Origin of the sequence: Rhizobium sp. Root274 (assembly GCF_001429245.1) — a bacterium.
In the GTDB taxonomy this organism is placed as follows: Bacteria; Pseudomonadota; Alphaproteobacteria; order Rhizobiales; family Rhizobiaceae; genus Allorhizobium.
In genome coordinates this window covers 838,982-952,501 of record NZ_LMJE01000007.1, presented here as the reverse complement: position 1 = coordinate 952,501, position 113,520 = coordinate 838,982, and the positions used below count along the sequence as shown (strand labels likewise).

Annotated in this window: 102 protein-coding genes, 1 tRNA gene and 1 pseudogene (1 of these 104 running past the window's edge); 41 read left to right on the top strand and 63 right to left on the bottom strand. The window is 61.6% G+C overall.

Translation table 11 applies throughout. The features are described 5' to 3' along the window. Positions 1–317, bottom strand: the 5' portion of a protein-coding gene (locus ASE36_RS13535) for a CYTH domain-containing protein (protein ID WP_062280266.1). The gene continues 172 nt to the left of window position 1, outside the view; only the first 317 of its 489 coding nucleotides appear in the window; its start codon is at positions 315–317; the stop codon falls past the left edge of the window. 152 nt (positions 318–469) lie between these two features. Here ASE36_RS13535 and ASE36_RS13530 point away from each other — a divergent pair, with 152 nt between their 5' ends. The 4 genes from ASE36_RS13530 to ASE36_RS23050 all read left to right on the top strand — a co-directional run bounded on the left by ASE36_RS13530 (position 470) and on the right by ASE36_RS23050 (position 3,125). Next, positions 470–1,108, top strand: coding sequence for a 2-dehydro-3-deoxy-phosphogluconate aldolase (locus tag ASE36_RS13530; protein ID WP_062280263.1), 639 nt, complete (start codon positions 470–472; stop codon positions 1,106–1,108). A gap of 102 nt (positions 1,109–1,210) precedes the next feature. Beyond that, a complete protein-coding gene (locus tag ASE36_RS13525) occupies positions 1,211–1,909 on the top strand; it encodes a tellurite resistance TerB family protein (protein ID WP_062280260.1) in 699 nt (232 codons plus the stop codon). A 99-nt stretch (positions 1,910–2,008) separates the two neighbouring features. Next, a complete protein-coding gene (locus tag ASE36_RS13520; RefSeq protein WP_062280257.1) occupies positions 2,009–2,698 on the top strand; it encodes a GNAT family N-acetyltransferase in 690 nt (229 codons plus the stop codon). A 19-nt stretch (positions 2,699–2,717) separates the two neighbouring features. Then, complete coding sequence (locus ASE36_RS23050) at positions 2,718–3,125, top strand: hypothetical protein (protein WP_244474743.1); 408 nt, start codon at positions 2,718–2,720, stop codon at positions 3,123–3,125. A gap of 7 nt (positions 3,126–3,132) precedes the next feature. Here the strand turns inward: ASE36_RS23050 and ASE36_RS13510 are convergent, their stop codons facing one another. The 3 genes from ASE36_RS13510 to ASE36_RS13500 form a co-directional block, all read right to left on the bottom strand. Beyond that, positions 3,133–4,266, bottom strand: a complete 1,134-nt coding sequence (locus tag ASE36_RS13510) for a nickel/cobalt transporter (RefSeq protein ID WP_062280255.1) — start codon at positions 4,264–4,266, stop codon at positions 3,133–3,135. Further along, positions 4,260–4,904 carry a DUF1007 family protein gene (locus tag ASE36_RS13505; RefSeq protein WP_062280252.1) on the bottom strand — a complete coding sequence of 215 codons (645 nt, stop codon included), beginning with the start codon at positions 4,902–4,904 and terminating at the stop codon, positions 4,260–4,262. Before ASE36_RS13505 ends, ASE36_RS13510 begins: the two co-directional genes overlap by 7 nt. Positions 4,905–4,991: 87 nt before the next feature. Next, positions 4,992–5,885 carry a LysR family transcriptional regulator gene (locus ASE36_RS13500; RefSeq protein ID WP_062280249.1) on the bottom strand — a complete coding sequence of 298 codons (894 nt, stop codon included), beginning with the start codon at positions 5,883–5,885 and terminating at the stop codon, positions 4,992–4,994. Positions 5,886–6,457: 572 nt separating this feature from the next. On the opposite strand from ASE36_RS13500, the gene odc2 reads away from it, so the two are divergent. The 5 genes from odc2 to ASE36_RS13475 all read left to right on the top strand — a co-directional run bounded on the left by odc2 (position 6,458) and on the right by ASE36_RS13475 (position 10,935). Further along, positions 6,458–7,591, top strand: a complete 1,134-nt coding sequence (gene odc2, locus ASE36_RS13495) for an ornithine/lysine decarboxylase (protein ID WP_062280246.1) — start codon at positions 6,458–6,460, stop codon at positions 7,589–7,591. Positions 7,592–7,660: 69 nt separating this feature from the next. Beyond that, positions 7,661–8,257 (top strand): GNAT family N-acetyltransferase, encoded by a 597-nt coding sequence (locus ASE36_RS13490; protein ID WP_062280244.1) that lies wholly within the window; start codon positions 7,661–7,663, stop codon positions 8,255–8,257. A 127-nt stretch (positions 8,258–8,384) separates the two neighbouring features. Further along, on the top strand, positions 8,385–9,041 hold the full coding sequence (locus ASE36_RS13485; protein WP_062280241.1) for an outer membrane protein: 657 nt from the start codon (positions 8,385–8,387) through the stop codon (positions 9,039–9,041). 267 nt (positions 9,042–9,308) lie between these two features. Next, on the top strand, positions 9,309–10,007 hold the full coding sequence (locus ASE36_RS13480) for an OmpW/AlkL family protein (RefSeq protein WP_062280238.1): 699 nt from the start codon (positions 9,309–9,311) through the stop codon (positions 10,005–10,007). A gap of 298 nt (positions 10,008–10,305) precedes the next feature. After that, positions 10,306–10,935 carry an outer membrane protein gene (locus ASE36_RS13475; RefSeq protein WP_062280236.1) on the top strand — a complete coding sequence of 210 codons (630 nt, stop codon included), beginning with the start codon at positions 10,306–10,308 and terminating at the stop codon, positions 10,933–10,935. A 71-nt stretch (positions 10,936–11,006) separates the two neighbouring features. Here the strand turns inward: ASE36_RS13475 and ASE36_RS13470 are convergent, their stop codons facing one another. From ASE36_RS13470 to ASE36_RS13445, 6 genes are all read right to left on the bottom strand, one after another. Continuing rightward, positions 11,007–12,854, bottom strand: a complete 1,848-nt coding sequence (locus ASE36_RS13470; RefSeq protein ID WP_062280233.1) for a methyl-accepting chemotaxis protein — start codon at positions 12,852–12,854, stop codon at positions 11,007–11,009. Between the two features lie 311 nt (positions 12,855–13,165). After that, positions 13,166–14,152 carry a WD40 repeat domain-containing protein gene (locus ASE36_RS13465; RefSeq protein ID WP_062280229.1) on the bottom strand — a complete coding sequence of 329 codons (987 nt, stop codon included), beginning with the start codon at positions 14,150–14,152 and terminating at the stop codon, positions 13,166–13,168. Between the two features lie 57 nt (positions 14,153–14,209). Beyond that, the gene (locus ASE36_RS13460) at positions 14,210–15,334 is read right to left on the bottom strand and encodes a CobW family GTP-binding protein (protein WP_062280226.1); all 1,125 of its coding nucleotides are present in this window, start codon (positions 15,332–15,334) and stop codon (positions 14,210–14,212) included. Positions 15,335–15,414: 80 nt separating this feature from the next. Continuing rightward, on the bottom strand, positions 15,415–15,828 hold the full coding sequence (locus ASE36_RS13455; RefSeq protein WP_062280223.1) for a type II toxin-antitoxin system VapC family toxin: 414 nt from the start codon (positions 15,826–15,828) through the stop codon (positions 15,415–15,417). After that, entirely contained in the window at positions 15,825–16,103 is a 279-nt protein-coding gene (locus ASE36_RS13450; RefSeq protein ID WP_062280220.1) for a type II toxin-antitoxin system Phd/YefM family antitoxin, read from the bottom strand. Before ASE36_RS13450 ends, ASE36_RS13455 begins: the two co-directional genes overlap by 4 nt. A gap of 58 nt (positions 16,104–16,161) precedes the next feature. After that, positions 16,162–16,953 (bottom strand): creatininase family protein, encoded by a 792-nt coding sequence (locus ASE36_RS13445; protein ID WP_062280217.1) that lies wholly within the window; start codon positions 16,951–16,953, stop codon positions 16,162–16,164. Positions 16,954–17,056: 103 nt separating this feature from the next. Here ASE36_RS13445 and ASE36_RS13440 point away from each other — a divergent pair, with 103 nt between their 5' ends. The 5 genes from ASE36_RS13440 to ASE36_RS13420 all read left to right on the top strand — a co-directional run bounded on the left by ASE36_RS13440 (position 17,057) and on the right by ASE36_RS13420 (position 21,619). Continuing rightward, positions 17,057–17,614 (top strand): MarR family winged helix-turn-helix transcriptional regulator, encoded by a 558-nt coding sequence (locus tag ASE36_RS13440; protein ID WP_062280215.1) that lies wholly within the window; start codon positions 17,057–17,059, stop codon positions 17,612–17,614. Between the two features lie 77 nt (positions 17,615–17,691). Further along, a complete protein-coding gene (locus ASE36_RS13435) occupies positions 17,692–18,708 on the top strand; it encodes a LacI family DNA-binding transcriptional regulator (RefSeq protein ID WP_062280212.1) in 1,017 nt (338 codons plus the stop codon). A 19-nt stretch (positions 18,709–18,727) separates the two neighbouring features. Then, positions 18,728–19,693, top strand: a complete 966-nt coding sequence (locus tag ASE36_RS13430; protein ID WP_062280210.1) for a 2-hydroxyacid dehydrogenase — start codon at positions 18,728–18,730, stop codon at positions 19,691–19,693. 87 nt (positions 19,694–19,780) lie between these two features. Continuing rightward, a complete protein-coding gene (locus tag ASE36_RS13425) occupies positions 19,781–20,248 on the top strand; it encodes a hypothetical protein (RefSeq protein WP_062280208.1) in 468 nt (155 codons plus the stop codon). Positions 20,249–20,512: 264 nt separating this feature from the next. After that, positions 20,513–21,619 carry a TRAP transporter substrate-binding protein gene (locus ASE36_RS13420; protein WP_062280205.1) on the top strand — a complete coding sequence of 369 codons (1,107 nt, stop codon included), beginning with the start codon at positions 20,513–20,515 and terminating at the stop codon, positions 21,617–21,619. A gap of 110 nt (positions 21,620–21,729) precedes the next feature. Here the strand turns inward: ASE36_RS13420 and ASE36_RS13415 are convergent, their stop codons facing one another. Together ASE36_RS13415 and ASE36_RS13410 are read right to left on the bottom strand one after the other, a co-directional pair. Further along, entirely contained in the window at positions 21,730–23,616 is a 1,887-nt protein-coding gene (locus ASE36_RS13415; protein ID WP_062280202.1) for a TRAP transporter large permease, read from the bottom strand. A 1-nt stretch (position 23,617) separates the two neighbouring features. Beyond that, positions 23,618–24,169 carry a TRAP transporter small permease subunit gene (locus ASE36_RS13410; RefSeq protein WP_082511064.1) on the bottom strand — a complete coding sequence of 184 codons (552 nt, stop codon included), beginning with the start codon at positions 24,167–24,169 and terminating at the stop codon, positions 23,618–23,620. Positions 24,170–24,534: 365 nt separating this feature from the next. On the opposite strand from ASE36_RS13410, the gene ASE36_RS13405 reads away from it, so the two are divergent. The 3 genes from ASE36_RS13405 (at position 24,535) to ASE36_RS13395 (ending at position 28,112) form a co-directional block, all read left to right on the top strand. Next, the gene (locus ASE36_RS13405; RefSeq protein ID WP_062280199.1) at positions 24,535–26,844 is read left to right on the top strand and encodes a putative bifunctional diguanylate cyclase/phosphodiesterase; all 2,310 of its coding nucleotides are present in this window, start codon (positions 24,535–24,537) and stop codon (positions 26,842–26,844) included. Positions 26,845–27,007: 163 nt separating this feature from the next. After that, complete coding sequence (locus tag ASE36_RS13400; protein ID WP_062280195.1) at positions 27,008–27,757, top strand: N-acyl amino acid synthase FeeM domain-containing protein; 750 nt, start codon at positions 27,008–27,010, stop codon at positions 27,755–27,757. Positions 27,758–27,887: 130 nt separating this feature from the next. Next, entirely contained in the window at positions 27,888–28,112 is a 225-nt protein-coding gene (locus ASE36_RS13395) for an aa3-type cytochrome c oxidase subunit IV (protein ID WP_062280190.1), read from the top strand. Between the two features lie 160 nt (positions 28,113–28,272). On the opposite strand, the gene ASE36_RS13390 is transcribed toward ASE36_RS13395, so the two are convergent. Together ASE36_RS13390 and rpsU are read right to left on the bottom strand one after the other, a co-directional pair. Further along, positions 28,273–29,121, bottom strand: a complete 849-nt coding sequence (locus ASE36_RS13390; RefSeq protein WP_413813662.1) for a tetratricopeptide repeat protein — start codon at positions 29,119–29,121, stop codon at positions 28,273–28,275. A gap of 153 nt (positions 29,122–29,274) precedes the next feature. Next, positions 29,275–29,499 (bottom strand): 30S ribosomal protein S21, encoded by a 225-nt coding sequence (gene rpsU / locus ASE36_RS13385; protein ID WP_062280187.1) that lies wholly within the window; start codon positions 29,497–29,499, stop codon positions 29,275–29,277. 304 nt (positions 29,500–29,803) lie between these two features. Between rpsU and ASE36_RS13380 the strand changes: the two genes are divergently transcribed. The 6 genes and pseudogenes from ASE36_RS13380 to ASE36_RS13355 all read left to right on the top strand — a co-directional run. Continuing rightward, a complete protein-coding gene (locus ASE36_RS13380) occupies positions 29,804–31,057 on the top strand; it encodes a sarcosine oxidase subunit beta family protein (RefSeq protein WP_062280185.1) in 1,254 nt (417 codons plus the stop codon). Between the two features lie 18 nt (positions 31,058–31,075). Further along, positions 31,076–31,396, top strand: a complete 321-nt coding sequence (locus tag ASE36_RS13375) for a sarcosine oxidase subunit delta (RefSeq protein WP_062280182.1) — start codon at positions 31,076–31,078, stop codon at positions 31,394–31,396. Beyond that, positions 31,393–34,386: a sarcosine oxidase subunit alpha gene (locus ASE36_RS13370; RefSeq protein ID WP_062280179.1), complete on the top strand. Its 2,994-nt coding sequence runs from the start codon at positions 31,393–31,395 to the stop codon at positions 34,384–34,386. Before ASE36_RS13375 ends, ASE36_RS13370 begins: the two co-directional genes overlap by 4 nt. Then, positions 34,379–34,933, top strand: a complete 555-nt coding sequence (locus tag ASE36_RS13365) for a sarcosine oxidase subunit gamma (protein WP_062280176.1) — start codon at positions 34,379–34,381, stop codon at positions 34,931–34,933. Before ASE36_RS13370 ends, ASE36_RS13365 begins: the two co-directional genes overlap by 8 nt. A gap of 134 nt (positions 34,934–35,067) precedes the next feature. Continuing rightward, positions 35,068–35,337 (top strand): type II toxin-antitoxin system ParD family antitoxin, encoded by a 270-nt coding sequence (locus ASE36_RS13360; protein ID WP_062280172.1) that lies wholly within the window; start codon positions 35,068–35,070, stop codon positions 35,335–35,337. A 13-nt stretch (positions 35,338–35,350) separates the two neighbouring features. After that, positions 35,351–35,638 (top strand): annotated as a pseudogene (locus ASE36_RS13355) (type II toxin-antitoxin system RelE/ParE family toxin); the annotation flags it as partial. Here the strand turns inward: ASE36_RS13355 and ASE36_RS13350 are convergent. From ASE36_RS13350 to ASE36_RS13270, 17 genes are all read right to left on the bottom strand, one after another. Then, positions 35,627–36,694, bottom strand: a complete 1,068-nt coding sequence (locus tag ASE36_RS13350; RefSeq protein ID WP_062280166.1) for a DUF2332 domain-containing protein — start codon at positions 36,692–36,694, stop codon at positions 35,627–35,629. The pseudogene ASE36_RS13355 and the gene ASE36_RS13350 overlap by 12 nt on opposite strands. Positions 36,695–36,714: 20 nt before the next feature. Then, positions 36,715–37,203 carry a MaoC family dehydratase gene (locus ASE36_RS13345; protein WP_062280163.1) on the bottom strand — a complete coding sequence of 163 codons (489 nt, stop codon included), beginning with the start codon at positions 37,201–37,203 and terminating at the stop codon, positions 36,715–36,717. 89 nt (positions 37,204–37,292) lie between these two features. Continuing rightward, complete coding sequence (gene glgX / locus ASE36_RS13340; RefSeq protein ID WP_062280160.1) at positions 37,293–39,251, bottom strand: glycogen debranching protein GlgX; 1,959 nt, start codon at positions 39,249–39,251, stop codon at positions 37,293–37,295. An 80-nt stretch (positions 39,252–39,331) separates the two neighbouring features. Next, positions 39,332–40,060: an arsenical resistance protein ArsH gene (gene arsH / locus ASE36_RS13335; protein WP_062280157.1), complete on the bottom strand. Its 729-nt coding sequence runs from the start codon at positions 40,058–40,060 to the stop codon at positions 39,332–39,334. Next, entirely contained in the window at positions 40,035–40,460 is a 426-nt protein-coding gene (gene arsC, locus ASE36_RS13330) for an arsenate reductase (glutaredoxin) (protein WP_062280154.1), read from the bottom strand. The genes arsH and arsC overlap by 26 nt, the downstream gene beginning before the upstream one ends. After that, positions 40,457–41,158 (bottom strand): aquaporin, encoded by a 702-nt coding sequence (locus ASE36_RS13325; protein ID WP_062280152.1) that lies wholly within the window; start codon positions 41,156–41,158, stop codon positions 40,457–40,459. The genes arsC and ASE36_RS13325 overlap by 4 nt, the downstream gene beginning before the upstream one ends. Beyond that, positions 41,155–41,514: an ArsR/SmtB family transcription factor gene (locus tag ASE36_RS13320; RefSeq protein WP_062280149.1), complete on the bottom strand. Its 360-nt coding sequence runs from the start codon at positions 41,512–41,514 to the stop codon at positions 41,155–41,157. Before ASE36_RS13320 ends, ASE36_RS13325 begins: the two co-directional genes overlap by 4 nt. A gap of 113 nt (positions 41,515–41,627) precedes the next feature. Continuing rightward, positions 41,628–43,256 carry an alpha-D-glucose phosphate-specific phosphoglucomutase gene (locus ASE36_RS13315; RefSeq protein WP_062280146.1) on the bottom strand — a complete coding sequence of 543 codons (1,629 nt, stop codon included), beginning with the start codon at positions 43,254–43,256 and terminating at the stop codon, positions 41,628–41,630. Between the two features lie 3 nt (positions 43,257–43,259). Next, entirely contained in the window at positions 43,260–44,699 is a 1,440-nt protein-coding gene (glgA, locus tag ASE36_RS13310) for a glycogen synthase GlgA (RefSeq protein ID WP_062280141.1), read from the bottom strand. 8 nt (positions 44,700–44,707) lie between these two features. Continuing rightward, positions 44,708–45,967 carry a glucose-1-phosphate adenylyltransferase gene (glgC, locus tag ASE36_RS13305; protein ID WP_062280137.1) on the bottom strand — a complete coding sequence of 420 codons (1,260 nt, stop codon included), beginning with the start codon at positions 45,965–45,967 and terminating at the stop codon, positions 44,708–44,710. A gap of 13 nt (positions 45,968–45,980) precedes the next feature. Next, positions 45,981–48,194 carry a 1,4-alpha-glucan branching protein GlgB gene (glgB, locus tag ASE36_RS13300; protein ID WP_062280133.1) on the bottom strand — a complete coding sequence of 738 codons (2,214 nt, stop codon included), beginning with the start codon at positions 48,192–48,194 and terminating at the stop codon, positions 45,981–45,983. Further along, positions 48,194–50,656, bottom strand: coding sequence for a glycogen/starch/alpha-glucan phosphorylase (locus ASE36_RS13295; RefSeq protein ID WP_062280130.1), 2,463 nt, complete (start codon positions 50,654–50,656; stop codon positions 48,194–48,196). Before ASE36_RS13295 ends, glgB begins: the two co-directional genes overlap by 1 nt. 265 nt (positions 50,657–50,921) lie before the next feature. After that, on the bottom strand, positions 50,922–52,145 hold the full coding sequence (locus ASE36_RS13290) for a VWA domain-containing protein (protein WP_162244217.1): 1,224 nt from the start codon (positions 52,143–52,145) through the stop codon (positions 50,922–50,924). 93 nt (positions 52,146–52,238) lie between these two features. Then, positions 52,239–53,120, bottom strand: coding sequence for a transglutaminase family protein (locus ASE36_RS13285; RefSeq protein ID WP_062280124.1), 882 nt, complete (start codon positions 53,118–53,120; stop codon positions 52,239–52,241). Positions 53,121–53,124: 4 nt separating this feature from the next. After that, a complete protein-coding gene (locus ASE36_RS13280) occupies positions 53,125–55,539 on the bottom strand; it encodes a circularly permuted type 2 ATP-grasp protein (protein ID WP_062280121.1) in 2,415 nt (804 codons plus the stop codon). Positions 55,540–55,543: 4 nt separating this feature from the next. Beyond that, positions 55,544–58,888 (bottom strand): DUF2126 domain-containing protein, encoded by a 3,345-nt coding sequence (locus tag ASE36_RS13275; RefSeq protein ID WP_062280118.1) that lies wholly within the window; start codon positions 58,886–58,888, stop codon positions 55,544–55,546. A gap of 133 nt (positions 58,889–59,021) precedes the next feature. Continuing rightward, positions 59,022–60,449 carry a mannose-1-phosphate guanylyltransferase/mannose-6-phosphate isomerase gene (locus tag ASE36_RS13270; RefSeq protein ID WP_062280115.1) on the bottom strand — a complete coding sequence of 476 codons (1,428 nt, stop codon included), beginning with the start codon at positions 60,447–60,449 and terminating at the stop codon, positions 59,022–59,024. Between the two features lie 297 nt (positions 60,450–60,746). Between ASE36_RS13270 and ASE36_RS13265 the strand changes: the two genes are divergently transcribed. Together ASE36_RS13265 and ASE36_RS13260 are read left to right on the top strand one after the other, a co-directional pair. Further along, positions 60,747–61,448: a fumarylacetoacetate hydrolase family protein gene (locus tag ASE36_RS13265; RefSeq protein WP_244474741.1), complete on the top strand. Its 702-nt coding sequence runs from the start codon at positions 60,747–60,749 to the stop codon at positions 61,446–61,448. Position 61,449: 1 nt separating this feature from the next. Beyond that, positions 61,450–61,875: a hypothetical protein gene (locus tag ASE36_RS13260; RefSeq protein WP_062280109.1), complete on the top strand. Its 426-nt coding sequence runs from the start codon at positions 61,450–61,452 to the stop codon at positions 61,873–61,875. Here ASE36_RS13260 and ASE36_RS13255 read toward each other — a convergent pair. From ASE36_RS13255 to cpdR1, 4 genes are all read right to left on the bottom strand, one after another. Further along, complete coding sequence (locus ASE36_RS13255; protein ID WP_062280106.1) at positions 61,872–62,123, bottom strand: BrnA antitoxin family protein; 252 nt, start codon at positions 62,121–62,123, stop codon at positions 61,872–61,874. The genes ASE36_RS13260 and ASE36_RS13255 overlap by 4 nt on opposite strands. Further along, positions 62,104–62,370, bottom strand: coding sequence for a BrnT family toxin (locus ASE36_RS13250; protein ID WP_062280103.1), 267 nt, complete (start codon positions 62,368–62,370; stop codon positions 62,104–62,106). The genes ASE36_RS13255 and ASE36_RS13250 overlap by 20 nt, the downstream gene beginning before the upstream one ends. Positions 62,371–62,566: 196 nt before the next feature. Beyond that, a tRNA-Val gene (locus ASE36_RS13245) sits at positions 62,567–62,641 on the bottom strand. A 95-nt stretch (positions 62,642–62,736) separates the two neighbouring features. Next, on the bottom strand, positions 62,737–63,099 hold the full coding sequence (cpdR1, locus tag ASE36_RS13240; RefSeq protein ID WP_006726917.1) for a response regulator CpdR1: 363 nt from the start codon (positions 63,097–63,099) through the stop codon (positions 62,737–62,739). 197 nt (positions 63,100–63,296) lie between these two features. Between cpdR1 and ASE36_RS13235 the strand changes: the two genes are divergently transcribed. Next, positions 63,297–64,172 carry an N-formylglutamate amidohydrolase gene (locus ASE36_RS13235; RefSeq protein WP_062280100.1) on the top strand — a complete coding sequence of 292 codons (876 nt, stop codon included), beginning with the start codon at positions 63,297–63,299 and terminating at the stop codon, positions 64,170–64,172. A gap of 361 nt (positions 64,173–64,533) precedes the next feature. Continuing rightward, a complete protein-coding gene (gene hisN / locus ASE36_RS13230; protein ID WP_062280097.1) occupies positions 64,534–65,310 on the top strand; it encodes a histidinol-phosphatase in 777 nt (258 codons plus the stop codon). Between the two features lie 10 nt (positions 65,311–65,320). Here hisN and ASE36_RS13225 read toward each other — a convergent pair whose 3' ends face one another. Continuing rightward, positions 65,321–66,310, bottom strand: coding sequence for an alpha/beta fold hydrolase (locus ASE36_RS13225; protein WP_062280094.1), 990 nt, complete (start codon positions 66,308–66,310; stop codon positions 65,321–65,323). 392 nt (positions 66,311–66,702) lie between these two features. Between ASE36_RS13225 and ASE36_RS13220 the strand changes: the two genes are divergently transcribed. Beyond that, positions 66,703–67,173: an Hsp20 family protein gene (locus ASE36_RS13220; protein ID WP_062280091.1), complete on the top strand. Its 471-nt coding sequence runs from the start codon at positions 66,703–66,705 to the stop codon at positions 67,171–67,173. A gap of 62 nt (positions 67,174–67,235) precedes the next feature. On the opposite strand, the gene ASE36_RS13215 is transcribed toward ASE36_RS13220, so the two are convergent. The 5 genes from ASE36_RS13215 to ASE36_RS13195 form a co-directional block, all read right to left on the bottom strand. After that, on the bottom strand, positions 67,236–67,802 hold the full coding sequence (locus ASE36_RS13215) for a DoxX family protein (protein WP_200945171.1): 567 nt from the start codon (positions 67,800–67,802) through the stop codon (positions 67,236–67,238). Then, a complete protein-coding gene (locus ASE36_RS13210; protein WP_062280087.1) occupies positions 67,799–68,590 on the bottom strand; it encodes a DUF2063 domain-containing protein in 792 nt (263 codons plus the stop codon). Before ASE36_RS13210 ends, ASE36_RS13215 begins: the two co-directional genes overlap by 4 nt. Continuing rightward, positions 68,580–69,473, bottom strand: coding sequence for a DUF692 domain-containing protein (locus ASE36_RS13205; protein WP_062280084.1), 894 nt, complete (start codon positions 69,471–69,473; stop codon positions 68,580–68,582). The genes ASE36_RS13210 and ASE36_RS13205 overlap by 11 nt, the downstream gene beginning before the upstream one ends. Before the next feature lie 81 nt (positions 69,474–69,554). Next, positions 69,555–69,857 carry a DUF2282 domain-containing protein gene (locus tag ASE36_RS13200; protein ID WP_062280081.1) on the bottom strand — a complete coding sequence of 101 codons (303 nt, stop codon included), beginning with the start codon at positions 69,855–69,857 and terminating at the stop codon, positions 69,555–69,557. 145 nt (positions 69,858–70,002) lie between these two features. Beyond that, positions 70,003–71,049: a threonine aldolase family protein gene (locus ASE36_RS13195; protein WP_062280078.1), complete on the bottom strand. Its 1,047-nt coding sequence runs from the start codon at positions 71,047–71,049 to the stop codon at positions 70,003–70,005. 441 nt (positions 71,050–71,490) lie between these two features. Between ASE36_RS13195 and gltB the strand changes: the two genes are divergently transcribed. Together gltB and ASE36_RS13185 are read left to right on the top strand one after the other, a co-directional pair. Next, positions 71,491–76,179 (top strand): glutamate synthase large subunit, encoded by a 4,689-nt coding sequence (gltB, locus tag ASE36_RS13190; protein WP_062281362.1) that lies wholly within the window; start codon positions 71,491–71,493, stop codon positions 76,177–76,179. A gap of 87 nt (positions 76,180–76,266) precedes the next feature. Next, the gene (locus ASE36_RS13185; RefSeq protein ID WP_062280075.1) at positions 76,267–77,721 is read left to right on the top strand and encodes a glutamate synthase subunit beta; all 1,455 of its coding nucleotides are present in this window, start codon (positions 76,267–76,269) and stop codon (positions 77,719–77,721) included. 62 nt (positions 77,722–77,783) lie between these two features. On the opposite strand, the gene ASE36_RS13180 is transcribed toward ASE36_RS13185, so the two are convergent. After that, complete coding sequence (locus ASE36_RS13180) at positions 77,784–78,995, bottom strand: DUF459 domain-containing protein (RefSeq protein ID WP_062280072.1); 1,212 nt, start codon at positions 78,993–78,995, stop codon at positions 77,784–77,786. 116 nt (positions 78,996–79,111) lie between these two features. Next, a complete protein-coding gene (locus ASE36_RS13175; RefSeq protein WP_413813661.1) occupies positions 79,112–80,266 on the bottom strand; it encodes a lytic murein transglycosylase in 1,155 nt (384 codons plus the stop codon). Between the two features lie 283 nt (positions 80,267–80,549). Between ASE36_RS13175 and galU the strand changes: the two genes are divergently transcribed. After that, positions 80,550–81,437, top strand: a complete 888-nt coding sequence (gene galU / locus ASE36_RS13170; protein WP_062280066.1) for a UTP--glucose-1-phosphate uridylyltransferase GalU — start codon at positions 80,550–80,552, stop codon at positions 81,435–81,437. A gap of 25 nt (positions 81,438–81,462) precedes the next feature. On the opposite strand, the gene ASE36_RS13165 is transcribed toward galU, so the two are convergent. Next, positions 81,463–82,989, bottom strand: a complete 1,527-nt coding sequence (locus tag ASE36_RS13165; RefSeq protein ID WP_244474739.1) for an outer membrane beta-barrel protein — start codon at positions 82,987–82,989, stop codon at positions 81,463–81,465. 130 nt (positions 82,990–83,119) lie between these two features. Here ASE36_RS13165 and ASE36_RS13160 point away from each other — a divergent pair, with 130 nt between their 5' ends. Then, on the top strand, positions 83,120–84,115 hold the full coding sequence (locus ASE36_RS13160; RefSeq protein ID WP_062280061.1) for a KpsF/GutQ family sugar-phosphate isomerase: 996 nt from the start codon (positions 83,120–83,122) through the stop codon (positions 84,113–84,115). Between the two features lie 23 nt (positions 84,116–84,138). Here the strand turns inward: ASE36_RS13160 and ASE36_RS13155 are convergent, their stop codons facing one another. From ASE36_RS13155 to ASE36_RS13115, 9 genes are all read right to left on the bottom strand, one after another. Beyond that, the gene (locus ASE36_RS13155; protein ID WP_062280058.1) at positions 84,139–84,597 is read right to left on the bottom strand and encodes an NfeD family protein; all 459 of its coding nucleotides are present in this window, start codon (positions 84,595–84,597) and stop codon (positions 84,139–84,141) included. A 2-nt stretch (positions 84,598–84,599) separates the two neighbouring features. After that, entirely contained in the window at positions 84,600–85,634 is a 1,035-nt protein-coding gene (locus tag ASE36_RS13150; protein WP_413813655.1) for an SPFH domain-containing protein, read from the bottom strand. 199 nt (positions 85,635–85,833) lie between these two features. After that, a complete protein-coding gene (locus ASE36_RS13145) occupies positions 85,834–87,807 on the bottom strand; it encodes a methyl-accepting chemotaxis protein (RefSeq protein ID WP_062280053.1) in 1,974 nt (657 codons plus the stop codon). An 80-nt stretch (positions 87,808–87,887) separates the two neighbouring features. Further along, positions 87,888–88,496, bottom strand: a complete 609-nt coding sequence (locus ASE36_RS13140; RefSeq protein ID WP_062280050.1) for a hypothetical protein — start codon at positions 88,494–88,496, stop codon at positions 87,888–87,890. 397 nt (positions 88,497–88,893) lie between these two features. Further along, positions 88,894–89,928, bottom strand: a complete 1,035-nt coding sequence (gene hemH, locus ASE36_RS13135) for a ferrochelatase (RefSeq protein ID WP_062280047.1) — start codon at positions 89,926–89,928, stop codon at positions 88,894–88,896. A gap of 126 nt (positions 89,929–90,054) precedes the next feature. Beyond that, the gene (locus tag ASE36_RS13130) at positions 90,055–91,986 is read right to left on the bottom strand and encodes a 5'-nucleotidase C-terminal domain-containing protein (RefSeq protein WP_062280045.1); all 1,932 of its coding nucleotides are present in this window, start codon (positions 91,984–91,986) and stop codon (positions 90,055–90,057) included. Positions 91,987–92,184: 198 nt separating this feature from the next. Beyond that, positions 92,185–92,553 carry a hypothetical protein gene (locus ASE36_RS13125; protein ID WP_062280042.1) on the bottom strand — a complete coding sequence of 123 codons (369 nt, stop codon included), beginning with the start codon at positions 92,551–92,553 and terminating at the stop codon, positions 92,185–92,187. Positions 92,554–92,738: 185 nt separating this feature from the next. Next, positions 92,739–94,181 (bottom strand): homospermidine synthase, encoded by a 1,443-nt coding sequence (locus ASE36_RS13120; RefSeq protein ID WP_062280039.1) that lies wholly within the window; start codon positions 94,179–94,181, stop codon positions 92,739–92,741. 136 nt (positions 94,182–94,317) lie between these two features. Further along, complete coding sequence (locus ASE36_RS13115; protein ID WP_062280036.1) at positions 94,318–95,211, bottom strand: heme-dependent oxidative N-demethylase family protein; 894 nt, start codon at positions 95,209–95,211, stop codon at positions 94,318–94,320. 99 nt (positions 95,212–95,310) lie between these two features. Here ASE36_RS13115 and ASE36_RS13110 point away from each other — a divergent pair, with 99 nt between their 5' ends. After that, positions 95,311–95,586, top strand: coding sequence for a CopG family ribbon-helix-helix protein (locus tag ASE36_RS13110; protein WP_062280033.1), 276 nt, complete (start codon positions 95,311–95,313; stop codon positions 95,584–95,586). Positions 95,587–95,591: 5 nt separating this feature from the next. Beyond that, entirely contained in the window at positions 95,592–95,888 is a 297-nt protein-coding gene (locus ASE36_RS23295) for a type II toxin-antitoxin system RelE/ParE family toxin (protein WP_082511058.1), read from the top strand. 11 nt (positions 95,889–95,899) lie between these two features. Here ASE36_RS23295 and ASE36_RS13105 read toward each other — a convergent pair whose 3' ends face one another. The 5 genes from ASE36_RS13105 to ASE36_RS13085 all read right to left on the bottom strand — a co-directional run bounded on the left by ASE36_RS13105 (position 95,900) and on the right by ASE36_RS13085 (position 101,271). Next, complete coding sequence (locus tag ASE36_RS13105) at positions 95,900–96,184, bottom strand: YciI family protein (RefSeq protein WP_062280030.1); 285 nt, start codon at positions 96,182–96,184, stop codon at positions 95,900–95,902. Between the two features lie 4 nt (positions 96,185–96,188). Beyond that, positions 96,189–97,490, bottom strand: a complete 1,302-nt coding sequence (locus tag ASE36_RS13100; protein WP_062280027.1) for a hypothetical protein — start codon at positions 97,488–97,490, stop codon at positions 96,189–96,191. A gap of 3 nt (positions 97,491–97,493) precedes the next feature. Beyond that, entirely contained in the window at positions 97,494–98,114 is a 621-nt protein-coding gene (locus tag ASE36_RS13095) for an aminotransferase class IV family protein (RefSeq protein WP_062280024.1), read from the bottom strand. After that, positions 98,099–99,286 (bottom strand): aminodeoxychorismate synthase component I, encoded by a 1,188-nt coding sequence (locus ASE36_RS13090; protein ID WP_062281357.1) that lies wholly within the window; start codon positions 99,284–99,286, stop codon positions 98,099–98,101. Before ASE36_RS13090 ends, ASE36_RS13095 begins: the two co-directional genes overlap by 16 nt. 110 nt (positions 99,287–99,396) lie before the next feature. Further along, positions 99,397–101,271, bottom strand: a complete 1,875-nt coding sequence (locus ASE36_RS13085; RefSeq protein ID WP_062280021.1) for a methyl-accepting chemotaxis protein — start codon at positions 101,269–101,271, stop codon at positions 99,397–99,399. Positions 101,272–101,521: 250 nt separating this feature from the next. Between ASE36_RS13085 and ASE36_RS13080 the strand changes: the two genes are divergently transcribed. Beyond that, positions 101,522–102,265: a helix-turn-helix transcriptional regulator gene (locus tag ASE36_RS13080; RefSeq protein WP_082511056.1), complete on the top strand. Its 744-nt coding sequence runs from the start codon at positions 101,522–101,524 to the stop codon at positions 102,263–102,265. A gap of 19 nt (positions 102,266–102,284) precedes the next feature. Here the strand turns inward: ASE36_RS13080 and ASE36_RS13075 are convergent, their stop codons facing one another. Then, positions 102,285–104,135 carry a M3 family oligoendopeptidase gene (locus tag ASE36_RS13075; RefSeq protein WP_062280016.1) on the bottom strand — a complete coding sequence of 617 codons (1,851 nt, stop codon included), beginning with the start codon at positions 104,133–104,135 and terminating at the stop codon, positions 102,285–102,287. A 301-nt stretch (positions 104,136–104,436) separates the two neighbouring features. On the opposite strand from ASE36_RS13075, the gene ASE36_RS13070 reads away from it, so the two are divergent. Beyond that, a complete protein-coding gene (locus tag ASE36_RS13070) occupies positions 104,437–105,981 on the top strand; it encodes a sigma-54-dependent transcriptional regulator (RefSeq protein ID WP_062280014.1) in 1,545 nt (514 codons plus the stop codon). Positions 105,982–106,261: 280 nt separating this feature from the next. After that, a complete protein-coding gene (locus tag ASE36_RS13065) occupies positions 106,262–108,016 on the top strand; it encodes a DUF882 domain-containing protein (RefSeq protein WP_244474738.1) in 1,755 nt (584 codons plus the stop codon). A gap of 78 nt (positions 108,017–108,094) precedes the next feature. Here the strand turns inward: ASE36_RS13065 and ASE36_RS13060 are convergent, their stop codons facing one another. The 3 genes from ASE36_RS13060 to ASE36_RS13050 all read right to left on the bottom strand — a co-directional run bounded on the left by ASE36_RS13060 (position 108,095) and on the right by ASE36_RS13050 (position 109,596). Next, on the bottom strand, positions 108,095–108,364 hold the full coding sequence (locus ASE36_RS13060) for a DUF2312 domain-containing protein (protein ID WP_062280008.1): 270 nt from the start codon (positions 108,362–108,364) through the stop codon (positions 108,095–108,097). Positions 108,365–108,468: 104 nt separating this feature from the next. Further along, positions 108,469–108,774 (bottom strand): DUF1244 domain-containing protein, encoded by a 306-nt coding sequence (locus tag ASE36_RS13055; protein WP_062280005.1) that lies wholly within the window; start codon positions 108,772–108,774, stop codon positions 108,469–108,471. Positions 108,775–108,786: 12 nt separating this feature from the next. After that, positions 108,787–109,596 (bottom strand): N-formylglutamate amidohydrolase, encoded by an 810-nt coding sequence (locus ASE36_RS13050; RefSeq protein WP_062281354.1) that lies wholly within the window; start codon positions 109,594–109,596, stop codon positions 108,787–108,789. A 276-nt stretch (positions 109,597–109,872) separates the two neighbouring features. Here ASE36_RS13050 and ASE36_RS13045 point away from each other — a divergent pair, with 276 nt between their 5' ends. Together ASE36_RS13045 and pyk are read left to right on the top strand one after the other, a co-directional pair. Continuing rightward, positions 109,873–110,289, top strand: a complete 417-nt coding sequence (locus tag ASE36_RS13045; RefSeq protein WP_244474737.1) for a DUF1036 domain-containing protein — start codon at positions 109,873–109,875, stop codon at positions 110,287–110,289. Next, positions 110,289–111,728, top strand: a complete 1,440-nt coding sequence (gene pyk / locus ASE36_RS13040) for a pyruvate kinase (protein WP_062280000.1) — start codon at positions 110,289–110,291, stop codon at positions 111,726–111,728. The genes ASE36_RS13045 and pyk overlap by 1 nt, the downstream gene beginning before the upstream one ends. A 64-nt stretch (positions 111,729–111,792) precedes the next feature. On the opposite strand, the gene ASE36_RS13035 is transcribed toward pyk, so the two are convergent. Continuing rightward, the gene (locus ASE36_RS13035; RefSeq protein ID WP_062281350.1) at positions 111,793–112,833 is read right to left on the bottom strand and encodes an alpha/beta fold hydrolase; all 1,041 of its coding nucleotides are present in this window, start codon (positions 112,831–112,833) and stop codon (positions 111,793–111,795) included. Between the two features lie 82 nt (positions 112,834–112,915). On the opposite strand from ASE36_RS13035, the gene ASE36_RS13030 reads away from it, so the two are divergent. Both ASE36_RS13030 and ASE36_RS13025 read left to right on the top strand, forming a co-directional pair. Further along, positions 112,916–113,221, top strand: a complete 306-nt coding sequence (locus ASE36_RS13030) for a BrnT family toxin (RefSeq protein ID WP_244474735.1) — start codon at positions 112,916–112,918, stop codon at positions 113,219–113,221. 15 nt (positions 113,222–113,236) lie between these two features. Further along, positions 113,237–113,473 carry a helix-turn-helix domain-containing protein gene (locus ASE36_RS13025; RefSeq protein WP_244474734.1) on the top strand — a complete coding sequence of 79 codons (237 nt, stop codon included), beginning with the start codon at positions 113,237–113,239 and terminating at the stop codon, positions 113,471–113,473. Positions 113,474–113,520 lie beyond the last annotated feature (47 nt).

Below are 113,520 nucleotides of genomic sequence, written 5' to 3'. Positions count from 1 at the left end.
TCGAAGACATCGATTTCCCAGGTGAAGCCCTCGAAATCTACCGTATGGCGTGTCTTCTCGATGACGTTGCCGGTGGCAAATTCAATCATTTCAAGAGCATCATCATGGGGAATGTCGTATTCGAATTCGTCTCGTGTGAGCACGCCATTGCCGAATTTCATCGTCAGCTGTGCCGTCTCGTCGTTGCGGGTGCGGATGCGCACCGAGCGATCGGCCTCTGCGGTGATATAGGCTTGCCTGATCCGTGTCCGGGAGGTGACGCCCTCTTTCCAGCCGTCGTTGCGGACGAGAAACTTGCGTTCGATTTCCTTCGCCATACACACTCGCTCCGAAAAATTACGCAGTGCAACCATAGACCACGAGGTGCTGTTAGGAAACTGGAAAGATTCCGTGCTAGGGGTCGCTCGACAAGGACTGTCACGCGCGCTAGTAAAACGCCGATCTAATCGTTTTAAAAGAGGCTTCTGCCATGGGCGAAAAAACCGACAAGCTGCTCTCCACCCTGAAGCTCCAGCCGGTCGTTCCGGTGCTGATCATCGAGGATGCCAAGTCGGCCGTGCCGCTGGCGCGGGCCTTGGTGGCAGGTGGTCTGAAGGCAATCGAGATCACGCTGCGCACGGCTGCAGCTCTTGAAGCGGTCCGTCTCGTTGCCGAAGAAGTCGAAGGCGCCGTTGTCGGCGCTGGCACGATCCTCAATGCGAGCCATTATGCCGCAGCCGTCGATGCCGGATCGCAGTTCATCGTCAGCCCGGGCACGACCCAGGAACTGCTCGATGTGGCGCGTCAGTCGGACATTCCGCTGCTGCCCGGTGCGGCCACGGCTTCCGAGGTCATGGCGCTGCGCGAAGAGGGCTATGAGGTGCTGAAGTTCTTCCCCGCCGAACAGGCTGGTGGTGCCGCCTATCTCAAGGCGCTCTCCTCGCCGCTCGCAGGCACGCTGTTTTGCCCGACCGGCGGCATCTCCCTGAAGAACGCGATGGATTATCTTTCGCTGCCGAACGTCGTCTGCGTCGGTGGCTCCTGGGTTGCGCCGAAGGAACTGGTGACCGCCGGCGACTGGGCCGGCATTACCAAGCTTGCGAGCGAAGCGGCCGCCCTCAAGGGTTGACGTTCTGTTGAACGGACGCGTCGGGCGGAACCGGCGGTCTCCAATTGCATTCAGCGTCTCCATCCCTATCTAGGGAACGAGACGCTGAACAAGGAGACCATAATGTTCGACGCCAAGAAACTGCTGGACCAATTCCTCGGATCGCAGATGCCCGGAACCACTGGCTCGATCGGCCAAAAGGGAACCGATCTGATGGGCATGGCCAAGGCCAATCCTTGGAAGGCGGGCGCACTTGCGACCGTCCTCCTCGGCACGAAGACCGGCCGATCGATCGGTGGCAGTGCGCTGAAACTGGGTGGTCTCGCCGTGATTGCGGGCCTCGGTTATCAGGCCTACAAGAATTATCAGTCCGGGCAGGCACCGGAGCCGAAACAGGCGCTGCCGGAACTCCTGCCGCCGCCCTCCGATTCGCCTTTCAGCACCGAGACTGCCGGCATCAGCCATGACTTCGCGATTGGCCTGCTGCGCGCCATGATCGCTGCCGCCAAGGCGGATGGTCATATCGATGCGCAGGAGCGCGGGCGCATCATGGAGAAGATTCAGCTGTCGGGACTGGGGTCCGAAGCCGAAGCTTTCATCGAAGGTGAACTCGCGAAGCCGACGGACATGGATGCGCTCGTCGCTTCCGCCGTGACGGAAGAGCAGAAGGTTGAGCTCTATACCGCCTCGCGGCTGGCGATCGAGCCGGACACGCGCACGGAGCGCGGCTATCTCGACATGCTGGCCGGTCGCCTCGGCCTGGCCGATGCGCTTGTCGATCATATCGAAGCCACGGTGTCGTCGGCCAAGGTCAGCCTCTGAGACCTGCGGCATCGGGGCAGGCGCAGTGCTTGCCCCGGCGGTTGCCTTTGGCGAGCCGGTAGCCTAAGCCTCAGGCGACGAGTTCAGCCGGAGGCCGCCATGCGCGATCTGTCCACTTTTAAGGGATGTGCCGCTCCCCAGCCTGTCAGGCTGGAAGGGCGTTTCGTTGTGATCGAACCTTACAACCGCGCGACGCATCTGGAGGCGCTGTGGGAGGGGCTCGGTGGCATCGAGATCAACCCGCTGCTCAAATATTTCACCCAGCCCGATTTCAATGACATCGCGGATTTTGACGTCTGGCTGACCGCTGTGCAAAAGGGCGGATGGGTCACGGAAGTGTTTCGCGACAAGGCGACGGGCAAAGTGGTCGGCATGGCCAATTATATGCGACCGGATCCGGCCAATGGCGTGGTGGAGATCGGCGGCGTGGCGCATGGGCCGGACATGAGCCGGACACCGCTTGCGACCGAAGCGCATTACCTTCTGGCACAGCACGTGTTCGAAGACCTCGGCTATCGTCGCTACGAATGGAAGTGCCACAACGAAAATGCGCCGAGCAAGGCCTCGGCACTGCGTTACGGTTTCCAGTTCGAAGGTGTGTTTCGCCAGCACATGCTGTCCAAGGGCAAGAATCGCGACACGGCCTGGTTTTCGATGATCGACGGCGAATGGCCATTGCTGGCTGCTGCTTTCGAGGCCTGGCTTTCGCCGGATAATTTCGACGGCGAGGGCAAGCAGAAGCAGAAGCTGGAAGACCTGCGGGCCAGCCTCGCCGCCAAACGGGCTTAAGACAGGGAAAGACGGTTTCGTGGAAAAGAACATCTTCAGCATTATCCTGAATGTCGGCACGGTGCTGGTCGTTGCGGCGCTTGCCTATGGCAGCTATCTCAACACGACCATTGCCTATTCTGTCGGGATCTGTGTGCTGATCGGGATTGCGGTTTATGCCTTCCGTTTCCTGCCGGCGCCGAAGCGCAGGCCGCGCGCCGAAGGCGCTGTAGCGTCCAGCCAAACCAAATCGCCGGCCTCCTCGGCTGCCATCGTGGTGGCTGTTGTCGTCGGGCTTCTTCTGCTGCTGCCGACCATCGTGCTGTGGCTCGGGTCCTATTCGCCGGAGCTTGGAGCCTTTGTCGGAGCCATCGGGCTGATGGCGATGTTCCTGATCCTTTGGCTCCGCTCGCGTTATCAGCGCAGCCATGAAGGTGATCAGTCCTGACTGGCGCTCACGCCTGAAGGCTTGCCACCAGGAGCAGGGCGCCGAGCAGGATGACCAGCACGGCGGCGCCGATTTCGATGCCGCTTGCCACCATGCCGGCACGGCGCGAACCGGGTCCCGAGAGCCTGAGCGCCAACCCTTTTGCGCCAACGGCGAGGCTTGCCAGGGCCGAAACCGTGATGGCCGTTCCAAGCGCCATGGCGAGGACCGAAAGCACGCCGCCCAGCACCAGGCCATTCAAGAGCGCAAAGGTCATCACCAGAAGCGCGCCTGAGCACGGGCGCAAGCCCACCGCAATGACGGCAGACCACGCATCACGCAGGCCGAAGGCGTTCATGCGCAGCATGGCAGGGTCCGGCACGTGGGTGATGCCGCATTCGTGGCAGACCGATCCCGGTGCCAGCGCATCATGGCCGTGGTCGATTGCATCGGCGCGAAAGCGCGAGGTCTGGGCGGGGCGAAGCGTGGGCGTGCCGGCCTGTTCTTCCGTGGCGGCAAAGAGTGACGCCGTGATGCCGGGCTGGCCTGCCGCGGCCGCGGCTCCATCAAACAGCGGAGACGCGGTTTGTGGACCCCGCAGGGAAGACGCGAAAGACACCTTGAGCTTGCGGACGAGAAGCCAGACCCCGAAGACGACGATCATCGCATAGCTTGCCGTCTCTAAGGCCTGGGTCGCGACCGTCATGGTGATTGCCGTGCCGCGCAGCACGAAATAGGCGGCGCCGACGACCGCAATCGCGACCAGAGCTTGGAGGAGCGCGGAGACGAAGGCGACGAGTATGCCGCGTTTCAATTCGATCTCGTTGGCCAGCATGTAGGAGGAGATGACCGCCTTGCCGTGGCCGGGGCCGGCGGCATGAAAGACCCCGTAAGCAAAGGAGAGGCCGATCAGGGTTGCAAGCGCAGAAGGATCTTCCCGCATCGCCTTCAGCGCCGTCGTGAGCGACCGGTAGAAAGCTTGTTGATGGGTGTTGATCCAGACGAGGAGATGGGCAAATGGCCCGCTCATCGGCTGGTACGACGGCTCGGCTGCACCGACACCGAGCGGCGAGGCGGCATGGGCGAGGCTTGAGGCGAGCAGGAGGGCGCCGAGCGCCAGGAGCAGCGGCAGGGCCTTGGTCGTCCGAATGCCGCTCAGCATGTCAGCTCCAGCCGGGTGGCGAAGAGTTTGCCCATGTCCGTGCCTGCGGGGTCGTTGAAGAAGGCTTCCGTCAGGTTTGACTGGTTCTGCGCGATGACCTGATCGGGATCCGGTCGGACGACCGTGTGTTTGCAGCCGGCAAAACCCTTGCCTTCCACGACGATGTCGCTGTCCTTGGCAAAGTCGATCGCCGTGTAGAGCGTCGGGTCGTAGACGCCGAAGTTCATCCGGCCGCCGATCTTCAGCGGGGTCTTCGGCTTGGCAATGAAGAAGACGAGGAGCTGGTTGTCCTTGTAGTCGACATTGAAGACATCAGGTTTCGCCACTTCGGACGAGGCGCCGTCCTTGGAGATGAAGGTGAAATAGCTGTAGTCGCCGAGCGATTCCCGGATCGTGTGGGCGATCTCCTGGAGTTCCTTGTGATCAAGCTTCAGGTCACTGTTCTTGTCGAAGTCCATGAGGACGCTCGAGGAGAAGACGTCGTCGAAGCGCCAGACATTGCGCAGTTCCTTGACCGTGCCGTCATCGGCCGCGACGATCTCAAGCCGCGCTTCGGCGAAAATATGGGGATGCGAGAGTGCAGGCGTGGCGAGCAACAGACCAAGCCCTGCCGCTGCATATCCAAGGCATCCGCGCATGTAATCCGACCTTCCCGCATCCGGTTTCGGGAGCATTCCGTGCCTTACGATTGGGACGAAAATGGGACCCGCTGTTCCACCCGGTCGTCAGGAATAGCGCTTGAACCATGCGTGGAGATAGTCGACGAAAGCGCGCACCTTGGCGGGGAGATAGCGCCGGTGCGGATAGACGGCATAGATGCCGCGATCCTTGGCAATATATTCGTCGAACAGCGAGACAAGTTCGCCGGACGCCAGATAAGGGCGGGCGATGAAATCGGGGATCATCGCGACGCCGAGGCCGGCGCGGGCAGCGCGAAGCGTCGCCTGCGGGCTGTTCACCTCGATCGGACCGGATACGCTGACGGAGATCGGGCTGCCGTCGGTGTCGATGAAGCGAAGGCTGTTGTGCGAGCGGGAATTGGTGTCGATGAGGAAGGGGACCCTCGACAATTCGCTCGGATGGGTGAGGGGGCCGCGGGCCTCAATGAAAGCGGGTGTGGCACAGGCATAGACGCGGAAATCGGAAAGCTTGCGGGCGATCATGCCGGAATCATCGAGCTTGGTGATTCGGATGCCGAGGTCGAATCCTTCCTCGATCAGGTCGACGAAACGGTCTTCGGCGACGATTTCGAGTGCGAGCTCCGGATTTTCACTGGCAAAATCGATCAGCGACTGGCCGATCTCTGCATCGATGAAGGTGCGCGGGAGGGTGACCTTCAGCTTGCCCTTAAGGTCGGCATTGTTCTCGCGCACGAGGTCGGCGAGGTTGTCGATCTCCTTCAGGATGTCGGCTGCGGTCCGGTAATAGGTGTGGCCGGCCTCGGTCATGGAGAACTGGCGCGTGGTGCGGTTGAGCAGCAGGGCGCCCAATTCGTCTTCCAATTCACGGACATACTTGGAAAGCAGCGCTTTCGAGCGGCCGGTCTTGCGGGCGGCGGCAGAGAAGCCCTCGGCTTCCACCACATCGATGAAGGCGCGGATACGGGTCAGCGTGTCCATGGGGTCGTCGATCTCCTCTTTCGCCGGATTGTGAACACTCGGGCGAGTTCGTTCAATAGATAACCCAAAACGCGGGAAAAAACTTCGGCGACGCTCGAAAAAACCGCTTGATTATGACGCTCGCATTTCTTATCTCCTGCTCAGCCCAAAGTCGCACGTGCCCGTGTGTGTCCGCCGACCCTCGAACTGGGATTTATCCCTAAGGTGAGGTCATCGGTAAGGTACCTGGAACTAACCCCTCCAGTCGCTATTCCGGCCAACCGGAAAATGCGAGGACATACGAAGCAACGACGGTGCGGGCCTTTCTAGTCTCTTCCGGCTTTCCATCAGCTGGAGTTACTTCAGAGGCACACCATCATTGCCGGAAGTGCGGTAGGGTCTCCCTCCAATCCATGGCAGACAAAGCGGATTTATGCGCTCGTTACAGAGTGCGTTTATCCATCGTTTCGCGCGTCGAGCGTTCGTACGGTACCGGTGTCTCCACCGACTGGTTTCGAGCGATGTCTCGCCGTCCTTTGTCCATCCGCAAGCTTGGCAGCTTCGGATATTCTTGGAATATGGAAGGTAGACCGATGACCACGGCTCGCATCCTCGACTTCATCAACACCCGACGTCCCGAAGGTCCCTGCCTCGTGGTCGATCTCGACGTCGTTCGTGACAATTTTGGTGCCTTCCGTCATGCCCTGCCGGACAGCGCCATCTACTACGCCGTCAAGGCGAACCCGGCACCGGAAATCCTCCAGCTTCTGGCCTCGCTCGGTTCGAACTTCGACTGCGCATCCGTCGCCGAAATCCAGATGGCGCTCGATGCCGGTGCAGATGCTTCGCGCATCTCGTTCGGCAACACGATCAAGAAGGAGCGCGACATTGCGCGTGCCTTCGCACTCGGTGTGAACCTCTATGCCGTCGACAGCCATGAGGAAGTCGAGAAGATCGCCCGTGCCGCTCCCGGTGCCCGCGTATTCTGCCGCGTGCTGACCGATGGCGAAGGCGCCGAATGGCCGCTTTCCCGCAAGTTCGGCTGCGTGCCGCAGATGGCCGTCGACGTTCTCGTCTACGCACACCAGCTCGGCCTCGAATCCTTCGGCGTCTCGTTCCATGTCGGTTCGCAGATGACCAAGGTCGACGCCTGGGACGGCGCTCTCGCCGATGCCAAGCGTGTGTTCAACTCGCTGGCCAAGCAGGGCATCGTCCTGAAGATGGTCAACATGGGTGGTGGTTTCCCGACCAAGTATCTGCGCGATATCCCGTCCGCTGAAGCTTACGGTCTGGCGATCAAGGAGTCGCTGAAGAAGCATTTCGGCAACAACATCCCGCAGACCATCATCGAGCCGGGCCGCGGCATGGTCGGCAATGCCGGCGTGATCAAGGCGGAAGTCGTGCTGATCTCAAAGAAGTCTGACAATGACGAGCACCGCTGGGTGTTTCTCGACATCGGCAAGTTCGGCGGTCTGGCCGAAACCATGGACGAAGCGATCCGTTACCCGATCCGCACCGCCCGTGACGCCGATGCGATGGAGCCCTGCGTACTCGCCGGCCCGACCTGCGATTCGGCGGACGTGCTCTACGAGAAGAACATGTATCCGCTGCCGATCTCGCTTTCGATCGGCGACGAGGTTCTGATCGAGGGCACCGGTGCCTACACCACCACCTATTCGGCGGTGGCGTTCAACGGCTTCGACCCGCTGAAGTCCTACGTCATCTGACGTCTCCCGCGCCGGAAAACCGGCGCGGACCTTCACAATCATCGTCATCGCTTGGGATGGGAGGCCGACATGGCCGCTGTTCTGACCAGCATGCGCGCGCTCTTTGCGCCGGCGCCTGCCTTCGTCATCGATACCGAAACGCCTGCCGACGTTGTCGCGCGTGAGGCACTGCTCGACCGCGCCATGGGCGCAGATCGCCGGAAGAAGTCGTCCGAGAAGATCCGCCGCGACCGGATCCCGGCCGAGGGGCTGGCGCTCGTCGCCCGCGATCCCTCGGGTCACGTCATCGGCACCGTGCGGCTGTGGAACATCGAGGCTGGCGTCAGCCGCGAGGGCTTGGTGATTGATGCTCTGCTGCTCGGGCCGCTTGCCGTCGATGCCGCCCATGAGGGCAAGGGTGTCGGCGCTGCGCTGATGCGGGCAGCTCTTATGGAGGCGAAGAAGCGTGGCCACGGCGCCGTGCTGCTCGTCGGTGATGCACCCTATTACGAGCGCTTCGGCTTCTTTGCCGAAAAGACGCAACATCTGGTGATGCCGGGACCGTTTGCCCGGGACCGCTTCCTGGCACTGGAACTGGTGCCCGGCTGGCTCGAAGGGGCTGCCGGCATGGTTGTCGCGTCCGGTCGCAAGCTGTCGCGGCCGAGCATGCTGCCCCGGGCGGCCTGATCCTGCGCTTGATCTGAGACCAGAGAGCGGCCGCCTGCCAGTTAGGTGCGTCTCCAAAATAACTGCAGAGATTGGACTTTCGCCCCTCGGGGCCGTTTTCTAACATCGTCATCACCGCCCAATGGCTATGACGATCAAGGGGAACGTGGTGTGGAAAGTCTTTTCGAATGGAGCCGCCCTGGCTCTCTTTCTGTCTTGCGCAGCGCAGGCGGCCGACGCTGTCGAAGCCTTGCCGGCCGCGCCGCCGGAGGCCGTCGCGACCTCGTCATTTTCCTGGGCTGGCGGTTACGCGGGATTGCATGCCGGCTACGGTTGGGGAGAGGGCGATGCGGCGGCCGGCGGCGCTACGGGCACCATCGACTTCGATGGCGGCCGGTTCGGCGCCTTTGCTGGTTATAACTTCGACCTCGGCTCTTCCTGGATCGTCGGCATTGAGGGTGACCTTGGTTATGACTGGAACGAGCGCGAGGACGGGACCGAGACATTCGGCACCAATATCCAGGGCGGTGTTCGTGGCCGTGTCGGCTATGCGGTCGACCGGGCCCTTGTCTATGCCGCCGGCGGCTGGGCGGCTGCACAGTTCAGTTACGACGATACGGGGGTCTCGATCGACGAGACGATGAACGGCTGGACCGTGGGTGCGGGTGTGGATTACGCGATCAACGATCGCGTGTTTGCGCGGGCGGAATATCGCTACAATGATTACGGCAGTGCCGACATCGGTGCCGTCAATATCGATTTCACCCAGCACGTCGTTCAGGCCGGCCTTGGCCTCAAGTTCTGACCGATCCACCGCCTGAGTCGAGCCCGGTTTCTGTCGCGCGTGGAGCCGGGCTCATCTATTTCGTCATGCCTCTTAGCAAACTGAGGCCGCCATCTGTCGTCAGTTTTGCAATCGTCAAAGCTGGCTGTGGCCTGTCTGCAACAGCTTGCCCTTTGCGACCATTTCTCTCTGCAGACTTGCTAACCTATTGATCTGGCTCAACCCGACCAGTGGGGTTCGGACGTTACCTGCGGGTGGCTTTGCCGAACTGTACAAGGAGAGAGAGACATGATCGCCGCCCCCACACTGCGCCTTCGCGCGCTTGCTACCACCTGCCTCGCACTGCTCGCCGCGCCGATGGCGATGGCTGCGGATCTCGCGCCCGCGCAGGAGCCGGTACCGCAGGCGACGCAGGATGCCATCGCGGCGCTGAGCCCATGGCAGGTGCGCGTTCGTGGCCTCGGCGTCATCACTCATGATTCGGGTTCCGTCGACCAGATCAGTGGTTCGGGCCTGTCCTACAGCGACAGCGTTATCCCCGAGCTCGATATCTCCTACTATCTGACCGATAATATCGCTGCCGAACTGATCCTCGGTACGACCTATGCCAATATCTATGGTGAGGGTTCGATTGCTGGCCTTGGCAAGATCGGCAAGACCTGGGTGCTGCCGCCTACGCTGACGCTTCAGTATCACTTCACCGATTTCGGTGCCTTCAAGCCCTATATCGGCGCCGGTGTGAACTATACGATGTTCTACAATCAGTCCGGTGACGCGGCGAGTGATGTTAACGTGAAAGACAGTTTCGGCGCGGCTCTGCAGGTGGGTGCCGACTACATGATCAATGATCACTGGGGCGTCAACTTCGACGTCAAGAAGCTCTTCCTGCGTCCCGACTACGAGGCCACCATCGGCGGCACGACCTATACCGGCAAGGCAAAACTGGACCCCTGGCTGATCGGCGCAGGTGTGACCTACCGGTTCTGATCCAACAGATATCAAGGGATTAAGCGGGAGGACGATCGCGGCTGCGATCGCCCTCTTTTGCATGCCGATTTCGTGGCATTTCAGCCACGGCTCACGGGCTTGTGTCCGGCGTCAACTTTTTTTCGCCGCGTTCGGGAACCATCTGATGGTTGGGGACTTGTGGGGCAGGGTCCGGCGATTTGATCGCTCGGGCGGGAACTCAGGCACCAGACGGGTTTAACATGTTGTGTTGTATAATTATTACACAATATACTCCTGGATGGTGATATAAGCGATCTCGTAAACAGGAGTGACTCATATGTTCAAAACCATCCTTCTTGGATCTGCCGCAGCTATGGCAATCTCGACCTCGGCTTTCGCAGCGGACGCCATTTACGAAGCGCCGGCTGAACCGCCGATGGCCGTAGAATCCGCTCCGCAGTTTTCTTGGGCTGGCGGTTATGCCGGTATTCTCACCGGCTACGGTTGGGGTGACGGTTCTGTCGATGGCTTCGGCTCGGAATCCTTCGACGGCGCCCGTCTTGGTGGCTTCGTCGGCTATAACTGGGACATGGGCAACCAGCTCGTTGTCGGTCTCGAAGGCGACCTGAACTACGATTGGAACGAAGAATCGATTGGTGGCGCTGACGTCGACACCGGCCTCAACTGGTCGGCGCGCGCCCGCGTTGGTTACGCCATGGACCGCGCGCTGCTGTTCGCGGCTGGTGGCTACACGGGCACCAACGTTTCGGCTGACAGCCCCCTCGGTGATGACGATGACACGCTGCATGGCTGGACCATCGGCGGTGGCGTTGACTACGCCGTTACCGACCGCATGTTCACCCGCATCGAATATCGTTACAACGATTTCGGCAGCGGCAGCCTCGGCGGTGCGGACGTCGACTTCGACCAGCACGTCGTGAACGTCGGCCTCGCCGTCAAGTTCTGATCGGTTGATCTGACGAAAGCCCGGCTCTCCTTGCGGAAAGCCGGGCTTTTTTGTTTTCAGCGCGTCGTAACTTAGGCGGCCGAGGCGGGGCGCTCGGTAATTGGCGTCGCGGTGCTTTCACCCCGGATCGCGCTACGCCTGTTGAGCTGGAAGCGGTTGACCAGCGAGGTCAGCTGGACCGCGCCATCTGCGAGCGTATGGCTGATCGCGGTCGTTTCCTCGACCATCGCCGCGTTCTGCTGGGTCATCTGATCAATGCTGTTGATGGCCGCGCTGATCTCCTGCAAGCCGACGGCCTGCTCTCTGGCGGCCGTGGCGATGGCGTCGACATTGGTGTCGATGCGGCTGACATAGTCGCCGATCTGGGTCAGGGCCGTGCCGGTTTCGCCAACGAGCTGCACGCCTGAGGACACTTCCACGCTCGATTTCTGGATCAATCCCTTGATGTCGCGTGCGGCGTTGGCAGACCGCTGGGCGAGCTCCCGGACTTCCTGGGCGACAACTGCGAAGCCCTTGCCGGCATCGCCGGCGCGCGCGGCTTCGACGCCCGCATTGAGCGCCAGAAGATTGGTCTGGAAGGCGATTTCATCGATCACGCCGATGATCTGCCCGATCTCCGACGACGCTGTTTCGATCCGTTGCATGGCAGAGACGGCCGAGCGCACCACGCCGCCTGAGGATTCCGCACAGTGCTTGGCTTCGCGAACCAGTTCGCGGGTGTCGTGCGTGCGTTCCGCCGATGAGCGGACAGTGGCGGTCACCTGCTCAAGCGCTGCTGAGGTCTGTTCCAGGGCTGCGGCCTGCTGTTCGGTACGGGTCGCAAGGTTGCCGGAAGCCTCACGCATTTCCTGGCTGTTCTCCAGCAGGCGGCGGGTTTCTTCCAGAACCTTTTCCAGCGTGGCCTGAAATGTCGCGATCGAATGGTTGAAATCCTGGCGCAGCGGCTCGAAGCGGGCGTCGAAGGCTTCGTCCAGCGTGATGCGAATATTGCATTCGGCGAGACGATGCAGACCGGCACCGAGGGCTTCGATGACGAAGCGCAGGGCTTCCGCCTCGATCATCCGGTCCTGATCTCTTGCAGCGCGTTGGCGGTCAACCTCGCTGCGGGCGGCCTCCGTTTCGGCCTGCAGGCGCTGGTTTTCCAGGCCCGACTGACGAAACACCTCGACGGCGGTCGCGATATGCCCGATCTCGTCCTTGCGCGTTGCATGGGGCACGACCGACTGCAGATCGCCGCCCGCCATGCGGGTCATGTAGTCGGTAATTTCGCCGAGCGGCTTCAGCGCGCGGCGGTGGATGAAGAAGACGGTGCCGAGTGCCATGCTGATCAGCAGGAGACCCAGGACGAAACTCAGCTGTTCGCGGCTGGCGGACTCGTCGGCCGCAAACTTTTCCCTGTTGACCAGATATTCGGTTGCCATGGCCACGAGTTCGTTTACGGCCACTTCGTGGTCGTGGAACTCGGTCTTCAGTTTGACGAGGACGGGACTGATAGCGCTGGCATCACCGGCCTGCAAAGCGGGCAGATAGTCGTTGCGCAGCGTTTTCCAGTAGACGTCGCCCTTGGTCAGCACCTTGTTGTACAGCTGGTTGCGCAAGTTTTCCGGCAAGGTCGAATTCTTCCAGTACTCGCGCCGTTCTTCATAGGCTTGCTGCAGAACGTCGAAACGCGGCACGTTGGTCGCAGCCGTATCGGGATGCACGACCGTTTCGTTCGCCAGAGCGTAGGATTCGATGAGATAGAGCGGCGGCGGCAGAATGTCGGCGATTAGATCCTTGCCGTCGACGATCTCTATGTAGATCGGTCCGTTGACCTTGAGGGTCTGCAAGGTCTGGGTGCCGATGCCGGCGACGGCGACGATGCCTGCCGCGAGGGCGAGGCCGGTTGCCGTCACGACGATTTTGAGGTTCAGGTTCATGGGGCGGGTCCATTGGCGCGATAGACCAAGCCGGAGCAGTTCGCACGCGTCTGCGCCCCGCTGGCAGGTCTTGCCATCGTTGAATCGGATATTGTTCGCAACATTTTAAAGGAGTGATTCCCAGTCCAGGCGAGACACGGCGTTCTGTCTCTTGCTCGCCCACCCCAAATTAGGGATGGAATTACTACCGCATGGTTAAGGTAAGTATTCAGTGAACCGAAATATGCGATTTTTCGCCTTTCTTAACTTGAGAGGCGAGAAATGTATGCTCTACACGCAATTGAGAGGTGGCTCGGCTGCCTTCGGCGCAATCAACCGGCGATGTCGATCACGCCGCAATCGCCCGATTCCGAGCCGAAGGCCAAAAGCTTGCCACTGGAACTCCAGGCCATCGAGGTGATCGCGCCCTTGCCCGGGCGACGCAGGAGCGCCTCTTTTCCGTCGGCGATGCGAACCGCCAGGATCATGCCGTCGATGAAGCCGATTGCCAGAACCTCTTCCGCCGGATGGAAGGAGACGTTGGTGACCATGATGTTGGCGCGGGTTCCAAGCTCGAGTGGCGCCTTGCCCATGGGGCCATCCTTGCCGGCAAATGGCCAGACGATGGCGGCGGGTGCGCCGGAAGAGGCGAGCCATTTGCCCTTGGGTGACCAGGAGAGCGACTTCACCTTCGCCGGATACCCGGTCATGCGCATATGGCGCGTGTCAGATCCCTTGCCGTCGAGCTTCCAGCCGTGGAGGGCGCTTTCCTGCAGCATCGTGACGACGAAGCGGCCGTCGGGCGAGAAGGTGACACCGGTATGGGCGCCCTTCCATTCGAGATCAACCGGGGCACCTGCCGTGCCAACCCAGTGCAGAGTGACGCCATTATATCGGGCAACCGCAATGCGCAGGCCCTTCGGCGCGAAGTCGACTGCCTCGACAGTGCGCTCCTCGGTAAATTCCTTCGTCGTGCCATCGGCGAGGCGGACGAAGGTCGATTTGCCATGGGCATAAGCGACAGCGCCCTGGGGGCCTGGTGCCACGACAGAGATCCATTTGCGCGGTACATGGGCGAGTTCGGTGACCGTGCCGTCATGGGCAATGCGCAGAACGCGGCCGTCTTCGCCGCCGGTGAGCAGGGTCTGGCTCGCCGGGTCCTTGATGCAGGTCAGGAGGCCTGCATTGGCCTCCGTCACCTTCTCGCCACCGTCCAGACGGTGGATCGCGCCCGTCGCGGCAGCAAAGACCGGGATGTCTCCGAGAAAATGGGTCGAGACAACGTGACCTTCGATATCGAGCGGGGCGACTGTAGGCATACGAACAGGCTTTCTTTCAGGCAAAGTTCTGGCGGAGAAGGGCGCGTTGCGCCCCGCTCAGGTGATTGAGGCTGTGGCTTCGCAGGCCTTGAAGCTTGCTTCCAGCTTCTCGCGGTCCAACTCGCGGCCGATGAAGACGAGGCGGCTTTCGCGCTTCTCGCCATCCTTCCACGGACGCTGGTGATCGCCTTCGACGATCATGTGCACGCCCTGAACGACATAACGCTCCTCATCGCCCTTGAAGGCAATGATGCCCTTGAGGCGCAGGATATTCGGTCCTTGAGTCTGAGTGACCTTCTGGATCCACGGGAAGAAACGATCCGGGTTCATCTCGCCGCCACGCAGCGAAACCGAGGTGACGGTGACATCATGGATCGCCGAGGGGGCGTGGTCATGATGGTGATGGCCGTGATCGTGATGATGGTGATCATGCCCGTGATCATGGTCATGATGATCGTGATGTTCATGGCCGTGGTGGTGATGGTCGTGATCGCAATCCGGGCCGCAGACATGATCCGGATCGTCATGATCGAGGAAATGCGGATCGTTTTCGAGGGCCCGCTCCAGATTGAAGGCGCCCTGGTCGAGGACCTTCGACAGATCGACGCCGGAGCGAGTGGTCGAATAGATCCGGGCGGACGGGTTGATGGCGCGGACGATGTGCTCGATCTGGTGCAATTCGTCGTGACTGACGAGGTCGGCCTTGTTGATGACGACGACATCGGCGAAGGCAATCTGGTCCTCGGCCTCGCGGCTGTCCTTGAGGCGCAGCGGCAGATGCTTGGCATCGACCAGAGCGACGACGGCATCGAGCTCTGTCTTGGTGCGGACATCGTCGTCCATGAAGAAGGTCTGGGCGACCGGGACAGGATCGGCAAGGCCGGTCGTTTCGACGATGATGCCGTCGAAGCGGCCTGGTCGACGCATCAGGCCTTCCACCACGCGGATCAGGTCGCCGCGCACGGTGCAGCAGACGCAGCCATTGTTCATTTCGTAGATTTCTTCGTCCGACTCGACGATCAGGTCGTTGTCGATGCCGATCTCGCCGAACTCGTTGACGATGACGGCGTATTTCTTGCCGTGGTTCTCCGACAGGATACGGTTGAGGAGCGTCGTCTTGCCGGCGCCGAGATAGCCGGTGAGCACTGTGACGGGTGTTGGTTTTACGGATGCTTCGGTCATGAAAGCCTCAGATGTCAGGGGGTGCCGGGCGATGCGGCTGTAATTGTATTACCCCCATATAGGCGTTCCGCTTCGCCAGTTCAAAGGCTTTCGTTCGGCGATGTGGTGGTCAATGCCGAGCGGATATCGGTCCGCGCAAAGTCGTCCCCGACATAGAGGAGAGGGCAGCCAAATTCCTCCGCTGTGGCATAGGAGAAGCAGTCGCCGAAGTTGAGGGCAGCGGAGTGGAAGCCTTTGCCGAAGCGTTGGTATGCTATGGCGGCGCGTTCTGCGCGTGTTGATGTCAGAGGGATTATTTCGGCCTCCGATGCTGCAATGAGCATCTTCATTTCAACAAGCCGCTGATTGCGGGAAGCGACGATATAGGCTTCCGTCACGGTGGCAGCAGAGATCAGCAGGCGCTGTGATCCGTCAGACAGAATGTCATTGCACTCGGCTGCGGCTGTCTCTGTCTTGAGGACCGCCATCAGTGCCGAGGTGTCGACCACGATCACTTGGGTAGGCCGTTCTCGTCATACAGGAAGTCTTGGCTTCTCGCCGCTCTTTCCTCCGGATAAGGGTCTGGAATCAGTGCGGCGCTTTCCATTATCTCCTTCAGGATTTGCCGCCGTTCCTCTCGCGTGAGAGCGGGTCGTCTCTCGGCCGGCTCTACCGGTCGCAGTATGGCCGCATCCTGCCCGTTTCGGGTGATAATAACTGGCTCTCCGCGTTCGGCTCGCTCCACGAGTTCCTCGACCCGGTCGCCTGCTTGCTCCATGGAAACACGCATGCTTCTTCCTCGCGATCTCTCCTGATCAATATGCGCCTTGCACCGCAGGTTCGCAAGCTCACGTCAGTGTTGCAGCGTCAAACCCATGCACGTCTTCCAGTAGCTCCAAGATCCCGTCGATGGCGTGGGCGACCAGCCGTTCGCCCCGCTCGGCTGTCGCTGCTGCGGCGTTTCCGGCGACGCCGTCTGGGTTAAGGTCCGACATCTTCCAGCCGAAGGCGTGGGGGCCGTAGGCGCGCAGGTATTTATGGCGCGCCGCAAGCTCTGATTGGCGGGACGGAAAATTGCGGGCCTTCGTCATGTCGACGCGGCCGGGTGCAAGTGCCAGCATCACCGAGGTCTCGATGTCGCCGCCATGCATGTCGATCGCTTTCTCTTGCGGGTTCATCCAGCCTTCCGGTTGGCCGAAGCGCGTCCAACTGGTGGCGACGACGAGCATGTTGAAGCGGACGCGGGCTTCGGTTGCGACGATGGTGAGCAGCGGGGAATTGCCGCCATGGGCATTGAGCAGGACGAGCTTGCGGACCCCGGCATGGTGCAGATCTTCGGCGATCCTCAGCCAGCGGCGGATGGCGTCGTCGAAAGTGAGCGTACGGGTGCCGTCGACGTCCATATGCTCGATGGAATAGCCCACCGGCTCGATCGGCAGAATGGTGACCGGCAGCGTATCGGGGAGGGCGGAGACAAGTCGTTCCGACAGCCCTTGAGCGATCAATGTGTCGGTTTCAAAGGGCAGGTGTGGGCCATGCTGCTCATGCGCGCCGAGCGGCAGGATAGCAATCCACCCGGCGCGGTCCGCCGGTGCGAGTGATGGATCATTGTCCTTGTACCAAGGCATCGGTTTCGCCATCTGGCATCGCCTCCTGATCTTCGTTAAGACTCCCAGCCAGTTCGACGGCCTGTCCGGGTGGTAGGCCGACCATGCCTGATATGCGCGAGGCCCGGGGAGAGTAATGGCGAAAAAGGATAAAGCCGACAAGGAGCGGGCCGACAAGGACAAGTCTGAAAAGGCTGAGCGGAAGAAGGCTGGCAAGAAGAAAGAGCCTGCCGCTCCGGGCACACTTGCCAATGCCGTGACCCAGGTGGCGCGCGGCATGCGGACCCGGTTGTCGCATGGTCTGGCTGCAAGCGGTCTCTATCCCGGTCAGGACGGCGTGGTCCAGCTGCTGTCGCTCGAGGACGGTCTGACCCCCGGTGCTCTTGCCCAGCGTCTCGGCGTCAAGGCACCCACCATGACCCGCACCATCGGTCGCATGGAAGCGCAAGGGTTCGTCTTTCGCCGGGCGGATGATCGCGATGCACGCCTGACCAAGGTCTATCTGACGGAAGAGGGGCGCAGCACCGTCGAGCGCATTGCCGGCGCGACGACAGAGTGCGAGCAGGAAGCGGTCCGGGGCCTGTCCAACAAGGAGTTGCGGACTTTGGTCAAGCTGCTGGCCATCGTTGACGGCAATCTGTCGGGGAAAACCTCGCTATCGCGTTCCGCCACCGACCTTGATGAAGACGATTGAAAAGGCTCTTTTAATTGTTTAATTAAAACGTTTAAGGGCGCCAGGGCGGCCACCGATTTTGCTGCGAGGGAGGAAACGTGGCGCAAAAGGTAAAGCTTTCGACCATTGCGGAGTCTCTTGGTCTTTCCACTGCCACCATCTCGCTTGCGCTGCGTGACAGCCCCCTGGTGGCGGTTGACACGCGAGAAAAGATCAAGGAGCAGGCCCGGCATCTCGGCTATATCTACAACCGGCGTGCTGCCAGCCTGCGCACCTCCCGCTCAGGGATCATCGGCGTCGTCGTGCACGACATCATGAACCCGTTCTACGGGGAAATCCTGAAAGCCATTGAAACCGAGCTGGACCGCAGCCGGCATACCTTCATCCTGTCCAATCATTACGACAGCGTCGACAAGCAGCGGATGTTCGTGGAGACACTGCTGCAGCTCGGGGGTGACGGTGTGATCATGTCGCCCGCCATCGGCACGCCGCCGGAAGATGTGGCGCTGGCGGAAAACAACGGCATGCCGGCGATCTTCGTGGCGCGGTCGATGGAAGGTGTCGACGTGCCGATCTATCGCGGCGATGACGCCTATGGCATTTCGCTCGCGACCAACCATCTGATCGGTCTTGGCCACCGCTCGATCGCGATGATCGGCGGCACGGATCAGACGTCGACGGGCCGTGACCGTTACCAGGGCTATGTGAATGCGTTGCGCAAGGCAGGTATCGAGGTCGATTCCGGTCTTCGCATTCCGGGACCCCGCACGAAGCAGGGCGGGTTCGAGGCCGCCGTCAACTTCCTGTCGCTGCCACAGAAGCCGACGGCTGCCGTCTGCTGGAACGATCTGGTGGCGATCGGATTGATGAACGGGATCGCCCGTGCCGGTCTGATCCCCGGCCAGGATATCTCCGTCACCGGTTACGACGACCTTGAAGAGGCCTCGATCGCGACACCCTCACTCACCACGGTGTGGAACGGCCAGGCGGAAGTCGGGCGGCTTGCGGCCCGTGCCCTGCTCGACAAGCTTGCGGGCAGTCATGAGCCTGACGGTATCCACCTGATCAAGCCGGAGATGCGGATCCGTCAGTCGACCGGTCCCATCCGCCGCTAGAGAGACCAAGGAGACTTCCATGTCATCGGAACGCATCACGATCCTCATCCCCGGGCGCATTCATCCGCGCGTCCGCGCGCGGCTGGCGGAACGGTTCGACTTGGTCGAGATCGACAGCGCAGATGCCGTCGATGGTTTGACGGAAGAGACGCGGTTGCGTGTGAGGGGCGCTGCCGTGTCGGGGCGTTTTCCTGCCTCGCTGATCGAGGCCTTGCCGCATCTGCAGGTGATTGGCAGCTTCGGCGTCGGATATGATGGCGTGGACGTCAAGGCCGCAGCGGCTCGCGGGATCGTGGTCACCAACACGCCGGATGTGTTAAACGACGAGGTGGCAGACACGACCATCGCCTTGCTTCTCAACACACTGCGCCAGTTTCCGTCCGCCGAAGGCTATCTCAGGGCCGGTCGATGGGCCGCGGAGGGACCATTCCCGCTGTCGCCGATGTCGCTCAAGGGCCGTCGCATAGGCATCCATGGGCTCGGACGGATCGGGCTTGAGATCGCGGAACGCCTGGTGCCCTTCAAGGTCGACATCAGTTACCACACCCGAAGCCCGCGCTCGGACGTTTCCTTCGCCTATCACGACAGTCTGCTGGGGCTTGCACGCGCCGTCGACACGCTGATTTCGATCGTACCGGCCACTCCCCAGACGAAGGGGTCGATCAATGCCGAGGTTCTGGCGGCGCTTGGGCCTGAGGGCGTGTTCATCAATGTCGGTCGGGGTTCAACGGTCGATCAGCCGGCCCTGATCCGTGCACTTCAGGACGGCACGATCGCGGCGGCCGGTCTCGACGTCTACTCCGACGAGCCGCAGGTGCCGGACGAGCTGATCGCGCTTAAAAATGTCTCGCTGCTGCCGCATGTCGCCTCGGCGTCGGTTCCGACCCGCAATGCCATGGCGGATCTGGTTGCGGATAACCTGATCGCCTGGTTCGATAACGGCAAGGCTTTGACCCCGGTCCCGGAAACGGCTCCGTCTTCGTAAGGCGTTTCTAAATCTCGTCAGCTTTCCGCAAGCTTCAGGGCGCATCCTTGTTCGCCATACCCGTCTCGGGCAAGAGGATGTGCGTCCATGAAGGCCTATCTCCAGGTGCTGGGTGTCTCGGCCGTTTCGGCGTCCGCGTCTGCCGTTTTCCTGTCGCTATGGATGGGGCAGGGGCCGGCAGCCGTCGCTGACCAGGTTCCCGATTCCATCATTGTCGGGGCAACGCCGCCTGCGGGGGTGTTGGCACCGCAATTTTCCGCCGCTTCCCCGCCTGCAATCTTTTCCGTCTCCAATTTCTCGCGAAAGACCGTTTGCCTCGTGGAGCGAGGGGCGACGCTGACGAGCCGCAGCCGGGACTTCTTTGCTCCGCCCGATTGCGAATCCGTATGGCCCGGCCTCGCCCGGGCGACGAACTGGACGCAGAACGAAGACGGCAGCGTCACGCTGTCCACCGTTCACGGCGCGCCTGTGCTGACGCTCGTCCGGGGCAAGAGCTTTTCCTACGAGGTGGCCGATCCGGCCGAGGCGGATCTGGCGCTTCTCATGGTGCCCTGACCGACCACGTGACGAATCCCTTGAGTGCGTGCACAGGCGCTGGCGATGCAGCGGGTTGATCCGCACGTATCATTCGTCCGCGCTAGCGGGCGTCGGAGCAGGCGGCTTGCAACTGTCACGGGCGGCATGCACGACCAAAGTCTAGTCCGAAAGACCAAGGCGCTTTGGCTTGAAAGGGCTCGTCCAACATGATTAGCTCACATGTCAGCGCCGGGAGGGGCCGAGACGTTCCGCCGGTCGAGGAGTTTCACAGGGAGGAAATACATGGATCGCAGATCATTTATCAGAAAGGCCGGCGCGACCGGGGCGGGTGTTGCGGCTTCCGCAGCGCTCGCCGCACCCGCTATTGCGCAGGAAAACCCGAAGGTGACATGGCGCCTGACGTCGTCGTTCCCCAAGTCCCTCGACACTATTTATGGTGGCGCGGTCGACCTCGCCGACCACGTGAAGGCCGCCACCGGTGGCAATTTCGAGATCCAGGTCTTCGCAGCCGGTGAGATCGTCCCTGGTCTGCAGGCTGTCGATGCCGTGTCTGCCGGCACCGTCGAAGCGGCCCACACCACTTCCTACTATTTCTGGGGCAAGGAGCCGACCTTCGCCATCGGCACGGCGCTCCCCTTCGGCCTCAATGCGCGCATGTCGAATGCCTGGTTCAACCAGGGCAATGGCAACACGCTGATGAACGAGTTCTACGCGACCCAGGGTCTCTACGGTCTGCCGGCTGGCAATACCGGCGTGCAGATGGGCGGCTGGTTCCGCAAGGAGATCAACACGGTCGACGACCTCAAGGGTCTGAAGATGCGCATCGCGGGCCTCGCCGGCAAGGTGCTGGAAAAGGTCGGCGTCGTGCCGCAGCAGCTCGCCGGCGGCGACATCTATCCGGCGCTGGAAAAGGGAACGATCGATGCGGCCGAATTCGTTGGTCCGTATGACGATTCGAAGCTCGGCTTCCACAAGGTGGCGAAGTACTACTACTATCCCGGCTTCTGGGAAGGCGGCCCGGTCGTGCATGCCTTCTTCAATCTGGAAAAGTACAACGCCCTGCCGAAGCACTACCAGGCTGTCCTGACCGACGCCTGTGCCTTCGCCAACACCAATATGATGGCGAAGTATGACACGAAGAACCCGCCCGCGCTGAAGCAGCTGGTGTCCGAGGGTACCGTGCTGCGACCCTTCAGCCAGGAAATCATGGAAGCCTGCTACACGGCGGCAACCGAGATCTATGCCGAGCTTTCGGCACAGAGCCCGTTCTTCAAGAAGACCTATGAAGATCAGCTGGCTTTCAAGAAGGACGCCTATCTCTGGGCACAGGTCGGGGAATACACCTTCGACACCTTCATGATGATCCAGCAGCGCGCGGGCAAGCTCTGATCCGAGCTTGCAACGAATGAGAAAAGCCCTGGTCGAGGATCTCGACCAGGGCTTTTTGTCGTTGGTTTCTGATGCGAGCCCCGCCGGAGGGGCGGGGCTGACGCTCCGTATCAGTTGATGACCGGCGGCTTGCTCAGGTCGATCGCAGGGGGCGGTGCCGGTGCGGGCGTTGCCGGCTGGGCAGCAGGTGGCGTGCCCAGCTCAAGCGGCGGCAGGCCAAGCGCTGGCGGCTGGGCCGGCGTGGTGGCCGGTGCAGCACCGCCGCCGAACTCCAGCGGTGGCAGGCCGAGGCTCGGCGCTTGCCCTGCCGCCGGTGCCTGCCCGTCGCTTCCAAGCGGCGGCAGACCGAAATTCGGCCCCGCATTGCCGCCAGGATTGGCCTGTTCCGGTATCGTGATCTGGATTGTGTTCGGATCGGTGATCACCACGTCGCCCTTGTAATGCATCACCAGCCCCGGGAAGGCGATGACGGCCATGATCGCCAGGAACTGAATGATGATGAAGGGCACAACACCCTTGTAGATGTCGAGTGTCCTGATCCCGTCCCTGAGCTCACCCGTCACCTTGTCCTTCCATTGTCCCTCGGGTGCGACCGAGCGCAGGTAGAAGAGCGAGAAGCCGAAGGGCGGGGTCAGGAACGAGGTCTGCAGGTTGATACCGAGAATGATGCCGAACCAGACGAGGTCGATACCATGGCTCTGGGCGACCGGGGCGAGCAGCGGCACCATGATGAAGGCGATTTCAAAGAAATCGAGGAAGCAGCCGAGAATGAAGACGATGATGGTGACGACAATCAGGAAGCCGTATTCGCCGCCCGGAAGCGCCAGCATCAGGTCTTCGATCCAGACATTGCCGTTGATGCCGTAGAATGTCAGGCCGAAAACGCGGGCGCCGATCAGGATCATCATGACGAAGGCCGAGAGCCGGGTGGTGGCGTCGAGGGCGTTCTTCAGCACGGATATCGACATGCGGCCCTTGGCAGCCGCGATGATCATCGCACCCGCCGCGCCCATGGCGCCGCCTTCGGTCGGCGTTGCGATGCCGAGGAAGATGGTGCCGAGCACGAGGAAGATCAGGGCGAGCGGCGGCACCATGACAATGATCACCTGCTGCGCCAGCCGCGAGATGACGTTGAGGTTGCGGCTCCGATTGATCAGGGCGAAGGCGTAGACCGAGAGGACGCCGAAGGCCAGCGCCGCGACCATCTGCCATTCCGCACTCTGAATGCCGGTGAACAGCACTTCGTGGCCGAGGAAATAGAGCGCAGCGCCGATCGCGATCATGACGAAGAGCGAGGTGACGCCATCGCCGAGCGTCCGGGCCTCGCGGGGCAGAGCAGGTGCCCATTCCGGCTTGATCAGAGTGACGGCGAAAATATAGAGGCAGTAGGCCGCAATGATCATCAGCGCCGGATAGAGTGCGCCGACATACATGTCGCCGACCGAGCGGCCAAGCTGGTCGGCCATGACGATCAGGACCAGCGACGGTGGCACGATCTGGGCGAGCGTGCCCGAGGCGGCGATGGTGCCGGAGACCAGAGGGCCGTTGTATTTGTAGCGCAGCATGATCGGCAGTGAGATCAGGCCCATGGCCATGACCGAGGCTGCGACGACGCCGGTCGTTGCGCCGAGCAGGGCGCCGACGAGGATGACGGCATAGGCAAGGCCGCCCCGCACGGGTCCGAACAGCTGCCCGATCGTGTCGAGCAGGTCTTCCGCCATGCGCGAGCGTTCAAGGATGATCCCCATCAGCGTAAAGAATGGGATCGAGAGCAGCGTGTCGTTGTACATGATCCCGAAAATGCGTTCGGGATGCGACTGTAGCAGCGGCCAGAATAGGCGGATCTCCGAGGAGATGTGCGAGACCTCGACGCCGAGTACGAAGTAGATCAAGCCGCCGGCAGCGAGCGTGAAGGCGACCGGATAGCCGAGCAACAGCATGGCCATGACGGTCGTGAACATGATCGGGGCAAGATTGTGGGCGATCAGGTCGATCATCTCAGGCCTCCGCGCTTTTCGTGGCTGGCTGCGTTGCCAGCGGGTCGTCTATGCGCCCCATCAGAACGGCGGCCCGCTTGATAATTTCCGAAAAGGCCTGGGCCGTCAGCAGAAGGAAGCCGAGGAGGATCGCCGCCTTCGCCGGCCAGATGATCAGGCCGCCTGCGCTCGACGAGATCTCGCCGCTGAAGAAGGACCGCCAGAACCACGGCCAGGCGAGATAGCTCATCAGCCCGGAGAAAGGTACGAGGAAGATAATGTGCAAGATAAGATCGATCCAGCTGCGGGTCCGCGCGCTCCAATTGCTCGACAAAATGTCGATCCGGATGTGCTCGTTTCGTTGCAAAGCATAGGCAGCAGCCAGCATGAATACTGTGCCGAATAGATACCACTGCAGTTCCAGCCAGGCGTTGGATGAGATGTCGAACGCCTTGCGAACGACCGCATTGCCCGCACTGATCAGGACGGCGGCAAGAAGTAGCCAGGACACCGAGCGTCCGATGACGCCGTTGATCCAGTCGATCAACCGCGAAACAGCCAATAAGAGGGTCATTGTTTTTTCTCCCCGTGTCTTTTCGTCCTTAGAGCATGGGTCTGTCACGCGCAACCGGAGCGCCGTTGCGTGATGGTGAGAGCCTACGAAAGTCGAATGCCGTTGCAACTCGACGGCACCGCAGCTCAGGGCTGCGCTATTGCCGAGAGTTTTAACAATCATGGTTTCCCGGTCTTAACACGTTCTCGTGTAGAGGTTGGCGTCCCGCTTTCGAGCAGTGCAGAGTATCGTGCTCGACGGCGGGATCACGACTGTGGCGTTTTGGAACATGGCTTTGGCGGTCACTTCTCGAGCAAGCGAGGCGAGGCGCTGAGACTTCGATTGGCAACGGATGTTTCGCGTCCGACCTTGCCGGGAGGCAGATGATGAGAGCCGAGAAGAGGCACGACCTGCACGTCCCGACGGACGTCTACCTGTCCTTCGTCAGTTCGCTGTTCGACAATCGCGCGACGCTGTTCACGGGAATGGTCGTGCATATCCTCACCTGCGTCGTTGTCTATATCCAGACCGGGGCCGCCTTCTACCTCTTCCTCTGCGGCTGCTTCGCCGCCGTTTTCGCCTACCGCATTTACTCGTTCAAGCAGTTCGATCAGGTGGACAAGCCGAGCCTGACGCGCGAAGGGATCGCCAGCTGGGAGATGCGCTATGTCCTGGGTGGGGCCTTGACGGCCGCTCTCCTCGGGATTGGCAGCGGTTACGCCATGCTGTCGTTCCAAGACACCTTCGCCGAACTCGCCTGCATCGCCGTTACCCTCGGCTCAATGGTTTCCGTCGTCGGCCGCAATTACGGTTCTCGACTGGCCGTCGATCTTCAGACGCTGGCTTGCTGTACGCCGATGATCATCGGCAGCCTTTTGGCGCAGGACCTGTTCAAGGGGCTCTTGTCCCTGATGCTCATTCCCTTCTTCCTCACCACGCGGGCGATGGCGAACGGGGTGCGCGAATTCCTCTATGAGAACGTGATTGCATCACGGGAGATGTCGAAGATTGCCGATCGATTCGATACGGCATTGTCGAATATGACCCACGGTCTCTTGATGCTCGACCCGGACAACCGCATCGAGGTGATCAATCGCAAGGCCTGCGAACTCTTGCATCTGGGCGACCGCACGCGGCTTGCGGGATGCGATCTGGATGTCGTTCTTCGTTATGGCGTGCGTCATACATTCGTTGACGGTTCGATGCCGAGCCTCTTGCAGACGCAACTCGCTCAGTTGACGCAAGGGATCTCCAGCCGGGCACTAATGCATTTTTCCGAAGGCCTGGTTCTGGAGTTTTCCGCGAGCCGGAGGGCGGAAGGCGGCGTGGTGCTGATCTTCGAAGATGTGACAGCACGGGTCCGCGCGGATCGGAAGATCCTGCATATGGCGCGTTATGATGCGCTCACCGATCTGCCGCAGCGGGGCTATTTCAATGAGCTCGTCGGTGAAAGACTGGCGCAGCAGGGTGGTTGTGGCTCGAAGATTGGCTTCATGTTGCTCGATGTCGTGGATTTCAAGCACGTCAATGATTTGAAGGGTCACCTGACGGGCGATCGGCTGCTTATGGCGATTGCCGCTCGCCTGACAGCGCTTGTGGCCGGGAAGGGCATTGCCGGGCACATGGTTGGAGATCAGTTCGCGCTGTTCTTCCCGAATTCTGACGACCAACTCGATCTTGAGACCGAGATGCGCGCCATCCATGCCGCTGCCGGCGGCAATTACGACATTGAAGGGCTGAGAGTGCCGGTTTCGTTCTCGGCCGGTGCTGCTGTCTTCGACAGTGCAGCCCTGCCGGCTGAAGAGTGGCCGGTCAAGGTGGACATCGCGCTGTTTGAATCCAAGGCGCGGGCCAAGGGGCAGTTCACACTTTTCGTTGGAGAAATGGATGCCCGCTATCTGGAGCGGCAGCGGCTGAAGGAGGATCTTCGCGCGGCGGTCGAGAATGGCGACATCACGGTGGTCTACCAGCCGATGTTTACGCCGGACGGCCGCGAGATCCGGTGCTGTGAGGCCCTTGCCCGCTGGCACCACCCCGAAAAGGGACCGGTTGCGCCGAACATCTTCATCCAGATCGCTGAGGAAATGGGGATCGTCTCCGCCATCACGCTGCATGTGCTGCGGCGGGCCTGCATGGATTGCCGGACTTGGCCGGAGGGGCTGGAGGTATCGGTCAACCTGTCGGTACAGGACCTGCGATCGCAAAGTCTGGTGGATAGCGTGAAGGCGATCCTGGCCGAGACGGGGCTGATCGCACAGCGGTTGCATCTGGAGGTGACGGAGAGCAGTCTGATCGAGGAACTGTCATCGGCGCGTTCCGTTCTGGAACAGTTGCGCAGCCTCGGCATCACCATCGCGATCGACGATTTTGGCACGGGCTTCTCAAGCTTGAGCTATCTCGACACACTTCCGATCGATGTCGTCAAGATCGACCGCTCCTTCGTGCGGGACATCGGCGAAAACAAACGCCGGCTGAAGCTCTTGCGCGGGATCGTCCACCTGAGCCGCGGGCTGGACCTCAGCATCGTCATCGAAGGTGTGGAAAACCGCGAGCAGCTGGCGCTTTTGTCCAAACATCACTGCGCCGACCTGATCCAGGGATATGTCTTTTCGACGCCGATCAGCCCGGTCGCCATCATCGAACTCGCTCGTGACGTTCAGGCCCGCAATGGCAAGGGCGACGCCGTCGTTGCATGATCACGGAGCACCGTCGAAGCCTTCCTCGCACTCCCGCTTGTGCGTTAACCTTTCATTAACCTTAACAATCAGTGTCTTAATAATCTGTTAATTTTGGGGGGAGGCAATGGTTAATATTGCGTGTTAGCTCTTAGTCAGGGCGAAACGTAATGAGTAGATAACCATGGAACTTGAGGGTTTTTCAGAGCGATTGATGCGCTATCTCGACCATGTCGAATACAGGCGGATCGAGACGAGCGAAGACCTGGAGGCGATAGAGCAGCTTCGCTACAAGGCCTATAAAGCTGCCAATGTCCTGCCGGTCGCTGTCCCCAGCATGATCGATGATGCGGATTTCGATCCCCACGCCTTCATCTTCGGCATCTACTACTTCGAGGAACTGGTTAGCACGATCCGGCTGCATCACGTGACTCCGGAGCATCCGCTGTCGCAGTCGGCCGGGGTATTTCCCGACGTAATGGATGCCTATCTCGATGCGGGGCTGACGCTGATTGATCCTGCCCGGTTCGCCATTGATCCTGCCGTTGCGGCCGAGTTGCCAATTCTACCCTATATCACGCTGCGACCCAGTATTGTGGCGGCCGCATATTTCAAGGCGGACCGCGTGTTGCAGCATGTGCGGCCCCATCACGCCGCATTCTACAAGCGCGTCTTCTATGCTGAAACCATTGTGGAACGGCGGATGACCGAGATCTATGGGCTCGAACTGACGCTGATGGCCACCAACACCCACACCACCGGAGACAAGCTCCTGCGGCGTTATCCGTTCTTCGATTCCGGTGTGCATGAGCGACGGTTGATGTTCGGCCGTCAGGAAGCTCTCAGGCTCGTCGATCCGCTGACCATTTTGCCTTCGGCGCGACTCGTCGCCAATGGCAAGATCAGCGGTGCGATCGCAGGGCTGGATTATTGACGCAGGTCGCGAGTTGCGATTGCGCTCGGTCCGACCTTTGTGTATGCGGAAAAAGACGAAAATTCACCGTTTGCGGCGCAGGATGAGATTCTCCGCCGGTGCGGCCCGCGATTGAACTGGGAGATCGAAAATGAGCGAAGAGCATTCTGGTCCTGTCGAAATCGGTGCTTCGATGGACTACCGGGAACACGACAAGACCTATGATCTTTTCATCGCCGGCGCAAAATACGGCACCGCCATCATCGTCGCGCTGATGCTGGCCATGGCTGCCGGCTTCTTTGGTGGTGCAGGCTTCCTCGGCGGCACCTTCATCTGGATCGTGCTGAGCGTCGCTGGCGTCTTCCTGCTGCGTTGAGCCATCATCAAGACCTGCTATCTGGCAGGTTTGCATATCAAGGGCGATCCATCATGTGGGTCGCCCTTTTTCGTTCCGCGCTTGGTTGTTCCTCTCCGGATCAGGCACAAAAAACGGCGGGTTTCCCCGCCGTTTGTCGATCTGTTGCGATGGTGAGTGATCAGGCGCCGCCGCGCGTCCGGTCGAGACCCTGCTTGGCCGGCAGATATTTCGGGTCGAGCTGGAGGGCGTGCGAATAAGACTTGGCCGCACGGGCCTTGTCACCGCGACGCTCGTAGACCAGCGCCTGGTTGGCCCAGCTCTCGGCGAGCTTGTCGTTGAGCTCGATCGCGTGGTTGAAGTCGGCGAAAGCGTTTTCGTCGTCGTTGAGGGCGATATAGGAGACGCCGCGGCCGTTATACGGTTCCGGTGCGCTCGACGAGAGCGAGATCGCCTTGGAGAAGTCGTCGATTGCCTTATCGTGCTGGCCGCGCAACTGGTAGATCAGGCCGCGGTTGTGATAGGCGCGGCCATCGGTGGTGTTGAGCTGGATGGCGCGGTTGAAGTCGCCAAAGGCCTCGTCGACCCGGCCTGCCTGGCGATAGATGTTACCACGACCAATATAGGCGACATCGTAGTTCGGGTTGATCTTCAGCGCCGCGTTGTAGTCCGCGGCCGCTTCGACCGGCTTGCCCATGTTGCGGTAGACGAGCGCGCGGTTGGCATAGGCCTGGTAGAATTGCGGGTTGATCTGCAGGGCGGTGTTGAAATCGTCCAGCGCCTGGCGGAACTGACCGGCACGACCATAGGCCGAGCCGCGCACATTGTAGCCTTCAGGATCGCGCGGATTGGACTGAATGACGGCCGAAAGCGAGGCAATGTTTTCTTCCGAGCCCTGGGCTCGGTCGATACGGATCACGTCCGTCGTTTCGGTCGTCGTTGCGCAACCGGCCAGAGCAAGCACGCCGAGAAGGGCGGTCGCTGTGATCAGGCGTTTGCTGCTGATGGCGTTGAAGGCGGTCGGGAGCACGGGGCTGTTCATCATGGAGCGCATCATCCGGCCGCTGCCAGCGCCATTGAAGGCCCGGTGACAGCGATAGTTCGTGTTGGATATCAAAAGAGCGGCGGCGATTCGTTTCGCCCCCGCCCTCATCTCACAGGAAAACGTCTAAAACGGGGCCGATCAGCGACCGCGCGCAGCCGGCAGCAGGCCTTCGCGCTGCATCTTCTTGCGCGCCAGCTTGCGGACGCGACGAACAGCCTCGGCCTTTTCGCGTGCGCGCTTTTCAGACGGCTTTTCGAAGAAGTCGTGCATCTTCATTTCGCGGAAGACGCCTTCGCGCTGCAGCTTCTTCTTGAGAGCGCGGAGCGCCTGGTCAACGTTGTTGTCGCGGACTAGTACCTGCACGTGTATCCCGTTCCTTTGGTTTTCGAGTTGTGGACTTCCGCCGGTGAACGCCACACAAACGGAAACAGCAAAAAGTTTCGCGCGGCCAATTGAGTCCGGCGATTGGGCTGCGAATTAGCAGATCCACCCCCAAAAGTCCATATGGCGCAAGCCCTGTAGCCGATAAAATTCGTGTCGGGAGTGGGGCGAGAGGGCGTGTCGAAAGACGGGTGGCATTGCGTCGCAAAACGGACGTCATGGCGCAACTTGATTTGCGAGGAGTATCCATCTACCCCAGTGCCTGAACCACAGGAGTTTAAGGCGAATGCGCAAATATTCGGTCTTTGCCGTTGTCCGTGAGGCCATGCGTGCCCACAAGGGATGGGAGGCTCAGTGGGTCTCTCCCGAGCCGCGGCAGTCCTATGACGTGATCATCATCGGCGCCGGCGGCCATGGTCTCGGTGCGGCTTATTACCTGGCCAAGGAACACGGCATCACCAATGTGGCGGTGATTGAAAAAGGCTGGCTTGGCGGTGGCAATACCGGCCGAAACACGACGATCATCCGGTCCAACTATCTCTATGAAGAGAGCATGGACATTTACGAGCATTCGCTGAAGCTCTGGGAAGGCCTCAGCCAGGATCTCAACTACAATGTCATGTATTCGCCGCGCGGCGTGATGATGCTGTCGCACAATGTGCATGACCAGCAGTCGTTCAAGCGCCATGTGAATGCCAACAATCTCTACGGCATCGACAATGAGTGGCTGACCCCGGAGCAGGCCAAGGCGTTTTGCCCGCCGCTCGATATCTCGAAGAATGCCCGTTACCCGATCAATGGTGCAGCGCTGCAGCGTCGTGGCGGCACGGCTCGTCACGATGCGGTCGCCTGGGGCTTTGCCCGTGCGGCGTCGGATCGCGGCGTGCACATCATCCAGAATTGCGAAGTGACCGGCATCCGCCGTGGCCCGAATGGTGAAGTGACCGGCGTCGACACGACCAAGGGCTTTATCGGTGCGAAGAAGATCGGCGTGTCCGCTGCCGGCCATTCCTCCGTCGTCATGGGCATGGCGGGCGTTCGTCTTCCGGTTCACTCGACGCCGCTGCAGGCGCTCGTGTCCGAGCCGCTGAAGCCGATCTTCCCCTGCGTCGTCATGTCCAACACCGTGCATGCCTATATCTCGCAGTCCGACAAGGGCGAACTGGTCATCGGGGCCGGCACCGACCAGTACAATTCCTATAGCCAGACCGGCGGCATGCAGATCATCACGCATACGCTTGATGCGATCTGCGAGCTCTTCCCGATGTTCCGTCGGGTGAAGATGATGCGCCAGTGGGGCGGGATCACCGACAACACGGCTGACCGTTCGCCGATCCAGAGTGTCACGCCGGTTCCGAACCTCTTCGTCAATGCCGGCTGGGGGACGGGCGGGTTCAAGGCGACGCCGGGTTCGGCAAACCTCTTTGCTCATCTCATCGCCAAGGGCGAGCCGCACCGGCTGGCCCAGGGCCTGACGCTCGACCGGTTCCGCACCGGCCGCCTCATTGACGAGGCAGCCGCCGCTGCCGTTGCGCACTGATATCAGGGATCGATCAACATGCTGGTCATCAAATGCCCCTATTGCGAAGAAGAGCGTGCAGAGCTCGAGTTTCGCGCCGCCGGTGAAGCGCATATCGCGCGCCCGGAAAACATCGCCTCGATCACGGACGAAGAGTTCGCGGACTACTTCTTCCTGCGCGACAACCCGAAGGGCATCATCTTCGAGCGCTGGCGCCATATCCATGGCTGCGGGCGTTTCTTCAATGCGGCCCGCGACACGATCTCCGACAAGATCCTGCTGACCTACAAGGCCGGTGAACCCATGCCCGATCCCGCGACGCTTCAGTCCGCAACCGTCACCAAGGGAGAGAAGGCATGAGCGCTGCCAACCGTATCCCCGGCAAAGGCCGCCTGACGCCGGCGCTGACTGCCCGGTTCACCATCGATGGCCGCACCTTGACCGCCTACGAAGGCGATACCGTTGCGTCTGCCATGATCGCCAACGGCATGCATCTCGCCGGCCGCTCGTTCAAGTATCACCGCCCGCGCGGCATCCTGACCGCAGGCCCGGAAGAGCCGAACGCGCTGCTCGACGTCTCGCGTGACGCTGCCCGCCGCCAGCCGAATGTGCGGGCGACCGTGCAGGAAGTCTTCGACGGGATGAAGATCGAGACGCAGAACCGCTGGCCATCGCTTTCGCTTGACATCGGCGAGGTCAACAACCTGCTCTCGCCCTTCTTCGCCGCCGGCTTCTACTACAAGACCTTCATGTGGCCGAAGGCTGCCTGGCACCAGATCTATGAGCCCTTCATTCGTCGCGCCGCCGGCCTCGGCCATGCGCCGAAGGAAGCGGATCCGGATCATTATGCCAACCGCTATGCCCATTGCGACGTGCTGGTGATCGGTGGCGGTGCCGCCGGTCTCGCCTCGGCGCTTGCCGCCGCCCAGACGGGCGTGCGCGTGATGATCGTCGACGAGCAGCCGGAAATGGGCGGTGCCTTCCACTTCGACACCGGTGCGACCGTCGACGGCCAGAGCGGCTGGGACTGGGCGCAGGCCACCGTCGCCAAGCTCAAGGGCATGGCCAACGTCACCGTGCTGTCGCGCACGACCGCCTTCGGCTATCACAACCACAATTACGTGGCGCTCGTCGAACGGGTCACCGACCATATCGCCAAGCCCTCGAAGAACCAGCCGCGGGAGCGGCTGTGGCAGGTGCGTGCGAAGCGCGTGATCATCGCCAGCGGTGCGATCGAGCGTCATATGGTGTTCGCCAACAACGACCGTCCCGGCATCATGCTGGCGGCGGCGGGCCGCACTTATCTCAACCATTTCGGCGTCGCTGTCGGTGCCAAGGTCGGCGTCTATACGGCGCATGACTCGGCCTATGAAGCGGCGATCGATCTGAAGAAGGCGGGCGTTTCTGTCCCCGTCATCGTTGATGCGCGCGAAAAGCCGGGCGAGGGCGTGCTTGCCCAGGCGCGTGCATTGGACATCGAGGTGCTGACCGGCCATGGCGTGGTCGACACGGCTGGTCGTCTGCGGGTCCGCTCGATCACCGTTCGCCGCAATGGCGGTGGCGCCACCCGCAAGATCGAGGTCGATGCGCTGCTGATGTCTGCCGGCTGGACGCCGTCGGTTCACATGTTCTCGCAGTCGCGCGGCAAGCTGAAATATGATGCCGCCAATGACCGTTTCCTGCCGGATGTTTATGTTCAGGATTGCGTTTCCGTTGGTGGCTGCAACGGCACCGACGACCTGCAGGCGCTGCTTGATGAGGCAACGGCTGCCGGTCTCTCCTCGGCAAAGGCTGCGGGCGCAACCGAAACGCCCGCCATCCCGTTGTCGGGTGCCAATGCGCATGCCTGGACCGGTGGCATGATCGGTGCCGCCGAAGGCGCTGGCCGTGAGGACAACGTCAAGGCCTTCGTCGACTTCCAGCATGATGTCTGCGCCAAGGATATCAGGCTGGCCGTGCGCGAAGGCATGCATTCGATCGAGCATATCAAGCGCTTCACGACCAACGGCATGGCCTCCGACCAGGGCAAGCTCTCCAACATGCATGGTCTCGCCATCGCGGCAGAAGTGCTGGGCAAGGAAATCCCGCAGGTCGGTCTCACCACCTTCCGCGCGCCCTATACGCCTGTCACCTTCGGCACGCTGATCAACCATTCGCGCGATGCGCTGTTTGATCCGACGCGCAAGACGCCGATGCATGCCTATGAAGTCTCCCAGGGCGCCGTCTATGAAGACGTCGGCAACTGGAAGCGCGCCTGGTATTATCCGAAGGGCGGCGAAGACATGCATGCTGCCGTCAATCGCGAATGCAAGACCGTGCGCGAGGCCGCCGGTGTGTTCAACGCCTCGACGCTCGGCAAGATCGAAGTGGTCGGCCCAGATGCAGCGGAGTTCCTGAACCTGATGTACACCAATGCCTGGGACACGCTGAAGCCAGGCAAGGCGCGTTACGGCATCATGACCCGCGAAGACGGCTTCATCTATGACGATGGCGTCGTCGGGCGTCTGGCCGAGGACCGCTTCCACGTGACCACCACGACGGGCGGTGCGCCGCGTGTCATGAACCACATGGAAGACTATCTGCAGACGGAATTCCCGCATCTGAAGGTCTGGCTGACCTCGACCACCGAACAATGGGCGGTCATTGCCGTCCAGGGTCCGAAGGCGCGCGACATCATCGCACCGTTCGTCGAGGGCATCGACATCTCGAACGAGGCCTTCCCGCATATGAGCGTGGCCGAAGGCAAGTTCTGCGGCGTGCCGACGCGGCTCTTCCGCGTGTCGTTCACCGGCGAGCTCGGCTTCGAAGTCAACGTGCCCGCCGATTTCGGCGCCGATGTTTTCCGGCAGATCTGGGAGCGCGCGCAATCACTTGGTGCTTGCCTTTATGGCACGGAGACAATGCACGTGCTGCGCGCTGAAAAGGGTTACATCATCGTCGGCCAGGACACCGACGGCACGCTGACGGCTGACGATGCCGGCCTTTCCTGGGCGGTATCGAAGAAGAAGACCGACTTTGTCGGCATTCGCGGAATGAAGCGGCCTGACCTCGTCAAGGAAGGCCGCAAGCAGCTCGTCGGCATCTTCACCAAGGATCCGAACGAAGTGCTGGAAGAGGGCGCGCAGATCGTCGCCAACCCGAACCAGCCCAAGCCGATGACCATGCTCGGTCACGTGACCTCGTCCTACTGGTCGGAAAACCTCGGCCGCTCGATTGCGATCGCCATGGTATCAGGTGGACGCGGCCGTATGGGCGAGACGCTTTATGTGCCGATGAAGGACAAGACCATCGCGGTGGAAGTCACCGACATGGTGTTCGTTGACAAGGAAGGAGGCCGTATCCATGGCTGATATGTCTGTTGCAGAGCGCAAGACCGTTATCGCCGGCTTCCACGGCGGCAGCGCCAAGGTGCGCCTCACGCCGGCGCTTCCCGCCAGCCGCGTTTCGCTTCGGGCCGGAGCCGATGCCGTGGCGGGGCTCTCCAAGTCGCTCGGCGTCAAGCTTCCGACGAAGCCGAAGACATCCGCCGCCACCAAGGGCAGGACTGCCTTCTGGCTGGGGCCGGATGAGTGGCTGTTGATCGACGAGACGGGCAGCGACCTGATGGCCGATTGCGCCGCGTCCGGCGTCCTCCATTCGGCGACCGATATCTCTCACCGCAACACGGCGATCATCGTCTCGGGACCTGCTGCCGCCGGTACGATCAACAGCGCCTCCCCGCTTGACCTGTCGCTGGCTGCTTTTCCGGTTGGTGCTGTCACCCGCTCGGTGTTCGGCAAGATCGAGATCATCCTCTACCGCGTCGAAGAAGAGACGTTCCGGATCGAATGCTGGCGGTCGTTCGCGGAGTATGCGTTCGGCATGCTCGCCGAGGGCGCGGAAGATGCCTCGCTCTGAGGGGCGGGGTGTTTCACCGGATTTGAGGAGGCCGGGGTGACCCGGCCTTTTCGCGTTCGGGTGCTGCTTTCGCTGCGGTGTGGTCCTCATGGTATGGTGCGAACGGACACACCAGAGCAAGGAGGTCAAATACGATGAAATCCTTGGGAAATGAGACTCTGAAGGCCGTGGACGACCTTGTTGAGATCGGCGGTTTTGCGTCTGCGGATGAGGCTGTGCTTGCCGCGATCGAGGCCTGGCATAGAGAAACGGATGAGCACGCTGAACAGCTTGAAGCCATCCGTCTGCGGGTGCGCCGCTCGATCGATGATCCTCGTCCGAGCCTCAGCATTGAAGAGGTCGATGCTGCGCTTGACGAGATGATGGCCGAACCGCGACCGGTGTCGGGACGCGCGGCGCGCTAAGGTTCGCTTCCGCCCAGAGGCCCTGAACGACCTACGAGAGATTTTCGGATTTGTACTGTCGTTAAGTCAGTCGTCAGAGACTGCGAGGCGATATGTTGGACGCATCCGCTCGCGCTATGAGCGGATAGGTGACGCTCCTTATGGCGGAGTTTCTAGGGAGGACTTGGCGCCGGGTCTACGCATGGTTCCGTTCGAGCTTAGTGCGGTTGTGCTCTATCTCGTTGATGCTGGCGACGTCGTGATCACCAACATCTTCTACGGACGGCGGAACTATACCGCTCTGCTCAACTCAAGCAGCTGAACCTTCCCACCCAACCCACTTCACCCACCGCCCATGAAAATCCGCCCGGCCAATCTCACGGGTCTCGCCCGTCGGCCAAAGCGTGAGCAGGAGTGCCGCTCCTTCCGGTTTGCCGTCCGCCTCCAGCTGCAGGCGAGCGAGCGGTGCGGCTTCCGTCGCACGACTGCCGGCTCCTGCGATCAGTGCTTCACCCTCGGCTTTCAACGCGGGTGGCAGATATTGCCAGGCGATGGTGTGGTAGATGACATGCGCCACGCCGGGACGCGGCGTTGCCAGACGCTTGTGCAACCAGTCGATGGCGTCGGCTTTTTCCACTTTCAGGCCGCTTTCGGTCGCGATTTCTAGCGCTGCTGCCGTGCGGTCGAGGCGGTCCTGCTGGTCGGCCCAGATATAGGAGAAGAGCCGCAGGCGGTCATCTTCTGACGATGGGTCGAGCGGGTTCAGGTCGCAGCCGGCCCGTTCGGTGACCTTGATTTCAGCCTCGGGTGGCTGTGGGCCGCGCCAATGCGGGGCGAGGGTCACCGGCGATGCATTGCCCCAACGGAACTCCCCGAGTTGGTAGCTGTAGCGGTCCCATTGCAGGTTCAGCCCGGCGCTCGCGCCGACTTCCGAGAGGATCAGCGGCTTTCCGGTCAGTGCCGCAATTGTCAGGAAGCCTGGAAGGAGTGCTGATGAGCGGCGCACCTCGTTGGTCTGCGGGGCGGATTTCAGGCGGTCGAGAATGAAGGCCGCGTCGCGCCGCAGGGCGGCCTCGACAGCGGACCAGAGTGTGTCGTCATCGACTGCATGCGGCGGATAGGTTTCCGCGAGTGCGGGATCCTGGCCGGATCTGACCAGAGCATGCAGCGTGCCTGCAAGCCGCAGCGCCAGCGCATCGCCGGTGCCGTCAGGGTTGCCCGGCCAAGCGAGGACCGTTGCACCGACGGGCGTCCTATCGGTCAGCCGTTCGGCCGCCAGTGTGCACAGCCGCGCGGTGAAAGGCGAGCCGAGATCGGCGCAGGCCTTGGCTTGGCGGAGGAAACTCTGGCGGATCAGTTCGCTGCGGTCGTCGGTCATGGTCTAAAGCGCCTTTCGTGTCAGACGCCTTCCGGCCGGTCCTTCGGATCGAACTGCGAGATGGTGATCCAGTCGGCAGTCAGCGCCGGCTTGCGTTCGTCCTCTATCTCGACCGTCACCTCATAGGTGTTCATCAGCATGCCGGCGCCGCGAAAGCGGGCTTCGGCGAGCTTGAACGAGCCGCGAATGCGCTTGCCGGTCTTCACCGGCGACATGAAGCGGACTTTCTCGAACCCGTAATTGATACCCATGGTCTGCTCGATGATCTTCGGCAGGCAGTTGTAGTTCATCGCCGAAAGCAGCGAGAGCGTCAGGAACCCATGGGCAATGGTCCCGCCGAAGGGCGTCTCGGCAGCAGCGCGCACCGGATCGGTGTGGATGAACTGATGGTCCATGGTGGCGCCGGCAAAGGCGTCGATCATCGGTTGGTCGACGGTGATCCAGTCGGAAACCCCAACCACGGTACCAATGAGGCCCTGCACGTCCTTGAGCGAAATCTCTTGCGGCATGAAAAGAACCCAATCCTTCAATAATTCCCGCAAGCTACAGCCGCTTGGTGTCAGGCGGAATAGGGTCTGGTCACAGATCGGCGAGAATTCTAGCTCTCGACCCAGAAATCCACCGTCCGGGGCTTCACATTGGCCTTGGCAGCACTTCGTCCAGTCTCCATACGGCGCCATTTGCGCTTTTCTACAGCCGGCAACAGGAAATCCGCCGGTTCCGCTGAGCGGTTGATCAGCACGGCGACGCGGCAGTCCTTGCCTGTCTCGCGATCGATGGCAGCGACCACCATGGCAAAGGCGCCGAGGTCGGGCGTTTCCCAGTCGGCGACCGTCATGGGCAGGCCGCCGGTGTTGAGCCAGCTGACATCGCCGTCGCCGGTCAGCACACTCGTATCCATGAAACAGGAGAAACGCTGTCGCATGGCGGCAAGGCGGGCGGTAGTCTCGATGAGTTCCTCATCCGCTTTCGACCAGTCGAGCCAGGTGAGGGCATTGTCCTGGCAATAGGCATTGTTGTTGCCATGTTGTGTGCGGCCGAACTCGTCGCCTGCTGTCAGCATGATCGCGCCGCGGCTGGCGAAAAGGGTCGAGAGTAGCGCTTCGACATCCTGTCGGCGCTTCTTCACGATCGCCTTGTCGAATGTTTCACCCTCGACGCCGTTGTTCCAGGAATGGTTCTCGTTGTGGCCGTCGCGGTTTTGCTCGCCATTCGCCTCGTTATGTTTGTGCTCGAAGGAGACGAGGTCGTAGAGCGAGAAGCCGTCATGGGCGGCGATGAAGTTGACGCTGCGGGTCTGGCCGTGGCCGTCATAGGCGAAGAGATCGGCAGAGCCGGCAAGCGCGGTTGCAAGATCCCCCGTCGTCCCGGCATCGCCGCGCCAGTGGCGGCGGAAGGTGTCGCGGGCGCGGTCGTTCCATTCGAGAAAGGCGGGTGGGAAGCGGCCGAGCTGGTAACCACCAGGGCCGATGTCCCAGGGTTCGGCAATCAGGATGCGGTCTTCCAGCACCTCGTCTTCGAGGATGGCCTTCAGCGTCGGCGCATCCTGATGGAAGCCGTCCCAGTGGCGGCCCATGATCGGGGCGAGGTCGAAGCGGAAACCATCGACACCGGCTGCGAGCACAAAGTGGCGGAGTGTGTCGACGATCAGTTGCCGCACGAAAGGATGATCGCAGGCCAGCGTGTTGCCGCAGCCAGTGTCGTTGACCAGAGTGCCGGGATCATCCGCCACATGACGGAAGAGGGATCGGTTGTCGATGCCGCGCATGGAAAGCGTGGTGCCCAAGACATCGCTTTCGCCGGAATGGTTGAAGACGAGGTCGAGGATGACGCCGATGCCTTCGGCGTGGAGCGCTGCGACCGTGTCACGCAGTTCCTTCACCCCGCCGGGCACAAGGCGCGGATCGAGCGCCATCATCGCCACAGGATTGTAGCCCCAGCTGTTGGTGAGGCCGAGTGGAGGCAGGTGGCGTTCGTCGATCCAGGCGGTTATCGGCATCAGTTCGACCATGTCGACGCCGATGCGGCGCAGGTGGGCCAAGATGGCGGGGTGGGCAAGTGCGGCGAGCGTGCCGCGCTGCGCTTCCGGCACATCCGGATGCAGCATGGTCAACGCCTTGACATTGACCTCGTAGATAAAGCCGGCGCGGTCGCCGAGCGGCATCATGGGTTTGAGCGGCTTGTGGGCCTTGAGGATCGTCTTCGGCATCAGGTCGGCGGTGTCGGTGCCGAATTGGCCAAGCCTGACATCATAGACGAAGGGCCGGTCGAGTTCGGTGGCATAGGGATCGACGAGGAGCTTGGATGGATCGTGCCAATGGCCCTCGGAAGGATTATAAGGGCCCTGGATGCGAAAGCCGTAGCGGGCGCCTTCCTTGATGCCCGAGGCGAAGACATGGTGCACATCGCCTTCGCCGCGCGTCATCGATAGACGGGCGAGTTCGGTCTCACCGCGTTCGTCGAAGAGGCAGAGCTCGACGAGACGTGCATGGTGCGACCAGAGGCGGAAATCGGCTCCGGTCTTGCCGAGGATCGCTCCGAGCATCGTTTCCGTCATGTCTCGCCTCGCGGTCGGGTTGATTCTCTCGCCTCAGGGAACAATAGCAGGCGGACGGCTGCCGACCAGAGCGGTTGCGCTTACATCGCCTTCAGGTTCACACCCTTAACGGCCGCTTCCTTGCGTTCGCTGTAGCGATCGGTGAGGTAGCCGGAGATGTCGCGTGTAAGGAGGGTAAACTTTACCAGTTCCTCGCAGACATCGACGACGCGCTCGTAATAGGAGGAGGGCTTCATCCGGCCTTCGCCGTCGAACTCCTGATATGCCTTGGCGACGGAGGACTGGTTCGGGATGGTGATCATGCGCATCCAGCGGCCGAGCAGGCGCATGGCATTGACCGCGTTGAACGACTGCGAACCGCCTGAGACCTGCATGACGGCGAGTGTCTTGCCCTGGGTCGGGCGGATGGCGCCGATCGAGAGCGGTATCCAGTCGATCTGCGCCTTCATGATGCCGGTCAATGTGCCGTGACGCTCGGGGCTGACCCAGACCTGACCTTCTGACCACTCCGAAAGCTCACGCAGTTCCTGCACCTTGGGGTGGCTCACCGGGGCATCGTCGGGCAAGGGCAGGCCGGAGGGATCGAAGACCTTCACTTCGGCGCTGAAATGTTCGAGCAGGCGCTTGGCCTCCATCGCCAGCAGGCGACTGTAGGAGACCTGCCGGACTGAGCCGTAAAGGATCAGGATGCGTGGCTTGTGGGCCGAGAAGGGGCGGCGCAGGGCGTCAAGATCCGGCAGGCGCAGGTGGTCGAGGTCGGCGGCGGGGAGGTCGATAGTCACATCAGACAATTCGGTTGCCCTCCGCATCGAGCACGGCCTCGCCGTCTTCCTTGACGAAGGCAGAGGTGAAGCCATCAGACGGCAGGATGTCGAGCACCAGGTCGGAAGGCCGGCAAAGGCGGGTGCCGATCTCGGTGACGACGAGCGGACGGTTGATCAGGATCGGCGTCGCGATCATCGCGTCGAGCAACTGGTCATCCGAGAGGGCGGGGTTGGCCAGGCCGAGGTCCTCATAGGGCGTGCCTTTTTCGCGGATCGCTTGGCGAACCGAAAGGCCGGCATCGGCGATCATCTTTGCCAGTTCGGGCTTGCTCGGCGGTGTCTTCAGGTACTCGATGACGATGGGCTCGATGCCGGCATGGCGGATGATTTCCAGCGTGTTGCGCGAGGTGCCACAGGCCGGGTTGTGATAGATGGTAACGGTCATGGACGTTCCGTTGCTTCGGGGACGATCGGAGAGATTTGATTGCGGCTCTCGGTGAAGAGCCAAGCGGCGAGAGCCGCCGCGATGAGGGCGCCGGCCAGCTGGGCGAGGATGAATCCGGGGAGGTCGGCGGGCCGAATGCCAGCAAAGGTGTTGGTCAGGCTGCGGGCGATGGCGACTGCCGGATTGGCGAAGGAGGTGGATGCAGTGGACCAGTAGGCGGCCGTGATGTAGAGACCGACCAGCATCGGAATGGCGTCTGCCTTGAAGCGCAAGCCGCCGAGAATGGTCAGGAGCAGGCCGAAGGTTGCTACCGCTTCCGCCGTCCACTGCGCCGATCCCGTTCGAACCGTCTCCGAGACCTGAAAGATCGAAAGGTCGAACATGGCATGGGCAATCAGCGTGCCGGCGATGCCGCCGAGGATCTGGGCAAGCATGTAAGGCAGCACGGAGGAGGCCTCCAGTTCCTTGCGCAGGGCAAAGACGAGGGTCACGGCCGGGTTGAAATGGGCACCCGAGATCGGCCCCAAAATGGTGATCAGCACGAAGAGGATGGCGCCGGTCGGGATCGTGTTGCCGAGAAGGGAGATCGCGACATCGTCGGAGAGGCGGTCGGCCATGATGCCGGAGCCGACGACGGTGGCCACGAGGAGGGCGGTGCCGAGTGCTTCGGCGCTGAGGCGCCGTGACAGATCGGTCATTGCTGCAGCCCCGTTTTGGCCGCCGGGCTGCAGCGGGCGAGATCATCGATCAGCGGCTGGCAGAGGCTGGCATTGCCGCCGCAGCAATCCTTGAGCAGGTAAAGAGCAACGGCGCGGAAGCGATCGAGATCGGCACGGTAGACAATCGAGCGGCTCTGACGCTCGCCGGTCACCAGGCCGGCTTGCGACAGTGTCGACAGATGCGCCGACATGGTGTTCTGCGGCACGCCGATCAGGCGGGCGAGCTCGCCGGCGGGCACACCATCGGGTTCATGCGCCACCAGCAGCCGAAAGGTCTGCAGGCGGGTTGGTTGGGCCAAAGCGGCGAGTGCCGCGATCGTCGATTTTTCATCCACATATCCAGAATATTGGATATGAGGTGGGAGTCAATCGGAGTCAGGTGGCAGACAAAAAAAACCCGGTGTCGATGACGCCGGGGTTTCGATGCATGAGGCAGGCCTCTGTGAGATCACGTAATGACCGTCGGCTCGCTCATACCCGTGTAGCGCTCGATCTCCGCGACTTCCTCCGCCGCCGCGATCAGGTCGGCGAGCGCTTCCTGTGTCTCGATCCCATGACGGCTGGCGTCGGGCTCGTAGCGCTCGACATAGAGGCGCAGCGTCGCGCCCGAGGTGCCGGTGCCGGAGAGGCGGAAGACGATGCGGCTGCCGCCTTCGAAGAGGATGCGGATGCCCTGGTTCTTCGAGACGGAGTGGTCGATCGGGTCGTGATAGGCGAAGTCATCGGCAGCGTTGACGGTGAGGCCGTTGATCTTGGTGCCGGGCAGGCTGTGTAGCTTGGTGCGCAGAGCGGTGACAAGCGCGTTGGCATTGTCCGTGTCAACGCCTTCGTAGTCGTGACGCGAATAGTAGTTGCGGCCGTATTCGGCCCAGTGGCTTTCCACGATCTGCTTCACGCTCTGCTTGCGGGCAGCAACGATGTTGAGCCAGAAGAGCACCGCCCAGAGGCCGTCCTTTTCGCGCACATGGTCCGAGCCGGTGCCGAAGCTTTCTTCACCGCAGACGGTGACCTTGCCGGCATCCATCAGGTTGCCGAAGAATTTCCAGCCGGTCGGGGTCTCATACATGCCGATGCCGAGCTTTTCGGCGACGCGGTCGGCGGCGGCACTGGTCGGCATGGAGCGGGCGATGCCGGCGATGCCGTTTTTGTAGCCGGGCGCGCAGGTGGCATTGGCGGCGATCATCGCGAGGCTGTCGGAGGGGGTGACGAACATGCCCTTGCCGACGACCATGTTGCGGTCGCCGTCGCCGTCGGAGGCGGCGCCAAAGTCCGGGCCGTCGGCGCTCATGACATCGTCGTAGAGGGTCTTGGCATGGACGAGGTTCGGGTCCGGGTGATGGTGGCCGAAGTCGGGCAGGGGGATTTCGTTGCGCACGGAGCCTGCGGGCGCCCCCAAGCGCTTTTCGAGGATTTCGACGGCATAGGGGCCTGTGACGGCGCTCATCGAATCGATCACCACGCGGAAGCCGCCTGCGATGAGCGCGCGGATGGCGGGGAAGTCGAAAAGCGTTTCCATCAGGTCGGCATAGTCGGTGACCGGGTCGATCACTTCGATGGTCATGCCGGAGAGATCAAAGCTGCCGATGGTGTCGAGATCGATGTCAGCGACGTCTGCGATCTTGTAGCTGTCGATGACCTTGGTGCGGGCGAAGATCGCATCGGTGATCTTTTCCGGGGCGGGGCCGCCATTGCCGATATTGTACTTGATGCCGAAGTCTTCGGTCGGGCCGCCGGGATTGTGGCTGGCCGACAGAACGATGCCGCCGAAGGCCTGATATTTGCGGATAACATGCGAGGCTGCCGGCGTGGACAGGATGCCGCCCTTGCCGACCAAGACCTTGCCGAAGCCGTTGGCGGCGGCCATCTTCAGCGCCTTCTGGATGACTTCGCGGTTGTAGAAGCGGCCGTCTCCGCCGATCACCAGGGTCTGCCCCTGGAAGCCCTCAAGGCTGTCGAAGATCGCCTGGATGAAGTTCTCGGCGTAGTTTTCCTGCTGGAAGACCGGAACCTTCTTGCGCAGTCCCGAGGTGCCGGGCTTCTGGTCGGCATAGGGCTTGGTGGAGACGGTCGAGATCATCGATTACTGGCCTTTCGAGACGAGGCGTTGGTAGAGTTCAACATAGGAAATAGCACTCCTGTTCCAGGAGACGTCGGACTTCATGCCCTGCTTCTGCATCTGCGACCAGAGACGCTGGTCACTGTAGAGGCGCAGTGTGCGACGGATGGCGCGGCGGAGCGCGTCTGCCGTCACCGGCGCGAATTGTACGCCGGTCGCAACGCCTGCAGCCAAGGCGGCCTCGTTGGCGTCGACGATGGTATCGGCCAGACCGCCGGTCCGGGCAACGAGCGGAATGCAGCCGTAGCGCAGGGCGTAAAGCTGGGTGAGACCACAGGGCTCGAAGCGGGAGGGCACGAGGATAACATCGGCGCCCGCCTGCATCAGGTGCGACAGTTTCTCGTCATAGCCGAGGACCATGCCAACCCGGCCGCGGTTGTGGGCGGCAGCGCCCTGAAGCGCGGCTTCGATGTCGCTGTCACCTGAGCCGAGAATGGCGAGCTTGCCGCCTCCCGCAAGCATCTCGTCCAGAACCTCGGGCAGCAGGTCGAGCCCCTTCTGCCAGGTGAGGCGCGAGACCACGGCAAAGATCGGGCCATCGCCGGTGTCGAGACCGAAGCGTTCGACGAGGGCGGCGCGGTTGCCGGCGCGTTTCTTCAGGTTTGCGGCGGAATAGCCCGAAGGCAAGAGTGTGTCGGATGCCGGGTTCCAGACATCGGCGTCGATGCCGTTGACGATGCCATAGAGATCGGGGCTGCGGCTTGCGATCAAGCCTTCGAGGCCCATGCCGAATTCGGGCGTCAGGATTTCATCCGCATAGGATGGGCTGACGGTCGAAACGGCGTGCGCGGTGATGATGCCGCTCTTCAGGTAGCTTAGCGTGCCATAATATTCGAGCGCCTCGTAAAAGGCGTGGTCGGGCAATTCGAGATAGGGAAAGAGCGAGCCGGCGAACTGGCCCTGGAAGGCGATGTTGTGGATGGTGATGAGGCTCGGCACCTCAGGCGTCTCGGCATAGCGCATATAGACCGGCACCAGAGCGCTCTGCCAGTCGTGCACATGCACGAGGTCCGGCTTGAAGTCGGGGAGTGCGCCGGCCGCGATCTCGGCGCCAGCCTTGGAGAGAACTGCAAAACGCTTCCAGTTATCGGGATAATCGCGGCCATGGGTATCGAGATAGGGACCGCCGGAGCGCTCGTAGAGCTGGGGGCAGTCGAGGATCAGGATATCCAGACCCTCGTGGCGCACCGAGAGCAGGGTGGCATGCTCGTCCAGCAGGTTGTCGAACGCGTGGACCTTCTTCGGCGCCTTCACCGCCTTCATCACCGCCGGATAGCCGGGGATCAGGGTTTTTGTCTCGACGCCGTGGGCAGCGAGCGCCAAGGGCAGGGCGCCGGCCACGTCGGCCAGGCCCCCTGTCTTGATCAGCGGGTAGAGTTCGGAGGCAACCGAAAGGACCTTCATGGATATGTCTAACCCAGTTTGTCGAGCATTGCCTGGGTGATCAGGCAAATTCCATTCTCACTGCGGCGGAAGCGCTTGGCATCCATTTCCGGATCTTCCCCGACGATCAAACCTTCGGGGATGACCACACCGTGGTCGATCACGACATTGGTAAGGCGTGCATGACGCCCGACTTGAACTTTCGGCAGGACAACAGCGCCCTCAAGGCGGGAGTAGGAATTGGCGCGCACACCGGTAAAGAGAAGGCTCTTGTAGAGCGAGGAGCCGGAGATGATGCAGTCGCCCGAGACGAGCGAAGAGATCGCCGAACCACGGCGGCCTTCATCGTCATGGACGAACTTGGCGGGTGGGGTGATTTCGGAATAGGTCCAGATCGGCCAGGTCTTGTCGTAGAGGTCAAGTTCCGGAACGATATCGGTCAGGTCGATATTGGCCTGCCAATAGGCATCGATCGTGCCGACGTCGCGCCAGTAGGGCTCGCGCTCGAAGTCGGAACGGACGCAGGACTGGGCAAAGCGGTGGGCAACGGCCTTGCCGCTCTTCACAACATAGGGAATGATGTCCTTGCCGAAGTCGCGGCTGGAGTCCGGATCGGCGGCGTCACGGCGCAGCAGTTCCATCAGGAATTTCGTGTGGAAGACATAGATGCCCATCGAGGCCAGCGCCAGATCCGGATTGCCGGGAATGCCCGGCGGATCGGCCGGCTTCTCGACGAAGTCGATGATGCGATCTGTGGCATCCACATGCATGACGCCGAAGCCGGTCGCTTCCATACGCGGGACTTCGAGGCAGCCAATGGTCACGTCAGCACCTGAATCGACATGCTGCTGGAGCATCTGCTCGTAGTCCATCTTGTAGATGTGGTCACCGGCGAGAATGACCATGTATTCCGGCGCATAAGACTCGATGATGTCGGCGTTCTGGTAGACGGCATCGGCCGTGCCTTCATACCACTGTGTCTCGGAGACGCGCTGAGAGGCGGGCAGGATGTCGAAGCTTTCGTTGCGCTCGGGGCGGAAGAAGTTCCAGCCGAGCTGCAGGTGGCGGATCAACGAGTGGGCCTTGTACTGGGTTGCGACCCCGATGCGGCGGATGCCGGAGTTGAGCGCGTTCGACAGGGCGAAATCGATGATGCGGGCCTTGCCGCCGAAATAGACCGCAGGCTTTGCGCGGCGGTCCGTCAGTTCCTTGAGGCGGCTTCCGCGGCCACCGGCCAACACATAGGCCATGGCATCGCGCGACAGGCTTTTTGTTCTCTTTTCCGTCATTGTCATCCTCCCCTTATTGTTCCAATTCCAGCATGATCACGGCGAGCGGGGGCAGTGTCAGTCCTGCCTTTGCCCAGTCACCTCCCGTGGCATGCGCCTCCACGCGACCACCATTTCCCTTGCCGCTGCCGCCATAGATCTCGGCATCGGTGTTGAGTATCTCACGCCAACGGCCGGCTGCAGGCAAGCTCAATTCGTAGCGTTCATGGAAGTTCGGTGTCAGATTGCAGATCACGGCGATCGGCTTTTCGCCCGGTGCCTTGCGAAGCCAGGCAAAGACGGAATTGTCCTGGTCGTCGCCGATGATCCATTCGAAGCCCTCGCCTTCGCAATCGCGCGCATGCAGCGCCGGCTTCGAGCGGTAGGTGAAGTTCAGGTCACGAACCAGCCGGCGCATGCCTTCATGCGGCGCATAGGCAAGCAGGTTCCAGTCCAGCGATCGCTCCTCCGACCATTCGCCCCACTGGGCAAATTCCTGACCCATGAACAAGAGCTTCTTGCCCGGATGGCCCCACATCAGGCCGTAATAGGCGCGCAAGTTGGCAAATTTCTGCCAGTCGTCGCCGGGCATCTTGGCTATCATCGAGCCTTTGCCATGCACCACTTCGTCGTGAGAAATCGGCAGGACAAAGTTTTCCGAGAAGGCGTAGAGCAGGCCGAAGGTCAGTTCGCTGTGATGGTGTTTCCGGTAGATTGGATCACGGGCGAAATAGCTCAGCGTGTCATGCATGAAGCCCATGTTCCACTTGAAGCCGAAGCCGAGACCGCCTTCATGCACGGGCTGCGAGACCTTGGGCCAGGAGGTGCTTTCCTCGGCGATGGTCATGATGCCCGGGTGGCTTCCATAGACATGGTGGTTCATCTGCTGGAGGAACCGCACGGCTTCCAGGTTTTCCCGACCGCCATATTCGTTGGGGATCCACTCGCCTTCCTTGCGGGAATAATCGAGGTAGAGCATGGATGCGACCGCATCGACGCGCAGGCCGTCGATGTGGAACTTCTCCGCCCAGTAGAGGGCGTTGTTGATCAGGTAGGACAGGACCTCCAAGCGGCCGAAATTGTAGATCGCCGTGTTCCAGTCCGGGTGGAAACCCTGACGCGGGTCGGCATGTTCGTAAAGTGCTGTCCCGTCAAAGTGACGAAGCCCATGCGCGTCTGTCGGAAAGTGGGCCGGGACCCAATCGAGAATGACGCCGAGGCCAACCTTGTGGCAGCCATTGACGAAGCGGGCGAACCCTTCCGGTTCGCCGAAACGCGCTGTCGGCGCGTAGAGCCCGGTCGTCTGATAGCCCCAGGACGGATCGTAAGGGTGCTCGGCGATCGGCATGAATTCGATATGGGTAAAGCCCATGTCGACGCAGTAGGGGATCAGCCGCTCGGCCATCTCGTCCCAAGTCAGCATCGAGCCGTCGTCGCGCCGCTGCCAGGAGCCGGCATGGACCTCGTAGATCGACACCGGCTGGCGGCGCTGATCGATGCTTGCCCAATGCTTGCGATGGGCCTCGTCGTCCCAAACCTGTTCCAGTTCGCCCGTCGTCACCGAGGCGTTCTTCGGTCGCATCTCGGCGCGGCGCGCGTAAGGGTCGGCCTTAAGCGGCAGAAGTTCGCCATGCGGGCCGACGATTTCAAACTTGTAGGTGGCACTTGAGCGGACGTCCGGAGCGAAGATCTCCCAGATTCCGGTGTCGCGGCGAAGCCGCATGACGTGGCGGCGACCGTCCCAGTCGTTGAAATCACCGACCACAGAGACCCGGCGCGCGTTCGGGGCCCAGACGGCAAAGTGGAAACCATCGACGCCCTGATGCTTGATCGGATGCGCACCCATCTTGTCGAAGAGACGCAGGTGCGAGCCTTCCCGGATGAAGTAGTCATCCATGGGGCCCAGGATCGGCCAGAAGCTGTAGGGGTCTGTGACCATCCATTCATCGTCGCCACGGGTGGCGCGGTAGCGGATCGGCTGCAGGGAGGTGGCGCTGACGATGCCGGAAAAGAAGCCTGCGTCGTGACGCTGTGTCAGTTCGCCGATCGCCTCACCCGACAGGGTATGGGCCGTGACCGTCTCTGCACCCGGAATAAAGCACCGGGCGACGAATCCGCCGTCATGCTCCTGCAGGCCAAGAAAGGCGAAGGGGTCACCGTGTGTGCCGTTGATGATTGCCTGGATTTCGTCCGCCGACGGTGTATCCGGCTTGGGGTCGACACCGTTTTTCTTCGGCGATTTTGCCATCAGGCTCTCCAAATGTCCGCATTGTACTGGCGAATGGTGCGGTCGGATGAGAACCAGCCCATGCGTGCGGTGTTGCGGATGGTCTTGGAATACCAGCCGGATTTGCCGGCCCAGATCTCGTCGACCTGACGCTGGGCCTGGGCATAGGCGTCGAAGTCTGCGGCGACCATAAACCAGTCGTGCTGGTAGATGCCCTGCATCAGGCCGGCATAGCGGTCGCGGTCATCGGGTGAGAAGACGCCCGAGGCGATCGAGGAGAGGGCCTGTTGCAATTCGCGTGACGCGTCGATGGCGGCGCGAGGATTGTGTCCCTCGGCCCTCACACGTCCGACCTCGTCCGCGGTCATTCCGAAAATCACTATGTTCTCCTCCCCGACATGGTCGCGCATTTCGACATTGGCGCCATCGAGTGTTCCGATGGTCAATGCACCGTTCAACGCGAACTTCATGTTCCCGGTTCCGGATGCTTCCATGCCGGCGGTAGAAATCTGTTCGGAGAGGTCGGCAGCCGGCACCATGACTTCTGCCAGAGACACATTGTAGTTCGGCACGAAGACGACCTTCAGCAGGCCGCGCACCGAAGGGTCGTTGTTGACGACGCGCGCGACGTCGTTGGCGAGTTTGATGATCAGCTTGGCGTTGTGATAGCTCGGGGCTGCCTTGCCGGCGAACAGCTTGACGCGCGGTACCCAGTCCCGCTCCGGATGGGAGCGGATCTGGTCGAAGAGCGCGACCGTCTCGATGATGTTCAAAAGCTGGCGCTTGTATTCGTGGATGCGCTTGATCTGGATGTCGAACATTGCGTCCGGATCGAGCCTGATGCCCATGCGGCCGGCAACCAGGCTTGCCAGACGCACCTTGTTGGCGCGCTTGACGGCTGCGAACTTCTGCTGGAACGACGCGTCGTCGGCAAAGGCATCGAGCGCTTTCAGCTTGTCGGCATCATCAAGAAATTCGGCGCCGATCGCTTCCTTGATCAGGTTAGTGAGATCAGGATTGCACTGCATCAGCCAGCGGCGGGGCGTAATGCCGTTGGTCTTGTTGTTGATGCGGGTCGGATAGAGCTTGTGGAAATCGGCAAAGACCGTCTCCTTCATCAGTTCGGTGTGCAGGGCCGAGACACCGTTGATCGAGTGCGAACCGATGAAAGCGAGGTTACCCATCCGCACGCGGCGATCGCCGCTTTCGTCGATCAGGGAGATGTGGCGGATCTCCTGGTCGTTGAAGCCGCGGTTCTTGCGGGCGTCGAGCAGGATCTTGGCGTTAATCGCATAGACCAGCTGCATGTGGCGCGGCAGAAGCCGCTCGAAAAGCGGCACCGGCCAGCTTTCCAGCGCTTCGGGCAGCAGCGTGTGGTTTGTGTAGGAGAAAGTTTTGGAGGAAATCTCCCAGGCGTCGTCGAAGTTGACCCCATGCACATCGACGAGGAGGCGCATCAGTTCGGCGACGGAGACGGCCGGATGCGTGTCATTGAGCTGGATCGCGACCTTTTCCGGCAGCTGGGCGAGCGTATTGCCCTGCTGCAGGTGGCGGCGCACGATGTCCTGCAGTGAGGCCGAACAGAAGAAGAATTCCTGGCGCAGGCGCAGTTCCTGGCCGGCGGGCGTGGCGTCGGCAGGATACAGCACGCGGGTCAGAGATTCGGCCTTGTTGCTTTCGCGAAGGGCGCCGATGTGGTCGCCGGCATTGAAGGCGTCGAGCAGGATCGGGTCGATCGGCTGGGCAGACCAGAGGCGCAGCGTGTTCACGCGCTCGCCGCGCCAGCCGACGGCCGGCGTGTCATAGGCGGTGGCGATGACGCGTTCGCCCTGTTTCCAGACGTAGCGCAGTTCGCCATCCGGGGCGTCGATCGTCTCGACCGTGCCGCCGTAGCCGACTTCGTAGGAGCTTTCGCGGCGCTCGAATTCCCAGGGGTTGCCATGGGCGAGCCAGCTTTCCGGCAGCTCGACCTGCCAGCCCTCCGCCATCTGCTGGCGGAAGAGGCCGTGCACGTAGCGGATGCCGTAGCCGTAAGCGGGAATGTTGACGGTCGCCATGCTCTCCATGAAACAGGCGGCAAGCCGGCCGAGGCCACCATTACCGAGAGCGGCATCCGGTTCGAGGCCGGCAATGACGTCGAATTCGACGGACAGCGAGGATAGCGCCTCGCGGATGTCGTCCATCAGGCCGAGATTGGACATCGCATCGCGCAGCAGACGGCCGATCAGGAACTCCAGCGACAGGTAATAGACCCGCTTGCCGTTGTTCATGTAGGTGGCGCGCGTCGATTCCATCCAGGTGTCGATGATTCGGTCGCGGACCACGAGGATGGTCGCGGTCAGCCAGTCATGCGGGGTTGCGACTTTCGCGTCCTTGCCGATGCTGTAGGTCAGCTTGTCCATGATTTCGGCGGCCAAGGAGGCCGGGTCGGACGCGACGCGTTTGGGAAGGGGAAGGTCGGCTTTGTGGGGGGTCTTGATCATCGGTCCGCCTGGCTTTGCTCGGTTCGCAGGGCACCACCGGATCCGCTATCGGCGGTCACCCCCTTCGTCGCCAGTTTACGCATCGATATGATACACATGCAACAGGTCGGTGAGAGGCCATGCGAAATTGTTCGCGAATATCAGGTTTCTTGCAAATGCCTGATTTTTCATATGGTTGTTTGCTGGATGCCGGATATGAAAAAGCCGCGACCCGGTGGGTCGCGGCCAATGGCAGGGAATTCTCCGCAAACGCTTTGGACGCGGGTCAGTTGGTCAGGCGGGTGGAGGCCTGAACCGCCTTGTCACCGATTTCCTTGAAGGCCGCGACGAGCTGCGTGGCATTCTGCGCGTCGTAATAATTGGACGTGCTGGAGGCGCAGTACTGAAGCAGGGCCTGCCCGTTGCTCGGTGCCATGAAGGCGACGGTGAAGATCTGGACGCCGGCCTTCTTGGCGGTGTCGCAGGTCGCCTTGGTCTTGGTGTCGGCGCTCGAGTAGTTGTTGTCACCGTCGGTCATGAAAATGATGAACTTGCTCGGAACCTGGCCGTTCTTGTTCTTGTGCGCCGTGTCTTCCTGGGAACTGGAGACGTCCGTGTAAGCCCGCGCCATGGCGTCGGAGGAGTCGGTGCCGCCGGTCGCCGTCAGTGCCTGCACATAGGACAGGGACGTGGTGGTGCCCCACGCCATTGTCGTCGGCGTCTGCATGCTGGCATTGTAGGAAACGGCCGCGGTGCGAACGTATTTGGTCTCCGGATCCGCCGTGTTCAGCTGTGTCGTGAGGCTGGCGACGGCGAGCTTCAGCGAGTCGATTTTGGTGTAATAGTTGGTCGCCTGATAGCTGCAGGTCTTGGAGATGTATTTTTTCCCCTGATAGTAGCTGCAGTCGTAGTAGACTGTCTTGGTCGGCTGTGCGCCATTGACCGTGGTCGTGTCCTCGGCCATCGAGCCGGAGCGGTCGAGCACGAGAAACATCGACAGCGCATTCTTGCTTTCTGTCGTGCTGCGCGCCGTGGAGGAGACCTTGATCGTCACCTCCTTCCAGCCCAGCAAAGCTGTCATGCCGTTTGTCTTCATCGTGTAAGAACTGTTGAGCTTGACGTCGAAGCTCTTGCCGGAAGTCGACGTGGTACGCTCGACACTGCCAATGGCCGCCTTGTCGATTGACGACGAGTTGTTGGGGTCGATGCTCGATTTACCCTCGACGATATTGTAGAATTGCGAAGCCATGAACTTCTTGGCGAGGGACATCGCCTCGTCATCGGAAATGCTCTTCACGGCGAGTGCGTTTGCGGCCGCAAGAACGGCAGAGTCGGTCGAGTCCTGCAGAGCGCTCTTGATCTGGACCATGCGGTTCAAATCCATGGCGACACCTGCACCGGCCGCAGCGACCGGCAGGATGAACGCGGTGATCATGCCGAAATTGCCGGATCGGCAGCCGATCAGGCGTGAGAAGATCGAGGAATGCTGTGTCTTGGTCCTAGCCATCATGTCCATCCAAACGCAGTCTGTGGATGACTTATAGGGGCGGACATGTTCCATTCGGCTTAAGCAAGTCGATAAAATTCGAGCCAATAACCGGATTTACTGCTTAACCGGGATAACATCGACCGATTGATCAGTCTTGTGGCTGCCGTAGCTCTTGAGCACACCGATCACCGGAGCAACATCCGAGTAGTCGCGGCCATAGCCGACGACGATATGGTCGGTGCCGGCGGGGATATTGTTGGTCGGGTCAAATTCCATCCAGCCCGTCAGCTTGCCGCACCAGACGCGCACCCAGGCATGCATGGCATCTGCCCCTTCCAGGCGTTCTTTGCCCGGCGGCGGGATGGTGCGCAGGAAACCGCTGACATAGCCTGCGGGAATGCCGAGACTGCGCAGCGCCACGATCATCACATGGGAGAAGTCCTGGCAGACGCCGCGCTTTTTGGTGAAGGCTTCGGCGGGTGTCGTGTCGACGGTGGTCGCCTCGGGATCGTATTTGAAGTCGCGGTGGATGCGGGCACAGAGCTGTTCGGCGATCTGGCGAACTGTCAGGCTCGGCTTCAGCTCCTTGCGGGCATAGGCCGCGATCTCTTTGTCGCGCGGCAGGCGGGGACTGGTCCCGAGAAAATGATGCGGCGATTCCGCGTCGAGCGTCCATGTCTCGGCGAGTTCCTGCGGCAGCCGATCGAGGATCGGGGAGAAGTCGGCGGGGACCGGCAGAGCCTGGACCATCACGCGCGCCTGCATGCGGATGTCAAGCTTTTCGTGCGGCGCGCGCAGGATCGCGTGGCGGGTCGTGTGGTGGAAGAAATCCTCGAAGGTCGCGAGTTCGTCCGGTTCGGGGGTGACGGTGACGGCGCCGGCGATCAGGCGCTGGCGGTCTGGCAGCGAGAGCGGCAGGAGGCGCAGCATGTGATGCGCGCCCGAGGCCGGGACCTCGTATTTGTAACCGATGTGGAGCGAGAGATCGTACAGCATCGGTTCAATTCAGATAGGTGCGGGCGAGGATATCGGAGAACTTCTCCATCTCGCGCTCAAGATTGGTATAGACCTCGGCCGTCATCGCCTCCGGCGTCATGACAGCCAGGCCCGAATGCAGGCGCATGGCTTCGCGGAAGAGCATCGACATCTGGCCGTTGACCATGGCGTTCGGCAGTTGCTCGGCCTCGATGCGGATCTCGTTCAGCTGGAAGAGGATCGAGCGCGGGTTGAGTGGATCGAGTGCGAGCAGATCGGTTACTGTCAGCCGCGCGGTCGACACGTTGTAGCGGCGCCGGTGGGTCATGACGTTGTCGCCGATCTCCAGCAGCATGTCGAGCGCACCGTCGGGTGCCTCCGGCCCGGTCATGCGTCCGAGCAGGCGTGTCATATGGAGGCCGCGTTCGAGCAGGCGTCCGATGGTGAGGAAGCGCCAACCGGTGAAGCGGTACATGTTTTCATGCACGAGACCGGCAAAGCCCGCGAGCTTGCGCAGCAGGATCGTCATGGCATGGGCGGCATCGTCGCCGGGTTTCACCCGCTCGTGGAAGCGTTTCGCCGTTTTCGACAGGTCATTCAGCGCCAGCCATCCATCGGGCGAGAAGCGGTCGCGGATGTTGCTGGCGGAATAGACGGCGCTGTCGATGTTGCGCAGCAGGCTTTCCGGTACGCCGGTCTTGGTATCGACGTCGATATCGGAGAGGTAGTCGCTCACGAAGGCGAGCAATGGCTGTTCCGGATTGGCGCTTTCGGCATAACGGGCGTGCCAGGCGCGCAGGATGCGCAAGACGCCTTCGGCCCGTTCGATATAGCGGCCAAGCCAGAACAGGTTGTCGGCGGCGCGGCTCGGCAGGCTGCCCGGCATGTTGCGGGTAAAGCTTTCTTCCGCCGGCAAGAGCGAGGTGCGGTCAACAGGCTTGTCGGAGACGATCCAGACATCGGCGGCACTGCCGCCCGATTGCATGGCGATGGCGGACACATCCGAGCCGCTGCCGATGCGGGCAAAGCCACCAGGCATGATCTGCCAGCCGTTCTGGGTGCGGGCGGCAAAGACGCGCAGCGACATCGGCCGCGGCGTCAGCTTGCCATCGACCATGGCGGGGGTGGTCGAGAGGGTTACGACCTCCTGGCCGACGAGATTGCCGGTTTCGGCTTCCAACCATTCCGAGATGCTGCGGCTCTGCGGGTCCTTGTACCGCGAGCCGAGGACGGAGCGGCCATTGTCGTCGAAGAAGGGCAGGCGGGAAAAGGCGGAGCCGACGACCATTCGGTCGAGGTGGCGGGCGACATGCTCGCGCTCAGCCTTCTGGCCGCACCACCAGGTGGCGATGGAGGGTAGCTTCAGCTCTTCGCCGAGCAGATGACGCGAAAGGGTGGGCATAAAGGCAAGCAGCGCCCGGGTTTCGAGAATGCCGGAGCCGAGTGCGTTGACGAAGGTGACGGAGCCATTGCGCAGCGCGTCGACCATGCCGGGCGTGCCGATATAGGAGTTCTGGTCGAGCTCCAGCGGATCGGCAAAAGCGGCGTCGAGGCGGCGCCAGAGAACGCTGACGGGTTTCAGGCCGGCGACAGTGCGGACCATGACCTTGCCGTTGACGACCGTCAGGTCCTCGCCTTCGAGCAGCATGATGCCGAGATAGCGGGCGATATAGGCGTGTTCGAAATAGGTCTCGTTGGCAGGACCGGGAGAAAGGACCGCGATCCGGTCATCGGCGCTCTGCTGGCGTCCCTGCAGCGCCTTGCGGAAGGCGCCGAAGAAGGAGGCAAGGCGGTGGACGTGGGTTTCCGCATAGAGATCGGAAAAGGCTCTGGCTGTCGCGACGCGGTTCTCCAGTGCGAAGCCGGCGCCCGAGGGCGCTTGCGTGCGATCAGCGAGCACCCACCAGTTGCCATCGGGGCCCCGGCCGATTTCGAAGGAACAGAAATGCAGGTAGTGGCCGCCGGCGGGCTTGATGCCGACGAGCGGGCGCAGGAATTCCGGATTGGATGCAATCAGCTGCGGTGGCAGGAAGCCCTCCTGCACCAGCCGGTTTTCCGAATAGATGTCTGCGACGACCGCTTCGAGCAGGTTTGCACGCTGGACAAGGCCATCGGCCAGCACCTGCCATTCTGCATCTGATATCAGGACCGGGATATGCGAAAAGGGCCAGGCGCGTTCGCTCGATCCGCCGGAGCCATAGGCGCGGTAGAACACGCCGGCATCGCGCAGATAGCGGTCGGCCCGCGCGAAACGTTCGTCGAGTTCGTGCTCCGCCATGGTCTCGATGGCCGAGACGAAGGGCTGCCAGACCGGCCGGACAGTGCCCTTGTTGTCGATCATCTCGTCGGCAGCACCCGCCAGCGCGCGATAGCCGGCCAGGCGGGCCGTGCCATTCGCTGGGTCCGGCGGAGAAAGCTCCGCTGCCGTCTTCTGTGCCATCGGATCAGATACCCTGCGGTCGTCTCAGGTCCAAAGTGTGCGGGAACTCCGGCGACACGGTCTCGGGCCATAATGGATAGGAGCCGGCTGTATGGCCCCAAGGCTCGAAACGCGCAAGCCGACGGGCTTCCGCTTCATTCCCATTCACAGGGAAAGTATCGTAATTCCGGCCTCCAGGATGAGCGACGTGGTAGACGCAGCCCCCGATCGACCGGGCAGACCATGTATCATAGATGTCGAATGTTAGCGGTGTGTTGACGGGCAGCACCGGATGCAGGCCCGATGCCGGTTGCCATGCCTTGTATCGGACGCCGGCGACTGCCACGCCGTTCACCAAGGACTTGCGCAGCGGCACCTGACGGCCATTGCAGGCGACGACATAGCGTTCCGGATTGGCCGTCTCCAGCTGCACCTGCAGGCGCTCGACAGAGCTATCCACATAGCGGACGGTACCACCGATTGCCCCTTCCTCGCCCATGACATGCCAGGGCTCCAGCGCCTGGCGCAGTTCGAGCTTCGAGCCCTCGTATTCGACTTCGCCGACAAAAGGGAAGCGAAATTCGAGCTGGGCTGCAAACCATTCCGGCTTGAAGTCGAAGCCGTTTTCGCGCAAGTCGGCCAGCACTTCGAGGAAATCCAGCCACAGATAATGCGGCAGCATGAAACGATCATGCAGGCTGGTGCCCCAGCGGACGAAGCTGCCGGCGATCGGGTTTTTCCAGAAGCGGGCGATGAGCGCGCGGACCAAGAGTTGCTGGGCCAGCGACATGCGCGGATTGGGTGGCATTTCGAAGCCGCGGAATTCGATGAGGCCCAAGCGGCCGGTCGGCCCGTCGGGTGAAAACAGCTTGTCGATGCAGATTTCGGAGCGATGGGTGTTGCCGGTGACGTCTGTCAGAAGGTTGCGGAACAGGCGGTCGACGAGCCAGGGCAGGGGGGCTGCCGCACCGCTTGCCGGCAGAGGCACCTGGGCGAGCGCGATCTCCAGTTCATAGAGGCTGTCGTGGCGGGCCTCGTCGAAGCGCGGTGCCTGGCTGGTCGGGCCGATGAACATGCCGGAGAAGAGATAGGACAAGGCCGGATGGCGTTGCCAGTGCAGTACGAGACTCTTCAAGAGGTCGGGCCGGCGCAGGAAGGGGCTGTCGGCGGGGTTTGCACCGCCGACCACGACGTGGTTGCCGCCGCCGGTGCCGGTGTGGCGGCCGTCGATCATGAACTTGTCTGCGCCCAGCCGCGTCTGGCGCGCTTCTTCATAGATGGCATTCGTCGTGGCGACGCATTCCTCCCAGCTGGAGGCAGGGTGGATGTTCACCTCGATGACACCCGGGTCGGGTGCAACGCGGATGACGTTGATGCGCTCGTCCTGCGGCGGAGCATAACCTTCGATGTGAACGGGTAGGCCGAGATTGCGGGCGGCGGTTTCGGCGGCGGCCACCAGTTCGAGATAGTCCTCGATCGCCTCCACCGGTGGCATGAAGACGCAGAGCCTGCCATCGCGCGGCTCGACGCTCATGGCGGTGCGGACCGCCCCCCTGATGTCGCCGGCAGAGCCGGTGATGTTCTGCTCGTTGCGATCCTGCTGGCTATCCCCGCTCTTGCGTGAGGCTTCCGGCATTGCGCGGCCCTCACTCACCTTCGGGCCGTAATCCGGCAGGGGCGAACGCGGGATCGAGGGGTCGGTGGTGTGGATGTAAGGGTATTGCGACGGCGGCACATAGGGCAGGGTGCCGAGCGGCATGCGGAAGCCGATAGGGCTGTCGCCGGGGATGAGGAAGATCTTGCCGCGACGGGTGCGCCATTTTTCACTGACCCAGCGGCGACCGCCGGCCCTGGCGTTCCAGGCCTGAACCGGCAGGATATAGCCGGTCGGCGTGGTGAGGCCGCGTTCGAAGACCTTGGCGATGCGGGCGCGCTCTTCAGCGCTTTCCAGCTTGGAGTTCGAGGGGTCTACATTTTCCGGCAGGCTGCCTTCCTTGATGATCCATTCGGCAGGATCTTCATAGGCAGGGATGATCATGTCAGGCTCGATCTCCAGCTCGCCGGCGATCGCAGCCATCAGTGCTTCAGCCTTCTCATGGGTGACGCCGGTCTCCTCGTGCTCGGCGGCGATGAGCGCGGGATCGTGCCAGATCGGCTTGCCGTCTTTTCGCCAGTAGAGCGAGAAGGTCCAGCGCGGCAGGCTCTCTCCCGGATACCATTTGCCCTGGCCGTAATGCAGGAAGCCGCCGGGCGCGAAGCGCTCGCGGAGGCGTCGTATGAGCTTGTCGGCGAGATCCCGTTTGGTCGGGCCGACCGCATCTGTATTCCATTCGGCGGATTGAAAATCGTCGATCGAGACAAAGGTCGGCTCGCCGCCCATGGTCAGCCGCACGTCATGAGCTTTCAGGTCACCATCGACCTGCAGGCCGAGTGCATTGAGCGCGTCCCAGCTGTCGTCGGAGAAAGGCTTGGTGATGCGCGGGTGTTCGGCGACGCGCTTCACCTGCATGTCGAAGGCGAATTCGGTGTTGGCCTGACCGATATAGCCGCCGGAGATCGGGGCGGCGTTCTTGTAATGCGGGGTTGCTGCGAGCGGGATGTGGCTTTCGCCGGTCAGGAGGCCGGAGGTGGGGTCGAGCCCGATCCAGCCGGCACCGGGGATATAGACCTCGGCCCAGGCATGCAGATCGGTGAAGTCCACTTCCGTGCCCGATGGGCCGTCGAGCGCCTTCAGATCCGGTGTGAGCTGGATGAGATAACCGGAGACGAAGCGGGCGGCGAGGCCGAGATGGCGCAGGATCTGGACAAGCAGCCAGCTCGAATCGCGGCAGGAGCCGCGCGCCGATGTCAGTGTCTCCTCCGGCGTCTGGACGCCTGGTTCCATGCGGATGACGTAGCCGATTTCCTGCTGCAGGCGGGCGTTGAGGCCCACCACCATGTCGACGGTGCCCTGACCGGGCGTCATGTCGAGCGTGGCGAGGAAAGCCTGCAGCGCCGGAGAAGCCGGCTCCGGCGTCATGTAGATCGTCAGGTCATCGCGGATATCGGCGGGATAGTCGAAGGGCCATTTGACCGCTTCTTCTTCGGTGAAGAAGTCGAAGGGGTTGTAGACCGTCATATCGGCGACGAGATCGACCTCGATCTTCAGTTCGGTCACGGGATCGGGGAAGACGAAGCGGGCGAGGTAATTGCCGTAAGGGTCCTGCTGCAGATTGACGAAGTGGTTTTCCGGCGTGACCTTCAGTGAGTGCGATATGACTTTCGTGCGGGAATGGGCGGCAGGCTTCAGCCGGATGATCTGGGGCCCGAGGCGGACCGGATTGTCATACTTGTAATGGGTGAGGTGATAGATGCTTGCCTTGATCGACATTCGTTACCGCTTCGCTGTTCGCCCGTGCCGCTTTTTCCGGCTTGCATCGATCTTGTGCAATGCAGCGCCATAAAGCAAGCGGCCCGGAGAGCCGAAGCTTCCGGGCCGCACAGGTTAGGCAGATTGATGATCGTCAACTGCGGCCGAATTCATCGACCAGACGGATGATGTCGTCTTCGCCGAGATAGGAGCCGGTCTGCACTTCGATCACCTCGAGCTGGATCTTGCCGGGATTGGCGAGGCGGTGGACAGAGCCTTGCGGGATATAGATCGACTGGTTCTCGTTCAGCACCGTCACCTTGTCGTCGATGGTGACCTCAGCGGTGCCGCGCACGCAGACCCAGTGTTCGGCGCGGTGATAGTGCTTCTGCAGCGAGAGCTTCTTGTCCGGATGGACAAAGAGGCGTTTCACCTGGAAGCGTTCGCCGTTGAGAACTGAGGTGTAACCGCCCCAGGGGCGCAGCGCCGTCGGGTGATTTTCGGTGAGGCCCGCCGTTTCCTTGTTGGCCGCGAGCATCTTGACGAGGTTACCGACGTCCTGGCTGCGGTCGAGGCGGCCGACATAGACGGCATCTTCCGAGGCGATGACAGCGACGCCATCCATGCCCTGAACCGCCAGATGGGCTTCCCGTGACATGACCAGCGAGTTCGTCGTGTCGGACACGGTGGCATTGCCGTTCACGACATTGCCGTTCTCATCGCCGCCGGCGAGTTTCCAGATCGCATCCCAGCTGCCGAGGTCCGACCAGGTGATGGCGGCCGGGACGACGGCGGCATTGGCGGTCTTTTCCATGACCGCATAGTCGATGGAAATGCTGGGTGCTTCGGCGAAGGTTTCGGCATCGAGGCGGGTGAAGTCGAGGTCGCCCTTGGCCTGTTCGACGGATTTTTCGACAGCCGCGAGAACCTCGGGGGCCAGCGCCCTCAATTCCTCGATCATGCGGCCGGCCGAGAAGACGAACATGCCGGAATTCCAGGCGTAGTTTCCGCTGTCCAGCATCTGTTGGGCAATGTCGGCATTCGGCTTTTCCACGAAGCGCGAGACTGCGCTTATGCCGTTGCCGATCTCGGCGCCGATTTCGATATAGCCATAGCCGGTGGCCGGTTCGGTCGGTGTGATGCCGAAGGTGACGATCTTGCCGCTACGGGCGGCGTCTGCGGCACTTGCAACGCAGGCGCGGTAGGTGTCGTCGACGGTGATTTCATGATCCGAGGGCAGGATCTGGATCAGCGTGTCGCGGCCGTGGCGCTGGGCGACGATGACGGCTGCGGCGGCGACGGCTGCTGCCGTGTTGCGCGCTTCCGGCTCCAGCACGATACCGTCGAGCTTCACGTCCATTTCGCGTGCCTGTTCGGCGACGAGGAAGCGGAAATCCTCATTGGTGACGACGAGCGGTGCGTCATAGAGAGCCTCGTCCGAAACGCGCATCAGGGTCTTTTGCAACAGCGTCTCGTCGCCGAGGAAGCGGATGAACTGCTTGGCGGCGGCGGCGCGCGAGAGTGGCCAGAGACGGGTTCCCTTGCCGCCGGCCATGATGACCGGCACGATCTTGGTGCTCATGCTTTTTTTGCCTTTCGATGTCTGGCCGGGCAGTGGGAGGTCCGGCCGAATTTCGCAGTGCCTGCCTCGCGCAACGTCCGAATGAGGCATCGTGCGCAAGGCGATCGACGCAACCCAAACGCGGGGGCGCGGATTTTGTTACATGTTTGGGCGATGGTTCCAAGTGCGGTCCATGATCGTCCTTAATTTCGCGGCTGGACGCGTTGCCGCCTGCCGCCGGTTGTGGTCAAGTCAGCCCGATCTCCGACGCAGAGGCGGGGATGACCGTGTTCATTTGCTGCCATGAAAGACATTCCCTTGACCCCCACAGTCCCGCTGTTTTCCGTTCCCGTCGCCCCGCTCTTGCCCGTCGAGGGTCTCACGGAAGGTTTCCCCGTGCACCGGATCTTCTGCGTCGGGCGCAATTATGCCGCCCATGCTGCCGAAATGGGCAATACGATCGACCGGGCAGCGCCCTTCTATTTCACCAAGCCGCCGACGGGGCTGGTGTTGAGCGGTGGGACGATGACCTATCCGCCGGGTACCGAGGATTGCCACCATGAGATCGAATTGGTGATCGCGATCGGCGCACCCGCCTTTCAGGTCTCGGTAGAAGATGCTGCAAGCGTGATCTTCGGTTATGCCGTCGGCCTCGACATGACCCGGCGCGACCTGCAACAGGCGGCCAAGGACAAGCAGCGCCCGTGGGATATGGGCAAGTCCTTTGAGCATTCGGCTGGGATCGGCCGGATTACCCAGGCGGCCGAGTTTGCGCCGGCTGGACAGCGCATCGAACTGACCGTCAATGGCACTGTTCGCCAGGAGGGGGAACTCTCCGACATGGTGTGGTCTGTGCCGGAGATCGTCAGCCACCTGTCGCGCTATTATCACCTGACGCCCGGTGATCTCATCTATACCGGCACGCCCTCCGGCGTCGGCCCGGTGCAGCCCGGCGACCGGCTGGTCGGGACGGTCGAGGGGCTGGCGCCGCTCACCGTGACGATCGGCGCTGCGGCCTGAGATGACGGGTTTGCAGAGCGGGATAGGGCCGACCCTGGTCGAGGGGCGAAGCTGCGGCACCTGCTCGCTCTGCTGCATCCTTCCTGACATCGACGAACTGGACAAACCGGCCAACGAACCCTGTCGCCACTGTCAGAGCGGGGGTGGCTGCGTCGCCTACGCGACGCGGCCTGCCACCTGTCGCGACTTCTATTGTCTGTGGCGGACAGATGCCTCGCTTGGGCCGGAATGGGAGCCGTCGGTCAGCGGCATGATGCTCTATGCGCAGGGGCCGCAACTGACGGTGCTGGTCGATCCTACGCATCCGGACGATTGGCGCCGGGCGCCCTATCTCGGGGAGTTGGAGGCGCGTGCGCGGGCGCTGAAGGCGGGCGGTGGGTATGTGGTGGTGTATGTCGGGGATGCGGTGACGGTGGTGGCAGCTTAGAGGCCTACAGCCTTCTTTAGAATATCGTCGATGCGGCTTTGCCAGCCGGGACCGGTTGCGCGGAAACGCTCGACGACCTCTGCAGAGAGACGAAGCGAGACGGGGATTTTCGTTGGGGTCTTCTGAATGCCGCGTGTTTTCGGAAAGAAGGCGCGCAGTTCCTCGGGCAGTTCCGACGCCGGACGGGCGCGGGCGAAATCTGCTGCGGTCCATTCCGGATTTTCCGGATCATCGTTTGGCTTCGACATAACGCTTAAATTCCTTCCTATGGGCCCTTCGCAGACTGATTGCCCGCACGCGCCCGTCGCGATAGGTGAAGGCGAGGCAGTGAGGCTGCTCGTCGATCAGTCCCCATGCACGGTAGCGGATTTCCCCGTAGGCATTTCGATCGTCTTCAAGAATAGCGAGGAGGTTGAGATCGCGCGCCCGTTCGAGCGAGATCCCGTGTTTTTGCCTGTTGGCCGCGTCCTTCGCCAGATCATAATCGATCATCATCAAATTGTATATACGATTTGAATTGGAAGCTGACTTCCATCATCGGTCGCAAAGACGGGTTGCGCAACCGGGAATGAATTGCGCCGCTGCCTTGCCTCGCGTGGTGATTCGATGGGTGGCGGAGCGTCGAAGGCTTGGTTGCGTCGGAAACCAAAAAGGGCTCGCCGTTTCCGACAAGCCCTTGAAAGAATTCGAATGGTGGGCGTGACAGGGATTGAACCTGTGACCCCTACGATGTCAACGTAGTGCTCTCCCGCTGAGCTACACGCCCATCCGATGAGCGGCTTAAGACCACAAAACCGCTTCACCCGTCAATAGGCATTTTGCAGTTTTGTGAAGAGATTTTTTCAATCCCTTCGGCAGGCCTTATGCCGCAAGGAGTTTGTTCACTTCGTCGACGAGATCGCGCAGGTGGAAAGGCTTGGACAAGACCTTCGCGTCCTTCGGGGCCTTCGAATCGGCGTTCAAGGCCACGGCGGCGAAGCCGGTGATGAACATCACCTTCAAGTCCGGATCGAGTTCGGTTGCGCGGCGCGCCAGCTCGATGCCGTCCATTTCCGGCATAACAATGTCGGTCAGCAGCAGGGAGAAAGGTTCTTCGCGCAGGCGGTCATAGGCGCTCGCCCCGTTGTCGAAGGAGGAAACTTTGTAGCCCGCCTTTTCCAACGCTTTCACCAGGAACCGGCGCATGTCGTTGTCATCTTCGGCGAGAAGGATTTTCTGTGTCATTTAGGGACCGCTGTATTCGATTTCATGGGACGCTCGCAGCCGCTCACTCTAGGTCCTGCCCAGTAAAGAACCGGTGAACAACGAATTCGTGAGCCTGCTCCGCCATTTCCCGGAGTATGGACTTTGCAGCAGCCGACTGGCAACATGGCGAACACAACAAGTTTGTGACTTGGTAAAGAAGAGGAACTGGGGAGCGGATGACCAACGAATTCGAGCCTTTCGAGATTCGCGAACCCGCCGTCCAGACCATTCCCTTCGTGTATAACTCGCCCCATAGCGGACGCTGCTACCCGAGCGCCTTCCTTGATGAGTCGCGGCTGGACGATCTGTCGATTCGGCGGTCCGAGGATCATTACGTCGACGAATTGTTTTCGGCTGCCCCGAGCTTCGGCGCGCCGCTCTTGGTTGCGCATTTCCCGCGCGCCTATGTCGATGTGAACCGCGAGCCCTACGAGCTCGACCCGCGGATGTTTTCCGATCCGCTGCCGCCCTATGCCAATAGCAATTCGGCGCGTGTTGCCGGCGGGCTAGGCACGATCCCGCGCATCGTTGCTGAGAATATGGAGATCTACGAGGGGCGCCTGCCGCTTGCATCGGCCATGGAGCGGATCGAGACCTGCTACAAGCCGTATCATGCCTGCCTGCGCAAGTTGATCGCCCGCACCCATGCCCGCTTCGGGCTCGGTGTCTTGATCGACTGCCATTCGATGCCGGGCAATATCCGGGTTGCCGGCAGCGGCATCAAGCCGGATTTCATCGTCGGCGATCGATACGGCACCAGTGCTTCGGCGGAGCTTTCGCGGGCGGCCCTGCAATTCCTCGAAGAGCTGGGTTTTGCCGCCGTTCGCAATAAGCCTTATGCCGGTGGTTTCATCACCGAACATTACGGCCGGCCGGCCCGCGACCTGCACGCCCTGCAGATCGAGGTCAATCGCTCGCTCTATATCGATGAGGCGACGCTGGAGAAGCGACCGGATTTCGACATGCTGGCCGGCTCGCTTGCCATCTTCATGGGCCAGATGGCCGATTTCGTCGCCGATTATTTCGGTGATCAGGCGCTGGCCGCCGAATAAGCCGACTTCCCTTCATCTCCCCGCACATGCGCTTTCGCCGTCCAGGCCGTCTGTGGATCCTGCGGTCGGCTGTTCGCGCTATCCAAGACAAAAAAAACCGCGCACTGGGCGCGGCTTCAAGTCTAGGGAGGAAACACCCAAGGAGGGTATTTACAGTCAGAGACTGTAGTTCAGACGTTATGTGTTGCGGTGCACCATTGTCAAGATGAATCTTGGCTGTTTTTTAATCGTGGCGAAAAAATGCGCAGTTTCTGTTTCGTGGCCTGTGGATGGTGGCGTGAGAGGTACAGGCAGTCAGGCGGTTTTCTTTCCGGTCGACAGGCATTAAGACTGGCGCCACTCTCATGCGACGGAACCTCTCATGCGCCCCACCCGTGACTTCTTTTTTCGCCTCGCCGATGCCGCCAAGGCGGAGACCCTGCCGCGTTTTCGTTCCGGCCTGTCCGTCGTCAACAAGGAGGCCGGAGGCTTCGATCCGGTGACCGAAGGCGACCAGGCGGCCGAGACGGCGATCCGCCGTCTGATCGAGGCCGAGTTTCCTGACCATGGCATCCTCGGTGAAGAACACGCCAATATCCGCATGGATGCAGATCAGGTCTGGGTCATCGATCCGATCGACGGGACGCGGGCTTTCATCTCCGGCGTTCCCGTCTGGGGGACGCTGATCGGCTTCCAGGAGCGTGGGCGCTCGGTGATGGGGCTGATGGAGCAGCCGTTCACGGGAGAGCGCTATTTCGCCGATGGGAACAAGTCCTGGTATGTCGGCCCTGACGGCGAGCGCCAGAACCAGGTGCGCGACTGCGGTTCTCTCGAAAACGCGATCCTGTTCACCACCTCGCCGCATCTGTTCCAGGGCTGGGAGGTGGAGCGCTATCAGGCGGTTCAGGATCGGGCGAAACTCTTCCGCTATGGCACAGACTGCTATGCCTATTGTCTGTTGGCGGCCGGGCATATCGATCTCGTCATCGAGACTGTCCTGAAGCCCTATGATGTCGGCGCGCTGATCCCGATCATCGAGCAGGCGGGCGGCGTGATCACCACCTGGGATGGCGGACGGCCGGAAGCGGGCGGCTCGATCATTGCGGCTGGCTCCAAGGCCGTGCATGCCGAGGTGATGGAGATGCTGAAGCGGCGGTGACCGAGCGGGATCAGGCGTCGAGGCGGCTGTCGGTCAATGTGTTGACGGGATCCGTCTCTTCCGGCTCTCCGCCGGGAATGAAGGCGAAGAGGGCGGCGAGCGCCTGGGTGCGGTAGCGGTCCTGCTCCTGCAGGATCTCGTGACGGGCGCCGGGAACCGGCACCAGCTGGCCGGCGCGGAAATACTGCGCCATGGATTCCTGGTAGTGATAGGGCACGATCGGATCGTTGCCGGGGGCGACGATGACGGTCGGGACCGTGATCGAGGCGAGGTGGCGCGGATTGCGTACCTCGGCAATCGCCTTCTGGCTTTCATAGAGCCAGCGGGCCGTCGGTGCACCGAGAAACAGTTCCGTATGATCGGCGACGAGCCGCTGGTTGCGGGCGAAGCGCTGCGGATCTGTGGTGAGCGGATTGCCATCGAAAGTCTTGCGCGGATCGTCCTTGTTCAGGCAGATCCCCCCGAAACCGGTGAAGGTCGCGAGGGTCGCCAGGCGACGGATATTGTCCGGCGAGGTTTTCTGGCCACCAAGCCCGACAAAGGGGGCTGTCAGCACCATGCGCTCAATACGGTTGGCAAGGCGCGGAGCGGCCTTCAGGGCAATCAGCCCACCGGTCGAATGGGCGACCAGAAAGAAGGGCAGGCGGGTATCAGGCAAGACGATCTGCTCGAGGAAGATCTCGAGATCCTTGATATAGTGCTCGAAGCGACCGACATGGCCCTTGCGCGGGTCCTTGATGACCCGGTCGGAGCCACCTTGGCCCCGAAAATCATATGTCGCGACCCAGAAGCCGCGTTCGGTCATCTCGCGGATCGTCTCGAAATACTTTTCGATCGTCTCGTTGCGGCCGTGCAGCAGCACGATGGTGCCACGCGTATTTCCGGCGGTGGACTTGAAGACCGCATAACGCAGGTTTGCGCCGCGATGGCCCTTAAAGAAGCCGACGAGCGGGTTTCCGGGAATGGGGTTGCCGGGGGTGGCGTAAAGTGTCGCTTCCATCCTCACAACTGCCTGTCCGTTGAGCGCGGGGTCCTTCATCCGGGATAGGATGGCCCCCGCAAAAGGTCAAAGAAAAAAGCCGGAACCGCAAACGGAGAATGCGGTCCCGGCCAAAGTGACCGGAGTGGAAGGGGCGATATCCCCGGCCTATCGGGTTCGAGACAACCGATGGGAATGGTCTAGCGCAGGGGGACTGAACCGGTCTTGAACCTCTCGTTCACACAGGATTCATCGGCTGCGTTTCGCGTAAGATCGGCTGATCTTGAATTCGCAAATTCGATTTCCCACATCGTTGATGCGGACGCCGAAAGGGTCCGTGACCTCCGCCTCCATCGCCCGTTGCGGGATTGAGGTGGACCCCAAAACGCCAACGTCGCTTCCAGGAGGACACAATGCGTCACGTCGATTTTTCCCCGCTCTACCGCTCCACCGTCGGTTTCGACCGCCTGTTCACGATGCTCGACAGCCTCGGACAGCCGGAGCAGGCCCAGAGCTATCCGCCCTACAACATAGAACGCACCGGCGAAAACCTTTACCGGATCACCATGGCCGTTGCCGGCTTCGACGAAAGCGAGCTTTCGATCGAGGCACATGCGCATGTGCTGACCGTGAAGGGTGAAAAGGCCGAAGACGAAAAGGTCGAGCAGAGCGAATTCCTCTATCGCGGTATCGCCAAGCGCGCCTTCGAGCGCCGCTTCCAGCTTGCCGACCATGTCGAGGTGACCGCCGCTTCGCTGAAGAATGGGCTGCTGCACATCGATCTTCTGCGCAACATTCCCGAGGCCATGAAGCCGCGCCGGATCGCGATTGCCGCGGAGGCCGCTGGTGCCGCGCCCAAGGCCATCGAGGCACATGTGAACTGATCGGTCGGAATCACCAGCTGACTGAGGCGGTGGGCGAAAGCCCGCCGCCTTTTCGTTTGAGTTCAAGCGAATCGTCTGGTCCAGAATGTGCCGAGGATCTTGTCGAGGGAGAGGAAGCCTGCTCCTTTTACGGCGAGATAAAGCAGGGGAAAGATCCAGAGCAGGCGCTGGTCGAGAATGACACTGTCGGGAAAGCGGTCGAACAGCGCGCCGATGGTCGCAGGATCGACCTTGTGAACGAAGATGTCGGTCAGGCTCTGGACGAGGATGAAGCCGATCATGCCCGTCGCTGCGATACGGGTGAAGAGGCCGAGAACCACGAGAATCGGCAGGATCGCCTCGCCATAGGCGCCGAACACGACCATCAGTCCCCAGGGAAAGAAGGCAACCGCGGAGACATCGCCACCGGCAGCGTCCACGGCCGGGAGTGCGATCTGGTAATAGGCGCTGTCGCTGATCGAAAAGAGCCCATCGAACTTGGTCAGCGCCGAATTCCAGTAATAGGCGAGCAGCACCGCGGCGAAGACAAGCCGGGCGGCAAGGCCAAGGAACCAGCGGTCGAGCAGGCGTTCCACTGTGGCGACGAGTCGGTCGTAAAGTGATTTCAGAATGCGGATCTGCCGGATCATGAACCTGTCCCTGTCCCTGTCTCTGGCAGCCTCAGATCGCTGAAGGCGCCGCTGGCAAGAGTGAGCGTCAGAAGACTGCCGATATCGGTCCCGGGGGCTACGGTATCTGCCGCATCGCAGGCCTCGGTAAAGCTATTGCCGGCCGTCAGGGCGCCGACAAAGGCATTGGCTTCCGGGGTCAACACCGTGATGCCTACATCGTAGGCGGGGCGGGTGATCAACACGGCTTCCGGCTGGAAGGGGACCAACCCCTCAAGCGGCAGACCTTGCCGGTCGCGGCCGACAATGCTGCCGGCTGCATGGGAAAGCGCCAGAAGGCGGCTGGCCGGATGAATTTCGAAGCGGATCTCGGGCAAGGCGTCTTCCGCCACCATTGCCAGAGCCTGGGGGGCAAGCGGGGCCCGGTCGGCGGCATGGAAGGCGTCGAGCCAGGCGCGCTCCACCCGGGCCACATCGGCAAGGAAGGGCAGGTCGCTTGCCGGGCCGAAAGCCTCGACAAAGGCCGGAAAGCTTGCGCCATAGGTGAACATCAGCGGTGATGTCGGCAGATTATTAAGCACATAAGCATGCGCCATGGCGCGGAAGAATTCTTCGCCGACGAGGTTCTGCAAGGTCGGGTAGATCGCCGCCAGCGCATCGACCAGGGAGACCGTGACATTGTTACGGTAGACGGCGAAGCGACGGTTGGACGGGCGGCCAGAGGGGCGAGTGAGGCCTGCCGGTAAGGGCAGGTCGCGATTGCGGAGCGCTGCGGCAAAACTGCCGCTGGTGACGGGATCAGGATGCATGGCGCAGCCCCAGGCGTTGCTCGCCGAAGAGATGCAACAAGGCATCGGCCCGCTCTGCCTCGCGCTTCAGGATCGGCCAGTCGGGCACGTCATTGTCCCATTCGATCAGGGTTGGCAGCGGCCCGGTGCGGGCGAGAACCTTGCGGTAGAGCGACCAGACCACGTCGTCCACCGGTCGGTCATGGCTGTCGATCAGGAGCGGAAGGCCGGCATCGTCTTCATCCGTCGCATGGCCGGCGAGGTGGATCTCCTCGACGGAGAGCAGGGGAAAGTCGGCGAGATAATCCAGTGCGCCATAGCCGTGATTGGTGGCGGAGACGTGCACGTTGTTGATATCGAGCAGCAGGCCGCAGCCGGTGCGCCGCGCGATTGCCCCGATGAAATCCGTCTCGGTCATGGTGGCTGCCTCGAAGGCGACATAGGTCGAGGGGTTTTCAAGCAGGATTTTACGCTTTAGCGCTTCCTGCACCTGATCGATGTGATCGCAGACCCGGTCGAGCGTCTGCTGGTCGTAAGGCACCGGCAGGAGGTCGTTGTAGAAGTGGTCGTCATGGGTCGACCAGGCGAGGTGTTCGGACACCATGGCCGGCTGATAGCGATCGACAACGGCTTTCAGGCGGTTAAGGTGATCCGAGTCCAGGCCCTTTGGGCTGCCGATCGACAGACCGACGCCGTGGACCGAGAGCGGAAAATCCTCGCGCATCCGGGTCAGGATCCGGTGCGGGTGGCCGCCTGCGCCCATGTAGTTTTCGGCGTGGACTTCGAGAAAGCCGATGCGGAAGGCATCCGCCAGGATTTCATCCGCGTGCTGAGGCTTGAAGCCTGCGCCGCTGCGGGCGGCAAGCACTGGCGTGGTGTTCGAGGTCGATGGGTTTGACGGCATGACGGTCTCCTCAGCCTGACGGGCAGTCCAGCCGCATCCCGGCCGCTGCGGCAGAACCGCAGAGACCGGGACGGGGAAGGCTCAGGCCTTGGGGAGGTCGCGATCGAGGGCTTCGAGCGAGCCCATGCGGCCATCGGGCAAAGCCATGGTCATGCAGGTGCCCTTGGCGACGTATTTCCAGGAATTGCCCTGGTAATCGACCTTGGAGGTCCCGGCGCAGGTGGTGCCGGCGCCGGCGGCGCAATCATTCTTGCCGGCCATGGCGACGCCGAAGCACTTTTCCTTTTCCTGCGCCACGGCGGGACCCGACAGGAGGGCAGTGGCCCCGACGGCCATGGTGACGGCGGCGGCGAGTGCTGCGGCGTTGGTGGTGTACTTGCTCATGATGCTTCTCCTCGGATCGTGAAGCTGTTTCCCAAACCGGTCCGTTCCTGGGCCGGTAAGGGGATCATGGCGAGTGGATCACCGAATGGAAAATCAATGATTATTGTAGTTTTGTTGTTCGATATTCTTGTAAGAAAGTCGCGCGTCAGACGACTTCTATGAATTGATCGACTTCTTCTTTCGTCGTCGCAAAGCTCGTGACGAGGCGCAGCAGCGTTTCGTTTTCGCCGAGCAGATATGGCATGTCGCGCGGCGGGAGCCAGTCATAGACCTTGGCGCCCTTGGCGCGGGCGCGAGCGACGGCATCCTTGTCCGCGACGGCAAAGACCTCGTTGGCGCTCGTCTCCCAGGCAAGGCGGGTGGTGTTCTTGGCCGAGAGCCCGGCACGCAGGCGGTCGGCCATGGCGTTGGAATGGCCGGCGAGGTCCAGCCAGAGATCGTTTTCCAGATAGGCTTCGAGCTGGGCCGAGATGAAACGGGTCTTGGAGAAGAGCTGGGCGGAGCGCTTGCGGATATAGGGCATCTCCTCTGCCATTTCGAGCTTGAAGAAGATGATCGCTTCGGCGCACCAGCAGCCGTTCTTGGTGCCGCCGAAGGAGAGAATGTCGACGCCGCGCTTCCAGGTCATCTCGGCCGGGCTTGCCTTCAGGGCAACCAGCGCATTGGCGAAGCGGGCGCCATCCATGTGGAGCGGCAGGTTCTTCGCCTTGGCGATGGCGGCGATGGCATCGAGTTCATCGAGCGAGTAGACCGTGCCGGCCTCGGTTGCCTGGGTGACGGTGATGGCCATCGGGCGGCCGTGATGGACGGAGGGCACGTCGAAGCGCGAGACGGCGATGTCGAGCGCTTCCGGATCGATCTTGCCGTTGTCGCCTTCGACCGGAAAGAGCCGGGTGGAGCCGGTCAGGAATTCGGGTGCCCCGCCTTCGTCGGAATTCACATGGGCATCATAATGACAGAAGGTGACGCCGCCGGCCTTGGCGACGCTTGCGAGTGCCAGCGAATTGGCGGCCGTGCCGGTGGCGACGAAGAAAACGGCGACCTCGCGTTCGAACATGTCATTGAACTTTGCTTCGATCAGCTTGTCGTGGTCGCTGGTGCCGTAAGCGGCGGCATAACCGGAGGCGAAACGCGTCAAGCTTTCGGCGATCTTGGGATGGGCGCCGGACCAGTTGTCGGATGCGAAGAACATGGGATCATTTCCTGAGACGGGGGAGGGTGTTTGGAGATTAGGCATTTCCGCGACGTGATCAATCCGGTCCGCGGCGGACCATGTCGCTTCAACCGATTCCGCAAGAACCTGAACGGCCAAGAACTGTCGGCGACATAAAGTTGCGCGCGGATCGATGTAACGGTAATTAAGCGTCTCTCCATCCGTTAATTTTCCGTGCGTCCTCTTGCAAGACGGGTTACATTCTGTCATAGAAATTTGAAAATTAGGTCAGATTGATTGACCTAATTCGAGTTTTGGAAGCTCGAGCGCAGGTGTCATGCGGTGGTGATCAAGCCGGGTCAGGCTAGGGTCTCAGCCGTCTGGCGCCCAAAGTCGCGAGAGGTTCCAGATCAACCTGCCCGGTCCGCCGGGCCTATTGGAGGGAAGGCCATGACGAAGCTAACGTCATCCGAAGAGATCATGCGGTCCGCGAGCGCGGAATCGACGGGCGAGAAGCCGGTCGTGCGCGCCGGTCTTCCTGCCAAGCAGGGTCTTTATGATCCGAAAAACGAGCACGATGCCTGCGGCGTCGGCTTCATCGCCCATATGAAGGGCGTCAAGTCGCACCAGATCGTCAAGGACGGGTTGTTCATTCTGGAGAACCTCACCCATCGCGGCGCCGTCGGTGCCGATCCGCTGATGGGCGATGGTGCCGGTATTCTGGTGCAGATCCCGGACCGGTTCTTCCGCGAGGAAATGGCGCTCCAGGGCATCACCCTGCCGAAGGCGGGTGAATATGCCGTTGGCCATTTCTTCTTCCCGCAGGACGAAGAGCAGATCACCCACTTCAAGAAGGTCATCGCCGAGGTCTGTCTGGCCGAGGGCCAGACCCTCCTCGGTTACCGTGACGTACCGGTCGACAACTCTTCGCTGTCGAAGGCGCCGGAGATTGCCGCAACCGAGCCGCGCCAGATCCAGGTTTTCATTGGTGCCGGCCGCGATGCTGCAACCCAGGAGCAGTTCGAGCGTCGCCTGTTCTTGCTGCGCAAGGTGATTTCCAACCGGATCTACGATCAGTATGGTGGCCAGGAAACCGGCTTTTATCCGGTCTCGCTGTCGTCCTCGACCATCGTGTACAAGGGCATGTTCCTTGCCTACCAGGTTGGTGCCTATTACAAGGATCTCGCCGATCCGCGCTTCGAGTCAGCCGTTGCCCTCGTGCATCAGCGCTTCTCCACCAACACCTTCCCCTCCTGGAAGCTGGCCCACCCCTACCGCATGGTCGCCCATAACGGCGAAATCAACACGCTGCGCGGCAACGTCAACTGGATGGCGGCGCGTCAGGCATCGGTCTCCTCGCCGCTCTTCGGCGACGACATCTCCAAGCTCTGGCCGATCTCCTATGAAGGCCAGTCAGATACCGCCTGTTTCGACAACGCGCTCGAATTCCTGCAGCGCGGTGGCTATTCGCTGGCGCATGCCGTGATGATGCTGATCCCCGAAGCCTGGGCCGGCAACCAGCTGATGTCGCCTGAGCGCAAAGCCTTCTACGAATACCATGCGGCGATGATGGAGCCGTGGGATGGTCCGGCCGCCGTTTGCTTTACCGATGGCAAGCAGATTGGTGCGACCCTCGACCGTAACGGCCTGCGTCCGGCCCGTTATCTCGTCACCGACGACGACCGCGTCATCCTCGCGTCGGAAGCAGGTACGCTGCCGGTGCCGGAAGAGCGGATCGTCAAGAAGTGGCGCCTGCAGCCGGGCAAGATGCTGCTCATCGACATGGCCGAAGGTCGCATCATTTCCGACGAGGAAGTGAAGTCGTCGCTGGCTGGCAGCCATCCCTATCGCGAATGGCTCGACCGCACCCAGCTGATCCTCGAAGACCTGAAGCCGGTAGAACCGCGCGCACTGCGCCGTGACGTGTCGCTGCTCGATCGCCAGCAGGCATTTGGCTACACGACCGAAGACACCAAGATCCTGATGTCGCCGATGGCGACCACCGGCCAGGAAGCGATCGGCTCGATGGGAACCGATACGCCGATTTCGGCGATGTCGACCAAGTCGAAGCTGCTTTATACCTATTTCAAGCAGAACTTCGCCCAGGTCACCAACCCGCCGATCGACCCGATCCGCGAAGAGCTCGTCATGAGCCTCGTCTCGTTCATCGGCCCGCGTCCGAACATTCTCGACCATGAAGGCATGGCGAATGCCAAGCGCATGGAAGTGCGCCAGCCGATCCTGACCAATGGCGATCTGGAAAAGATCCGCTCTATCGGTCACATGGAAGACCGCTTCGACACCAAGACGCTCGACTTCACCTATGACGTCGCGCGCGGCGCCGAAGGCATGCCGGAAATGCTCGATCGCCTCTGCGAACGCGCAGAAGCGGCGGTGCGCGGCGGCTACAACATCATCGTGCTTTCCGACCGCCAAATCGGCCCGGATCGCATCGCCATCCCGGCCCTCTTGGCGACTGCGGCCGTGCATCACCACCTGATCCGCAAGGGGCTTCGCACCTCGGTCGGTCTCGTCGTCGAATCGGGTGAGCCGCGCGAAGTGCATCACTTCTGCTGTCTCGCGGGCTTTGGCGCCGAGGCGATCAACCCCTATCTCGCTTTCGACACTCTCACCGATATGCACAAGCATGGGGAATTCCCGAAGGAAGTGTCGGAAGACGAAGTCGTCTATCGCTACATCAAGGCTGTCGGTAAGGGCATCCTCAAGGTCATGTCCAAGATGGGCATCTCGACCTACCAGTCCTATTGCGGCGCGCAGATCTTCGACGCGATTGGTCTCTCGTCCGAGCTGGTCGACAAGTATTTCTTCGGCACGGCGACGACCATCGAAGGCATTGGCCTCACCGAAATCGCAGAGGAAACCGTCGCCCGCCATTCGTCCGCTTTCGGCAAGGATCCGGTTCTCGCCAATACGCTCGATATCGGCGGCGAATATGCCTATCGCATGCGCGGTGAAAATCACGCCTGGAGCCCTGACTCGATCGCCTCGCTGCAGCATGCCGTTCGCGGCAACAGCCAGGAACGCTACCGCGAATTCGCCGAGATGGTGAACGACAGCAATCTTCGGATGAACACCATCCGTGGCCTGTTCAAGATCAAGTCGGCGGAAGCGCTCGGCCGCAAACCTGTGTCCATCGACGAGGTCGAGCCGGCGGTCGAGATCGTCAAGCGTTTCTCGACAGGCGCCATGTCCTTCGGGTCGATCAGCCGTGAGGCGCATACGACGCTGGCGATCGCCATGAACCGGATCGGCGGTAAGTCGAACACCGGCGAGGGCGGCGAAGAGAGTGATCGTTACCTGCCGCTGGCGGACGGGTCGTCGAACCCCGAGCGTTCGGCGATCAAGCAGATCGCGTCCGGCCGCTTTGGCGTGACGACCGAATACCTGGTCAATGCCGACATGCTGCAGATCAAGGTCGCGCAAGGGGCGAAGCCCGGCGAAGGCGGCCAGTTGCCCGGTCACAAGGTCGATGCCACCGTTGCCAAAACCCGTCACTCGACCCCGGGTGTGGGTCTGATCTCGCCGCCGCCGCATCACGACATCTATTCGATCGAAGATCTGGCGCAGCTGATCTACGACCTGAAGAACGTCAACCCGGAGGCCGATGTCTCGGTCAAGCTCGTCTCGGAAGTCGGCGTCGGCACGGTTGCTGCCGGCGTTGCCAAGGCGCGCGCCGACCATATCACTGTATCCGGCTTCGACGGCGGCACGGGCGCTTCGCCGCTCACCTCGCTGAAGCATGCGGGTAGCCCGTGGGAAATTGGCCTTGCCGAGACGCAGCAGACGCTGGTGCTGAACGGGCTTCGTTCGCGCATCGCGCTGCAGGTCGACGGTGGTCTGAAGACCGGCCGCGACGTGATCATCGGCGCGCTGCTGGGCGCCGACGAGTTCGGCTTTGCGACGGCGCCGCTGATCGCGGCCGGCTGCATCATGATGCGCAAGTGCCACCTCAACACGTGTCCCGTTGGCGTTGCCACTCAGGATCCGGTGCTGCGCAAGCGCTTCAAGGGCACGCCGGAGCATGTCATCAACTACTTCTTCTTCGTCGCCGAAGAGGTGCGCGAGATCCTGGCTTCGCTTGGCGTTACCAAGCTCGACGAGATCATCGGTGCTTCCGAGCTCCTGGAGAAGGACGAGATGCTCGCCCACTGGAAGGCCAAGGGGCTCGACTTCTCGAAGATCTTCCACAAGGTTGACGCGCCGAAGTCTGCCACCTACTGGACCGAGCGCCAGAACCACCCGATCATCGACATTCTCGATCGCAAGTTGATCGAGAAGGCGATGCCGTCGCTGGAAGCCAAACAGCCTGTCGTCTTCGACGTCGACATCAAGAATGTCGACCGTTCGGCCGGCGCGATGCTGTCTGGCGAAGTTGCCAAGCGCTACGGCCACAAGGGTCTGAAGGATGATACGATCCATGTGACGCTGAACGGCACCGCCGGTCAGTCCTTCGGCGCGTTCCTCGCGCGTGGCATCACCTTCGATCTCGTGGGTGATGGCAACGACTATGTCGGCAAGGGTCTTTCGGGTGGCCGCATCATCGTGCGCCCGCCGGAAAATGCCCGCATCATTGCTGAAAACTCGATCATCGTTGGCAACACCGTGCTTTACGGCGCGATAGCAGGCGAATGCTACTTCCGTGGCGTGGCCGGTGAACGCTTCGCTGTCCGTAACTCGGGTGCGATTGCCGTCGTCGAGGGCGTGGGTGACCACGGCTGCGAATACATGACGGGCGGCGTGGTCGTCGTGCTCGGCGAGACGGGCCGCAACTTCGCGGCCGGCATGTCGGGCGGCGTGGCTTACGTTCTCGACGAGAGCGGCGATTTCGCCAAGCGCTGCAACATGGCCATGGTCGAACTCGAGCCGGTTCCGGAAGAGGACGACATGCTGGAGAAGCTGCACCATCACGGCGGCGACCTCATGCACAAGGGCCTCGTGGACGTGTCGGGCGACATGACGCGCCATGACGAGGAGCGCCTCTACCAGCTGATCTCGAACCATCTGCATTACACGGGCTCGAACCGCGCCAAGCAGATCCTCGACAGCTGGGCCGAGTATCGCCCGAAGTTCCGCAAGGTCATGCCGGTGGAGTACCGCCGCGCGCTTGAGGAGATGGAACGCATGCGCATGGGCGTCGCCGCCGAATGATTGCCACCTCGACATCCCGGATGGACCGGGATGTCGCCGCCCACGGCTCGGCCGTGCAGTTGAAGCTCAGATTAGCAGGACTTTAAAATGGGCAAGGTTACAGGTTTCATGGAAATCGACCGGCAGGTGGCGAAGTATCAGCCGGCCTCCGACCGTATCCGCCATTTCCGCGAATTCACCATTCCCATGTCGGATCCGGAAGTGACCAAGCAGGCGGCGCGCTGCATGGATTGTGGCATTCCCTATTGCCATGGTCCGACTGGCTGTCCGGTGCATAACCAGATCCCGGACTGGAACGACCTCGTTTATAACAACAAGTGGGAGGAGGCGATCCGCAACCTCCACTCGACCAATAACTTCCCGGAATTCACCGGTCGCGTCTGCCCGGCCCCTTGCGAGGAAGCCTGCACGCTGAACCTCGAAGATGCGCCGGTCGCGATCAAGACCGTGGAGCAGGCGATTGCCGACAAAGCCTATGAACTCGGCTTCATCGTGCCGCAGCCGGCAACGATCCATACCGGCAAGAAGGTGGCGATCATCGGCTCGGGTCCGTCGGGTCTTGCCGCTGCCCAGCAGCTCGGCCGCGCTGGCCATGAAGTTCATGTCTACGAGCGCGAAACCAAGCCCGGCGGCCTGCTGCGCTACGGCATTCCTGATTTCAAGATGGAGAAGAACTTTATCGATCGGCGCGTCGAGCAGATGAAGGGCGAAAACGTCACCTTCCATTGCGGCGTGAATGTCGGCGTCGACGTGACCGTCGAGAAGCTGCGTGCCGATTATGACGCCGTGCTCTATTGCGGTGGTTCGGAAACCCCGCGCGAGGCCGGCATTCCCGGCGTCGAATTCCATGGCGTCCACGACGCCATGCCCTATCTCGTGCAGCAGAACCGCCGCGTTGGTCGCGAAAACATCGACAGCAATGGCTGGCCTGCCGATCCGATCCTCGCCGGCGGCAAGCATGTCGTCGTCGTCGGTGGTGGTGACACGGCGTCGGACTGCGTCGGCACGGCCTTCCGTCAGGGCGCCGTCAAGGTGACCCAGCTCGACATCCGCCCGCGCCCGCCGCAGACCGAAGACAAGCTCGCCGTCTGGCCCTTCTGGGCGACCAAGATGCGCACCTCGTCGAGCCAAGCCGAAGGTGCCGTGCGCGAATTCCAGGTGGCAACGCTCGAATTCGTCGGCGAAGACGGCGTGCTGACCGGCGTGAAGTGCTGCCAGGTCGACGAGCGCCGCAAGCCGATCCCGGGCACCGAGTTCATCATCAAGGCCGATCTTGCCTTCATCGCCATCGGCTTTTCCGGTCCCTTCACGGACAGTGTGCTGAAGGAACTCGACGGCAAGCTCACGCTCAATACCGACCGTCGCGGTTCGACCAATGTCGTTGCCAACGAGAAGGACTATCGTTCGTCGGTCGACAAGCTCTGGGTTGCGGGCGATGCCCGTCGTGGCCAGTCGCTGGTGGTCTGGGCGATCCGTGAGGGCCGCCAGGCGGCCCGCGCCATCGACGAGGCACTGATGGGCGAAAGCGTGCTGCCGCGCTGAGACGCGCCTTCCGCTTCAAGCTTTGAAAGGGTCGCTCGCGGGCGGCCCTTTTTCTTGCGGGATCAGGGTGTCGCGACGGTATCCACCGGGCGCTGCACATAATCCACGCGGCCGACGGGCGGGTCGGGCAGCTTGCCGCTGCGGACCAGCATGTCGCGCGCCGACTTTTGCCCCGTTGCGGGCAGAGGAGCGCCGCCTAGCAGTTCGGTTGCCCCGTCCAGTTCCGGGTCGAAAAGGTCGATCGGCGGCGTGCTGACGATGCCTTTGTCTTCTTTGACGGGTGGCAGATCGATTAGGGCCGGGAGGTTGGTTGCGTCGAGACGCACCAGATCCGGGCTGCTCATGTCGCCGAGCAGGCGGCGCACGGATTTCTCCACATAGAAAGCGAGCTTGCGTTTGCCGGGGGCGGTGAAGCCGATGCCGTCATTGCCGCGCAGGCGGACGGGCTGGCCGTTGATATCCGAGCCGGTCACGATAAAGCGGCCGTCCTGGTCGACGAAGCCGTCCCAGACATCGACAAATTCGCCGCCGAGCTTTTCGATGTTCGTGCGGTAGAGCGTGTTCAGCCGCAGCGCGTCTGCCGTCATGTTCTGCGTCCGGAATGCCGGAAGGCCGACCCAGATCAACGGAATCTTGGCCTTGACTGCGACCTCGGCGAGCGCGGTTACGCGGGTGGCATAGGCGGTAAACCAGGCATCGGTGCGGAAATCGTATTTCGCAGCCGCGGTCACCAGTTGCTGGCGGTCGTTGGCGCCGATCTGGATCACGACCACGCTCGGGCGGAGTTCCGAGATCAGGCCCGGAAGTGTGCCGGTCCAGTCGTAGAAATCGTCGCGCACAAGGCCGGAGGAGCCGTTGGCGCGGGTCTCGATCACCACGCCCGGTGCATCCTCGAAGGCGCTTTTCAGACCCTCACCCAGGCCGCCAGCAACGAAGTCGCCGATGACCAGGACCTTCTTTGCATTGTCCAGTTTTTCCGGTGGCGGTGGGGCGGCGGGGACGGCGCGGCTTGTTGGCGCACGGGTGTCGATCCTGGTGATGCTGCCGCCGGTCTTCTTGCGCGGCCGCGGTTCCCTAATCGGGCGTCGGACCTCGCGCGGGGGCACGTATTCGGGCTGGCGCGTGCCGAACAGCACGTCAAACAGCGTACGGCGACGCTCCAATTGCTGGGCCTGCGTTTCGACGCTCACCAAGGCGGTGGCCGCAATCACCACGGCCAGAGCCAGGCTTGCAAGGCGGGTCAGGCGGCTGAAAGCAACGCGCCGAATTGTCATTGCGATCTCCTCCGCTCTTGCTCTTGGCCTGCCAAAAAGATGCGGCCGACGCGATGCCCGTTGTGGAGCGCGCCGGCCGGCAAGTCAATCTGCGGTCCGTCCTGATGGGGATCGTGTCAGTTACGCAGGGCTTCGAGCAGGACACGCGACGGCTGGCCATCGGCCGCCATGCCGAGGCGCTGCTGGATGGCGGCGATCGCAGCCTTGGAGCCCGAACCGAAATTGCCGTCGATCTTGCCGTCATAATAGCCGAGCGCCTGCATGCGCGTCTGCAACTCGAACTTTTCCTTCATGTCGAGCGTGCCGTCCGGCCGCGGCCAGCGCTGCTGCATGCCGCCATAGCCGGCGATTTCGTCGGCCAGCAGGCCGACGCCGAGCGCATAGCTGTCGGCGGCGTTGTAGCGCTTGAGGACGAAGAAGTTCTTCGTCATCAGGAAGCCTGGGCCATTCGAGCCGCCGAGCATCTTGAGTTCGGCGCGCTCTGCACCGTTCTTGAAGCCCTTGCCGGAGGGACGGGCAAAGCCAAGCGCCTGCCACTGGGCGAGCGTCTTGGTCTGACCTGCGAACTTGGAGCCCCCTTGCGGTACGACCGTCTCATAGCCCCAGGTGCGGCCGGTCTGCCAGCCGTTCTTGGCCAGGAGATTGGCGGCTGTTGCCAGCGCATCAGGCACCGAGTGCCAGATGTCCTTGGTGCCATTGCCATCGGCGTCGATACCGTAAAGCAGATAGCTCGACGGGATGAACTGGGTATGGCCCATGGCGCCCGCCCAGGAGCCCATCAGGTTCTTGTTCGAGACGTCGCCGTTCTGCAGCATCTTCAGGGCCGCAACCAGCTGGGTGCGGGCATATTTCGCGCGCTTCTTGTCGGCATAGGCGAGCGTCGCCAGAGAACGCGGCACATTGTGCAGACGGTCAGGGCGTTCAAGGGCGGCCCCGTAATTCGTTTCCATCGACCAGATGGCGAGAATGACGTGCTTGTCGACGCCGAAATGGTTCTCCAGCGCCTTCATCAGCCCACCATGCTTGGCGAGCATTTCCTGACCGATCTTCACGGTGTAGGGGTTTACCCGGCTGTCCAGGTAGTCCCAGATCTCCGACTTGAACTCGGGCTGATAGCCCGCCTTTTCCAGCACAAACTGGTCGGGTTCCTTTACCCCGGCGAAGGCCTGGCGGTAGGTCTTCTCCGTGATGCCGCTCTTCGCCGCAATCGGATAGAAGTCGCGAATCCATTTCTGGAAGCCAGCGTCGGCAAAAGCCTGCACCGGCATCATGGCCGTCGACAGGGTCAAGGCGATGGCGCCGATAAGGCTGGACCTCAGAAGCCTGGGCCCAAGAACCCTGGGATGGTGTCTTTTCATGGGCATCTCCCCTTTCGTTCTTCGGTATGCAGCCGGAACAAAGGCTGTTCACGCCAGGTTAATGCTGTTCAGTCAACAAACCTTTACCATGTGGCCCCGGCCGGGCTCGGTCTTTGCGATTCTTAAGCACTTCTATGTTACTGGCCGTGACTGCGGTATGATGGCGTAAATCGATTAGATCCTCGAGGAGGAATGAGTGGTTCAGACTAAAAAGCTCCGCAAAGCCGTTTTTCCCGTTGCCGGCCTCGGCACGCGTTTCCTGCCCGCAACCAAGGCGGTTCCGAAGGAAATGCTCACCGTCGTCGACAAGCCTGTCATCCAGTATGTGGTTGACGAGGCGATCGAGGCGGGCATCGAACATTTCGTCTTCGTGACGGGACGCGGAAAAGCCGTCATCGAGGATTATTTCGACATCCAGTTCGAACTTGAGCAGACGCTGAAAGCCCGCAACAAGAACGCCGAACTGTCACTCCTGAGCGATCTGCAGCCGACCGCCGGGCAAACCAGCTTCACACGCCAGCAGGAACCTCTCGGTCTTGGCCACGCCGTTTGGTGCGCCCGCGACATCGTCGGTCATGAGCCCTTTGCGCTGCTTCTGCCTGACATGATTATGCGCGGCGAAAAGGCCTGCCTCAAGGGCATGGTTGAACTTTATGAAAAGACCGGCGGCAATATTGTGGCCGTCGAGGAATGCGCGCCGGAACAAGCGCATAAATACGGTATCGTCGGCGTCGGCGAGACGCTTGAGGGTGGTTTCAAGATTACCGAGATGGTTGAGAAGCCGGCCAAGGGGACTGCACCTTCGAACTTCTTCATCAATGGCCGCTACATCCTGCAGCCGGAGATTTTCGAGATCCTGTCGACGCAGGAGCGGGGCGCCGGCAACGAGATCCAGCTGACCGACGGCATGCTGAAGCTTGCCAAGAGCCAGGATTTCGCTGGGTACCACTTCAAGGGTCAGACTTTCGACTGCGGCGCCAAGGACGGCTTCATTCTCGCCAATGTCGCCTTTGCCATCGAGCGCCCGGACATCCGTCCGTCCATCGAACAGGAACTGAAGGCAATTCTCGCCGCTCTGAAATAAGGTTGAATTGGCTGACCGCCGAGCCTTAGCGCTTGGCGGTCAGGCCGACCAGTGCGGTCACCGTATCGGTGTCGCCAGCAGATTTGTAATCGTTGCGCTCATAGGTCAGGTCAGCCGTCGCGTCGAGGTAACGATTGACCTTCCAGGTCAAACCCGCCCCCGCATTGTAGACCGTCTTGTCGGCAGAGGCGCCCGCGTCGTCATAACGGCTGACCGAAGCGCCGCCGGTGAGGCGTGCAACCAGATTGCTGCGGATGTCATGGGCAAGGCTCACGTCGATGCTATGGATTGCCGCACCACTGACGCCGGCTGCAGTCGACGGATCAAGGGTGGTGGCGAGCGTGGCGTCAACAGTGGTTCCCTCGCGCGGTGACCAGAAGATGTTGCCATCCACCGTCACCGCCGACAGATCCTCCAGGCGGTTGTCGTCGAACCGTTGTTGTTCGTAGCCCAGCGCCACTTCGCCGCGCAGCTTTTCTCCCAGATCGAGCGTCACACCGGTCTTGGCGCCGTAAATGTCGGCCGAGCGGCGATATCCGCTGGAATCGACGCTGTCGTCATAGATGACCTTGCCGGTCGTTGCCTCGATGAAGGGCGTCAGCGCGGTCGAGAGTTCCACGCCGAGGCGCGCACTGACCGTGGCGCGGGTACGGTTGCGATCGCTGCGGTCTACGGTCGTGCCATCAGAAAGTTCGGCGTCGGAATAGAGATAACGGCTTGCCTGCGTGGCAATCGAGCCGCGCAGAATGCCGAGGTCGCGCTCGATCGACACACCGCCATCGAACTGGTGCACGCCCGACTGGACGCTCGCACCGGAAATGGCATTCGGATCATCGGTATCTTCGCGGCTGAAACTATAGGCGCCGCTGATATTGGCGACGGTATCATCGGCGAGGTCGAGGCGCAGGTTTGCGTCGATCCGCGCGCGCGGCTTGTCGGTGCCGTCGCCGGAAAGAGTCTCCTGCCAGGCGCCTTCACCGCCGATGGTGAGTTCATGCCGCGACCAGTCGGACGTGATGGTGCCTTTGAGGCCGGTTTCCGAAAAGACCCGTTTTTCCGTGCCGGTCGATGTCTTTTCCCGTTCGATGCCGATCTGCTGGCTGAGGGCAGGGCGCAGAATGAGCGTGCCGAGACGGATACCCATATCAGCCTCCTCGTCGCGACGAATCCGGGCAGCGGCTGGATTGTCGAGCCGCGTTTCGCGCAAATTCTGCCGGCCGAGATCGTCATCCAGCGGGGCCGCATCGGCAGTGTCACCGTCGGGCGGGAGAGCCGGAGCGGGCGTCGTGGTCGCGGTGGCGGTCGGATCGGTTTGAGCGGCAGCCGCGGTCGGATCGGTCGGGCCTGCCAGAAGAGCGGTCGTGTCGGACGCGGTGGCGCTGCCGCCATTAGGCATCAGCCAATTGGTCGTCCCGGTCGTGGCTGTCGTCGGTGTCTGGGCCTGCTGGGCGGCAAGCGGCAAGGGCAGGGCAAAGACATGGGCGGCCAGCAACGCGGTCATGCCGCGCAGCCCGAGGCGCTTGCAGCCCCGCAGTCCCGTCTTTTCATTCATCTTCATCTGTCCGCCCGGCGCTCCGTCATGCTTACCGAAAGGTAAAGCCAGGTGGTTAATGTTTGGTTTCGGCATAGCCCTTGCGCGGGTCTGATTTACAGAGACGTCCAAACGCAGTAAGGGACGGGCCATGATCAAGCGCGCCGCCAATCTCGTCGAAGCCAGTGCCACTCAGTCCGCGATCCGGGTCGTTGCGACCGAGCGGGAGGGGCTACAGGTACTGGAAGATGCCCTTGCGGGGCCGCTCGCCGCGCCCTTCGGCAATGCCGTTAAAGCCATCGGCGATATCGGCGGCCGGGTCATCGTTACCGGGGTCGGCAAGAGCGGCCATATTGGCTCGAAGATCGCTGCCACTTTCGCCTCGACCGGCACGCCTGCCTTTTTCGTGCATCCCTCGGAGGCCAATCACGGCGATCTGGGCATGATCGCGCAGGATGATGCGATCCTCGCCATTTCCTGGGGCGGCGAAACGGCGGAACTGCAGGGCATTCTCGCCTTCTCCCGCCGGTTCTCAATCCCGCTGATCGCAATCACCTCGGGCGAGAATTCAACGCTTGCACGCAATGCCGATGTCGTGCTGCTGATGCCGAAGGTGACCGAGGCCTGCCCGCACGGACTGGCGCCGACCACGTCTGCCGTGCTGCAGCTGGCGATTGGCGACGCCATCGCGATTGCGCTGCTTGAGGCCCGTGGTTTTTCGCCCTCGGATTTCCGCACCTTCCATCCCGGCGGCAAGCTGGGTGCAGCACTCACCCATGTGCGCGACATCATGCATACCGGTGACCGGTTGCCGCTGGTGCCGCTCGGCACGTCCATGCCGGATGCGGTGAAGACCCTATCGCACAAGCGCTTCGGCTGCGTTGGCGTCGTAGACGCCGGCGGCAAGCTTTGCGGGATCGTGACGGAAGGCGACATGGCCCGCAATCTGGCGCGCGATCTCTCCGTCCTCAATGTCGAGCATGTGATGACCGCCAATCCCAAGGTGATCCAGGGCGATGCCCTGGCGACCACAGCCGCGGCCATGATCAACAAGCTCGGTATCGGCGCGCTGATGGTGGTCGACGACCACGATCATCCGATCGGCCTCATCCACTTCCACGACCTGCTGCGCATCGGCGTCGCCTGAGGCCTGTCGGGCGTCTTTGAGCGTTAGGTACGTTCCACCGTCAAATCGCGGCCATTGCTGGCGACGACGCGGACCTGGGTGCCGGCGGCCAAATCAGGGCCGAAGACGATCCAGAACGTATCGTCAAGACGAATGCGGCCGCGACCTTCTCGGATCGGCTCTGCGAGCGTCGCCGTGCGACCGACGAGGCTTGCGCCGCGCTGGTTGAGGAGCGGTTCGTCGCTGCCGATATCGGCGCGGCCGTAATAGCGGCGGCCCGCAAGGGTAAAGGCGACGGAGGCAAAGGCGAAGACCAGCGCCTGCACCTGCCAGCTCCAAGCCGTAAGGTCCCAGAGCAGGAGGGAGAGGGCGCCGGTTGCGAGCGCTGCAAGCCCGATCCAGACCAGAAATACACCGGGCATCAGCAGCTCGGCTGCGAGCAGCAGCATGCCGAGCACCCACCAGCTCCAGGGACCGAGTTCGGTGATGATGCGGGCCGTCATCGTCACGTCTCGCTGCTGTGGCCGAAGGGATTGACGGTGGGCGTGGTGCGCGCGGGGGGCGCAACGCGGGGCGCTGCGGCCGGGGCCGCAGGCGTCGCCGGCCGCACGGGCCGAGCGCCTTGTTCACCGAAGACTTCGCGGGCAATGGCGCCGATGCCGCCCAGAGAGCCGACCAGTGCCGAGGCCTCCATCGGCATCAACACGATCTTGGAATTGCTGGCGGTACCGATCGCGGTCATGGCTTCCGTGTATTTTTGCGCCACGAAGTAGTTGATGGCGTTGAGGTTACCGGCGGCGATCGCCTCCGAGACCATGCGCGTCGCCTTGGCTTCGGCTTCGGCCAGACGTTCGCGGGCTTCCGCTTCGCGGTAAGCCGCCTCGCGCTGACCTTCGGCTTCGAGGATCGCCGACTGCTTGGCACCCTCGGCGCGCAGGATCTGCGCATTGCGGAAACCTTCGGCTTCGAGCACCTGCGCGCGCTTCTCGCGTTCCGCCTTCATCTGCCGGCCCATGGCGTCAACGAGATCGACCGGCGGCTGGATGTCCTTGATCTCGACGCGGGTGACCTTGATGCCCCAGGGGCGCACGGCTTCGTCGACGACCTTAAGCAGCCGGTCGTTGATCACCTCACGGTTCGACAGCAATTCGTCGAGGTCCATCGAGCCCATGACCGAGCGGATATTGGTCATGGTGAGATTGAGGATGGCATTTTCGAGATTGGCGACCTGATAGGCGGCTTCGGCGGCGTTCAGCACTTGGTAGAAGGCGACGGCGTCGGCCGAGACCGAGGCGTTGTCCTTGGTGATCACCTCCTGGGTCGGCACGTCGAGGACCTGTTCCATGACATTCATCTTTGCGCCGATGCGTTCGATAAAGGGCACGATCAGGTTGAGGCCGGGCTCCAGCGTACGGGTGTAGCGGCCAAACCGCTCGATCGTGTAGCGATAGCCCTGCGGCACAGTCTTGATCCCGGCAAAAAGAACGAGAACGACCAGCGCCACCAGCGCAATGACGACAATATCCGGACCTGCAATCATGATCTTTTCCCCTCCCCAAACGGCTGCATCCGGCCGCGTTCCATGCGGCTAACATCGTGACATGACACGGGGATTGCAAGAGGCGGTTGGTCTGGCGGGCAAGGCAGAGGGGATCAACAGCACTTTAAAAGGAAAAGGCGGAGGATGACCCTCCGCCTTTCATCATCGTATGCTCGCGATCTTGCGGTCGCAGCGTTGCTCAGAACTCTTCCCAGTTGTCCTGGGCGACGGCGGCATTGCTGTGGGCGCGCGGGGCGGGGGCCGAGGCACGGGCCGGCTGTGCCGCAGGGCGCGGCGCTGCTGCGCGTGCTGCCGGTGCTGCCGGCTGGCTCGGACGAGCCATGGCGCGGGCGGTATCGCGGAGAGCGCTTGCCTGGGCCGTCTGGGCGCCTTCGATCTTGAAGTGCGAGATCAGGTCGCGGAGCTTGGCGGCTTCGGCGGCCAGTGCGCCGGAGGCGGCATTGGATTCCTCGACCATGGCGGCGTTCTGCTGGGTCGTCTGGTCCATGGCGTTGACCGCATGGTTGACTTCCGAGAGGCCCGTTGCCTGTTCCTTTGCCGAGATCGCGATCGCATCCATGTGGGTGTTCATCTCGCTGATGAAACCACCGATGGTGCGCAGTGCCTCGCCGGTCTTGCGGACGAGATCGACGCCGCCGGCGACTTCCGTCGACGAGTTCTGGATGAGGGCCTTGATCTCCTTGGCAGCATTTGCCGAGCGCTGGGCGAGTTCGCGGACTTCCTGGGCGACGACGGCAAAGCCTTTGCCGGCTTCACCGGCACGCGCGGCTTCGACACCGGCGTTCAGCGCCAAAAGGTTGGTCTGGAAGGCGATCTCGTCGATGACCCCGATGATGTTGGAGATCTGCTGCGACGAGCCTTCGATGCGGCGCATGGCTTCTTCGGCCCGGGCGACGACTTCCGACGACTGGTTGGCGGAGGTGTTGGCATGGGCGGCGACCGAGCGTGCCTCTTCGGTGCGCTTGGTCGAGTTGACCACATTGGCGGTGATCTCTTCGACGGCGGCTGCGGTTTCCTCGAGTGCGGCTGCCTGCTGTTCCGTGCGCTTCGACAGATGGTCGGTGCCCGAGGCGATTTCGCGGGTGCCGGTTTCCATGGTGGCGACGCTGTTGGTGATGCCGGCGAGCGTTTCGTTCAGCTGGCGGACCGAGAGGTTGAAGTCGTTACGCAGCTGTTCGAAGTCCGACGCGAAGGCTTCGTTGATCTGGAAGGCAAGGTCGCCGGCTGCCAGACGCTGGAGGCCAGCTGCCAGGCCCGAGGTTGCGATGCGCAGGCGTTCGGCGGCATCGGCTTCGGCGCGCTGCTGGTCGGCGATGCGGTCAGCCTCGGCCCGCTTGCGGTTCTCCTCCGCTTCTGCTTCCAGTCGCTTGTTGGCGATGGCGGCCTCGCGGAAGATCTGCATGGAGCCGGCCATGCGACCGATCTCGTCCTTGCCGCCCTGCTCGATGCTGACGTCGAGATCGCCATTGGCGAGGCGTGAAGTTGCTTCGGCCAGCTTGCCGAGCGGACGGGACACGAGCTGGAAGTTGAGGAAGCCCATGAGGATAGCCGCAATGCCGACGACGACGGAGGCAAGAAGGCTGACATTCTCAACGATGCCAAGAGCGTCATGCTGGGTCGAGGCCGAGGTTGCGGCACGCGCGGCCATGCCGGTCTTCACGGCCTGGAGGCTTTCATTGAAGGATTTGACCAGCTTCTCGCCTTCACCGGTGACTTCGATGGCGCGGGCCAGTTCAACCGACTGCGGATCACGCATCAGCGAAATCTGACGCTCGACGATCTTGGTGCGCCAGTCGCCGACGGCTGCGAAGGCATCCTTCAGCTTCGGTAGCTCTGTCGGGGCCTGTTCAGCGAACAGTTTCTCAAGGTCGGCCATATCCTTGACGACTTCCGCGATGCCCGCCTCAGCTGCCGCCGAATATTCGCGGTTGCCGGTCAGCAGGAAGGTCTTGAGGTTGAGATCGGTGACCGACAGATCGCCGGAGAATTCGGTAATTGTGTCGACCAGTTGGTTGACGAGCCCGCTTTCCTCGACCTGATGGCTTGCGACCAGGGCGCGGTTGTAGATGAAGGTGGACGAGGCGATGGCGATGGCTGCCAGAATGCCAAAGGCGACGAAGCCCTTGGCGCTGACAGAGATGTTCTTCAGCATGGTCTATTCCCGTCTCTATAGGGGAGAGTGTGCAACATGGTTTGCGGACACGGCCACCCTCATGGCGCCGTGGCGGTCACTCAGGAACCGGCCTGCATACGTCTTTCGAGTTCCGTCAGGTTCAATTCGACCGTGACGGCACCGATTTTCTTCTTCTCGGCGGAAACGATGGTGAAGCTCACCTGATCGCGCCAGATCTTCGCTTCATCGTCCCATTCGGGCTCATCAACGAAGAGCGCATCATCGCCGACGGCAAAGGTTTTCTGATATTTGTCTTCATCACCCTGCCAGAAGTCGCTGGTGACCGAGCTCTGGCCGACATTGAGGCCGGTCTGGTCCATCACGAAGACTTCAGCATAAAGGCCAAGCGACTTGCCCTGGATGCGGGCGAGATAGACGGAGAGCGGGCTCGACAGCGTTGCTGCGATCAGCGGCTTGTCGGCGGCTTCGCGCTCGGCCTTCCACTGGTTGTCGAGTGCGTCGATCTTGTCCTGCGACAGGTTGTTGAAGCGCTGGTTCTGGGCTTCGACGGACACCTGAACGATTTCAGTATCGATGAACTTGCGCATTTCTGCGATGATCGCAGGCGTGACAAGCTTGGCAACGTCGGGCTTCGGAGGCTCGGCGAGAGCCGGGCCTACAGAGAGGACCAGGGCCGCGATGGCTGCGGTCGATTTCAGAATTCTCATGGCAAACTCCTTCAGTTGCCGAGAATTCTAGCAGTCATTGTTAAATGCACTCTTAATATAAGAATTCACACCTATAAAATCATAATAAAATTCAATTAGATGGAGAGGTGACGGACATCTCCTCACAGGCTGGACAGCTGCCGGTTGTCGCGATATGTCGCTTATTGCTGGTCAATGATTATGGGTTACATCGAGATTCCATAGATCCATCAACAGAATGCCTGGAATGTGCTCGCCGCCTGGAACAAGACCGAACGCGAGGGCGGCTCGCATTCCGGTTGTGTTTGCCGCTGCTGAAATATGACCGTCGCGCATTATCGCGTGCACCCATCCGGCGTCTGCGAACAAACTATCGCGGCAGGGGCACCGTGACGTGTGCGTGCCGCGATGCGTGTTTTCAGACCCAGCCCTGCAACTCACGGCGCACGACATTCTCGATCACGCGCATGCCGTTGTCGCTGTCGTTGAGGCAGGGAATATGGGTGAATTTCTCGCCGCCATGGTGGAGGAATTCTTCGCCAGCTTCGCCAGCGATTTCCTCAAGCGTTTCCAAGCAGTCGGAAACGAAGCCGGGATTGAGGATGGCGATGCGCTTGACACCTTCCTTGGCCAGCTTCTCGACGGTTTTATCCGTGTAGGGCTGCAACCATTCTTCCGGTCCGAAACGGGACTGGAAGGTCACCATCAGCTTTTCCTTCTCCCAGCCGAGATGGTCGCGCAGCAGACGCGTCGTCTTGTAACACTGGCAGTGATAGGGGTCGCCCTTCATGAAATAGGAGCGCGGGATACCGTGATAGGAGGTGATCACGAGTTCCGGTTCCCAGTCGAGGGTGGCGAGATGCTCGGTAATCGAGTTTGCCAGCGAGGCGATATAGACCGGATCATCGGCATATTGCGGCACGGTGCGCAGCGCCGGCTGCCAGCGCATCTTCAATAGCGCCTTGAAGGCCTCGTCATTGACCGTCGCCGTGGTTGCTGCCGCATATTGCGGATAGAGCGGATAGATCAGGATGCGTTCGCAACCGGCCTTCTGCATCTCGTTCATCTTGGCCTGGATCGCAGGCTGGCCGTAGCGCATCGCCCAGTCGACATGCACGTTCGGCAGGTCCTTCAGGGAGGCGGCGAGTTTTTCGGCCTGGCTGCGGGTGTAGGTGCGCAGATAGCTTTCGTCGAGATCCTTGTTCCAGATCTCTTCATAGGCCTTGCCGACCTTCTGCGGGCGCTTGTTCAGGACGATGCCGTAGAGGATCGGATACCAGAACCAGCGTGACCATTCGATGACGCGCTTGTCCGTCAGGAATTCCTCGAGATAGCGGCGCATGGACTTGTAGTCCGTGCCATCCGGTGTGCCGAGGTTGACGAGGAGCACGCCAACCTTGCCGAAATTGACGGGCGGATGGTCGGAGGGCCAGTGGGCGGGCATTGCGGTCATTGGGTTATCCTGATGATTTGCTGCAGTGAAGCAATACGTCGAAATATGGCACTGGGATCATCTGATAAAAGCAAAAGCCGGCCCGGGGAAGCCCGGACCGGCTCGAAGCGTATGCGGCGAACCGTCTTACTTCGGCGGCAGCTGCAATTCCTTGCCAATCGCGATCAGGTCCGGATTGCGCAGTGTGTTCGCCTCGGCAATCTTCTTCCACAGAAGACCGTCGCCATAGGTGGCCTTGGCGATCTTCCAGAGGCTGTCGCCAGCGACCACTTTGTAGGCGGTTTCAGCGACGGACTTGGCCGTTTCGGTTGCCGTCGGCGCCGGAGTGGTTGCTGCCGGTGCTGCAGGGGCCGAAGCCTCTGTTGTGGGGGCGGCAGGAGCGGCGGGGGTTTCGGTGGCAGGTGCTGCCGGCGCTTCAGCAGCGGGTGCTGTCGTCGTTGCCGCAGCCGCTGTTTCGGCGACGGTGATGCGTCCGTCGGTATAGGGCTTGTAGGGGCTGTTCTTGGCGATGTAGTCGGCGACTACGGTTTCGAGGCCCGGGCCGAAGTCATAGGCGTTCTGACCGCCGGTCGCGAAGACCTTATAGCCGTCGCCGCCGCCGCGCATGTAGTTGTTGGTGGCAACGCCATAGATCTTGTTGGCGTCGATTGCGACCCAGTTGTCGCCTTCCTTGACCTGGACATCCGAGACGCGGCTGCCAGCCGGCTTCGACTTGTCGAAGGTGTATTTGAGGCCCGAGACCTGCGGGAAGCGGCCGGCTGCTTCTTCCACCTGGCTCACGCCGTTTTCGAGGGCTGCAACAACGTCGGAGCCCTTCAGCTGGAAGGAGGCGAGCGTGTTCTGGAAGGGAAGAACTGTCAGCACTTCCCCCATGGTAACGGTGCCAGCATCGATCGAGGCGCGCAGACCGCCGCCGTTCTGGATGGCGATCGTCACGCCCTGGTCCTGCAGGCGGTCGACCATGGCATCGGCGACGAGGTTGCCCATGGTGCATTCGACAGCACGGCAGGTTTCGCGGGCGCCGTCGATCGCCTCGGCTGTCGAGCCGATTTCCTTCTGCTTGACCTCTTCGATCGGGCCGGCGAGTTCGGCGACCTTGGCGGTGAAGCCGGCATCGGGCGTTACCGAGGCATCGAGCAGTTTTGGCGCGCCGCTGGCGGCTTTGACCACTCCGGCATCGTCAAAGGTCACGGTCAGGTCACCGAGATATTTCGAATAGGCATAGGCCGTGACGATCGGCACGTCCTTGCCGGAAGGGCTTTTGACCAGCGTCGGATAGGGGCCGGCGGCCTTTTCGTCGGTCGAGGAAAGAAGCGTGTGGCTGTGGCCGCCGACGATGACGTCGATGCCGTCAACGGCTTTCGCGATCTCCTGGTCCTTGACGTAGCCGACATGGGACAAGAGCACGATCTTGTCGATGCCCTGGCCTTCGATCTCCTTCACAGCCTCCTTCAAGTAGCCGATCTCGTCTGCAAACAGGATGGCATCACCCGGCGAAGAAGTCTCGTCCGTGTCGGTGGCGAGCACGGAGACGACCGCGACCTTATCGGCGCCAAAGTCCTTGACGATATAGGGCTTGAACTTGTCGGCGACCGGCGAGTTGAGGCCGGCCAGCGTGTTGCCCGAAATCATCGGGAATTTCAGGGCGTCGATGAACTTGGCGAGCTCTTCCGGCCCGTCGTCGAATTCGTGATTGCCGATCGCCATGGCGTCGAAGCCGATGCCGTTCATGAACTCGGCGATCGGGGCGCTCTTGTAGGTCGTGTAGAAGAGAGACCCCTGGAACTGGTCGCCGGCATCGAGCGTCAGCACGTTCTTATCCGTAAGTTCGGCGCGGCGCGCATCGATCGCGGCCTTTACCCGTGCAATGCCGCCGAAGCATTCATTCTTGGCCGCATCGTCCGGGGAGCAGGTGGAATCAGACTTGTTGATCGCTTCGATGCGGGAATGCAGATCGTTGATGTGGAGAATGTTGAGTTCGAAATCGGCGAGTGCGGCGCCTGTGGAAAGGGCGAGCAAGGATGCGCTCAATAGGCCAATTCGCAAGTGTCTGAACATCGTCTGTCTCCTGTATTTATCCGTCTGTCACTGTCTGGCATGCGACTGTGACAGATGCATGCCGGCCGGGATGGCGAATGTTTTCATTAAGCCAAAGGCAGAGCAAGGAAAAAAGGAGGCAGCGGCTCATGTTAGAGAGCATCAAAAACGAAGAAGCGGCCGTGAGGCCGCTTCGATCTGCAGAGGTTTCAGCGGAGCTTAGGCGCGGCGGGCGAGGGAGAACTGGGCGCCGCTGTCGGAGGTGCAGTTAAGTTGCATAGCAGTGACCAGTGCGCAGTCAGCTCTGGTAGTCGTCTGCTTTACGTTAGAGAACAGGCTAATTTGGACAACGTTGTTGGGCATCATCGTGTAAGTGCCCGTCGCCATCACTTTATTCGAACCGTCAGTCGTTACGGTTTGCACTCGTCCCGCAGCGAATGTTGAAACGAAACCATTAGGATCAGTCCACGATCCTTCAACTGTTGGGGCTTGCTGAACGGTCGGGAGCTGGCGCGGAGGACCGGACGAGTAGCAGGACGTGAGGGCGAGGCCTGCAGCTGCCAGCGTCACCACGGTTTTGGTCTTCATCTCAATCTCCCACGATCTCGGCGGTTCGGCCATGCCGTCCGCCTTTCTGCGTTGTTGCAAACCATGCCGCGAAGCCTCGGGCAAAGCAAGGCACCGTGCTTACGTTCCGGCAGTTATCCCGGTCCGAGCCAAGGTGCGGAAAAGGCCCGCCGCAAGCGACGGACCTTGTTTCGGTCCTGAATGGTTCAGCGAACCAGAATGTTCCGGAACTGCCACGGATCCTTTTCGTCGAGGTCTTCCGGGAAGAGGCCCGGGCGACCATCGAGCGGGGTCCAGTCGGTGTAATGGCCCTCGACCGGGCCGAGATAGGGCGACTGCACTTCCAGGCAGCGCTTGTAGTCCATCTCGTCGGCTTCAACGATGCCGGCCTTCGGGTTTTCCAGCGCCCAGACCATGCCGGCGAGCACGGCAGACGTCACCTGCAGGCCGGTTGCGTTCTGGTAGGGTGCGATTTCGCGGGTTTCTTCCAGCGAGAGGCGCGAACCGTACCAGTAGGCGTTCTTCTCGTGGCCGTAGAGCAGCACGCCGAGTTCGTCGACGCCATCGACCAGTTCGTCTTCATCGAGAACGTGCAGGACCGGCTGCTGATTGCCGCCATTGCCGAACATCTCGTGGAGCGACAGAACCGCATCGTTGGCCGGGTGGTAGGCATAGTGGCAGGTCGGACGGTAGGTGACTTCGCCATCCTTCTCGACGGTGAAGTAGTCGGCGATCGAGATCGACTCGTTGTGGGTGACGAGGAAGCCGTATTGCGGACCCGGGGTCGGGCACCAGGTGCGGACGCGGGTGTTGGCGCCGGGCTGCTCCAGATAGATCGCAGCCTTGCAGCCCTTCTTGTGCTTCTTGGCGTTCTTCGGCATCCAGTTCTCATGGGTGCCCCAGCCGAGTTCGGCCGGCTGCAGACCTTCCGAGATGAAGCCCTCGACCGACCAGGTGTTCCAGAAGACGTTGAGCGGCTTCGGGTTCTTGGTCCGCTGGGTGTCGCGCTCGGCGATGTGAACGCCCTTGACGCCGACCTTCTTCATCAGCTTGGCCCAGCCTTCGCTATCGTTCTGGTCCGGCTCGTCGAACTTGATGCCGATCTCGTTGGCAAGGTTGACCAGACCCTGCTTGACGAACCAGGAGACCATGCCCGGGTTTGCGCCGCAGGTGGAAACAGCCGTCGTTCCACCCGGGTTCTTCGCCTTTTCCTGGCGCACGGTTTCGCGCAGCGCATAGTTGGTGCGCTCGGAATTTTTCATGTTCTTGTCGAAGTAGAAGCCGAGCCAGGGTTCGACGACGGTGTCGATGTAGAGCACGTCGAGCTTGCGGCAGAACTTCATCAGGTCGAGCGAGCCGGTGTCGACCGAGAGATTGACGCAGAAGCCCTGGCCTTCGCCTTCGGTCAGAAGTGGCTTCAACAGCTTCTTGTAGTTGTCCTTGGTGACGTGGGCCTGGATGTGCTTGATCCCGTGCTTGGCCAGCAGTTCGGCCTCGTCGTTGCGGGGATCGATGACGACCATCCGGCTCTTGTCGAACTTGAAGTGGCGTTCGATCAACGGCAGGGTGCCGCGGCCGATCGAGCCGAAGCCAATCATCACGATCGGGCCGGTGATCTCGCCATAAACCGGGAAGGTCTTTTCGCTCATTTATGTCTCCTTGGAGGCCCGCTTCTGTTGTTCGGGCCATGTTTCCGGCCTGTCACGTGCGGCCGGAGCGATACTGGCGGTTCTAGATCACAAAAATCTGACACAATAAAGAGTGCGCTGAGGGCGCCGGGGTCACTCAGATGCGATTTTCCGCCGCCGCATCTTGCCGCAGCCGCGCGACGAGCCGACTTCGCTGCCGCTCCAGCCCCTTATAGCGCAGCTGGGGCTCGGTCAGGCCTTCGAGCTGGTCGGCCAGTGAGGTCGCCAGACGCCTACCGTCCGGGTGCTTGCCGAACACGGTGACGGGGTCGAGATAGATCCGGATCGTGAAGACGATGGCGCCGGTCTCCGGCAGTTTCGTTAGGGTCTGGCGCTCGACGCGGACCACCGCCTCATCCGGTTCGGCGGCGTCATTGCGCCCCGTTTCCGGGTGGAAAAGCTTTTCCTTCCAATTGATCGACCAATTGAAGCGCTCCGCCGGCTGGTCCGGCAGCAAGTTGTCAAAGATGCGGTTGATCATCGCGGCATTGCGCGTCCCATCCTCGAAGCCCGGCACATGTTCATGCACCGCCTCCATCGGTCGGTCGAACTTCTCCGCAAGGGACCATGACGAAGGGAAGGAGAGGTGGGCGGCCGCGATGGACCATCCGGCGTCACGCTTCATCATGATGACGAGGTCATCCTGGATCAAGAGGCCGGCGCGCAGGAGCGGGAGCAGGGTTTCGTCAGCGAGATCGATGATATGGCCGGCGACCTGCATACGATTTCCGTCGCGGCGGTGCGTTTGCGGGTGGCATGTTCCGAGATGGGTGAGAAGGGCCGAGAGACATTCCCGCTGGGCGGGCAGGCTGTCGTCCGTTGCGCGAAAAACCGCATCGCGGAGGGTTGTAATCAGGTCTCGTTTTTCGCCGAGATAGCGGGGCAGGTCCTCATCCGGTTCGATCCAGCGGGCGGGATCGAGGGCGGACAGGCCGATGGTGAAGGGGCGCGATGGACCGGCATAGGGGGTGTGGGTGAGGTGGGTCGACATGGGCGATGGCTCGATTTGCCGTCAACCTGCCGGTTTGCTATCATGATGGCAAGGCGTTTTGAGTTCATTCTTCTGCGTCCAAATGTGGGAGTCCCATAGATGTCAAACCATGTTGAGCGGATGGCCCTTTCGCAAGAGACCCGATTTCGTCTGAAATCGACGGCAGCACAAAGTCACCGAGATGAAGGTGAGTTACTAGAAGAGGCTGTTGTAGAATATCTCGATCGGCGAGACATGGAGCTCTCTGCCGTTGAGGAGGGGCTGGCTATGGCCACTCATGAAGGCCTCATATCCCATGACGCAATGAAGGCATGGCTGCAAACCTGGGGCACGGACGAAGAGTTACAAGCCCCCGTTGTTGATCTCAGCCGGTAGCTCAGATGAAGGTCGTCTGGTCTACCACAGCACGGCAAGACCTCGTCCATATCAGACCCTATATCAACCGGTTCCACCCATCGGCCGCGCGTGGTGTTGCCAATAGGATCCTCGCGGCCGTTGAGGAAATATCAAGGCATCCGTATCTTGGCACCGGAACAAGTCTCGTAGCCGTCCGACGACTCGTGGTTTCAGGCGCGCCATATGTAATCTACTATAAATTGTCCGCCGAGCGGATCGAGATCCTGGAGGTTTTCGACGGGAGGCGTGCCGTTCCGCGGACTATGGCTGCGGACGAATGAGCGGGACAAGCTCAGCCCTTCAACGCCCCCAGCCCGGTCGCCGTCCGGGTCACCGCCACGTCCGTCACCTCATACGTCGCCACCCCCTCGACCGTGAACGGGTCCGCCGCGACATAAGCTTCCACCTCGGCGCGCTCGCCTTTTGCCAGGATCACACCTCCCGTGCGCGGGTTCTTGCGCCCGGAGGCGAGGAACATACCACTCTCGTAGCCGGCATTCACCCAGTCCATGTGGGGCGCCATGAAACGGTCAGCTTCTTCGGTGGGCTTCACATAGGTGAGGGAGAGGATGAACATGTGGCTAGCTCTTCTGCTCGGCGAGCGGGCTGTTATTTCTTGCTGACAGCCAAAGAACGCAAGATGCGGCGGCATACAAGGGTAGTATCCGGTGATGGTAACGGTCCGGCGGACCTGACAGCAAGGCGAAGAGCGCGTCGTTGGCGAGACACATCAGGACGATGACGAAGAACCATTTGCGCATGTCTTCGGTTGAATTGCGCCACCCCAAGGCGATGGCTGCGATACATGCCGCATAGAAGACGAACCTCAATACTGTCAGCAGAGTGCGCGTCTTGTTGTCTTGCCAGAGACCCTGTGCCTGTAGTGAGCTGTCATAGGCTGGCGGCATGGGCTCGCTCAGAACAGCGTTAAAGTCCAGCTTCGTACCCGGCCCGAAAAAACTGAAAAAATCTTGCGCTACGACAAGAGCAGTCACGAATGGCCGATACGTCATACCTTCGAGAATGATGGCCTTTGCATGATTGCGCTCGAAGTCCATGAGGTCAAAACGCTCTTTGAGGATTCGGGCCAAATCCCAGAAATAGTCACGCCTGCCGGCCGTCTCCGGGTTCTGTTTCAAATCCTCTACCAAGACCGCCGCTTCGCAGAGGACTTGCTTGCCGGAGCGATCACATTCATGCCGCAGCAGCTCCGGATGCACCGAAAACAATCGTGCTGCCAGAAATGTTTTACTCATAGGAGGCGAGTCGGGAAAATACTTGCTGTTCACGAACGCATTGGCACTGACCATCATGATTATGGCCAATAAGGTCAGACGGATGGCTTTCAGACCAAACAGGAAGGCTGCAATCAGGATGAACGTGATGGCCAATGGCAGGCCGCTGCCATGCCCCGCGAGGAGCAATCCGGCGGCCAAGCCGAGGAACGGACTGGACCATTTGACGGAGAAGACGAGAAACACGACCGCCGGAAAGAACCATGCGTCCACCAGGACTGCGCTGGTGTAAATCGGCTGCAATGCGGCTGCGGCAAATGGCAATATCAGCCATGGCTTGCGCATGTGGAAGCCGTAGATCAAGACAAGCCAGGCCGCTGCATTGACGACCGCATTGAACAGAGGCAGCGCCCAGTACCCCATCACCCGGTATAGTGGAAAAATCAGGATCGGTGGCACCTTTGATCTGATCCAGCCCACCCCCTGACCTGAATATCCTATCGAGTCTTCCATCACGAGTGGGAAGCGATTGATCAGCGCCGGCATTAGAAACGCCAGGGTCAGCGCAATTCCGAGGAGGGCGAGCTGCCAACCATACGTTCCAGGGGATCTTTTAGCACCTGGCGCTGTTGCCATCGTGAACGCCATGTTTCACTCCACCAGTTCAGCGCGGATCAGCCCGCGTAGGGAGTTGCCGACGAAAAGCCTGCGGTGGCGCAGGTCGTTGAGTTTGAGCACTTCGCCTCTGGCCTTTCGTTCGCGGATCAGTTCGGCGCGCAGCACGCCCGGCAGAAGCCCGCTGGTGAGCGGCGGGGTGAGCAGTGTGCCGTCGGCCGCCTCGGCAAAGAGGTTGGTGATCGTGCCCTCGCAGACCTCGTCACGCTCGTTGAGCAGAAGAACCTCGTCCGCCTCCTCCTTTGCATACTCGGCGCGGGCGGCCTCATAGGGTTCGCGGCGGGAGGTCTTGTGGCGGAAGAGACTGTCTTCCGACTGCAGCCGGGTTTTCGCAATCTTCAGGCGCCAGACCTTCTCCTCGGGTTCTGCCTCAAACGGCGTCACGGTGATTTCCATCTTGCCGCGAAAGCTCATCACAAGGCGCACGCGAAGGGCCTTGTCGCCCGACACCTCTTTCTCAAGCTTTCCCTTCGGATCCTGCGGCTGACGAAATCCGAGCGCGTCTGCGGAGCGAGCCAGCCGGCGCATGTGCTGGTCGAGCCGCAGGAAGCCTGCGTCCGGTTGCCAGCGTAGCGTCTCGATCAGCGAGAAATCCATTGATCACCCAGGGCAAAGCGCGCCTTCAACAGGCATTCCTCGTATTCGGCCTCTGCCTTCGAATCAAAAACGATGCCGCCGCCGACATTGAAAACGGCTCGCCCGGTCTTGAAAAGGGACAGCGTGCGGATGGCCACGGAAAAACGCATGGGGCCGGTGGGGTCGCACCAGCCGATCGCGCCACAATAGATGTCGCGAGGGCCTGCCTCGAGTTCGTGCAGGATGCGCATGGCCCACATCTTGGGCGCGCCGGTGACGGAGCCGCAGGGAAAAAGGGCGGCCATGATCTCCGGCAAGCCAATTCCGGGCGACAGTTTTGCCCTGACATAACTCACCATCTGATGGACAGTTGGATAGGTCTCGATCGAAAAGAGTTTGGGTACCGACAGCGTGCCGACGTCGGTGATGACGGAGACGTCGTTGCGCAGGAGATCGACGATCATGCGGTTTTCGGCCTGGGTCTTTTCGTCGGCCAGCATGGCCGCGATGATCGTCTCGTCTTCCTCAGGCGTTGCGCCGCGCGCGGCCGTGCCCTTCATGGGGCGCGTCTCGATCCAGCCCTTTTCGTCGACGGAAAAGAAGAGCTCCGGCGAGCGTGACAGGATGATCGGATCGCCGAAATCGATCAGTGCGCCGTAATGGACCGGCTGGCGCCCGACCAGCGACCAAAAGGCGGCGCGGGGATCACCGGACCAGCGAGCCTCGATCGGCATGGTCAGGTTGGCCTGGTAACAGTCACCCTTGCGCAGGTGATGATGCAGGCGCTCGAAGCGCTCGCGGTAGCTGTCGAAATCCCATCCGGCCCTGGGATTGGTCAGGAAGGGGGCATTGGGGATGTTGGAGGGTGGCTGGGCCAGCGGATGGTCGTCAGGCGCGGGCTTTTTGAACACGCCCATCGCAATCAGCGGAGTTTCGCGCCCGTTCTCGATCAGCGGAGTGAGCTTCTCCTCGAAAGCAAAGCCCGCTTCATAAGAGAGATAGCCGGCCAGCCATTTACCGCTGCGCCGCGCCTCTTCTAGGCGAATGAGAGCGGGTTTGATCTCATCCACGGTGCGCGCGACCACCAGTTCTTCGGGGTCTGCGAAGAGCAGGCTGCGGCCGGTCTTGTCGTCACGGAACAGGGCATGGGGCGCCGACGGCGCGTCGATCGGGGAAAGCGGGCTGTCGTGCATCGCGGTGTCTTCGCATATCACGCGAAGCTTCACAACCAGGGGCGCGGCATGCGAGGTCGCGAACAAGCGGCCGGAACCAAAAGCCCCGGCCGCAGTCTTGTGGAGAATGCTCAGGCAGCGCGCAGGCTGCTGCCACGTTCGCTGTAGGTCGACGTGTTTGGGCTGTCCACACCGGCACTGAGCGTGAAGCGGGAAATCAGATCGTGGAGCAGGACGGCCTCGGATGCCAGCGTGTTCGAGGCGGCGGTGGCCTCTTCGGCCATGGCAGCATTCTGCTGGGTCTGCTGGTCGATCTGGTTCACCGCCGTATTCACCTGCACCAGCCCGGTCGACTGCTCCTGGGCCGAAAGCGCGATCGAGTCGATATGGTTGTTCACCACCGCCACGCATTCCTCGATCACCTGCAGGGCCTTGCCAGTGCGGGCGACGAGGTCCACGCCGGTACCGACCTGCTGCGTCGAGCTGCGGATCAGTTCCTTGATTTCGCGAGCGGCCTGGGCGGAGCGCTGCGCAAGCTCACGGACTTCCTGTGCGACGACGGCAAAACCCTTGCCGGCTTCGCCCGCTCTGGCCGCCTCAACGCCAGCATTGAGTGCCAGGAGGTTGGTCTGGAAGGCGATCTCGTCGATTACGCCGATGATGCTGGAGATCTGGCCAGAGGAGGCCTCAATGGTGTTCATGGCTTCGACTGCGGTGGTGACCACCAAGCGGGATTCGGTCGCCGCACGGTTGGCCTCTGCCGCAGCGGCACGGGCCTGTTGTGCAAGCTTGGATGAATTGGCGACATTGACGGTGATCTCATCAAGCGCCGCCGCCGTCTGCTCAAGAGCTGCTGCCTGCTGTTCCGTGCGCTTGGACAGCGCGTCGGCCGAATGGTCCAGTTCGCGCGAGCCGGCATCGATGGAGCGGCTCGACTGAGAAACGGCGTGCAAGGTTTCGCGCAATTGTTCGACCGTGCGATTGAAGTCCTGGCGCAGTTCCTCAAAGGCCGGCGCAAAGGCCTCGGTGATTCCCGAACTCAGATCGCCTTCGGCAATGCGCCGCAGGCCTTCTCCCAGGGCCTTCGTCGCCTGCGTCATCTCTTGAGCCGCCTGGCGGTCGCGCTCGATGGTCGCCCGACGCTCGGCTTCGGTGGCGTTGCGATTGGTTTCGGCCTGGCTCTGCAGTTCGAGCGTATGCAGGCTGTTGTCTTTAAAGATTTGCAGGGCCTGGGCCATCTTGCCGATCTCGTCGCGACGGTTCGTTTCCGGCACTTCAACGGTTAATTCGCCTTCCGCAATGGTGGCCATGCGGCTGGTCAGCACACGCAGTGGGGCGCTGACGCTTCGCTTGAAGATGACGAAGCCGAGGGCGAAGATCAGGAGCGCGCCCCCGAACATGGAAAGGACGGTGCTCTTTTCTGTCCAATCCGCATAGTCTCGCAACTCTTCCGCTTCGGTGTCTGCGGCCCTGCTGGTGTCCGTCGCGAGGGTAAAGATCGCGGCGGTCACGGGCGCGAAATGAGGCTGGCACACGCGTGCATAGGTATAGACGGCATTGAGGATCGCGTCAGAGGTCGTGGCCGTCGAGCCTGCCGCGATTGCCGGGGCGCAGGTTTCCTGCAGCAATGTCAGTGCGTCCTGCTCCAGTCGGCTCAGGGTTTCATGGCTCTGGGTGAAACGGCTGTCGGTCGGCAGGGCTACGGCGGCGGCCTCCATATTTTTCTCGAAGCTTGCCTTCGCCTCCCGAAGCGTCTTCTGCGCCTGCTTTATGTCTGCAGCCTGCGGCATCATCACGATATCGCCAAGCGCGGCGCGGGCCTCATTGAGGTTGCGGTTGGCACGGGTGAGCAGCATGGCAGCCTTGTTCTCTTCGCCGAGCAATCCGTCGTAGGCCGTCGAGATCTCGTGCAGACGTCTGCCGGCATAGTCGGCCATGCCGATGGCGAGCGCTAGAAACAGCGAGGCGATGAACGTAAACTTTGCTCCAATTGATATGTTCTTCATTTGCGGACCCTTCCGACTTTAACTTTGTCGACTAGTAAATCTCGCAATTGCAGCAAAAGCGCCTGCTGGGTTAAGCAGTTGTCAACCGTAGAGTGCTAGGGGTCTACTGGGCGCATACCGAACGGGCCGTAAAACTACAAGCGATGTTCGGAAACGGCACAATCCACCCCACATTTTCGGTCATACGGTCTCAGCCGAGGCGCGCTTCCCCCATCCGTCTTTGCGCGCGCGGTTAAGGCTTGTCGCCAGCATGCCGGACTCGCGGAGATGGAGAACGCCTATTCCTGAATTTGACCTCACTTCGGCTGTTCGCTCGATCATTTCCGCAGACAGTATCGAGAACCTGTTTGAAAACTGTCTTAGGAGTTACGACGCCCTGGGCTTTAGCGAGTTCACCGTCGGCGGTTTCGACCTTGCCACCGGAAATCCGCTGCCGTGCGAGCGAATGACGACACTCGATGCCCGGACGCGCGAGGCCTATCGTCTCGAAGTGGTCACTGTCGACCCGATCATGGAGCGTGCGGTGAGGACAGGTGCTGTCGTTCAGTGGGACTGCAGCAGCATTGGCGGCGAAGAGAAGAGCGGCCGGTTCCACGAATTTCTGCAGGATCTGGAGCTTCGAAGCGGTTTGAACATGCCCTTGCATGCGTCCGGCAGCGAATGGTGGGGTATCGTTATTGCATCGCGCGTGCCGCGCATGATCTCCCCGGATCTTGTCAGCCAGGCCTTTGCGCTCTCGGCGAGCGTGCTTTTGAAGCGGACCCTTCTGCTCGCGGCCGAGGCAGCCCCCCGTATCACGGACGATCCGCGGCTCGAACTCTTGTCGGCCGAGCAACGCGAGATCCTGCGATGGATCACGCAGGGCAAGTCGAATGCCGATATCTCGCTGATCCTCGGTCACAGCAAGCGCGCCGTTGATTACCACGTGGCGCAGATTTTGCGCAAACTCGGTGTCGCAACCCGAACCCAGGCGGCGGCTCTGCTCGCCACCTAGGTTCTACAATAGCCGTTTCTCAAGCAGCCTTGTCGAGCGCTTCCAGCTCGTCGATCAGTCCCTCGATCATCGACAGACCCTTGGCCCAGAACGACGGATCGGTGGCATCGAGGCCGAAGGGGGCCAAAAGCTCGGAATGATGCTTCGTGCCGCCAGCCTTCAGAAGCTCGAAATACTTCTGCTGGAAGCCGTCTTCTGCGTTCTGGTAGACGGCATAGAGCGAGTTCACCAGGCAGTCGCCGAAGGCATAGGCGTAGACATAGAAGGGCGAGTGAATGAAGTGGGGGATATAGGCCCACCAGGTCTCATAGCCCTCCGAGATCTTGATCGCCGGCCCGAGGCTCTCTTCCTGAACGGACAGCCAGAGTTCGCCGATCTTCTCCGCCGTCAATTCACCTTCCTTGCGCGCCGCGTGGATGTTGCGCTCGAACTGGTAGAAGGCGATCTGGCGCACGACCGTATTTATCATGTCTTCGACCTTCTGGGCGAGCATTGCCTTTCGCTCGCGTTTGTCGGTCGTCTTGTCGAGCAAAGCGCGGAAGGTCAGCATCTCGCCAAAAACGGAGGCGGTTTCGGCAAGCGTCAGCGGCGTCTGGCACATCAGCGCACCCTGGCCGCCGGCCAGCACTTGATGCACGCCATGGCCGAGTTCATGGGCAAGCGTCATGACATCACGCGGCTTGCCGAGATAGTTGACCAGCACATAGGGATGTGCGGACGGCACGGTCGGATGGGCAAAGGCGCCCGGGGCCTTGCCGGGGCGGGCGGGGGCGTCGATCCAGCCACCGTCGAAGAAGCGATTGGCGATCTCCGCCATTTCAGGGGCAAAGCCGCCATAGGCCGAGAGCACCATGTCCTTGGCTTCATCCCAGGGGATCAGTCTGTCCGGCGTTTCGGCGAGTGGGGCGTTGCGGTCCCAGAAGTTCATCTGGTCCATTCCGAGCCACTTCGCCTTCATCTTGTAATATCGGTGCGACAGGCGCGGATAGGCTTCGCGCACGGCTTCTGCCAGCGCATCGACGACCTCGCGCTCGACGCGGTTGGCGAGGTGGCGGCTATCGGCGATATCCTCGAAGCCGCGCCAGCGATCGGAGATTTCCTTGTCCTTGGCGAGCGTGTTGGTCACCAAAGTGAAGATGCGGATATTGTCCTTGAAGGTCTTCGACAGGGCTTCGGCCGCTTGGCGGCGCTTTGCCGGGTCGGCATCCTGCAGCAGCGTTAGCGTCGGCTCGAGTGGCATCTCGTCTTCACCGACCTTGAAGCGCAGAGAGGCGAGCGTCTCGTCGAAGAGGCGGTTGAAGGCGGCGGCACCGGTCTGCGACTTTTCGAGGAAGAGCTGCTCGATGCGGTCATCGAGCTGGAAGGGCTTGTCCTTGCGCAAGTCGACGATCCAGGGGCGGAAGTGGCCGAGCGCCGGGTCGCGGTCCATCGCTGCGTCCACTGCATCATCGGGCAGCCGGTTGAGTTCGAGGGGGAAGAAGAGAAGGCGGGACGAGATATCCGTCAGCTTCGCCTGAATGTCGCCGAAGAACTTGCCGTTCGCAGGGTTGGTCATGTCGGAATAATAGGTGAGGCCGGCATAAGAGGCGACGCGGCCAAGCAGGTCCTCAAGGGCGTCGAGTTCCGTGAGTGCCGTGGCGAGACTGTCGCTGCCGACGGTTTCCAGGGCTGCTTCCAGCTTGCCCTTCCACTTCGTCTCGAACGTGAGCGCATCGCCGGCCGCCTTGTCGACGGCGGAGAGGAATTCGGGTGAAGTCTGGCCGGGATAGAGATGGTCGAGGGTCCAGACGGGCAGATCGCCGAGCTGGGCTGCTTGCTTCGCCTGGGCTTCGGCAGCGCTCGCAAAAACGGGGCCTCGGTCGATCGTCATGGTGATGTCCTTTCCTGTCTCTTGTCGGGGAGATGTAGTCAGTCCCGTCACGGTCGGCAAGCGCAAGGCCGTTGACGGTTCCATGTCTGGGTCGTTCGTATGACGCTGCTCCGTGCGTTTCGAAGGAGCGTTCCGTGCAGATGCGGCGTGCCGTGCAATTTCGGTGGGCTGTGCCAATACAGGTTAAGAATCGTTAAAATCCGAGGCTTTCTCCCAACAACATGTTCAGTCCTTTCTGGCAGGCTCCCGCTCGATAACCCAGGAGCGCGAAGGCGCCAGCACTGACCTCGGGGAGCGCAAGTTGACTTCACACATTCTACTCATCGATGAAGATGCCGCCGAGCGTCGCAGCATGAAGGCTGCGATTGAAGCGCACGGCCATGTCGTCCATGCGGCGGAAACCGCCCATGCAGCCATTGACGCCTTTCGCCGTCAGCGCGATCAGATCGGCGTCGTCATTGTCGACGCCTCCGCTCCAGAGGGGCTGCAGTCCGGGCTGCTGGCCGTTCTTGCCGAGATCAACCCGGCGGTGCCGGTGCTGGTTGCCACGGCCGAAGGGGCGACGGAGACGGCGCTCGATGCCGTCCGGGCCGGAGCCTTCGATTTTCTGGTCAAGCCCTTTGCGCCGGAGCGTCTCTCGGGTGCCGTCGAAGCAGCCCTCAAGATCCATCGCAGCAGCCTGCAGGGGCGCACGCCGCGTCGGGCGCGCAGTGGTGCCGTCAGCTTCACCGATATCGTCGCGGCCAGCGCCTCCATGTCCCGCGTTGTTGAACTGGGGCGGCGTGCAGCGCAGTCGACCATTCCAGTGATGCTCGAAGGAGAGGGTGGCGTCGGCAAGGAACTCGTCGCCCGCGCAATTCACGCTGCCAGCGATCGCTCATCCCGCGCTTTCGTCACGCTCAATTGTCATGCCTTTGCGCCGGCGCAGATTGATGGGGTCCTGTTCGGGGATGCGCGGTTTGCGGATACCGAAGGTGTTCACGCCGCGGGGAAGTTCGGCGAAGCCGAGGGCGGTACGCTTTTCATCGAGGAGATCAGTGAATTGCCTGCGTCCGCTCAGGCGCGGCTCCTCGATGTGGTGCAATCGGGCGAGTTGGTTCGCGGCGATCCGCCGCGTGCTGCCAAGGTCAATGTCCGTCTCGTGCTGGCAACAAACAAAGACTTGATCGAGGAGGTCAAGGCCGGCCGCTTCCGCGAGGATCTCTACTATCGGCTCAATGTGTTCCCGATCACCATTCCGGCACTGCGCCGGCGCAAGGAAGACATCCCCCATCTGGTGCGGGCCTTTGTCGAGCGCTTCTCGCTAGAGCAGCGCCTGCCGCGCAGTCTGCAGGTCGAAGCGTCTGCGATTGCGCTCCTGACCGCCTTTGACTGGCCCGGCAATACACGGCAGCTGGAGAATGCCATTTTCCGTGCCGTCGTTCTGGCCGAAGGGGGGAGCCTCGGCGAAAGCGATTTCCCGCAGATTTCGGCCCAGGTCAGTGGCCACCGTTCCGGCGCGGCTCATCGCGAGGCGGGTGAAGCGAGAGACGAATCAAGCCCGCTTGCGAAAGTGCAGGCGGCACTTGCCGAGCGCACGGCGAGCTTCGTCAGCCAGCCGTCGTCTTCCTCGTCCACAGGTTTCGGCAATGTCCAGACTGGCAATGTCATCGTCAGCACCGATGAGGCCGGGAATGTCAGGAAGCTTGCCGAGATCGAAGAGGAACTGATCCGCTTCGCGCTCAAGTTCTATCGGGGTCAGATGAGCCAGGTTGCCCGCAAACTCGGCATCGGCCGCTCCACCCTCTACCGCAAACTGAAGGACTATGGAATCGATCCCGACGATCCGCAAAAGGATGCCGCTTGATTTGTCTCAAATCGCTGATGTTAACCCCGGGGTAAGCTTAATCGCCTACCAAGAGCCTGACATGTGTTAGGCAGACGTTCACCATAACGGGACTGCTTGTGCGGATGTGGCAAATTTGCCATGGTGTGACCGCATTTGACGTTCACCTTGAGTTGGCGTGGGACGTATTCTGACGGGGATAGCATTGCAGACATCGCAAGACATCAGCGCGCGCCGATGGCAGGACGGGCGCAAGCCCTCATACGCATGCGCGAAGATTGCAGCGAGGCTGGTGTGCTCCGTGCTTGCATTCTTGCTGGTGGGAGCCGCAACGCTGTTCGGGTCGACCGGCCTGGCGCGGGCTGAGACACGGACGCTGAACATCGAATTCGTTCATACCGGAGAACGCGCCTCCATCACCTTCAAGCGCAATGGTCGCTATGACCCCAAGGGTCTGAAACAACTCAATTACATCCTGCGTGACTGGCGCCGCAACGAGCCGACGAAGATGGACCCGCGCCTCTTCGACCTCGTGTGGGAAGTCTATCGTCGCGCTGGTGCCAAGGGCTACATCAAGGCCGTCTCCGGTTACCGTTCGCCGCAGACCAATGCTATGCTGCGTTCGCGCTCCAAGGGTGTCGCGAAGGAAAGCCAGCATATGCGCGGCACCGCGATGGACTTTTATATCCCCGGCGTGCCGTTGAAGACGCTGCGCGAACTCGGCGTTAAGCTGCAGGCCGGCGGTGTTGGCTACTATCCCAATTCCGGCTCACCTTTCGTGCACATGGACGTCGCGGGCGTGCGCGCCTGGCCGCGCATGAACCGTCAGGATCTCGTGCGCCTCTTCCCCGATGGCAAGACCGTGCACATTCCCGCCGATGGCAAGCCGCTGCCGGGCTATCAGCAGGCGCTCGCCGAATACAAGCGTCGCCTCGAATCGGGTGGCGCGATCATGATGGCCGACGACAAGCGCCCGAGCCGTCCGCGCAATTTCCTCGCCATGCTGTTTGGTGGTGGTGACGAGGACGAAGAAGAAGACATTCCGGCACCCGCCGAGCGCCCAGCACTTGCCGCTCAGCCGGAAGCGGTTGAACCGCCGCCTCCGCCGGTCGTGACGGCAGCCGAACCTGTGATGGTCGCGAATGCCCTGCCAGGTGTGGACGCCGCCCCCGTGCCACAGGCCCGTCCGTCGCTGAGACCGGCTGATGCAAGCCTTGCCGTTGCGCTCTACCAGCCGCCGCGGAATGCTGCCGAGGATGCGTTGCAGCAGGTGGCGAATGGTGTGCCAGTGCCGGCCGAAGCGCCGTCGAGTGAATTCGCAGATCTCGCCAGCATGAAGATCCCGGTTCCGACCCTGCTTGGTCCGCGTCCGGAGCAGGGGGCCAGTGAGCCTGGCGTGATGACGGCGTCCATCGATCCGGGCAGTGATGCGATGATGCTGGCAAACGGCATGACCGTGCCGGTTCCGACCGCCCGTCCGGCCGTTGCCGAGGCGCTTCTTGCCAAGGCTCAGGAAGAAGACGAATCCGAAGTGGACGAAGTCGAACAGGCAATCCTCTCGCCTGAGGCTGCCGAAGCGCTGGAAAGCAGCAACCAGCCCGAGATGGCAGCGCCGATTCCGGCCGAAGCACCGACTGCGCAAGCCACTACAAGTGCGGCACCTGCTGCTGTAACGGCTGCGCCGGCCGAAAGACCGGTCGAAGTTGCCTCCCTGCCGCAGAAGCCTGCGGGCGAGCCGACGCCGCAGTTCGGCGACATGTTCGATGCGCCGGAAGCCTCTGTGCCCGGTGCCGATGCAGCGCTCCCGGTCAAGGGTCGCCGCCCGGGTCAGGAAGAGGCAGAGCGCGCTCATATGGCCATGTATGGCGGCACGAAGCTGACCAAGGGCATGATCGAGCAGTGGGCCCTCAACCAAGGCAAGTTCGAGACGGTGATCAAGCCGGGCAAGGCACCGCGCGTCGTATCGCGCTCGCTGCTCGCGCCGACCACGACCGTTCCCGTCGGCTTCCGCCTGGATGCGACGACCGTCGATCCGAGCCGCTTCGGCCAGCCCTGACAAGCCATTCGAAGATGATCTCAAGACGTGAAAAAACCCGCCGAGGCGGGTTTTTTGTTGTTTGCTTGTCGAAGAGGATCAGGCCTCTTCCGGCGGACTTTCGATCATGCCGAGCGCGTGCAGATAGGTGTCGAGGATCAGGTCCTCTTCCATCCGCTCCTGGTCGTCCTTCTTGCGCAGCGCGATGACCTTCTTCAGGATCTTCGTGTCGAAGCCCATGGACTTGGCTTCGCCATAGACGTCCTTGATGTCGTCGGCGATCGTCTTCTTTTCCTCTTCGAGGCGTTCGATACGCTCGACGAAAGCGCGGAGCTGGTCGCGGGCGACGCCGTGGGCGGCATCAGACATGGGCAATCTCCTTCATGTCGGGAATGGCAGTTTGGAATGGATTTCGTGGGCGTTCACGTGCCGCGAAGTTGGGCTGACGTCAAGTGCCAATGCTCCATCCGGGATCATTCCTGCGGGCGGTTTTTCTCGAAAGCCTGCTGCTGCTCGGTGCTCGCCTCGCGCTGGTTCTTCGCCTTCCAGTCTTCATAGGGCATGCCGTAGACGATCTCGCGGCTCTCGTCCTTCGTCAGGTCGAGGCCCTGTTCCTTGGCCGCATCGAGGTACCAATTAGACAGGCAGTTGCGGCAGAAGCCGGCGAGGTTCATCAGGTCGATGTTCTGCACGTCGGCACGGTTGCTGAGATGCGAAAGAAGCCGGCGGAAGGCTGCTGCCTCCAGTTCGGTTTGCTGTTCCTTGGTCGGGATGGTCATGCGCTCGATCCTTCAAGGCGTGAGGGGCGCAGGCGGATAGGAGCCGGTGCGCGAGGGGTGGATCCGATACTCGTGCAGCATCGGGTCGGCATTGAGGCGGGCAAAGATCGGCGTCAATCGCTCGGCCCAGGCTTCCACACCTTCGTCATCACCAATGAGGTCCTGGCGCACTTCGAGAAGCGCATGGGGAATGCCGGTTACCATGCAATGGCGGTAGAGGGTGTCGCCTTTCAGAGCGCCGTCATAGGGTTCGTTGTCGCCGACAAGGATGTCGCCTGCCGCTTCCAGCTGTTCGATCAGCGGGCGTACCGCGCGGCTGTCCGTGTCCCACAGGACCGCCGCATGCCAGGGCCGCGGCACGCCTTTCCAGGCGGGCGTATAGGAATGCAGCGAGAGAACCAGCGGTGCCTTGCCCGAAGCGGAGGCGACCTTGGCAATGACCTCCGACACCGCCCGGTGGTAGGGCCGGTGATACGTGTCGATCCGGTGCTGCCATTCCGTCTGTGTAATCGGATGATTGCCGGGGATGATTGCGCCGTCGGAGATGCGCATGATGATCGTCGGGTCGTCCTCGCCGCGATTCGGATCGATCAGAAGCCGGGAGAAGCGCGACATGACAGCCGGCACACCCAGGCGCCGGGCCAGGCTGCGGGTGAGCGCTTCGATGCCGATGTCAAAGGCGATGTGGCGGCCGAAAGCGCTGTCGGGCAGGCCGAGTCTCTCGTAAGTCTCCGGCACGATATTGGTCGCATGATCGGCCAGAAGCACCAAGCCGCTGTCATGTCGGCCATCTATGATCTCGAAAACGGGAAGGTCGTTCATCAGTTCGAAGCCATCGTCTGCTATGGAGGGCTTGATCGCATGGGGGAATAGGGAGCGCAAGCTTTCATGCCTGTCACGTTTGTGCCAAGATCGGACAACATGGTCCCGGGACTGGGTGAAGACTGGAAATATAATCGATTAGAGTTGCGTTGACATTCTCAGGGCAGCATCGCAAGAAGGCATCCCATGCGTATTTTTGGAGTTTCGGCGGCAATCGTGCAGGAGCGATACAGACAGTTTTGCACAGGCGTCGCCGCGCGTTTTCTGAGGCCTCTCATGATCGTGGGCGCCTTGTTCGTGCCCATGCTCGCTGCGAACGCGGCGCATGCCGAGTTCCGGGTCTGCAACGGCACGCAGAACCTCGTCGGCGTCGCTGTCGGTTACCGTGCGGAAGAGGGCTGGATCACCGAAGGCTGGTGGCAGGTTCCAGCCGGTACCTGCGCCACGCTGATCGAGGGCGAACTCCAATCGCGCTATTATTATCTCTATGCTGAGGACGCCGCTCGCGGCGGTCGCTGGGCTGGTGACATCAACATGTGTGTCGCCGAAAACGAGTTCAAGATCGTCGGCGTGAAGGACTGCTTCGCGCGCGGCTATCAGCAGATGGGATTCAAGGAATACGACACCGGACGGCAAGGCAGCTGGATGGTCCAGCTCTCCGACACGTCGGGCACCCAGGAAAGCCAGAACTGATGAAGCGAAACCGCAAAGTAAAGATCCTCGCAACGCTCGGTCCCGCCTCTTCCGATGAGGCGATGATCCGCAAGCTTCATGAAGCCGGCGCCGATCTTTTCCGCATCAATATGAGCCATTCGAGCCATGAGATGCTGCGGACACTCATCCAGCGCATCCGCAATGTCGAAGCGGCCTGCGGGCGACCGATCGGCATCCTTGCCGACCTTCAGGGCCCGAAGCTGCGCGTCGGCAAGTTTGCCGACACCACGGTCGAGCTGAAGCCCGGCCAGACCTTCACGCTCGACAGCAATGAAGCGCCGGGCGACGCCACCCGCGTTTACCTGCCGCATCCGGAAATCCTCGAATCGGTAAAGCCGGGCGACCGCCTGCTGATCGATGACGGCAAGCTGCACCTCAAGGCCATCACCTGCGACGGCAAGACGATCGTGACCGAAGTCGTGTCAGGCACGAAGATTTCCGACCGCAAGGGCGTGAGCCTGCCCGACACCATTCTTGCCACCGGCGTGTTGACCGACAAGGACCGCGCCGACCTCGACGCCGTGCTCGCCACGAATGACGTCGACTGGGTCGCGCTGTCCTTCATCCAGCGCCCGGAAGATCTGGCCGAAGTGCGCAAGATCGCCAAGGGCCGCGTCGGCCTGATGTCGAAGATCGAAAAGCCGCAGGCCATCGAGTGCATCGATGAGATCATCGCACTCTCCGACGCCCTCATGGTTGCCCGTGGTGACCTTGGCGTGGAAATGCCGCTTGAGCGCGTGCCTGGTATCCAGAAGCAGCTCATTCGCGCCTGCCGTCGCGAAGGCAAGCCGGTTGTCGTTGCGACCCAGATGCTGGAATCGATGATTACCGCGCCGGTGCCGACCCGCGCCGAAGTCTCCGACGTCGCCACCGCCGTCTTCGAAGGTGCCGATGCGATCATGCTGTCGGCGGAGTCGGCGTCTGGCCAGTATCCGGTCGAGGCTGTCGCCACCATGGCATCGATCGCCCATACGGTCGAGCTTGAGCCGCACTATCCGGGCATCATCTATGCGCAGCGCGCCCAGCCAGAAGCAACCGGCGCCGATGCCATCTCGCTCGCTGCCCGCCAGATCGCCGAGACGCTGCGCCTGCAGGCGATCGTCTGTTACACCTCGTCCGGCAATACCGGCCTTCGCGCGTCGCGCGAGCGTCCGGAAGTGCCGATCATCGCGCTGTCGCCGGTCATCCAGACGGCACGCCGTCTGTCGGTCGTCTGGGGCCTGCACTGCGTGGTTTCCTCGGAGCCGACCAATCTCGACGAAATGGTCAACGGTGCCTGCCGCATCGTCGTCGAGGAAGGTTTCGGCAAACCGGGCGACCGCGTCATCATCTCGGCCGGTGTGCCGCTCGGCACGCCAGGTTCGACCAATATGCTGCGCATCGCCTATATCGGCTCGGACGGCCAGTCGGGCATCTGAGGCCTGCAAGCAATTCTATTCTCGATCAAAGCCGCCGTCGGGCGGCTTTTTTCATGGGCCGCGGCTATTGCCCGGCCTGCAGCGAAGGGGCGGACCCTTCCGGCTCGATACGGTTCGCCGCAATCTGCGGCTCGGCGGCCCGCGCCATGGCCTGCAGGTCGCGCGGCTGGCCGGCGATCTTTTCCAGGGCAGCAATGACGATGTCGGTGACAATATAGTCCGGCTTATGCCCAAGGCCCTTGATCCAGACCAGTTCGGAGCCGCTGATATCGCGGGCGAGCCCCTTCGAATGGATCTCCTCCAGCACGATCTCGTCACTGTCTCCGGTGATGATCACTGTCGGCCGCTTGATCTCGCGGTAGCGCGGCGCAAAACGCGTGACATAGTCGAGCAGTCCGGCGACATCGGTGGCGTTGGCGCGAAAGGCGGAGGGGCGAAGGACAAGGGCAGGGCCTGTGTCTTGGACATAGGTGGCCGGGACAGGGTTTGGTGCAAAGACATGGACCGTTGCCGGCGTAATGCGCGACATGCCCGCCTGCAGCGCCAGGGTCTGGCTGAAAATCGGGCCGATGATTGGCGCCGAGGCGACGTGGTAGTACCAGTCGACCCCGCCCGGCCAGGGATGAGTTGCGGCGGCGAGGAAGATGAGCCCCTCGACCTTGTCGGGATGCAGAACGCCGAAGCTTGCCGCAATTGCGCCGCCGAAGGAATGGCCGACGATGATCGCGCGGCTAATCCCCTTCTTCTCCATAAGGGTGGCGATTGCGTTCGCCTGACCGTCGGGGGTGTTGTTCTGAGGGCCGCCACGCTCGGAATAGCCATGGCCGGGACGGTCGACGAAGAGCAGTTCCGCCCGACCGCGCAGAGGCTCCAGAAAGGCGCCAGCCTGGTCACGCAGATTGCCGGACGCGCCATGGATGAAGACGATCGGGGGAAGGTCTGCATCGGCGCCGGCGGGGATGTGAAGGGCGTTCAGGGCATAGCCGCCGACATCGGTCAGGGCCCCCGTATTCGGATAGCGGGCTTCGATCGCACGGGCGCGGATCTCGGTCGTGATGGCCAAGGCTAAAAGGACGAGGAGGATGACGACGAGGATGCCGAGCAGGATCAGGCCGAGGCGGGGAAGGATGAGCAAGGGCGGGTCTTTCAAGGCGTAGGGAAGTCTAGGTTCAAGAGATCGGGCTGGCGTGGTGTTCGTCAAGGTCCCTCAAAAATTCTTACCTTATCGAGGATTTGCGTTTAGTACGGAATTTCCGTATACTCGGTTTATGGGTGATAGGTTCGATCCTGCGAAAGATCTGATCAATCAAGAGAGACATCAACTGTCACTCTCCTTCGGCGATCGAATATTTGAGGATGAGGATCATCTGATTGTTCCCTCGATCCGGGAGCGGGATAGGGAGGAACGCTTCAAGGTGATCGGCCTCGTCGGAGACAAGCTGTTCACCGGCGTTTTGTCTGGCGCAATTATCAGCCGAGGTTCATGTCCGTGAGAAGGAGCAATCAAGGTGAAGAGCGAGCTTATCGTGCTGCCGGCTGATTCGTCGGACAGCGAGGACTTCGACGTCTCCGAGAGCGCTTTGGAAAGGGCCCAGAAGGCCCGCCTGATCCGCAAGACGCGGGTTCAACTCGGGCTGACGCAGGCAGAGTTTGCCACGCGCTTCCGTGTGCCGGTCGGCACGCTACGAGACTGGGAGCAGTCCCGTTCCACGCCCCCGATTTTGCGCTGGCTTACGTGCGGGTGATTGCAGAGCATCCGGATCTGGTCGCGCAAGTGCTCGCCTGATCTGAA

Excerpts from the sequence above, each read along its gene's own strand:
- ASE36_RS13530 (WP_062280263.1), top strand. The coding sequence starts at position 470 with ATGGGCGAAAAAACCGACAAGCTGCTCTCCACCCTGAAGCTCCAGCCG.
- ASE36_RS13525 (WP_062280260.1), top strand. The coding sequence starts at position 1,211 with ATGTTCGACGCCAAGAAACTGCTGGACCAATTCCTCGGATCGCAGATG.
- ASE36_RS13520 (WP_062280257.1), top strand. The coding sequence starts at position 2,009 with ATGCGCGATCTGTCCACTTTTAAGGGATGTGCCGCTCCCCAGCCTGTC.
- ASE36_RS13510 (WP_062280255.1), bottom strand. The coding sequence starts at position 4,266 with ATGCTGAGCGGCATTCGGACGACCAAGGCCCTGCCGCTGCTCCTGGCG.
- ASE36_RS13505 (WP_062280252.1), bottom strand. The coding sequence starts at position 4,904 with ATGCGCGGATGCCTTGGATATGCAGCGGCAGGGCTTGGTCTGTTGCTC.
- ASE36_RS13500 (WP_062280249.1), bottom strand. The coding sequence starts at position 5,885 with ATGGACACGCTGACCCGTATCCGCGCCTTCATCGATGTGGTGGAAGCC.
- odc2 (WP_062280246.1), top strand. The coding sequence starts at position 6,458 with ATGACCACGGCTCGCATCCTCGACTTCATCAACACCCGACGTCCCGAA.
- ASE36_RS13490 (WP_062280244.1), top strand. The coding sequence starts at position 7,661 with ATGGCCGCTGTTCTGACCAGCATGCGCGCGCTCTTTGCGCCGGCGCCT.
- ASE36_RS13485 (WP_062280241.1), top strand. The coding sequence starts at position 8,385 with ATGACGATCAAGGGGAACGTGGTGTGGAAAGTCTTTTCGAATGGAGCC.
- ASE36_RS13480 (WP_062280238.1), top strand. The coding sequence starts at position 9,309 with ATGATCGCCGCCCCCACACTGCGCCTTCGCGCGCTTGCTACCACCTGC.
- ASE36_RS13475 (WP_062280236.1), top strand. The coding sequence starts at position 10,306 with ATGTTCAAAACCATCCTTCTTGGATCTGCCGCAGCTATGGCAATCTCG.
- ASE36_RS13470 (WP_062280233.1), bottom strand. The coding sequence starts at position 12,854 with ATGAACCTGAACCTCAAAATCGTCGTGACGGCAACCGGCCTCGCCCTC.
- ASE36_RS13465 (WP_062280229.1), bottom strand. The coding sequence starts at position 14,152 with ATGCCTACAGTCGCCCCGCTCGATATCGAAGGTCACGTTGTCTCGACC.
- ASE36_RS13460 (WP_062280226.1), bottom strand. The coding sequence starts at position 15,334 with ATGACCGAAGCATCCGTAAAACCAACACCCGTCACAGTGCTCACCGGC.
- ASE36_RS13450 (WP_062280220.1), bottom strand. The coding sequence starts at position 16,103 with ATGCGTGTTTCCATGGAGCAAGCAGGCGACCGGGTCGAGGAACTCGTG.
- ASE36_RS13445 (WP_062280217.1), bottom strand. The coding sequence starts at position 16,953 with ATGGCGAAACCGATGCCTTGGTACAAGGACAATGATCCATCACTCGCA.
- ASE36_RS13440 (WP_062280215.1), top strand. The coding sequence starts at position 17,057 with ATGGCGAAAAAGGATAAAGCCGACAAGGAGCGGGCCGACAAGGACAAG.
- ASE36_RS13430 (WP_062280210.1), top strand. The coding sequence starts at position 18,728 with ATGTCATCGGAACGCATCACGATCCTCATCCCCGGGCGCATTCATCCG.
- ASE36_RS13425 (WP_062280208.1), top strand. The coding sequence starts at position 19,781 with ATGAAGGCCTATCTCCAGGTGCTGGGTGTCTCGGCCGTTTCGGCGTCC.
- ASE36_RS13420 (WP_062280205.1), top strand. The coding sequence starts at position 20,513 with ATGGATCGCAGATCATTTATCAGAAAGGCCGGCGCGACCGGGGCGGGT.
- ASE36_RS13415 (WP_062280202.1), bottom strand. The coding sequence starts at position 23,616 with ATGATCGACCTGATCGCCCACAATCTTGCCCCGATCATGTTCACGACC.
- ASE36_RS13410 (WP_082511064.1), bottom strand. The coding sequence starts at position 24,169 with ATGACCCTCTTATTGGCTGTTTCGCGGTTGATCGACTGGATCAACGGC.
- ASE36_RS13405 (WP_062280199.1), top strand. The coding sequence starts at position 24,535 with ATGAGAGCCGAGAAGAGGCACGACCTGCACGTCCCGACGGACGTCTAC.
- ASE36_RS13400 (WP_062280195.1), top strand. The coding sequence starts at position 27,008 with ATGGAACTTGAGGGTTTTTCAGAGCGATTGATGCGCTATCTCGACCAT.
- ASE36_RS13395 (WP_062280190.1), top strand. The coding sequence starts at position 27,888 with ATGAGCGAAGAGCATTCTGGTCCTGTCGAAATCGGTGCTTCGATGGAC.
- ASE36_RS13380 (WP_062280185.1), top strand. The coding sequence starts at position 29,804 with ATGCGCAAATATTCGGTCTTTGCCGTTGTCCGTGAGGCCATGCGTGCC.
- ASE36_RS13375 (WP_062280182.1), top strand. The coding sequence starts at position 31,076 with ATGCTGGTCATCAAATGCCCCTATTGCGAAGAAGAGCGTGCAGAGCTC.
- ASE36_RS13370 (WP_062280179.1), top strand. The coding sequence starts at position 31,393 with ATGAGCGCTGCCAACCGTATCCCCGGCAAAGGCCGCCTGACGCCGGCG.
- ASE36_RS13365 (WP_062280176.1), top strand. The coding sequence starts at position 34,379 with ATGGCTGATATGTCTGTTGCAGAGCGCAAGACCGTTATCGCCGGCTTC.
- ASE36_RS13360 (WP_062280172.1), top strand. The coding sequence starts at position 35,068 with ATGAAATCCTTGGGAAATGAGACTCTGAAGGCCGTGGACGACCTTGTT.
- ASE36_RS13350 (WP_062280166.1), bottom strand. The coding sequence starts at position 36,694 with ATGACCGACGACCGCAGCGAACTGATCCGCCAGAGTTTCCTCCGCCAA.
- ASE36_RS13345 (WP_062280163.1), bottom strand. The coding sequence starts at position 37,203 with ATGCCGCAAGAGATTTCGCTCAAGGACGTGCAGGGCCTCATTGGTACC.
- glgX (WP_062280160.1), bottom strand. The coding sequence starts at position 39,251 with ATGACGGAAACGATGCTCGGAGCGATCCTCGGCAAGACCGGAGCCGAT.
- arsH (WP_062280157.1), bottom strand. The coding sequence starts at position 40,060 with ATGCGGAGGGCAACCGAATTGTCTGATGTGACTATCGACCTCCCCGCC.
- arsC (WP_062280154.1), bottom strand. The coding sequence starts at position 40,460 with ATGACCGTTACCATCTATCACAACCCGGCCTGTGGCACCTCGCGCAAC.
- ASE36_RS13325 (WP_062280152.1), bottom strand. The coding sequence starts at position 41,158 with ATGACCGATCTGTCACGGCGCCTCAGCGCCGAAGCACTCGGCACCGCC.
- ASE36_RS13315 (WP_062280146.1), bottom strand. The coding sequence starts at position 43,256 with ATGATCTCGACCGTCTCCACCAAGCCCTATGCCGACCAGAAGCCCGGC.
- glgA (WP_062280141.1), bottom strand. The coding sequence starts at position 44,699 with ATGAAGGTCCTTTCGGTTGCCTCCGAACTCTACCCGCTGATCAAGACA.
- glgC (WP_062280137.1), bottom strand. The coding sequence starts at position 45,967 with ATGACGGAAAAGAGAACAAAAAGCCTGTCGCGCGATGCCATGGCCTAT.
- glgB (WP_062280133.1), bottom strand. The coding sequence starts at position 48,194 with ATGGCAAAATCGCCGAAGAAAAACGGTGTCGACCCCAAGCCGGATACA.
- ASE36_RS13295 (WP_062280130.1), bottom strand. The coding sequence starts at position 50,656 with ATGATCAAGACCCCCCACAAAGCCGACCTTCCCCTTCCCAAACGCGTC.
- ASE36_RS13290 (WP_162244217.1), bottom strand. The coding sequence starts at position 52,145 with ATGATGGCTAGGACCAAGACACAGCATTCCTCGATCTTCTCACGCCTG.
- ASE36_RS13285 (WP_062280124.1), bottom strand. The coding sequence starts at position 53,120 with ATGCTGTACGATCTCTCGCTCCACATCGGTTACAAATACGAGGTCCCG.
- ASE36_RS13280 (WP_062280121.1), bottom strand. The coding sequence starts at position 55,539 with ATGGCACAGAAGACGGCAGCGGAGCTTTCTCCGCCGGACCCAGCGAAT.
- ASE36_RS13275 (WP_062280118.1), bottom strand. The coding sequence starts at position 58,888 with ATGTCGATCAAGGCAAGCATCTATCACCTCACCCATTACAAGTATGAC.
- ASE36_RS13270 (WP_062280115.1), bottom strand. The coding sequence starts at position 60,449 with ATGAGCACCAAGATCGTGCCGGTCATCATGGCCGGCGGCAAGGGAACC.
- ASE36_RS13260 (WP_062280109.1), top strand. The coding sequence starts at position 61,450 with ATGACGGGTTTGCAGAGCGGGATAGGGCCGACCCTGGTCGAGGGGCGA.
- ASE36_RS13255 (WP_062280106.1), bottom strand. The coding sequence starts at position 62,123 with ATGTCGAAGCCAAACGATGATCCGGAAAATCCGGAATGGACCGCAGCA.
- ASE36_RS13250 (WP_062280103.1), bottom strand. The coding sequence starts at position 62,370 with ATGATGATCGATTATGATCTGGCGAAGGACGCGGCCAACAGGCAAAAA.
- cpdR1 (WP_006726917.1), bottom strand. The coding sequence starts at position 63,099 with ATGACACAGAAAATCCTTCTCGCCGAAGATGACAACGACATGCGCCGG.
- ASE36_RS13235 (WP_062280100.1), top strand. The coding sequence starts at position 63,297 with ATGACCAACGAATTCGAGCCTTTCGAGATTCGCGAACCCGCCGTCCAG.
- hisN (WP_062280097.1), top strand. The coding sequence starts at position 64,534 with ATGCGCCCCACCCGTGACTTCTTTTTTCGCCTCGCCGATGCCGCCAAG.
- ASE36_RS13225 (WP_062280094.1), bottom strand. The coding sequence starts at position 66,310 with ATGGAAGCGACACTTTACGCCACCCCCGGCAACCCCATTCCCGGAAAC.
- ASE36_RS13220 (WP_062280091.1), top strand. The coding sequence starts at position 66,703 with ATGCGTCACGTCGATTTTTCCCCGCTCTACCGCTCCACCGTCGGTTTC.
- ASE36_RS13215 (WP_200945171.1), bottom strand. The coding sequence starts at position 67,802 with ATGATCCGGCAGATCCGCATTCTGAAATCACTTTACGACCGACTCGTC.
- ASE36_RS13210 (WP_062280087.1), bottom strand. The coding sequence starts at position 68,590 with ATGCATCCTGATCCCGTCACCAGCGGCAGTTTTGCCGCAGCGCTCCGC.
- ASE36_RS13205 (WP_062280084.1), bottom strand. The coding sequence starts at position 69,473 with ATGCCGTCAAACCCATCGACCTCGAACACCACGCCAGTGCTTGCCGCC.
- ASE36_RS13200 (WP_062280081.1), bottom strand. The coding sequence starts at position 69,857 with ATGAGCAAGTACACCACCAACGCCGCAGCACTCGCCGCCGCCGTCACC.
- ASE36_RS13195 (WP_062280078.1), bottom strand. The coding sequence starts at position 71,049 with ATGTTCTTCGCATCCGACAACTGGTCCGGCGCCCATCCCAAGATCGCC.
- gltB (WP_062281362.1), top strand. The coding sequence starts at position 71,491 with ATGCGGTCCGCGAGCGCGGAATCGACGGGCGAGAAGCCGGTCGTGCGC.
- ASE36_RS13185 (WP_062280075.1), top strand. The coding sequence starts at position 76,267 with ATGGGCAAGGTTACAGGTTTCATGGAAATCGACCGGCAGGTGGCGAAG.
- ASE36_RS13180 (WP_062280072.1), bottom strand. The coding sequence starts at position 78,995 with ATGACAATTCGGCGCGTTGCTTTCAGCCGCCTGACCCGCCTTGCAAGC.
- ASE36_RS13175 (WP_413813661.1), bottom strand. The coding sequence starts at position 80,266 with ATGATGCCGGTGCAGGCTTTTGCCGACGCTGGCTTCCAGAAATGGATT.
- ASE36_RS13165 (WP_244474739.1), bottom strand. The coding sequence starts at position 82,989 with ATGAATGAAAAGACGGGACTGCGGGGCTGCAAGCGCCTCGGGCTGCGC.
- ASE36_RS13160 (WP_062280061.1), top strand. The coding sequence starts at position 83,120 with ATGATCAAGCGCGCCGCCAATCTCGTCGAAGCCAGTGCCACTCAGTCC.
- ASE36_RS13155 (WP_062280058.1), bottom strand. The coding sequence starts at position 84,597 with ATGACGGCCCGCATCATCACCGAACTCGGTCCCTGGAGCTGGTGGGTG.
- ASE36_RS13150 (WP_413813655.1), bottom strand. The coding sequence starts at position 85,634 with ATGATTGCAGGTCCGGATATTGTCGTCATTGCGCTGGTGGCGCTGGTC.
- ASE36_RS13145 (WP_062280053.1), bottom strand. The coding sequence starts at position 87,807 with ATGCTGAAGAACATCTCTGTCAGCGCCAAGGGCTTCGTCGCCTTTGGC.
- ASE36_RS13140 (WP_062280050.1), bottom strand. The coding sequence starts at position 88,496 with ATGAGAATTCTGAAATCGACCGCAGCCATCGCGGCCCTGGTCCTCTCT.
- hemH (WP_062280047.1), bottom strand. The coding sequence starts at position 89,928 with ATGACCGCAATGCCCGCCCACTGGCCCTCCGACCATCCGCCCGTCAAT.
- ASE36_RS13130 (WP_062280045.1), bottom strand. The coding sequence starts at position 91,986 with ATGTTCAGACACTTGCGAATTGGCCTATTGAGCGCATCCTTGCTCGCC.
- ASE36_RS13125 (WP_062280042.1), bottom strand. The coding sequence starts at position 92,553 with ATGAAGACCAAAACCGTGGTGACGCTGGCAGCTGCAGGCCTCGCCCTC.
- ASE36_RS13120 (WP_062280039.1), bottom strand. The coding sequence starts at position 94,181 with ATGAGCGAAAAGACCTTCCCGGTTTATGGCGAGATCACCGGCCCGATC.
- ASE36_RS13115 (WP_062280036.1), bottom strand. The coding sequence starts at position 95,211 with ATGTCGACCCACCTCACCCACACCCCCTATGCCGGTCCATCGCGCCCC.
- ASE36_RS13110 (WP_062280033.1), top strand. The coding sequence starts at position 95,311 with ATGTCAAACCATGTTGAGCGGATGGCCCTTTCGCAAGAGACCCGATTT.
- ASE36_RS23295 (WP_082511058.1), top strand. The coding sequence starts at position 95,592 with ATGAAGGTCGTCTGGTCTACCACAGCACGGCAAGACCTCGTCCATATC.
- ASE36_RS13105 (WP_062280030.1), bottom strand. The coding sequence starts at position 96,184 with ATGTTCATCCTCTCCCTCACCTATGTGAAGCCCACCGAAGAAGCTGAC.
- ASE36_RS13100 (WP_062280027.1), bottom strand. The coding sequence starts at position 97,490 with ATGGCGTTCACGATGGCAACAGCGCCAGGTGCTAAAAGATCCCCTGGA.
- ASE36_RS13095 (WP_062280024.1), bottom strand. The coding sequence starts at position 98,114 with ATGGATTTCTCGCTGATCGAGACGCTACGCTGGCAACCGGACGCAGGC.
- ASE36_RS13090 (WP_062281357.1), bottom strand. The coding sequence starts at position 99,286 with ATGCACGACAGCCCGCTTTCCCCGATCGACGCGCCGTCGGCGCCCCAT.
- ASE36_RS13085 (WP_062280021.1), bottom strand. The coding sequence starts at position 101,271 with ATGAAGAACATATCAATTGGAGCAAAGTTTACGTTCATCGCCTCGCTG.
- ASE36_RS13080 (WP_082511056.1), top strand. The coding sequence starts at position 101,522 with ATGCCGGACTCGCGGAGATGGAGAACGCCTATTCCTGAATTTGACCTC.
- ASE36_RS13075 (WP_062280016.1), bottom strand. The coding sequence starts at position 104,135 with ATGACGATCGACCGAGGCCCCGTTTTTGCGAGCGCTGCCGAAGCCCAG.
- ASE36_RS13060 (WP_062280008.1), bottom strand. The coding sequence starts at position 108,364 with ATGTCTGATGCCGCCCACGGCGTCGCCCGCGACCAGCTCCGCGCTTTC.
- ASE36_RS13055 (WP_062280005.1), bottom strand. The coding sequence starts at position 108,774 with ATGACCATCCCGACCAAGGAACAGCAAACCGAACTGGAGGCAGCAGCC.
- ASE36_RS13050 (WP_062281354.1), bottom strand. The coding sequence starts at position 109,596 with ATGAACGACCTTCCCGTTTTCGAGATCATAGATGGCCGACATGACAGC.
- ASE36_RS13045 (WP_244474737.1), top strand. The coding sequence starts at position 109,873 with ATGATCGTGGGCGCCTTGTTCGTGCCCATGCTCGCTGCGAACGCGGCG.
- pyk (WP_062280000.1), top strand. The coding sequence starts at position 110,289 with ATGAAGCGAAACCGCAAAGTAAAGATCCTCGCAACGCTCGGTCCCGCC.